At 33.9% G+C, this 99,941-nt stretch carries 80 protein-coding genes, 4 tRNA genes and 1 riboswitch; of the genes, 42 read left to right on the top strand and 42 right to left on the bottom strand.

The genetic code is table 11. The features are described from left to right. Nucleotides 1-174: 174 nt before the first annotated feature. The 5 genes from NJT12_RS13075 to NJT12_RS13055 form a co-directional block, all read right to left on the bottom strand. Nucleotides 175-642, bottom strand: a complete 468-nt coding sequence (locus NJT12_RS13075; protein ID WP_271336360.1) for a thioredoxin family protein — start codon at nucleotides 640-642, stop codon at nucleotides 175-177. A gap of 53 nt (nucleotides 643-695) precedes the next feature. Further along, nucleotides 696-2,180: a peptide MFS transporter gene (locus NJT12_RS13070; RefSeq protein ID WP_271336359.1), complete on the bottom strand. Its 1,485-nt coding sequence runs from the start codon at nucleotides 2,178-2,180 to the stop codon at nucleotides 696-698. A gap of 14 nt (nucleotides 2,181-2,194) precedes the next feature. After that, on the bottom strand, nucleotides 2,195-3,853 hold the full coding sequence (locus tag NJT12_RS13065) for a peptide MFS transporter (protein ID WP_271336358.1): 1,659 nt from the start codon (nucleotides 3,851-3,853) through the stop codon (nucleotides 2,195-2,197). Between the two features lie 78 nt (nucleotides 3,854-3,931). Then, nucleotides 3,932-5,608 carry a peptide MFS transporter gene (locus tag NJT12_RS13060; protein WP_271336357.1) on the bottom strand — a complete coding sequence of 559 codons (1,677 nt, stop codon included), beginning with the start codon at nucleotides 5,606-5,608 and terminating at the stop codon, nucleotides 3,932-3,934. A 36-nt stretch (nucleotides 5,609-5,644) separates the two neighbouring features. Further along, nucleotides 5,645-7,816 carry a S9 family peptidase gene (locus tag NJT12_RS13055; protein WP_271336356.1) on the bottom strand — a complete coding sequence of 724 codons (2,172 nt, stop codon included), beginning with the start codon at nucleotides 7,814-7,816 and terminating at the stop codon, nucleotides 5,645-5,647. A 182-nt stretch (nucleotides 7,817-7,998) separates the two neighbouring features. Here NJT12_RS13055 and NJT12_RS13050 point away from each other — a divergent pair, with 182 nt between their 5' ends. Both NJT12_RS13050 and NJT12_RS13045 read left to right on the top strand, forming a co-directional pair. Continuing rightward, nucleotides 7,999-9,312 (top strand): hydroxymethylglutaryl-CoA reductase, degradative, encoded by a 1,314-nt coding sequence (locus NJT12_RS13050; RefSeq protein ID WP_271336355.1) that lies wholly within the window; start codon nucleotides 7,999-8,001, stop codon nucleotides 9,310-9,312. Nucleotides 9,313-9,431: 119 nt separating this feature from the next. Next, the gene (locus NJT12_RS13045; RefSeq protein WP_271336354.1) at nucleotides 9,432-10,349 is read left to right on the top strand and encodes a GYDIA family GHMP kinase; all 918 of its coding nucleotides are present in this window, start codon (nucleotides 9,432-9,434) and stop codon (nucleotides 10,347-10,349) included. 133 nt (nucleotides 10,350-10,482) lie between these two features. Here NJT12_RS13045 and NJT12_RS13040 read toward each other — a convergent pair whose 3' ends face one another. From NJT12_RS13040 to NJT12_RS13015, 6 genes are all read right to left on the bottom strand, one after another. Continuing rightward, nucleotides 10,483-12,582 carry a peptidylprolyl isomerase gene (locus NJT12_RS13040; RefSeq protein ID WP_271336353.1) on the bottom strand — a complete coding sequence of 700 codons (2,100 nt, stop codon included), beginning with the start codon at nucleotides 12,580-12,582 and terminating at the stop codon, nucleotides 10,483-10,485. A 108-nt stretch (nucleotides 12,583-12,690) separates the two neighbouring features. Then, on the bottom strand, nucleotides 12,691-13,953 hold the full coding sequence (locus NJT12_RS13035) for a hemolysin family protein (protein WP_271336352.1): 1,263 nt from the start codon (nucleotides 13,951-13,953) through the stop codon (nucleotides 12,691-12,693). 3 nt (nucleotides 13,954-13,956) lie between these two features. Beyond that, a complete protein-coding gene (locus NJT12_RS13030; protein WP_271336351.1) occupies nucleotides 13,957-14,151 on the bottom strand; it encodes a hypothetical protein in 195 nt (64 codons plus the stop codon). A gap of 2 nt (nucleotides 14,152-14,153) precedes the next feature. Continuing rightward, nucleotides 14,154-14,711, bottom strand: coding sequence for an LPS export ABC transporter periplasmic protein LptC (gene lptC, locus NJT12_RS13025; RefSeq protein ID WP_271336350.1), 558 nt, complete (start codon nucleotides 14,709-14,711; stop codon nucleotides 14,154-14,156). A 51-nt stretch (nucleotides 14,712-14,762) separates the two neighbouring features. Beyond that, a complete protein-coding gene (bamG, locus tag NJT12_RS13020; protein WP_271336349.1) occupies nucleotides 14,763-15,995 on the bottom strand; it encodes a BamG family beta-barrel-assembly machinery protein in 1,233 nt (410 codons plus the stop codon). Next, nucleotides 15,988-16,722, bottom strand: coding sequence for a type III pantothenate kinase (locus tag NJT12_RS13015; protein ID WP_271336348.1), 735 nt, complete (start codon nucleotides 16,720-16,722; stop codon nucleotides 15,988-15,990). Before NJT12_RS13015 ends, bamG begins: the two co-directional genes overlap by 8 nt. 99 nt (nucleotides 16,723-16,821) lie before the next feature. Between NJT12_RS13015 and NJT12_RS13010 the strand changes: the two genes are divergently transcribed. Continuing rightward, nucleotides 16,822-16,894, top strand: a tRNA-Phe gene (locus NJT12_RS13010). Nucleotides 16,895-17,131: 237 nt separating this feature from the next. On the opposite strand, the gene NJT12_RS13005 is transcribed toward NJT12_RS13010, so the two are convergent. Next, nucleotides 17,132-18,451 (bottom strand): DUF5074 domain-containing protein, encoded by a 1,320-nt coding sequence (locus NJT12_RS13005; RefSeq protein ID WP_271336347.1) that lies wholly within the window; start codon nucleotides 18,449-18,451, stop codon nucleotides 17,132-17,134. A 320-nt stretch (nucleotides 18,452-18,771) separates the two neighbouring features. Beyond that, a riboswitch (cobalamin riboswitch) is annotated at nucleotides 18,772-18,963 on the bottom strand. A gap of 244 nt (nucleotides 18,964-19,207) precedes the next feature. On the opposite strand from NJT12_RS13005, the gene NJT12_RS13000 reads away from it, so the two are divergent. Further along, on the top strand, nucleotides 19,208-20,704 hold the full coding sequence (locus NJT12_RS13000) for an MFS transporter (RefSeq protein WP_271336346.1): 1,497 nt from the start codon (nucleotides 19,208-19,210) through the stop codon (nucleotides 20,702-20,704). A 10-nt stretch (nucleotides 20,705-20,714) separates the two neighbouring features. Next, a complete protein-coding gene (locus tag NJT12_RS12995) occupies nucleotides 20,715-20,942 on the top strand; it encodes a DUF6814 family protein (RefSeq protein ID WP_072954970.1) in 228 nt (75 codons plus the stop codon). A gap of 179 nt (nucleotides 20,943-21,121) precedes the next feature. Here NJT12_RS12995 and NJT12_RS12990 read toward each other — a convergent pair whose 3' ends face one another. Genes NJT12_RS12990 through NJT12_RS12980 form a run of 3 tightly spaced genes read right to left on the bottom strand, consistent with a single transcriptional unit; the run spans nucleotide 21,122 to nucleotide 26,846 of the window. Then, nucleotides 21,122-22,210, bottom strand: a complete 1,089-nt coding sequence (locus tag NJT12_RS12990) for a SusE domain-containing protein (RefSeq protein WP_271336345.1) — start codon at nucleotides 22,208-22,210, stop codon at nucleotides 21,122-21,124. A 20-nt stretch (nucleotides 22,211-22,230) separates the two neighbouring features. Continuing rightward, complete coding sequence (locus tag NJT12_RS12985) at nucleotides 22,231-23,835, bottom strand: RagB/SusD family nutrient uptake outer membrane protein (RefSeq protein ID WP_271336344.1); 1,605 nt, start codon at nucleotides 23,833-23,835, stop codon at nucleotides 22,231-22,233. Between the two features lie 35 nt (nucleotides 23,836-23,870). Then, nucleotides 23,871-26,846 carry a SusC/RagA family TonB-linked outer membrane protein gene (locus NJT12_RS12980; RefSeq protein ID WP_271336343.1) on the bottom strand — a complete coding sequence of 992 codons (2,976 nt, stop codon included), beginning with the start codon at nucleotides 26,844-26,846 and terminating at the stop codon, nucleotides 23,871-23,873. 235 nt (nucleotides 26,847-27,081) lie between these two features. On the opposite strand from NJT12_RS12980, the gene NJT12_RS12975 reads away from it, so the two are divergent. From NJT12_RS12975 to NJT12_RS12925, 11 genes are all read left to right on the top strand, one after another. Further along, entirely contained in the window at nucleotides 27,082-28,113 is a 1,032-nt protein-coding gene (locus NJT12_RS12975) for a LacI family DNA-binding transcriptional regulator (RefSeq protein WP_271336342.1), read from the top strand. A gap of 179 nt (nucleotides 28,114-28,292) precedes the next feature. Next, nucleotides 28,293-29,648 (top strand): MFS transporter, encoded by a 1,356-nt coding sequence (locus tag NJT12_RS12970; protein WP_271336341.1) that lies wholly within the window; start codon nucleotides 28,293-28,295, stop codon nucleotides 29,646-29,648. Between the two features lie 18 nt (nucleotides 29,649-29,666). Further along, complete coding sequence (gene pgmB / locus NJT12_RS12965) at nucleotides 29,667-30,320, top strand: beta-phosphoglucomutase (protein ID WP_271336340.1); 654 nt, start codon at nucleotides 29,667-29,669, stop codon at nucleotides 30,318-30,320. A gap of 272 nt (nucleotides 30,321-30,592) precedes the next feature. Further along, nucleotides 30,593-32,896 (top strand): glycoside hydrolase family 65 protein, encoded by a 2,304-nt coding sequence (locus NJT12_RS12960; protein ID WP_271336339.1) that lies wholly within the window; start codon nucleotides 30,593-30,595, stop codon nucleotides 32,894-32,896. A gap of 27 nt (nucleotides 32,897-32,923) precedes the next feature. Continuing rightward, nucleotides 32,924-35,038 carry a glycoside hydrolase family 97 protein gene (locus tag NJT12_RS12955; RefSeq protein ID WP_271336338.1) on the top strand — a complete coding sequence of 705 codons (2,115 nt, stop codon included), beginning with the start codon at nucleotides 32,924-32,926 and terminating at the stop codon, nucleotides 35,036-35,038. Nucleotides 35,039-35,246: 208 nt separating this feature from the next. Next, nucleotides 35,247-37,064 carry a glycoside hydrolase family 13 protein gene (locus NJT12_RS12950; protein ID WP_414655392.1) on the top strand — a complete coding sequence of 606 codons (1,818 nt, stop codon included), beginning with the start codon at nucleotides 35,247-35,249 and terminating at the stop codon, nucleotides 37,062-37,064. Between the two features lie 521 nt (nucleotides 37,065-37,585). After that, entirely contained in the window at nucleotides 37,586-39,175 is a 1,590-nt protein-coding gene (locus NJT12_RS12945) for an alpha-amylase family glycosyl hydrolase (protein WP_271336336.1), read from the top strand. A 221-nt stretch (nucleotides 39,176-39,396) separates the two neighbouring features. Beyond that, complete coding sequence (locus NJT12_RS12940) at nucleotides 39,397-40,074, top strand: glycerophosphodiester phosphodiesterase (protein ID WP_271336335.1); 678 nt, start codon at nucleotides 39,397-39,399, stop codon at nucleotides 40,072-40,074. A 141-nt stretch (nucleotides 40,075-40,215) separates the two neighbouring features. Further along, nucleotides 40,216-41,424: a BaiN/RdsA family NAD(P)/FAD-dependent oxidoreductase gene (locus tag NJT12_RS12935; RefSeq protein WP_271336334.1), complete on the top strand. Its 1,209-nt coding sequence runs from the start codon at nucleotides 40,216-40,218 to the stop codon at nucleotides 41,422-41,424. A 4-nt stretch (nucleotides 41,425-41,428) separates the two neighbouring features. Next, complete coding sequence (locus tag NJT12_RS12930) at nucleotides 41,429-42,076, top strand: HAD family hydrolase (protein ID WP_271336333.1); 648 nt, start codon at nucleotides 41,429-41,431, stop codon at nucleotides 42,074-42,076. Between the two features lie 147 nt (nucleotides 42,077-42,223). Continuing rightward, entirely contained in the window at nucleotides 42,224-42,967 is a 744-nt protein-coding gene (locus NJT12_RS12925) for a hypothetical protein (RefSeq protein WP_271336332.1), read from the top strand. 12 nt (nucleotides 42,968-42,979) lie between these two features. Here the strand turns inward: NJT12_RS12925 and NJT12_RS12920 are convergent, their stop codons facing one another. Continuing rightward, nucleotides 42,980-43,972 (bottom strand): tetratricopeptide repeat protein, encoded by a 993-nt coding sequence (locus tag NJT12_RS12920; RefSeq protein ID WP_271336331.1) that lies wholly within the window; start codon nucleotides 43,970-43,972, stop codon nucleotides 42,980-42,982. 56 nt (nucleotides 43,973-44,028) lie between these two features. Continuing rightward, nucleotides 44,029-44,505, bottom strand: coding sequence for a TspO/MBR family protein (locus tag NJT12_RS12915; RefSeq protein WP_271336330.1), 477 nt, complete (start codon nucleotides 44,503-44,505; stop codon nucleotides 44,029-44,031). A gap of 147 nt (nucleotides 44,506-44,652) precedes the next feature. Here NJT12_RS12915 and NJT12_RS12910 point away from each other — a divergent pair, with 147 nt between their 5' ends. The 6 genes from NJT12_RS12910 (at nucleotide 44,653) to NJT12_RS12885 (ending at nucleotide 50,167) form a co-directional block, all read left to right on the top strand. Further along, the gene (locus NJT12_RS12910; RefSeq protein ID WP_271336329.1) at nucleotides 44,653-45,741 is read left to right on the top strand and encodes a diphosphomevalonate decarboxylase; all 1,089 of its coding nucleotides are present in this window, start codon (nucleotides 44,653-44,655) and stop codon (nucleotides 45,739-45,741) included. 30 nt (nucleotides 45,742-45,771) lie between these two features. Continuing rightward, nucleotides 45,772-45,990 carry a hypothetical protein gene (locus NJT12_RS12905; RefSeq protein WP_271336328.1) on the top strand — a complete coding sequence of 73 codons (219 nt, stop codon included), beginning with the start codon at nucleotides 45,772-45,774 and terminating at the stop codon, nucleotides 45,988-45,990. A gap of 307 nt (nucleotides 45,991-46,297) precedes the next feature. Beyond that, the gene (locus tag NJT12_RS12900) at nucleotides 46,298-47,236 is read left to right on the top strand and encodes a mevalonate kinase family protein (protein WP_271336327.1); all 939 of its coding nucleotides are present in this window, start codon (nucleotides 46,298-46,300) and stop codon (nucleotides 47,234-47,236) included. 75 nt (nucleotides 47,237-47,311) lie between these two features. Continuing rightward, nucleotides 47,312-47,902, top strand: coding sequence for a DUF502 domain-containing protein (locus tag NJT12_RS12895; RefSeq protein WP_271336326.1), 591 nt, complete (start codon nucleotides 47,312-47,314; stop codon nucleotides 47,900-47,902). Nucleotides 47,903-47,968: 66 nt separating this feature from the next. After that, nucleotides 47,969-48,925 (top strand): geranylgeranylglycerol-phosphate geranylgeranyltransferase, encoded by a 957-nt coding sequence (locus NJT12_RS12890; RefSeq protein ID WP_271336325.1) that lies wholly within the window; start codon nucleotides 47,969-47,971, stop codon nucleotides 48,923-48,925. Nucleotides 48,926-49,258: 333 nt separating this feature from the next. Further along, the gene (locus NJT12_RS12885; protein ID WP_271336324.1) at nucleotides 49,259-50,167 is read left to right on the top strand and encodes a pseudouridine synthase; all 909 of its coding nucleotides are present in this window, start codon (nucleotides 49,259-49,261) and stop codon (nucleotides 50,165-50,167) included. Between the two features lie 74 nt (nucleotides 50,168-50,241). On the opposite strand, the gene NJT12_RS12880 is transcribed toward NJT12_RS12885, so the two are convergent. Both NJT12_RS12880 and NJT12_RS12875 read right to left on the bottom strand, forming a co-directional pair. Beyond that, a complete protein-coding gene (locus tag NJT12_RS12880) occupies nucleotides 50,242-50,838 on the bottom strand; it encodes a DUF937 domain-containing protein (RefSeq protein ID WP_271336323.1) in 597 nt (198 codons plus the stop codon). Nucleotides 50,839-51,100: 262 nt separating this feature from the next. Next, nucleotides 51,101-51,601 carry a DUF456 domain-containing protein gene (locus NJT12_RS12875; protein ID WP_271336322.1) on the bottom strand — a complete coding sequence of 167 codons (501 nt, stop codon included), beginning with the start codon at nucleotides 51,599-51,601 and terminating at the stop codon, nucleotides 51,101-51,103. Between the two features lie 48 nt (nucleotides 51,602-51,649). Between NJT12_RS12875 and NJT12_RS12870 the strand changes: the two genes are divergently transcribed. Next, nucleotides 51,650-52,033, top strand: coding sequence for a hypothetical protein (locus NJT12_RS12870; protein ID WP_271336321.1), 384 nt, complete (start codon nucleotides 51,650-51,652; stop codon nucleotides 52,031-52,033). Nucleotides 52,034-52,079: 46 nt separating this feature from the next. Beyond that, nucleotides 52,080-52,559: a hypothetical protein gene (locus NJT12_RS12865; protein WP_271336320.1), complete on the top strand. Its 480-nt coding sequence runs from the start codon at nucleotides 52,080-52,082 to the stop codon at nucleotides 52,557-52,559. 14 nt (nucleotides 52,560-52,573) lie between these two features. On the opposite strand, the gene NJT12_RS12860 is transcribed toward NJT12_RS12865, so the two are convergent. After that, entirely contained in the window at nucleotides 52,574-53,521 is a 948-nt protein-coding gene (locus tag NJT12_RS12860; RefSeq protein ID WP_271336363.1) for a lysylphosphatidylglycerol synthase transmembrane domain-containing protein, read from the bottom strand. A gap of 114 nt (nucleotides 53,522-53,635) precedes the next feature. Here NJT12_RS12860 and ruvC point away from each other — a divergent pair, with 114 nt between their 5' ends. The 7 genes from ruvC (at nucleotide 53,636) to NJT12_RS12825 (ending at nucleotide 58,340) form a co-directional block, all read left to right on the top strand. Next, the gene (gene ruvC, locus NJT12_RS12855) at nucleotides 53,636-54,190 is read left to right on the top strand and encodes a crossover junction endodeoxyribonuclease RuvC (protein ID WP_271336319.1); all 555 of its coding nucleotides are present in this window, start codon (nucleotides 53,636-53,638) and stop codon (nucleotides 54,188-54,190) included. Nucleotides 54,191-54,282: 92 nt separating this feature from the next. Next, a complete protein-coding gene (gene hemW, locus NJT12_RS12850) occupies nucleotides 54,283-55,419 on the top strand; it encodes a radical SAM family heme chaperone HemW (protein WP_271336318.1) in 1,137 nt (378 codons plus the stop codon). A 94-nt stretch (nucleotides 55,420-55,513) separates the two neighbouring features. Continuing rightward, nucleotides 55,514-56,314 carry a cyclase family protein gene (locus NJT12_RS12845; protein WP_271336317.1) on the top strand — a complete coding sequence of 267 codons (801 nt, stop codon included), beginning with the start codon at nucleotides 55,514-55,516 and terminating at the stop codon, nucleotides 56,312-56,314. Between the two features lie 100 nt (nucleotides 56,315-56,414). Continuing rightward, nucleotides 56,415-56,813 (top strand): GNAT family N-acetyltransferase, encoded by a 399-nt coding sequence (locus NJT12_RS12840; protein WP_271336316.1) that lies wholly within the window; start codon nucleotides 56,415-56,417, stop codon nucleotides 56,811-56,813. Next, nucleotides 56,813-57,163, top strand: a complete 351-nt coding sequence (locus tag NJT12_RS12835; protein WP_271336362.1) for a DUF4260 domain-containing protein — start codon at nucleotides 56,813-56,815, stop codon at nucleotides 57,161-57,163. The genes NJT12_RS12840 and NJT12_RS12835 overlap by 1 nt, the downstream gene beginning before the upstream one ends. Nucleotides 57,164-57,171: 8 nt before the next feature. Continuing rightward, a complete protein-coding gene (locus tag NJT12_RS12830; RefSeq protein ID WP_271336315.1) occupies nucleotides 57,172-57,543 on the top strand; it encodes an MmcQ/YjbR family DNA-binding protein in 372 nt (123 codons plus the stop codon). Between the two features lie 71 nt (nucleotides 57,544-57,614). Beyond that, complete coding sequence (locus tag NJT12_RS12825; RefSeq protein ID WP_271336314.1) at nucleotides 57,615-58,340, top strand: PH domain-containing protein; 726 nt, start codon at nucleotides 57,615-57,617, stop codon at nucleotides 58,338-58,340. Nucleotides 58,341-58,485: 145 nt separating this feature from the next. On the opposite strand, the gene NJT12_RS12820 is transcribed toward NJT12_RS12825, so the two are convergent. Next, nucleotides 58,486-59,586 carry a DUF4407 domain-containing protein gene (locus NJT12_RS12820; protein WP_271336313.1) on the bottom strand — a complete coding sequence of 367 codons (1,101 nt, stop codon included), beginning with the start codon at nucleotides 59,584-59,586 and terminating at the stop codon, nucleotides 58,486-58,488. 234 nt (nucleotides 59,587-59,820) lie between these two features. Between NJT12_RS12820 and NJT12_RS12815 the strand changes: the two genes are divergently transcribed. Then, complete coding sequence (locus NJT12_RS12815; RefSeq protein ID WP_271336312.1) at nucleotides 59,821-62,631, top strand: TonB-dependent receptor; 2,811 nt, start codon at nucleotides 59,821-59,823, stop codon at nucleotides 62,629-62,631. Nucleotides 62,632-62,704: 73 nt separating this feature from the next. Further along, nucleotides 62,705-63,763: a phytase gene (locus NJT12_RS12810; protein WP_271336311.1), complete on the top strand. Its 1,059-nt coding sequence runs from the start codon at nucleotides 62,705-62,707 to the stop codon at nucleotides 63,761-63,763. A gap of 171 nt (nucleotides 63,764-63,934) precedes the next feature. On the opposite strand, the gene pckA is transcribed toward NJT12_RS12810, so the two are convergent. Next, complete coding sequence (pckA, locus tag NJT12_RS12805) at nucleotides 63,935-65,539, bottom strand: phosphoenolpyruvate carboxykinase (ATP) (RefSeq protein ID WP_271336310.1); 1,605 nt, start codon at nucleotides 65,537-65,539, stop codon at nucleotides 63,935-63,937. Between the two features lie 300 nt (nucleotides 65,540-65,839). Continuing rightward, the gene (locus tag NJT12_RS12800) at nucleotides 65,840-66,226 is read right to left on the bottom strand and encodes a DUF423 domain-containing protein (RefSeq protein WP_271336309.1); all 387 of its coding nucleotides are present in this window, start codon (nucleotides 66,224-66,226) and stop codon (nucleotides 65,840-65,842) included. Between the two features lie 192 nt (nucleotides 66,227-66,418). On the opposite strand from NJT12_RS12800, the gene NJT12_RS12795 reads away from it, so the two are divergent. Then, a complete protein-coding gene (locus NJT12_RS12795) occupies nucleotides 66,419-67,783 on the top strand; it encodes a saccharopine dehydrogenase family protein (protein ID WP_271336308.1) in 1,365 nt (454 codons plus the stop codon). Between the two features lie 107 nt (nucleotides 67,784-67,890). Here the strand turns inward: NJT12_RS12795 and NJT12_RS12790 are convergent, their stop codons facing one another. The 4 genes from NJT12_RS12790 to NJT12_RS12775 all read right to left on the bottom strand — a co-directional run bounded on the left by NJT12_RS12790 (nucleotide 67,891) and on the right by NJT12_RS12775 (nucleotide 72,302). Then, on the bottom strand, nucleotides 67,891-69,321 hold the full coding sequence (locus tag NJT12_RS12790) for a M56 family metallopeptidase (RefSeq protein ID WP_271336307.1): 1,431 nt from the start codon (nucleotides 69,319-69,321) through the stop codon (nucleotides 67,891-67,893). Beyond that, nucleotides 69,318-69,689, bottom strand: coding sequence for a BlaI/MecI/CopY family transcriptional regulator (locus tag NJT12_RS12785; protein WP_271336306.1), 372 nt, complete (start codon nucleotides 69,687-69,689; stop codon nucleotides 69,318-69,320). Before NJT12_RS12785 ends, NJT12_RS12790 begins: the two co-directional genes overlap by 4 nt. Before the next feature lie 196 nt (nucleotides 69,690-69,885). Beyond that, nucleotides 69,886-70,308 (bottom strand): toxin-antitoxin system YwqK family antitoxin, encoded by a 423-nt coding sequence (locus NJT12_RS12780; RefSeq protein ID WP_271336305.1) that lies wholly within the window; start codon nucleotides 70,306-70,308, stop codon nucleotides 69,886-69,888. A 605-nt stretch (nucleotides 70,309-70,913) separates the two neighbouring features. Continuing rightward, nucleotides 70,914-72,302: a dipeptidase gene (locus NJT12_RS12775; RefSeq protein ID WP_271336304.1), complete on the bottom strand. Its 1,389-nt coding sequence runs from the start codon at nucleotides 72,300-72,302 to the stop codon at nucleotides 70,914-70,916. Between the two features lie 108 nt (nucleotides 72,303-72,410). On the opposite strand from NJT12_RS12775, the gene NJT12_RS12770 reads away from it, so the two are divergent. Continuing rightward, nucleotides 72,411-72,492, top strand: a tRNA-Leu gene (locus tag NJT12_RS12770). A 474-nt stretch (nucleotides 72,493-72,966) separates the two neighbouring features. Here the strand turns inward: NJT12_RS12770 and NJT12_RS12765 are convergent. The 14 genes from NJT12_RS12765 to NJT12_RS12700 all read right to left on the bottom strand — a co-directional run bounded on the left by NJT12_RS12765 (nucleotide 72,967) and on the right by NJT12_RS12700 (nucleotide 88,198). Next, entirely contained in the window at nucleotides 72,967-73,392 is a 426-nt protein-coding gene (locus NJT12_RS12765; protein WP_271336303.1) for a hypothetical protein, read from the bottom strand. Between the two features lie 4 nt (nucleotides 73,393-73,396). Beyond that, nucleotides 73,397-74,131, bottom strand: a complete 735-nt coding sequence (locus NJT12_RS12760) for a hypothetical protein (protein WP_271336302.1) — start codon at nucleotides 74,129-74,131, stop codon at nucleotides 73,397-73,399. 131 nt (nucleotides 74,132-74,262) lie between these two features. Then, nucleotides 74,263-74,496, bottom strand: coding sequence for a hypothetical protein (locus tag NJT12_RS12755; protein ID WP_271336301.1), 234 nt, complete (start codon nucleotides 74,494-74,496; stop codon nucleotides 74,263-74,265). Nucleotides 74,497-75,440: 944 nt separating this feature from the next. After that, nucleotides 75,441-76,103, bottom strand: a complete 663-nt coding sequence (locus tag NJT12_RS12750) for an HAD family hydrolase (protein ID WP_271336300.1) — start codon at nucleotides 76,101-76,103, stop codon at nucleotides 75,441-75,443. Between the two features lie 315 nt (nucleotides 76,104-76,418). Next, nucleotides 76,419-78,002: an MFS transporter gene (locus NJT12_RS12745; RefSeq protein ID WP_271336298.1), complete on the bottom strand. Its 1,584-nt coding sequence runs from the start codon at nucleotides 78,000-78,002 to the stop codon at nucleotides 76,419-76,421. 1 nt (nucleotide 78,003) lies between these two features. Continuing rightward, complete coding sequence (locus NJT12_RS12740; RefSeq protein WP_271336297.1) at nucleotides 78,004-79,056, bottom strand: HlyD family secretion protein; 1,053 nt, start codon at nucleotides 79,054-79,056, stop codon at nucleotides 78,004-78,006. A gap of 72 nt (nucleotides 79,057-79,128) precedes the next feature. Beyond that, nucleotides 79,129-80,439: a TolC family protein gene (locus tag NJT12_RS12735; protein ID WP_271336296.1), complete on the bottom strand. Its 1,311-nt coding sequence runs from the start codon at nucleotides 80,437-80,439 to the stop codon at nucleotides 79,129-79,131. A 400-nt stretch (nucleotides 80,440-80,839) separates the two neighbouring features. Further along, complete coding sequence (locus tag NJT12_RS12730; protein WP_271336295.1) at nucleotides 80,840-81,661, bottom strand: AraC family transcriptional regulator; 822 nt, start codon at nucleotides 81,659-81,661, stop codon at nucleotides 80,840-80,842. A 288-nt stretch (nucleotides 81,662-81,949) separates the two neighbouring features. Next, nucleotides 81,950-82,023: transfer RNA gene (locus NJT12_RS12725), tRNA-Asp, on the bottom strand. Nucleotides 82,024-83,060: 1,037 nt separating this feature from the next. Next, nucleotides 83,061-83,134: transfer RNA gene (locus tag NJT12_RS12720), tRNA-Asp, on the bottom strand. 86 nt (nucleotides 83,135-83,220) lie between these two features. Beyond that, nucleotides 83,221-84,147, bottom strand: coding sequence for a DUF58 domain-containing protein (locus NJT12_RS12715; RefSeq protein ID WP_271336294.1), 927 nt, complete (start codon nucleotides 84,145-84,147; stop codon nucleotides 83,221-83,223). Beyond that, on the bottom strand, nucleotides 84,144-86,717 hold the full coding sequence (locus tag NJT12_RS12710; RefSeq protein WP_271336293.1) for a M1 family metallopeptidase: 2,574 nt from the start codon (nucleotides 86,715-86,717) through the stop codon (nucleotides 84,144-84,146). The genes NJT12_RS12715 and NJT12_RS12710 overlap by 4 nt, the downstream gene beginning before the upstream one ends. Nucleotides 86,718-86,983: 266 nt before the next feature. Continuing rightward, the gene (locus NJT12_RS12705; RefSeq protein ID WP_271336292.1) at nucleotides 86,984-87,577 is read right to left on the bottom strand and encodes a hypothetical protein; all 594 of its coding nucleotides are present in this window, start codon (nucleotides 87,575-87,577) and stop codon (nucleotides 86,984-86,986) included. 66 nt (nucleotides 87,578-87,643) lie between these two features. Continuing rightward, the gene (locus tag NJT12_RS12700) at nucleotides 87,644-88,198 is read right to left on the bottom strand and encodes a hypothetical protein (RefSeq protein ID WP_271336291.1); all 555 of its coding nucleotides are present in this window, start codon (nucleotides 88,196-88,198) and stop codon (nucleotides 87,644-87,646) included. Between the two features lie 205 nt (nucleotides 88,199-88,403). On the opposite strand from NJT12_RS12700, the gene NJT12_RS12695 reads away from it, so the two are divergent. Both NJT12_RS12695 and NJT12_RS12690 read left to right on the top strand, forming a co-directional pair. Next, nucleotides 88,404-89,111, top strand: a complete 708-nt coding sequence (locus tag NJT12_RS12695) for a LytR/AlgR family response regulator transcription factor (RefSeq protein ID WP_271336290.1) — start codon at nucleotides 88,404-88,406, stop codon at nucleotides 89,109-89,111. Continuing rightward, entirely contained in the window at nucleotides 89,108-91,198 is a 2,091-nt protein-coding gene (locus tag NJT12_RS12690) for an ATP-binding protein (protein WP_271336289.1), read from the top strand. Before NJT12_RS12695 ends, NJT12_RS12690 begins: the two co-directional genes overlap by 4 nt. A gap of 531 nt (nucleotides 91,199-91,729) precedes the next feature. Here NJT12_RS12690 and trxA read toward each other — a convergent pair. Further along, nucleotides 91,730-92,047, bottom strand: coding sequence for a thioredoxin (gene trxA, locus NJT12_RS12685; protein WP_041516662.1), 318 nt, complete (start codon nucleotides 92,045-92,047; stop codon nucleotides 91,730-91,732). Between the two features lie 247 nt (nucleotides 92,048-92,294). Between trxA and NJT12_RS12680 the strand changes: the two genes are divergently transcribed. The 5 genes from NJT12_RS12680 to NJT12_RS12660 all read left to right on the top strand — a co-directional run bounded on the left by NJT12_RS12680 (nucleotide 92,295) and on the right by NJT12_RS12660 (nucleotide 99,621). Beyond that, on the top strand, nucleotides 92,295-94,760 hold the full coding sequence (locus NJT12_RS12680; protein ID WP_271336287.1) for an AsmA family protein: 2,466 nt from the start codon (nucleotides 92,295-92,297) through the stop codon (nucleotides 94,758-94,760). 555 nt (nucleotides 94,761-95,315) lie between these two features. After that, nucleotides 95,316-95,789, top strand: a complete 474-nt coding sequence (locus NJT12_RS12675; protein ID WP_271336286.1) for a hypothetical protein — start codon at nucleotides 95,316-95,318, stop codon at nucleotides 95,787-95,789. A 95-nt stretch (nucleotides 95,790-95,884) separates the two neighbouring features. Continuing rightward, entirely contained in the window at nucleotides 95,885-96,280 is a 396-nt protein-coding gene (locus NJT12_RS12670) for a (deoxy)nucleoside triphosphate pyrophosphohydrolase (protein ID WP_276598308.1), read from the top strand. Beyond that, nucleotides 96,277-99,426: a DEAD/DEAH box helicase gene (locus tag NJT12_RS12665; RefSeq protein ID WP_271336284.1), complete on the top strand. Its 3,150-nt coding sequence runs from the start codon at nucleotides 96,277-96,279 to the stop codon at nucleotides 99,424-99,426. Before NJT12_RS12670 ends, NJT12_RS12665 begins: the two co-directional genes overlap by 4 nt. Nucleotides 99,427-99,435: 9 nt before the next feature. Next, nucleotides 99,436-99,621: a hypothetical protein gene (locus NJT12_RS12660; RefSeq protein ID WP_271336283.1), complete on the top strand. Its 186-nt coding sequence runs from the start codon at nucleotides 99,436-99,438 to the stop codon at nucleotides 99,619-99,621. The last annotated feature ends 320 nt before the right edge of the window (nucleotides 99,622-99,941 follow it).

The raw sequence follows: 99,941 nt of genomic DNA, 5'->3' as shown, positions 1-99,941 counted from the left end.
TCAGATTCCACCTCGCGATGGACACCCTTGCATTCAGCTAACACTTCCCACTGTAAAGGCGTGTTCGGGACTTACACCCTAGAGTTATCGCCCATGCTGGGCACACAACAACAAAAAAGCTCCCTGTGAGAACACAGGGAGCTTTTGCAAAAATATTGTTGTATAATATACTTCTTAAGATTTCTTTGGATGAACAATTCCTTCAGCAACTGTTAACCAAGCAGATGGACCTCCCGCAACATAACCTGTTTGCCCAAGCCCTTTAAAATTGACTTTACCATCTTTTGCTTCAGCGCTGGTAAAATAAACGGTTGGAAATCCCTGAATTCCGAAAGCTTGCTGCAATTCGTTATTTTGATTTTTAATCTCAGGCGTTTGCGGTGTTCTTCTAGGATAATCCAGCTCAACTAAAATAACATTTTCTTTGGCCCATTTAGTAAATTCCGGTGTTTTCAACACTTCATTCTGCAAACGAATGCACCATCCGCACCAATCACTTCCGGTAAAAAACATTAACATTGGCTTTTGCTCTTTATTACTTACAGTAATCGCCTCTCTTACATCAGTGTACCATTTTAACTCTTGCGCTTGTGTTGCAAAAGCTCCAACTAAAAACAATGTTATTAAGTATATCTTTTTCATGATCCTTTTAATTTTTGACAAATTTAAACAAAAAAAGAATTGTAAAATGTCGTCTATTTTACTTCTTGCATTAATTTTCTAATAAATGGCGAAATTGCCAACAAAACCAATCCCGCAATAAGCGAATAAATTGCCAGTTGATAATACCCTTCTGTATACGATTGCAGCTTAGAAACTAAAGTATCTCCTGTATTTGATCTGGAAATTTCTGCCCCAAGTTTACCTGCAGCCAATTGCCCAAAAGCACTTGCCAGGAACCATAATCCCATCATCATCCCAAAGAGTCTTTTTGGAGAAAGTTTGGTAATAATCGACATTCCGATTGGCCCCAAACAAAGCTCACCAATAGTAGTTATCAAATAGGCAAACGTAAATACATTCAATGAAGTAATACCTTTTACGTCTGCAAAGAATTTAGTAAGATAGAAGATATAGAAAGAAGCCGCGAGGAACAAAAATCCAATTCCGAATTTAATCAAAGTATTAGGTTCAATTTTTCGCTTGCCTAACCAGATCCATAACAAACCAATAAGCGGACTCAAAACTACTACAAAAAAAGTATTTGAGCTGTTATTGACAACATTGGGATCAATTGTAAAAAACAATAACTGATCATTTAGATTGTCTTTTGCAAAAAGCGACAATGATCCGCCACTTTGTTCGTAAATAGAATTAAACAAGAAATAGAAAAACACAAACAGAAATGCTGCAAAAAGCTTCTTTTGTAATTTAGCATCTCCCAATTTAAACAATTCATATGCGAAATATGAAACGGCAATTGTACCAATAGTATACATGAAATAATCTGTATACTTAGTATTCTTAACCATTATAAAAATAAAAGGCAAACTCAAAATCGACGCAGCATACACTGCTATTTCACGAATTCTTCTCTTTTTGACATCTAAGTGTAATAATGGAGAATCACCAATTGGCCCTAAATGCTTTTTAGTAAACAAAAAGGTAATCAAACCTAAAAACATTACAATTGCAGCTGATAAAAAGCACAATTGCCACGAATAGAATTTCCCTAAATAAACACATAAAGCACCACCAAAAAGTCCGCCTACATTTATTCCGGCATAGAACATTCCGTAACCGGCATCTCTACGACCGTCGTTTTCATGATACAATTCTCCAACCATCGAAGAAACATTTGGCTTAAAAAAACCAGTTCCTATAATCGAAAAAGCAATTCCGTAATAAAAGAAATCATGAGGGGCAATAGCAATCAAAAGATTCCCTAAAATCATAACGATTCCACCAAAAAATAATGACTTTTTAAACCCCAGAACTTTATCAGCAAAAATACCACCAATAAAAGTAAAAGCATATACAAAAGCCTGAATAGCTCCATATTGCTCACTGGCATGATCTTCTTTCAAAAAAAGCTGATCTACCATAAAAATAACAAGAACACCACGCATTCCATAAAAACAAAAACGCTCCCACATTTCAACAAAAAACAAATACCACAATTGTTTCGGGTAATTGCCTTTAAAATTTTGAATCTCCTCTAAAGTGATCTTCTGCTCCATTTATTTATAAATAATTAATTAATTCCTTTTTCTTTCATCACCTTGTTAAGCTGTTTCACCAAACCAAACATTAGTACAGTTGCAAACATTAACAGTGCAAAATTTACCCAGAAGAAGTTGGCTTTATTATCGTACGTATCCCACATACTGGCCAAAACTCCACTCAACTTATTCCCTATCGAAGTCGACAAAAACCAACCTCCCATCATTAAGGAAGTGATATTAACAGGGCTTAACTTTGAGACTACTGATAATCCCATTGGACTCAGGAATAGTTCCCCGATTGTTATGATTCCATAATTTGCCACCAGCCACCAGGCACTCACCTTTTCTGCTCCATCATGACCAATTTCTACAGCTGCTACCATGACCAAAACAGACAACGCCGAAATTAACAAACCAAAAGCAATTTTCGTAGGTGTCGAGGGTTCTTTTTTTCTGGATCGCAAAAATGAGAAAAACGCAACAATCAAAGGTGTTAATATAATTACCCAGGCCGGATTGATTGACTGACTCAAATTAGTTGCCCAAAGATGCACTTTAGCCCCTTCTTCAGGTAATTTCTCCGGAGCAACATTTCTAAAATATAATGGATAATTTACCTCTGTCTCTACGACTCCATTTACTTTTTGTAAACGAAACTGATGATCATAAAGCTCTGTGGACTCTTTTTTATATTCGACTTCTTTTGCTAATTTTAGTTTACCAACTACCTGACCGGCTGTCCCGGTTACTTCTCTGTCAGTATAACGATCTGCCCAGGTAGTAAGTGCCGAACCATTGAGCTTAAATACAGCCCAAAATAAAATCACTACGCCAAAAATAGCCAGCAGAGCACCAATTGGCCTCTTATCTTCTACTTTGGCTTTAAAATAAAGTGAACCATAAAAGAAAACAATCGGAATACAGGCAAAAATAAAAGCATCTGTACTATCTGAACCAAAGATATAACTGTCTAAATTAGTTTCTGAAGCAACACCTTTTATCAACCAGCCTATTACTCCAAAAACAACAGAAGGCAATAAAATAAACAGGATAATTTTATAAAACGGCATATCTCCTTCCTGAACTCCTTTTTTCTGATCGTAGCCTACATAATGTTTTGTACCTAATAAAAATACAATAACACCTATGAACATACCAACACCAGCAGCCATAAAAGCCCAATGCCACCCTAAAAGGATCTGCAATGCAGCACCAAAGAAATTACAAATAAAAGCGCCAACATTAATTCCCATATAGAAAATATTGTAGCCTTCGTCTTTTTTATCTTTATACTCTTCTTTAGAATAAAAACTTCCTAATAAGGTTGAAATATTGGGTTTAAAAAAACCATTTCCTATAATTACCAAAGTCATGGCAATATAAAGCACCGTTATATCATGTACTCCCATTAAGAAGTAACCAATACCCATTAAAATCCCACCAAAAACAATAGACTTTCTATAACCTAAATACCTGTCAGCAACAAGACCGCCAATAAAAGGAGTTAAAAAAACCAATGCTATAAAAGTTCCATATAAATCAGAAGCTTCTTTCTCGGTCATGGCAAAACCATCCTTTACGTCCTTGAGATATAAAGTAAAGATTCCGATCATTAAATAGTAACCAAAACGCTCCCACATTTCAGATAAAAACAAAAAAGGCAGTGCTTTTGGGTGTTTTTTCCACATAACTATAAACTCTTTTAAAATTAAAATTACCTATAAGTCTAAACCTATAGGTAATTTTTTACATATCATTATTATCATTTATCGCACACCGTGCATCATTTTTTTCAGGAATGGAGTTAAAGCAAATAATACAATTGCCGCGATACCTGTAAGGACAACAAATACCATAAAAAACTCATATAAATTATGGATTTCAAATCCTGCAAAAAAGTGATTGTGAGCGCTAATCTGATGCTGATCTAATAAAGCTAACTGCTCTGCAGTTGGTACAATTTTATTATCTAAAACTCCCTGAAGATCAATTCCTAATTCTTTTGCTTTTGCAAATTTATCACCAGTTGCAGGCAAGATAGAACCTAAAGTTCCTCCTAAAGCATAACCTGATGCATTCGACAAGAAGAATACGCCATATAATAAAGAAGAAAAACGTTTTGGAGATAATTTACCTACTAATGATAAACCAATTGGTGATAAACACAACTCAGCACATGTATTTAAGAAATACAATAAGATCAACCATTTTACCAATAATAATCCTGAAGTTCCGATATACGAAACCTGTGTAGCGATCATAAAGAAACTAATAGAAATTACAACTAAACCAACGGCTAATTTTACCGGAGAAATAGGTTCTTTACCTTTAGCTCTTAAAGTATCCCAAAGTATACTGAAAGGAACTGCTAACATAACTACGAACAATCCATTAAAAATCTGAACCATTGAAGGTGGCATCAACCAGCCAAAGAAATTTCTGTCTGTTTGATTATCCGCAATAAAAGTTAATGACGAACCTGCTTGTTCAAAAGCTGCCCAGAAGAAGATAATAAAGAATGAAACGATATAGATAACTATAATTCTGTCTCTTTCGATTTTAGTTAAAGAAGTATCTGAGATAATTAATCCGGCCAATGATAAACCACTTGAGTAAATCAGTGTATAGATTAAATTCTGACCTACAACATAATGAAAAAAGAATCCTAAAGCGATAAATGCAATTCCTGCAATGACCAAAGCTTTATTAGAAAAATTAGCTTTTTGCGCTTCTCCTTCTTCAAAATCAGAAGCATCGTTTTTAGAAGGTAAACCTCCTAATGGTTTTCCTTCCGGAGTAACCACATATTTATTTTTTAAAAAGTAAAAAAGGATCGTTCCTAAAAACATCGCAACAGAAGCCGCCATAAATCCCCATCTAAAAGCATGGATATCTCTAATTCCTCCTACATCTTTAACATCACCTAACAAAGGACAAATAGACTGACCTAAAAAAGCCCCAATGTTAATACCCATATAGAAAATAGTGAATGCACTATCTAATTTTGTTTTTTCCTGTTTAGGATATAAACTCCCCACCATACTGGAAATATTTGGCTTGAAGAATCCGTTACCAAAAACAATAACCCCTAACGCAGAATACATGATGATTTTTGCCAAACCAAGATTTGAATCAAAAAGACTACCACTTGTAAACAATAACAATTGCCCAACTGCCATCATCAATCCGCCTAATAAAATACAGTTTCTGTTACCTAAAAAACGATCGGCTACAAAACCACCTAACATTGGCGTTAGATAACACAACCCAAGGAAACCACCATAAATCAAAGATGCTTCTTCTTCCTTCATCAATAATGAATTCACAAGAAATAAAGTTAATAAAGCCCGCATTCCATAGAAATTGAATCGCTCCCACATCTCCGTTCCAAACAATACCCAAAGCCCTTTTGGATGCGCAGTTTTTACTTGAGTTTCTCCCATTTTATTCATTATTTGTTTTTGGTTTAAAGTTTTAGATTATAAATTTTCCTTGATAAAGTTAGTCATTTTATTGTAAAGCTGAATTCTGGTTGCCCCCCCGTAAATACCATGATTTTTATCCGGATATATCTGAGAATCAAATTGTTTGTTCGCCTGAATCAACGCTTCCATCATTTGCATAGAGTTCTGTACATGAACGTTGTCATCGCCTGATCCGTGAATCAATAAAAACTTACCTTTTAATTTATCAACGTGATTTATTGGAGAATTTTGATCGTATCCGCTTGCATTTTCCTGTGGAGTCGTCATGTATCTTTCTGTATAAACACTGTCATAAAAACGCCAGTTGGTTACCGGAGCAACAGCAATAGCCATTTTAAACACATCATTTCCCTGAAAAATACAGTTTGAAGCCATAAAACCACCATAGCTCCATCCGAAGATTCCAATTCTTGAAGCATCAACATAAGGATAAGCACCAATTACTTTTGCAGCATCGATCTGATCTTCTACTTCGTATTTCCCTAATTCTTTTTGAGTTACTTTTTTGAAATCAGCACCTTTGAAACCAGTTCCTCTACCATCTACACAAGCTACAATATAACCTTGTTGTGTTAATGAAGCAAACCAGTAATCATCACTATTATTCCAATCATTGTTTACTTGTTGAGATCCCGGACCAGAATATTGGTACATGAAAACAGGATATTTTTTAGAAGGGTCAAAGTCTTTCGGTTTCAAAATCCACGCATTAAGCTCGTTTCCTTTTGCCGTTTTTAAAACGAAAAATTCTTTTGTTGGTAAATTATAAGCCACTAATTTAGCTGAAAGTGCCTGATTGTTTTCGATTACCTGAATTTCTTTTCCTGTTTTTGACTCATTTAAAGTATAAGTCGTAGGCTGAGATGCACTTGAGAAAGTAGTAATAAAAAATTGGAAATTAGGACTGAAAGTCGCAGCACTAGTTCCTGTTTTAGAAGTTAAACGTACTTTATTTTTTCCGTCTAAAGCAATTCTGTAGATATCTCTGTTGATCGAACCATTTTCTGTAGATTGATAGAAAATAGTTTTTGTTTTTTCGTCGAAACCGTAGTAAGATACTACTTCCCAGTTTCCTTTTGTAACCTGATTTTTAAGTTTTCCGGTTTTGTCATATACATAAATATGATTAAAACCGTCTTTTTCGCTTGTCCAGATAAAGCTATTGTCTTTTAAGAAAGTCAAATTGTCTGTAACATCGACATATGCTTTATCTTTTTCATTGAGAACCACTTTTGCAGTTGCCGTAGTTCCATCTACAAATAATAAATCAAGATTATCCTGATGACGGTTTAAAACCTGAGCTGATAATACATTATTATCATTTGTCCATTGTAATCTTGCAATATAAAAGTCATTGTAATTTCCTAAATTAACTTTTTTAGCCGCACTACCTGCTACATCATATATATGTAATGAAACTTCTGAATTTTTTTCTCCCGCTTTCGGATATTTAAAGGTTTCGATTGTTGGATATAAATCTTTATGAAACATTGACATCGAAAATTCAGGAACCTGACTTTCGTCAAAACGAATATAAGCTAGTTTTTTACTGTCTTTACTCCAGTCAAAAGCCCGGACAAATGCAAATTCTTCTTCATAAACCCAATCCGTGATACCATTAATGATGGCATTTTTCTTTCCGTCAGTTGTAACAGCGGTCGATTTTTTAGAAGCTACATCATAAACATATAAATTATTTTCTCTTGCATATGCAATTTTGGTTCCATCAGGAGAGAACGTTGGCTCCTGAACCTGAAAATCAAAAAGTTTCGTTAGTGACTTAGTCGTTATATCGTATAAAAAATAATCTGCCGTAAAAGAGTGACGAAAGATTTTATTTGTATTACATGCAATCAGGATCTTTTTTTCAGAAGCATCAAAAGTATAGCTGTCAATTCCTTCAGCAAGCGCCTTATGATTCTTAGTATCGATTAAATTAGACACTTTTTTGAGGGTTGCAAAATCATATAAATCAATCTGCATACTTCTACTTGCCTGATCTACATTTAAAACCGTATATTGATCTGTATTTTTTAGCGATTGCAATTCATCCATTCCTTTCGCCCTAAATACACCACTATAAATATTTTCGACAGTAATTTTCTGTTGACCAAAAACGGTAGCAACTAAAAACAAAAGTATTACAGTAATTTTACCTGATTTCATTAGAATTATTTTAAATATAAAAAAGAGCCCAATTTTAGTAAAAAAAATGAACATAATACACATTTTAAGTGTTAAATGTTAAAAAAAATAACGTTTGCGTATTTTCCAAATTTCAAATACATTGCAAACAAAACTCTTAAAATGGTATCTTTGCCGCAACTTTATTATTTAAAATACTGAGAATGAACAACGCTGTTGCCGGATTTTCTAAATTATCCAAAAAAGAAAAAACAAACTGGATCGCCAATACTTATTTTTCAAAGCCTGAAGAAGCACTAAATATTATAAGAAATTACTGGAATTCAGACGAGAAGCTACAACAATTGCATGATGAATTCATAGAGAACACGATTTCAAATTTATATATTCCACTTGGGGTTGCCCCTAATTTCCTAATTAACGGAAAATATAAAACTATCCCAATGGCTATTGAGGAGAGTTCTGTGGTTGCTGCAGCATCAAAAGCAGCAAAATACTGGTCTACACGAGGAGGTTTTAAAGCAACCGTAATTGACACTGAAAAAATTGGTCAGGTGCATTTTACTTTTAATGGAGACGCAGAAAAACTGCAGTCTTTCTTTGAGCAAATAAAACCAAAATTTTTCTCTGACACACAAAGCATTACCAAAAACATGCAACAACGTGGCGGTGGCATTTTAGACATCAAACTTAAAGACAAAAGAAGCCTGCTTGAAAATTACTTTCAGCTCCATGCTACTTTCGAAACTAAAGACAGTATGGGTGCAAATTTCATAAATTCCTGCCTGGAGCAATTTGCAACAACTTTGAAAGATGAATTTCAAAATTCTGATTTATTTTCAGAAGACGAAACCTTAAAAATTGTCATGAGCATTTTATCAAATTATGTCCCAAATTGTATTGTAAGAGCTGAAGTTTCCTGCCCTATTGAAGATTTAACAGAGAAACACATTCCAAATCCACAAGAATTTGCAGAACGATTTCTACAAGCCGTTCAGATTGCCGAAGTGGAACCTTTTAGAGCCGTAACTCATAATAAAGGAATCATGAACGGAGTTGACGCCGTAATTCTGGCAACCGGAAATGATTTTAGAGCAGTTGAAGCCGGAGTTCATGCGTATGCTTCAAAAAATGGTCAATACGCCAGTTTATCTCATGCTAAAATCGAAAACGGAATTTTTACTTTCTGGCTTGAAATACCTTTAGCATTAGGAACTGTTGGAGGATTAACCTCTTTACATCCTTTAGTAAAACTTTGTTTTGAAATACTCGAAAAACCTTCAGCAAAAGAATTAATGGAGATTGTAGCTGTTGCAGGTCTGGCACAAAATTTTGCCGCTTTGCGTTCGCTAACAACAACCGGAATTCAGGAAGGTCACATGAAAATGCACTTAAACAATATCATTAACCAATTTGAAGCCAATGAAGAAGAACGTCGTTTAATTAAATCTTATTTTAAGAAAAATGCCGTATCTCATAGCGCTGTAGTTGAATTTATTGAGAATCTAAGAAAATAACACAATTTATAAATTCCAAATTATTAAATCTTTAAATAAATTCTAAATTCCAACAATAAGTGGAATTTGGAATTTTATCCCGAAGCTTTGGGATTGGAATTTATGTGAAACATACATGCATGAAAACAACCTTTTACAGTAACGGAAAACTTTTAATTACAGGCGAATATTTAGTCTTAGATGGCGCCAAAGCTTTTGCATTACCTACTAAATTTGGACAAAATTTAATTGTAGAGAATGCCTCAAATGAGGAAATTCAGTGGAAAAGCTATGATTTTGATGAACACCTTTGGTACGAAGACACTATTTCTTTTACTGAGATCATCAATAATACAGATACAAAAGCCGAAACTGTAAAGACAACTTTGGTACAAATTCTACATGAAGCCTATCTTCTAAATCCCGATTTTATAAGCAAGTCTGACGGATATAAAATCAGCACACAACTTACATTCCCAAAAAACTGGGGATTAGGAACGTCTTCTACTTTATTGAACAACATTGCTCAATGGACGAACATCGATGCGTTTACACTCTTAAAAAATAGTTTTGGAGGCAGTGGTTACGACATTGCCTGTGCACAAAACGACACTCCTATTATATACCGCTTAGAAGAGAACTTACCTCTAGTGGAATCTGTAAGCTTTAATCCGGATTTTACCCAAGACATTTATTTCGTTTACCTTAATAAAAAGCAAAATAGCAAAACAGCGATAAATGGTTATTACAACAATAAAAATCAAAATTTAGCGCACAATATCATTGACAACAATAAAATTACTGAGGCGGTTTTAAATGCAAAAACACTAAAGGAATTTGCGAATGCTTTGGAAAAACATGAAATCCATTTGAGTACTATTCTAAAAGTGAAAACGATTAAAGAAGCTGCTTTTCCTGATTTTGATGGCGTCATAAAAAGCCTTGGAGCCTGGGGAGGAGATTTTGTCATGGTAATTTCAAAAGAAAACCCAACGACATATTTTGCTTCAAAAGGATACGAAACCATTCTTACCTATAATGAAATGATATTGAATTAGACAGTAAAAACTATCTGTCTCTTCAAATTTTCAAAACATTCAAGAGCGTTAACAAAAAATACAACTCATAAAAAAACCCGAAACATTCATTAGAACGTTTCGGGTTTTATATTTAACCTTTATTTACTAAAAACTAGTAATTAAATTGTAATCTGTTATCTTCAATCTTAGCATTGCTTTTTAAAGCCGGTAAAATTCTACTTGCATCATTTGCGCTTTGAGCTTTTACTTTAGCAACATACTCAGCATGGTTTGTAAGAGCAGGTGCTTTTACAGTACTAATATTTTTTACCACATAAACTCCTGTATTTCCTTCAATTGGAGCAGAGATTTTATTTGGAGTTAATGCAAATGCATTACCAACAACTCTAGGCTCTTGTCCAACTCCACCAGATAAAACAGGATTCTCCATAGTAACATCAGCCGCTTGTTGAACTGCTACACCAGCGCTTTTAGCAATAGCTTCTATTGTAGCACCTGTCATTTTAGCTTTTAGCATTTCAGCTTTTTTCTTATTTTTCAAGATTGACTCAACATATGGTCTTGCTACTGTTACAGAAACTAAACCAGATTTGTTCTCACTTTTGTATTGAGCAATTACGTGTCCAATATTAGCGATCTCAAAACGTTTTACGTCTCCAACACTAGTTTCTTTATCATAAGCCCATCTCACGATGTTACGTTGGTTTCCTAGAGGACCAAATGCTTCATCCATAGCTTTTGCAGTTACAGGAGGAGCAACTTTTAAACCTAATTCTTTTGCTGTTGCATTGAAATCTTTCTTTGCAGCATCCATTTCAAATTTAGTTGCTAATGTAAATACTTTATCAGAAGTAGCTTCAGATGGCTCAATTTTCTGAGCAATTGTAGCTAAACGAATTCCGTCTTGTTTATCAGTAATTTTGATAATGTGAAATCCAAAAGGAGTTTCTACTAAACCAACTTTTCCTATTGGGTTATTGAATACAAAATCATTGAATGGTTTTACCATTTGGTTTGGACCAAAATATCCTAAATCACCACCTTGTTGTGCAGATGAATCATCAGAGCTTGTAAAAGCCAACATCATGAAACTATCCGGATTTGCCTGAACCTGAGCAAGAATTTCTTCTGCTTTAGCTTTAGCTTCTTCTTTTGTTCTTTTTTCTTTTTGGTTTGGAGTTTGAGATCCTTCATAACCAATTAAGATATGACTTGCTTTTGCATTAACACCTGCTTTAAATCCTAAAGATTTAGAAATAGCATAGTATCTTCCAAAAACGTATGGTCCGTATATTGCTCCGGCAGGTAAACTGAATAATTTATCAGCATCGATAGCAGGTAAAGCATTTTTAGGCACATAAGTTGAATCGTAAGGAACATCAGAGTTTGAGTTTACAAATTCAGCAATGTTAGTTGCATTTCTAAAACCTGGCAAAGTATCATTTTTACCTGTTTTTGCGTTGTACTCTACTCTTCCGTTTAATAAAGCAGTGATTTTTGCTTTAATTTCAGCTTCGTCTTCTTTTGAAGCTTTGTCTTCTACTAAAACATATTGAATTTCACGAGTTGCATCCGCTTTGAATTTCTTCTCGTTTTTCTTCATATAATCTACAATTTCTGAATCAGAAATTTTTACATCGCTATCTTTTATAGAAGAATATAATGCAGCAGCATAAGCAAAGTTTACTTTGTTAGCTTCCATTTCATATTTCAACTTTCCTTCACTAGCTGTAGTATAAAGACCTGCTTTTACTAATGTGCTGTAGATTTGGAATTTTGCATTTAATTCAGCATCTTTTTCTTTTTCAGAGATATATTGTGCTGCCTCAGGATTAGCTTTAAAGTATTCTTTAAATTTAGCTACATCAAAAGCTCCGGCTGCATTTAAAAACATTGGGTTTTTACCAATATTCGGATCTGATTTTAAAACTTCAAGTAAGTGTTTCTCACCAACTCTTAATCCTAATTTATCAAACTGAGATGATAATAATGCGATCGAAACCTCTTGATCCCAAACTCTGTTTGCAGCTTCAGTGGAAGTAATTCCTTGACCACTTTTTTCAGCATTACTAACTTTAACTCTAAAGTCTTCAAATGAAATATCTTTTCCGTCGATGCTTCCTACATCCTTTGCACTAGATCCTCCACCTTTAGAGGTAAAGATACCTTCTATTATAAATGCAAATAATGCAAGTGCAATAACACCTATCAATAAAGCCGAACGTTGTCTAATTTTTGCTAAAACTGCCATTTTTATTATCGTTAATTTTATATTCAGTTTGCGAAAATACAATTATCTAGTTAATAACAATACAACTAGGGTTTTATTTTACACAATTTTTTTCATTAATTTAAAAAATCACTCTTTTATCGTCAATTTCACCAATTCGATTTTCTTATTTGAAGCTTCCTCAATCACAAAATGATAGCTGTCTATCACTATTTCGTCACCTTTTTGAGGAATTTCCTTGGTAGAATTAACAATAAAACCGCCTAATGTTCCATAAGAATCTTCTTCAGGAATAGATAACTTATAAGTTTCGTTTAAGTACTCAACATCTAATCTGGCAGAAAATAAATACCTGCCTTCGCCTAATTCCTGTTCGATCAACTCTTCTTCATCTGAATCGTGCTCATCTTCAATCTCTCCAAAAAGCTCTTCAACTATATCTTCTATTGTAATGATCCCTGAGGTCCCTCCGTATTCATCTAAAACAACCGCTACGTTCTTTCTTTTCTTAATCAATAAATTCAGCGCATCTTTTATCAAAATAGTCTGAGGAACAAATTCAACAGTCATTAAAACTGATTTTATTGTTTTGGGCTTTTTAAACAGATCAAATGAATGCACATAACCCACAATATCATCTACTGAGTTTTGACTGACTATTATCTTAGAATAACCTGTTTCTATAAACAACTCCTTAAGCTCTGCAATACTGTCAAACAAATCAATATCGACTATCTCTGTACGAGGTGTCATTATATCGCGTGCTTTTACTCCTGAGAATTCTAAAGCATTTTGAAAAATCTGAATTTCGGAATCTACTTCATCATCATCTTCAACAGAATTCATTTGCTCTGTAATATAATTTCCCAGTTCTATTTTACTAAAATACAATTGAACCTGATCGCCCTCTGTCTTGAAAAATTTTTGCAATACAAAATCTGATATCCAGATAAAAAAAGTGGAAATGTAATAAAACAGCCTATAAAACAGATATGCCGGAATTGCAAAAAACTTAATTAATGAATTGGCATAGATCTGAAAAAAAACTTTAGGAAAAAACTCTGCTGTTATTAAAACGATAAAAGTCGAAAGTATGGTTTGAACCAATAAACTTGTTAAATCAGAGAAATGAAATCCTAAATTGACAATGCATTCCAGAATCAAATCTCCCATATAAAAACCATAAACAACCAATGCGACATTGTTACCAATAAGCATTGCAGCGATAAACTTCGAGGGATTTTCGGTAAGTTTCGTTAAGATTTGTGATAAAAAATTATCTTGTTTTTTTTCTATTTCAAGATAAATTTTATTCGAGGAAACAAAAGCTATTTCCATTCCTGAAAAAAATGCTGATAGTATTAAACATAGTATTATAATACCAATTTCCATTTTTTACTGTTTTTTGTTACGATCATCAAATTTCCTGGCAAATTTTCTCCTGAAGAAGAACATAAAAACTGCCATACCCGCAATTATAAAACTCAGGGTAGCACCATCATTACCTTCGTTTATTTTTATAACTCCGTCATAAATAAAGTAAACGGCAAATGCCAAGTAAACGTACTGTGTATATTTTAAATAATTCATAATTATATTTTTTCGTCTGATTCTATTTCGCCACTTACTCGTTGCGAATTAATCACTTTAAAATCTTTACTAAAATCTATTCCCTGACCGTAAGAAATTCCTTTTGCATCTGTAAGCTTAAACTTTCTTTCAGTATAAAACCATTCATTTTTCTGATCGAAAAACAATTGTTCCGTTTCGAGTATCTGCCCTGTTTCTGATGTAATTTTGACCTTTCCCTGTAAATCTATTATGCCGGTTGGCTTATACGAAACCGCATAATTTGACACTATAAAAGTACGCTTTTGTTTTTTATCGTATAATGTAACATCGATTCCTTTTGGAAACTCCGTAAAAGGGAAATCCAAATTGGAATAATCTAACATTTTTGGACTTTTAAGAACTCCTGTAATTAATCCGGAATCAGTGTATTTGATATTAACAGTATCTGCATCACTTCCGGGAACAAACTCTGAGAAATTAATTTTCTGAACTTCCTTAAAATTACTTTCGCATCCAAAAAACAGTGTCACAGTAAAAACTGTGACAACCGCTATAATATATCTCTTTGGTAAATTCATTTGCCAAATGTAGTAAATTGTACGAGCTTAAAAAAACGCAAAAGTGTATCTTTAGTTGAATTTACTTTTCACGAACCATCTGTCATTGAAAGAAAAACTCAAACTAAAGTTGAAATAGTTCTCCTGAATCAAATCTGCAGAAGTTGTTCCTCTTTTACCAAATTCCACACCAACGTTTACATTTGAGAAAGATCCGTTACCAAGAGGAATCCCGGCACCTAAACTCATTCCCACATCATTGATTGATTCGTTATTAACAACAAGACCCAGTTTCTCGTATTTTAATCCGGCTCTGTACGTGATCCTGCTTAAATGACTGGTAAATGAAGCGTAATTAGGGATATAATATCCACCAATTGCATATTTCTGATACTTTTCATAACGCACATTATCTGCTGCATTATAATAATTCGCAAGTTGTCCGTTACCTTGAAAAGCAAGTGTAGTACCTACTAACCATTTTCTTGCCTGTCCTATACCTGCACCAAATGTTATTTTGTTTGGCAGTTTTAAATTAGTTTCCTGTGCAGCTCCTTCATAAGGATCCGGATCACCATCTACCGTAATAAACCTTGTACTGTTTGAGTTTAATGTACTTGCAAAAGTATAGCTCAAACTCGTAAACAAACTTAATTTTTTATCAATTTTTGTTTGATACATAGTACCAATATTAAAACTAACCCCGGACAACTCAGAAGTATTTGTTTCCTGAGTACCGTTTTGAACTCCTGTAGCAAGCTCAACACTTGTAGTTGTAATTTTACCAAAATTATATTGTGCATCAGCTCCAATATTCCACTTAGGTGTAATTTTATATCCTAAACCTGCAAATACTTTATTAACTCCACCTTTTCCCTGAAGTTGTGAACTTGTTCCGTCTACTATCGCTGTCTGGTCATTTAGAATTTTATATCCAACTGAAGTTACAGGTACTAAACCAAACGCTGCTCCAAATTTTCCCATTGGGATTCCCAACGCTAAATAATCAAAAGTAGATCTTTGTGCTTTTGCAGATTCATCTGTAGTTTTTAAAGTAGATGAACCAAATGTTCCTCCAACTGTAAAAACAGTTTGTCTTAAACTGGCATAACTGGATGGATTTTCGATATTCAAATGGATACTATCCTGCTCTACCGAAACCCCTGCCATAGACCTATTTTCAAGAGTTCCTCTAAATCTGACATCTCCAATTCCGAAGAAAGAATAAGGAGAAGCTGTACCCTGTTGAGCAAATGAAACGAACGAGATAAGCAAACAAGCGCTTACTATAATTTTTTTAATCATTGTCGATTTTATATTGAAATGTTTGGTTCAAACTTTCTAAAAGGAAATTTGAATTGGCAAATATGGTATTTTTTAATCGTTTAGCCAAAAAAACTGCATCTCCTCCCGTTAAAATTATTATAAAATTTGAAAAGTTTGCTCGATATTCATCGATAAAACCGTCAATCTCATAGACGAACCCATTTACAACGCCGGAATGAATGGCTTGTGTTGTTGAGTTTCCTATATACAACTCAGGCGCCTCAAAAGCCAGCAAAGGCAGTTTAGCGGTGTAATTATGCAATGCTTCGTAACGTAATCGTAATCCCGGAGATATGGCTCCTCCCAAATAATTATCATTTTCGTCGATAAAATCGTAGGTAATGCAGGTTCCTACATCGATGACTAATCTGTTTTGTTTAGGAAACTGCAGTGTTGCTCCCGAAGCCAAAACCATTCTGTCGATCCCTAACGTTTTTGGGGTCGCATATTTATTTACAAAAGGATAAACATCTTCATTCGTTAAAAAATGAATTTTTAATTCGTTTTCGAACGTCAAAAAAGATTGCTTATCGATGTTTCCAACTGATGCAACAACCAAATCAGAGCAGTTTGGAAATTTTTCTAAAATTTTTTCAATTTTTTTTTCAAGCTCATTTTTCTCAAAAACAAAATTTTCAAGAACAGTATTTCCCTCAAAGACAGCTGCTTTAATTCGAGTATTTCCAACATCAACCGTTAAAATCATCTTTACTTTTTTATCAGTGCGAAGATACGAATTGATTTTTTTAAAAAAATGTTTTGGATAAATGAAAAATGATTCTATCTTTGCACCCGCAATCAGCACGGTGCCTTAGCTCAGATGGTAGAGCAATGGACTGAAAATCCATGTGTCCCTGGTTCGATCCCTGGAGGCACCACCGTTAAAACCCGAATAGAAATATTCGGGTTTTTTGTTTTTAATAGTTTTTCAACCGCCAAGAATCCGAAAATTGACCGTTTTTTTACCGCAAAGAGCGCAAAGATTTTTTATTTAGGACTACGTTTAAAAACGCAAAGTTCGCAAAGCTTTATGATAAAGCTTTGCGAACTTTGCGTTTTTTACTTTGCTATCTTTGCAGTTAATTTTTTTTTCTAAAATCCGGTTCCAAAAAAAACTATTGATGAAACACCGAAACTGCAGGGAAATAATATCCTGAATAATTTACGGATTCTGTTTTAGCTCCTGAGTCAGCATTGAACAGATAAAGATTATTGATTGCGAAATTCACACCAAAACCTTCATTTACTGTATTTACCACCAAAGTGTTTTTCTTTCGATCATATCCAATTCCTGCCCCATATAAGATATTTGAATTTGTTAATGTAATAAAAGGCGCACTAAGAGACTCTGGAGTACCACTGTACTTATACACTTGTTTACCACCGCTAAAACTACCATTTTTAGCAATAAAAATATCATTTTTAGCAGCCGTTATAGATCCCGGATGCCATGCTCCCCAACTTCCGTAAGCCTGAAAACCTAATGCAATTTCTTTTACTTCAAGCGTATTTGAGTCTATACTGATAAGATTTTTACCTCCTGCAGCCCAAACTTTTTTATCATCGGTAACAGCAAATCCTAAAACTATTCCCGGAATCGTTTTTTCGACTGTCAATGTTGAAGCATTAATAACAATAACACCTTTTGTAGCTGACAATGCAAAAATATAACCGTTTGCCTTAACAACATCTCCTACCTGGCCTGTAACGCCTTCGATTTGCCCACTAACCTCCATCGTATTAAGATTAAGCTTAAATATCCCTTTACTGGCTGTTAACAAAGCTTGATTTTCATCAATACCTACTACCGCACGCCAGTCGTTTCCGCCTTTTGCAGGGATTCTTTTCTCTTCTTTTAGAGAATAAGCATCTGCTACTACTACCGGTCCGCCAACTTTAGAAACTAAAAATAGTTTTTTATTAATGATAGTTCCAAATTCTAATGTAGAGGATGCCGGTTTTAAATCTTTGTCCGGATTTACTTTTACAAAAACACTATCTTCTATGGCTTTTGTATCGTATCTATAAAACCCTACCGTTCCTGTTCCGTGACCAAACCATCCTTCGTTGATTACATAAAAACCATTCTCATATGCTCCGTATGCATGGATATCATAGGTAAGAGCTACTTTTCCACCTTCATTTTTGGCTGTCATTGTAATTTTAAAATCACCTCTGGTTTCCGGTTTAAAAACATAAGTAGAATCAGACCCTACAACACTTCCATTTACTGCCCATTCAAAGGACACATTTTTTCTATCTGCTAATTTCGAGTTTAACTGTAGTGTTTTTCCAATGGTCAAAGTATCTTTCAATTGCTGCTCGCCTTTTATTACAGGAGGCGCTGTAAAATCATCATCATTATTACACGAAACTGTAAGCATCATCAAAGAAGCAATTGCAATTAATTGCCTGGAAAAAAATTGGTTTTTCATTATTAAATATTTAAAATTTTAGTACTTAAATCTTTAAATCGAAATACAGCTTACTCTAACAAAAGTTCTATAAACAAACTTTTGTAAAAGCACAGCATATTGTACAGCGAAAGGTTGTAATGATTTTTTTTGTGAAGAAAAAGAAAATATCGGAATGAAAAACCTCCAGAAGGAAATTGCTTTTGCGATGTTATATTTGCAGAAAAAAAATCTCATAAATTCCATTTTTGGCTTACGAGAATAGAATAACCAAACCATACCATGATCACGTAAAGTGAAAAAGTATTGTTCTTAATTCAAGCTTCAATCCCCGAAAGCTATTTATTACTATAAAAATGGCAGGTCTTCTGACTTGCTCCCTACCCCCAGCCTTCCCTTTCGAAATGAAAAGTGACGTATTAAAGGGTTTCGGTTAATGAGCTTACAGCTGCGGGACAGTTTTGGATTTACACCAAATTCCCTTTTAATGTCTATATTTCTTCAATATGACAACCATTTCCTGATTCAAAATTTGAGGTGCAAAACTAGTGTTTTCTTTCTTAAAAAAACAATAGATTCTTTACTTTAAAGGGTTTCAGCATTTCTTCAACATATAATTTATACGGAATTATCAGGCTGTGATTTACCGAATAAATGTTGAGTTAACAATTAAATAACTTTTGTTAAAAAAGTATCAAATAAATAAAAAAATATCTTTTATATTCGTAAAAAAATATTTTATAGTTTTATTTATTATCAAGTACACAAAGTCAACTTATGAGCAAAACTTCTACAAAAGGCATTTGGAAAGTAATTTCGGCCTCGTCAATGGGTACAATGATCGAATGGTATGATTTCTATATTTTTGGAAGTTTAGCCGTTGTAATTTCAACTAAATTCTTTCCAAGCGACAATCCCACCGCAGCATTTTTATCCACTTTAGCCACTTTTGCAGCAGGATTTGTGGTGCGTCCTTTTGGTGCATTATTCTTTGGAAGACTTGGAGATATCATTGGTCGTAAATACACTTTTATGGCTACTTTACTGCTAATGGGCGGTTCTACTTTTTTAATAGGCTGTATCCCGAGTTATGAAACGATTGGTTTTATGGCTCCGTTATTAGTTTTGATTTTACGTTTACTACAAGGACTTGCTCTTGGCGGAGAATATGGCGGTGCTGCCACTTATGTTGCTGAACATGCTCCTGTGGGACAGAAAGGATACTGGACTTCCTGGATTCAAACCACGGCAACGGTTGGTTTATTCATTTCTTTAATGGTGATCTTAGCGACAAAAAATGCACTTTCTCCTGAAGACTTTGATTCCTGGGGATGGCGCGTTCCGTTTTGGGTTTCTATTGTAATGGTAGGAGTTTCTTATTTAATCCGTAAAAACATGGATGAATCTCCTGTATTTGCCAAAGCTAAAAAAGAAGGTACTACGAGTAAAAATCCATTAAAGGAAAGTTTTGGAAACAGATATAATCTAAAATTTGTTTTGCTGGCATTATTTGGCGCTACAATGGGACAAGGTGTTGTATGGTATACCGGACAATTTTACGCCATGAGTTTTATGAAAACTGTAATGAATGTAGACTCATCACAGGTTGACACTTTACTTGGAATTGCATTATTAATGGGAACTCCGTTTTTTATCTTTTTTGGATGGCTGAGTGATAAAGTAGGACGAAAATACATCATGATGAGCGGAATGTTACTCGCCATTTTGTTTTACAGACCTATTTATAAAATGATGTATACGACCACAGATGTGAGTTATAAAACTGAAATCACAGATAAAAGAAATCAATCTATTGACACAAACAAAAATAATGACAAAATAACGTCAATCTCAAAAACCTATACTGACGGAACTTCGTATATCGAAAAGAAAACAGATTTTGCAGATAAAAAAGAGGCTCAAACTCATATATCGATCAATATAAATTCAAGCGATGAATGGACTTTAATTCTCTTGGTTTTTATCCAGGTTTTGTTTGTTACCATGGTCTATGGCCCAATTGCCGCATTTTTGGTCGAAATGTTTCCAACAAAAATCAGATACACATCAATGTCTCTGCCTTATCACGTTGGGAATGGTATTTTTGGAGGTTTACTGCCTGCCATTTCTACCTATTTCGTAACACATGCCAAGCAAGCCGGAAAACCGGATTTTTATCTTGACGGACTCTGGTATCCTATTATTATAGCATCTGTTTGCTTTGTAATTGGAATGATTTACATTGATAATAAAAACAAAACTAATCACCTTTAATACTATAATTATGAATACGATCAAACAAATTTTAGGTGTTTTATGGATTATTCTTGCAGCTGCAGCAGCTTACTTTTGTGTCTTTGAATTTGGCTTGCCCAAACTTCTTTCTGACCAACAGGACGATTTAGTATTTGGAATCATTATCCTTTTTATTCTTACTCCTTTAATTGTTCTGGGATTGGGAACTTTTGGTTATTTTGCCGTAATTGGGGAATACAACGATAAGAAGAAATAGAAAATAAATTACACGAGAAAAGGGCTGTCTACGTTATGTAGAACAGCCCTTTTGCATTACTAACCAAACCAAAATTTTTACTTTGTAAGTGTGTTTTTATTCATTACCAACTTCCATAAATATAGCTTCGATTAAAAAAAGGCTACCTACAGAGATAGCCCTTATTAATTTCAGGGAAGTTATCCTTGATTCGGAATCATTAAATAGCTTCCGTCTAAATCATTGAAATAAATAACATATTTAGATTTTTCTACTGGTATGTTTTCTCCATTACCGCCTCCTGAAAAAGCAGTATCTCCACCCCAGGCAACATCCCAACCATCATTTGCTCTAAACTTAAGTCCACCATCATTTAAGGCAGTCACGCCAAGGCTCCATGCGTGTTTATTAAAAGTAGAGTTTACCATAGGGGTAGAAGCATCCCAACCTTTTGGTGTACTGTCTCCAATAATTCCAACCGTTGCGTTCGTTTTTGCAGCAGCATCATTATAAGTTACTAATGTATACGTTAAAGCTTTTGTGTTAAATTGAAAAGTATAATATCCATCTGCCGGAATTGTAAATTCGCCTGCATTACTATTTATTTCAATAGCATCACTTCCGGCTTTCCCTAATTGAGTCGCCCAGCTTCCTTTTTCAGAAATCAACTTAAAATTACCTGCTTTAAAGAAACCTGTAAATTTATATAGATCTGCATTTTTTCCATCTCTATACATCGGTTGATGCTTCGTGTCAAGGTTGTTATCCCAACCACCTTCTACAGCAGCTCCTACTAAATACCAATCCGTAAAATCATATGCTACTCTTCCCGAGTAAGGTGTTACACTGATTGTGATAGCTTTAGACATCTGAGGAACTTCTCCTGAAATATCCGAAGAAACTTTTACGTCAAACTGAGATACTACATCTGTTGCTGCTCCTAAATCAATTGCTGCCTGATTTAAATCTTTAACCAGTACAGAAACTTCAGCAATATTACTCGTTGTTTCAAGGGTTATCGCTTTTGTAAAATCGCCACCTTTTTTATCAATTATCAACTTATATTTTAGCACTACAGGAGCAGAATATACTGCTTTTGACCATGTAAATTTGTCAGCTACATCTCCTGCATGATCTGCATCTAATACAAATTCTTTTCCTGTTACTGGCGCAGTTATTTCAGGCGCTGTAACAGCATCAACAATTGGCCTGTTATCTACAGCATCAGCATTACATGATACCGCCAATACACCAATAAATGCGATTAAAATTTTATATATATTTTTCATTTTACTATTTTATAAAGGTGTTAGTATCCTGGATTTTGCTTCAATGTTGGATTTGCCTGAATAGTTCTGGCAGGAATAGGCATTAAATCTCTGAATGATTCAGTCGACGTACCAGTCATAACCCCACCTTTCCATTGCCAGATTTTAGATCCTCCGGTAAATTTCCCAAAACGAATCAAATCTGTTCTTCTGTGGCATTCCCAAAATAATTCACGTCCTCTTTCTGCCAAAATAAAGTCAAGAGTCAAATCTCCATTAGTTATTGATCTAGCTTCAGCTCTTTTTCTAATTTGGTTAATATATCCTACAGCAGTACCTATATTACCTGTACTGGCTCCTCTTACCGTAGCTTCAGCATACATCAAATAAGCATCAGATAATCTGAACATTGGAAAATCAGTATCCGGAACATCTGGTCTTTGCGCTTTTGATCCGTCAGAGTTTACATTGATGAATTTTGTTACAGCATAACCATCTGTAAAAGTTGATACGTTATTAATATCTAAAGACTGACCATCTGTATAAAATGTCCCTCTTTTATCTCCGGTTGCAGTAGCATCAGGAAAAAGAGCCACAAACTCTTTACGAGCTCTGGTTCCCTGCCATCCACCATCCATACCCTGATCTGCAGAATCCATACTACCACCAATAGAAGCGTGAATGATAAAACTCATTCCTCCACCTACTGCTCTAATAGCATTACCATCACTAATGATTGGAAAAATAAATTCGCTTTGAGCTCCGTTTCTATTATTGTCTGCAGAGAATAAATAACGATATGGTACATCTGCAAATTTATATGTTGAATTAATAATTTCACCACATAAAGAAGCTACTTCGCTATTTTTTTCTACTCCTATGTATACCTTAGCATTTAAATAAATTTGTGCCAATAAAAATTTAGCAGCAACTTTATCTATTCTACCATATTCATTTGCTCCAGAAGCAGCTAAATCTTTATCCATATCTTTTAACTCCCCTTCAACAAAAGCAAAAACTTCTGCTCTTGTTTTTTGCACGGGATAAAATAATCCAACAGGATCAGCTTCAGTTGTAATAGGCACACCTCCAAACAAATCCATTAGATTATAGTAAGAGAATGCTCTTAAAAAACGAGCTTCTGCTCTAAAAGTCACAATTTGCGCTTTTAGATTATCATCCACTCCTCTGGCTTTCAATTTTTCCTCTGTAGTTTGTCTTAAAAACTCATTCGCAACACTAATTTCATAGAATGCTCTTGAGTATGTTCCTGCCAAAAATTCATTTGCAGGAGCCCAATTTTGTGTATTTAAAGTGGGTAAAGTACCATCAGCCCATCCAATAATTGCTTCATCAGTAGGAAGTTCCTGCACCACAAAAAGCAATCTTAAATAACTACTAAAGTCTCCTCCAAGTCCTGCAATATCCGGTTTACCATCTCCGTCATTACCTCCTACATATAAACCTGCGTATAATTTTGCTAATACTTGTTTGTATGAAGCCGGGTCCTCAAAAAAGGTCTCAGATAAAAATTCGTTTTTATCACGAGGCGTCACATCTAAGTCGCCAGTACACGAAGTAAGCGTCATATTTAATCCTAAAATCAATAGGAAAAAATAAGATATATGTTTAAATGATATTTTCATTTTATTTCTTTTTAAATTTATTTTTCAGTGCGCGATTAGAAACTTGCATTTACCCCAAACAAGTATGTTCTGGCTCTTGGGTAAACATTATTGTCTATTCCGTTGAATTTCTCAGGATCTAAACCACCATATTTTGTAAGTACAAAAACATTCTGAACACCGGCAGTAAATCTTAAACTAGCTGATTTTAATAACGTTTTATCAAAAGTATACCCAAGAGTAACATTATCTAACTTGATAAAAGAAGCATCTTTTATGTAATAATCAGATAAGTAACGAGATGTACCATTGTCTTCATACGTAAATCCAGTATTAAGATAATCAGAACCCACATTCGATAAATCTGTTTGTCTTCTTAAACCTGCGTCAGAATATCCAAGGTTAGAACTCACATTATCAAAAATATAATTTCCTAAACTCGCTCTCCAGTTCATTGTAAAATCAAACTTTTTATAGTTTAAAGTAGAAAATAATCCAAACGAGTAATCTGCTGCTGGTTTATGAAATCTGTAACGATCTCCATCATCAATTTTACCATCTCCGTTTCTGTCTACATAAGCGCCGGCAATTGGTTTTTTATTAGCATCGTATAATTGCTCGTATACTAAAAATGATTCTGGTGAGTATCCTACAGAATTAACCTGAATTTTATTTCCACCACCTCCGGCAATATTATCTCCGGTTAAGTATCCGTCAAAACCTGGAACAGTAACTCCTAAATCTGTAATTTTTCGATCAATATAGGTAGCATTAAAAGCAACATTCCAGTTCAATTTATCCCCTTTAATGATGTCTGACTGAATATTAAACTCAAACCCTTTAGTTCTTACACTACCAACATTATAAGTTCCAGTATTTCTAATATTTGCTCCATCCGGAACCACAACATCTGCTAATAAATCAGTTGATTTTTTATCAAAATAATTTACTGTACCCGTAATTCTGTCATTCAGGAATCCAAAATCAACCCCAAGGTTCATCTCTCCTAATTCTTCCCACTTGATATTTTCATTATATCCTTCAGGTCTTGCTGTTTTATAAATGGTATTCCCAAAAATATACTGAGAATTAATAGTACCAAGTGTAACTCTTCTCAAATAATCGTACTGAGCTAAAATATCCTGTTGTCCGGTTGTACCATAACCTACCCTTAATTTTAAACTAGAAAGTGTATTATTATCTTTTAAGAAAGATTCTTCGGCAATATTCCATGCAAAAGCTGCTCCCCCAAAATTACCCCATCTGTTTTCTTTAGAAAAACGTGAAGTTCCGTCTCTTCTGTAGTTCAGTGTCAAAAGGTAACGGCTGTCATAGTTTAATGTCAAACGACCAAAAAAAGATTGCAAATTAACGTCCGGATCAATTGTTGTTAATTCATTACGAGTTGGCTGTGTAGTCTCTCCTGATTCGTATTTTTGTTTTTGAAACATCTGATAGTTATATCCTGCAGTTGCATCAATCTTAAATTTACCTAAGTCTTTCGTATAATTAAAATAGGTGTTTAAGTTCTTATTTTGAAGATCATTAGTGTAACTATTGTAGTTTCCTAAATTTACCCAATTTCCCGAACTAAAAGCATTTGGCTGATATCCTAAAGGACTTTGTGTACTTTGTCTGTTATATCCGCTGCTATCAAACCTGTCAATACCGGCTTCAGCGATGATTCTTAAGTCTTCGAAGAAATGAAACTTATAATCTACTCTAATATTACCCCATTTTCTGGTAGAAGTTGATCTTTTGTCTTCCTCATTTAATCTGGCAACCGGGTTTCTTGAAGGCAATAAAGGTAAATTTCCGTTAGGTTCTAACCATTCAAAATACCCTCCGTAACGAGATCCTGACTGATAAACAGATTGTGTAGGATCAAATCCTATAGCTCCGCCAATAACAGCTCCTTCATCCTGAAATTGATTTTTATTAAACGATATATTTCCGCTAATATCAATTTTCAGGTGATTATCAAATAATACCGGATTTAACGATATCGATGTCGTAGTTCTTTCAAAAGAAGTGTTTCTTAAGATTCCAGGATTATCAACATTACCAACAGATAAACGCACCGGTAATTTATTAAATAATGAACCACTTACAGAGATATTATTGTTCGTTGTCAGGGCTGTATGAAAAATTTCATCCTGCCAGTTTGTATTTGCAGTCCCCATTAATGCTTGTTGAGCAGGAGTACCTTTAGTATTTACTAAATTACGAAATTGGTCAGCACTTAACACATCAACCGTATTAGCCACTGTATTAATACCAACTTGTGAGCTAAAATTAACTTTTACACCGCCTTTACTTCCTTTTTTAGTCGTAATTACAATTACACCATTTGCTGCTCTGGATCCGTAGATCGCTGCTGCAGAAGCATCTTTAAGCACTGTAAAAGATTCAATATCATTAGGGTCAATTGTAGACAAAATACTAGTTGATCCACTTGGTACTGCATTACTTAACGGAAGTCCGTCTAATACAATCAAAGGTTCATTAGAAGCTGTTAATGAAGATCCTCCACGTATTCTAATATCAGCTTTTGCTCCCGGAGCACCTCCTCCAACAACATTTACACCAGCGATACGACCGCTGATTAAACTTTCCGGAGTAACGTTGATTCCTTTGTTAAATTCTTTTGCAGAAATTTGGGATACAGAACCTGTAGCATCTTTTTTCTTAACAGTACCGTAACCTACCTGTACCACAACTTCTTGAAGCTGATTGGTATCTTCCTCTAAAGAAACTGATAAAGTTTTTTGACCATTAAAAACTATCGTTGACGTTTTATACCCAATAAATGAAACCAAAATTTTGTCTCCATTTTTTACATTAGATAACTGAAATTTACCGTCAAAATCTGTTGATGCTCCGCCTGGGGCACCCTGTACATTTACATTTACTCCCGGGATTGGTTGCCCCGTTGCCAGATCGGCAACTGTTCCGGTTACAGTACTTTGAGCGAGTACAGTAAATGGTAACAGTAGGAATAAAAATAACAACTTATTGTAAATTGTTTTCATACTTTTTGTTTAAATTAGTTTGAGTTTGTGATTGTTATTTAAGTTTTTAATTTTACTTCGAATTTCAAAATTAGGAATTTATTAACATGACCAACCAGTTACAATTTATATTACATTACGAAAACGTGATAGTGTTGAAAACTTTCTATATTTTGTAATCTTTTCAGTCAAAAAATATCAATTTAGAAAATAAAAGATACCTTTATTAATAATTAGATTTTTTTCAACAATTACTATGAGACGCAAAATAACCCTAAAACAGATTGCAAAGGAACTTGACGTATCTATTTCAACTGTCTCAAAATCACTAAGGAACAGTTTAGAAATAGGCGAAGAAACACGTTTAAAAGTGCAGGCTTTCGCAAAGTTTTACAACTATAAACCAAACAACATTGCCCTTAGTCTAAAAAACCGAAAAACCAAAAGTATTGGGATTATCATTCCGGAAATTGTACATTATTTTTTCTCTACTGTAATCAACGGAATCGAACAGGTTGCGAACGAAAATGGCTATAGTGTTGTCATTTGTTTGTCTGATGATTCTTTTGATAAAGAAGTCCTGAATATGGAAATGCTGGCGAACGGAAGTATCGATGGTTTTATCATGTCTCTCTCTAAGGAAACGCAATACAAAGGTGATTTTCACCACATTACCGAAGTAATCAATCAGGGAATGCCGGTGGTAATGTTTGACCGTGTAACTAACGATATTTTATGTGATAAAGTAATTATTGACGATAAAGCTGCTGCTTATGAAGCTGTACAGAGTTTAATTGATAGTGGCCGAAAAAAAATAGCTCTTGTAACTACTGTTGATTATGTAAGTGTTGGAAAATTAAGAACCGATGGTTACGAAAAAGCCCTTCTGGATAACGGATTACCGTTTAACGAAGATTTAATTATAAAAATTGAAGATGTAGATACTTGCGAAATAACCATCAGCCAACTTTTGCACGACAGAGCTTTTGATGCTGTTTTTGCTGTTAATGAACTTTTTGCCGTAACCATTATCAAAACAGCGAACAAAATGGGACTTAAAGTTCCTGAAGATCTGGCTGTAATTGCTTTTACTGACGGAATTATCTCTAAATATTCTACTCCAAGTATTACAACTGTAAGCCAAAGTGGTGAAAAAATGGGCAATAAAGCAGCTAAAATGCTCATCGAAAGACTCGAAGCTGACCACGATGACGATGATGAGGAAAACGAAAATTATACTACTGAGGTTATTGAAACCCACTTAATAGAAAGAGAATCTACTGACTAATTTTCTTAAAATCAACACATTCTAAAACCATAAATATTATTTATGGTTTTTTTATGATTTGAATTAAAAAAATAATTAATACTTTTACACCTGCTCAAAGCTTTTACTTTTACTTCGAACCATAAGTAAGTTTTGATAAGCAAAGCGCTTATCGTCTAATTAATTCTTTAATTACGATAATGGAAAAGCGTAAATTAAGTTTCTGGGAAATTTGGAACATGAGTTTTGGTTTCTTGGGAATACAAATGGGATTTGCACTTCAGAATGCAAATGCCAGCAGAATTCTTCAAATTTTTGGTGCCGACGTACATGAATTATCATGGTTCTGGATTATTGCTCCTCTTATGGGATTAATAGTGCAGCCTGTTATTGGTCATTACAGCGACAAAACCTGGGGAAGATTCGGCAGACGAAAACCATTTTTTCTTGTTGGTGCAATCTTAGCTTCCGTTGGATTAATTTTAATGCCGCAAGCTAATATTTTCATTTCAGTATTACCTGCATTATGGGTTGGAGCCGGAATGCTGATGATTATGGATGCTTCTTTCAACATTGCCATGGAGCCTTTTCGTGCTTTGGTTGGTGATAATTTAAGAACAGATCAGCGTACAGCGGGTTTCAGTATTCAAACTTCATTAATTGGTTTTGGAGCCGTAATTGGTTCTGCTTTACCGTATGTTTTAACCAAGTATTTTCATGTTTCAAACAGCACTGTTCCGGGAAGTGTACCTTTGAACTTAACGCTTTCTTTTATTATTGGAGCGGCAGTTTTAATAGGTTCTATTCTGGTAACACTTTTTACAACAAAAGAATACTCTCCCGAAGAATTAGCCAATTTTGAAGATCCTCAAAGTGAAAAAGACGCTCCTTCTGAAGAAAAATCAAAACTTACTGACATTTTTACGGACTTTGCAAAAATGCCAACAACAATGCGTCAGCTAAGTTGGGTACAATTTTTCTCCTGGTTCGGATTATTCGGTATGTGGGTTTTTACAACTCCGGCTATTGCACATCACATTTACGGACTGCCATTAAGCGATACTTCAAGCCAGCAATATCAGGATGCCGGGGATTGGGTTGGAATTCTATTTGGAGTTTACAATTTAGTTTCTGCTATAATCGCATTGTTTTTCCTGCCTTACATCGCTAAAAAAATCGGACGAAAATCAACTCACGCAGTTTCATTAATCATTGGAGGAATCGGATTAATCTCGATTTATTTCATGCCAAATGAAAACTGGGTTGTATTACCAATGATTTTAATTGGAGTTGCCTGGGCAAGTATTCTGGCAATGCCTTATGCAATTCTTGCCGGATCAATTGCGCCTAAGAAAATGGGAGTTTACATGGGAATTTTCAACTTCTTTGTTGTTATTCCGCAAATTATAAATGCCCTTATTGGAGGTCCAATTGTAAAATACCTTTACAACGGCGACGCAATTTACGCCTTAATCACAAGCGGAGTCAGCTTTTTAATCGCGGCTCTTTTAGTCTACAAAGTAAAAGATGTAGACGACACTATTCAAAAATCATAAATAAGAATCCCCCTTATAATGAACAAAAAAGCATTCATATTCGACCTTGATGGCGTAATCGTTGATACCGCCAAATATCATTTTTTAGCCTGGCAGAAAATCGCTCAGGCATTAAATATAAATTTTACACACGAAAATAACGAACTACTTAAAGGTGTAAGTCGTGTACGTTCGTTGGACATCATTCTTGAATTAGGAAATGTTCAGGCTTCTCAGGAAGACAAAGACAAATGGCTAATTCAGAAAAATGAAGATTACCTATCTTATTTAGTTGACATGGATGAAAGTGAGATTCTTCCGGGAGTTTCTAAAACGTTGCAACTATTAAAAGAAAAAAATCAGGGAATTGCTTTGGGATCTGCGAGTAAAAATGCCAGACCAATCCTTGAGAAAACCGGAATCGTTTCGTATTTCGATGTTATTGTTGACGGAAACGACGTTACCAATGCCAAACCAGATCCGGAAGTTTTCCTGAAAGCGGCTCAATTATTAAACATTGATCCAAAAAATTCAATTGTATTCGAAGATTCTGTCGCAGGAATTCAGGCAGCAAACATTGGCGGAATGGTGAGTGTGGGAATTGGAGAGGAAACAATTTTACATGAAGCCGATTACATTTTTAAAGATTTCACTTTAATAGACGAAAGCTTTATCGACAAGTTAATTAATTAGAAAATGTGACAATTAGAAAATGAGATAATTCCCTAATCCTGAATTATCTAATTGACTAATTCTCTATTCCCTAATTTAAAATGTGCAAATCAGATCATTAGAAAATAAATGATTATCAAATTGAAACAAATGAATAAATCATTACAAATCATCAATCAAAACAGTAAAACAATCAGCAATTAAAGATCAAATTAGAAACGTCAATCAAATAATTATCTAATTGACACATTTTCTAATTCTCTAATCGCCCAACTATCTAATTAAAGAAAAAAATGAATCAAGATTATATAAAACCAGACAACTGGTCCATCATTGAAGAAGGATTTGATGCCAGCAGCGTAAAGTCGTCTGAAAGTCTTTTTAGTATCGGGAACGGTGCTATGGGACAACGCGCCAATTTTGAAGAAACATATTCTGGCGAAACTTTTCAGGGAAGTTATATTGCCGGAATTTATTATCCGGATAAAACCAAAGTGGGATGGTGGAAAAACGGATATCCAAAATATTTTGCAAAAGTATTAAACGCTCCAAACTGGATTGGAATCGACGTTGAAATCAATGAAGAAAATCTTGATTTAAATACGTGTACTGAAGTTAGAAACTTCCGCAGAGAGTTGTACATGAAAGAAGGATGGTACAATCGTTCTTTTGAAGCAACGCTAAAAAACGGAACTGAAATTGCCGTAAACATTCGTCGTTTTCTTTCTTTGGATCTGGATGAAGTGGGAATTATCAAATATGAAATTACACCTTTAAACAAAGATGCAAAAATTGTTTACAGACCTTATGTTGATGCCGGAGTTACCAATGAAGATGCCAACTGGGAAGAAAAATTCTGGGAACCTCTTGAAGTAAAAAAAGGAACAAACGAAGCTTTTGTTACTGCACAGACTTTTAAAACGCATTTTAAAGTAACTACTTTTATGCACAATACGATTCTGGCAAATGGCGAAAATGTAAATATTTCTCCTTCTACAATCGATTCAACAGCTGATAAAGTTCAGTTTACTTACGGCACTATTATCGCAAAAGGGCAAACCTCATCTATCCAGAAAATTGGTGGATATACGGTTTCTCTAAACCACGATAATACTTTGGCTGCAGCCGAAAAATGCATTAAAACGGCCCTTAATTTAGGATACAATACTTTACTTCAAAACCAAATTGATGCTTGGGCTAAAATTTGGGAAATGTCAGACATTACAATTGATGGAGATGTAAAAGCACAACAGGGAATTCGCTTTAATATTTTTCAATTGAACCAAACCTATTTAGGAAAAGATTCACGTTTGAACATCGGGCCAAAAGGTTTCACCGGAGAAAAATACGGCGGATCTACTTATTGGGATACTGAGGCATATTGTATTCCTTTTTACATGGCAACCAAAGATCAGCAAGTTGCGAGAAACTTATTGACTTATCGTTTTAATCAATTGGATAAAGCGATCGAAAATGCCCAAAACAATTTAGGTTTCAAAGACGGAGCAGCATTGTACCCAATGGTTACGATGAATGGTGAAGAATGCCATAACGAATGGGAAATCACCCATGAAGAAATTCACAGAAATGGTGCGATTGCTTTTGCTATTTTCAACTACAATCGTTTCACCGGAGATTACTCTTATATTCCTGAAAAAGGACTGGAAGTTTTAATTGGTATTGCGCGTTTCTGGCACCAAAGAGCTTCTTTCTCTAAAGACAAAAATCAATATGTTATTCTTGGAGTTACAGGTCCTAATGAATACGAGAATAATATCAATAATAATTTCTACACCAATTATATTGCAAAATGGTGTATTGATTATACTGAAGAACAAATTAAAAAAGTAGCGGCAGAATATCCTGCAGATCACAAACGTATCTTAGAAAAAGTAAATCTTGCAGCAGCTGAAATTCAGGCATGGAAAAAAGTAGCTGACAATATGTACTTCCCAAAATCAGAAGAATTGGGGGTTTATTTACAACAAGATGGTTTCTTAGACAAAGATTTAGTTCCGGTAAAAGATTTAGATAAATCTCAACGCCCGATCAACCAGAAATGGTCTTGGGATCGTGTTTTACGTTCGCCTTACATCAAACAAGCCGATGTCTTACAGTGTTTTTATTTCTTCGAAGATCATTTTTCTAAAGAAGAATTGAAACGCAATTTCGAATTCTATGAATCCTTTACGGTTCATGAAAGTTCACTTTCGCCTTGCGTACACTCTATTCAGGCAGCACATTTAGACAAAATGGATATGGCTTACACCTTTTATTTAAGAACTTCTCGTCTTGATCTTGATGATTACAACAAAGAAGTTGAAGAAGGTTGTCATATTACCTCAATGGCAGGAACATGGATGAGTATTGTTGAAGGTTTTGGCGGAATGAGAGTTAAAAATGATCAATTGCATTTTTCTCCAAAAATTCCGAAAGAATGGAAAGGTTACTCTTTTAAAATAAACTTTAGAAATCAAATTCTAAAAGTATCTGTAAATCACGATGAAACTACTTTTACGGTAGATGGTGATCAGGATTTAACAATTGTAGTGAACGGAAATCCGGTAATTGCAAGTAAATTTGTACAAATTAATTAAATTACAATACTCTAAAAACTAAAAAACATGAAAAACTTATTTTTCGCAAGTTTAATCTTGTTTGCTTTTAGCTCGATTGCTGAAGCACAACAATTAAAATCACCCGAAGGCAAGTTCGTAATGGAATTTTCGCTTCAAAACGACGGAACTCCAACTTATAATCTGAAATATAAAAATAAAGAGGTTATCAAAACCAGTAAATTAGGTCTTGAACTTAAAGATGATAAAAAATCTTTATTGAATGACTTTACGGTTGTCGATACTAAAACTTCGACTTTTGATGAAACCTGGAAACCGGTTTGGGGAGAAGTAGATAAAATTAGAAATCATTATAATGAATTGGCAGTTACTCTTAATCAAAAAGGAACTGAAAGACAAATCATAATTCGTTTCCGTTTATTTGATGACGGACTAGGATTTAGATATGAATTTCCAACTCAAAAAAACCTTACCTATTTCGTAATCAAAGAAGAGAGATCTCAATTTGCAATGGCGGGCGACCACACAGCATTTTGGATTCCGGGAGATTATGACACTCAGGAATACGATTATACAAAATCTAAATTATCTGAAATCAGAGGTTTATCTGAAAAAGCATATACAGCTAATGTTTCGCAAAAAAACTTTTCTCCAACAGGAGTTCAGACTGCACTTATGATGAAAACAAACGATGGTTTGTACATCAACTTGCACGAAGCAGCTTTGATCAATTATTCTTGTATGCACCTAAATCTTGATGACAAAAACATGATTTTCGAATCTTGGTTAACACCGGATGCAAAAGGAGATAAAGGTTATATGCAAGCACCAAGTCACTCGGCTTGGAGAACTATTATGGTGAGCGATGATGCAAGAGAAATCTTAGCTTCTAAAATGACTTATAACTTAAACGATCCATCGAAAATCGATAATACGTCTTGGATTAAACCAGTAAAATACATTGGTGTTTGGTGGGAAATGATTACAGGAAAAAGCTCTTGGTCATACACAAACGATTTCCCAACGGTACAATTGGGTGTTTCTGATTACGCAAAAGCAAAACCAAGCGGAACTCACGGAGCAAATAATGCTAACGTAAAAAAATACATTGATTTTGCTGCTGCAAATGGTTTCGACGCTGTTTTAGTTGAAGGTTGGAACGAAGGTTGGGAAGACTGGTTTGGTCATTCAAAAGATTATGTTTTTGATTTCGTAACTCCTTATCCTGATTTTGATGTAAAAGGTTTACACGAATATGCTAAATCAAAAGGTGTAAAAATCATGATGCACCATGAAACTTCAGGTTCTGTTCGTAATTACGAGCGTCACATGAACAAAGCTTACCAATTCATGAAAGACAACGGATACGATGCTGTAAAAAGCGGATATGTTGGTGATATTTTGCCTCGCGGTGAAAACCATTACGATCAATGGATTGTAAACCACTATCAATATGCAATCGAAAAAGCAGCTGATTATAAAATTATGGTGAATGCTCACGAAGCAGTTCGTCCAACAGGAATTGCAAGAACATATCCTAACCTAATTGGAAATGAATCTGCAAGAGGAACAGAATACCAGGCTTTTGGAGGTTCTAAACCAAATCACGTAACGGTTTTACCTTTTACACGTTTAATTGGAGGTCCAATGGATTACACACCTGGAATCTTCGAAATGGATATCAGCAAAATGAATCCTGATAACAAATCGCATGTAAACAGTACCATTGCAAATCAATTGGCATTATACGTTACCATGTACAGCCCATTGCAAATGGCAGCTGATACTCCTGAGAACTACAACCGTTTCCCGGATGCTTTCCAATTCATTAAAGATGTGGCTATCGATTGGTCTGAAAGTAAATATATCGAAGCTGAACCTGGAGATTATGTTACTGTTGCACGTAAAGCAAAAGGAACAAACAATTGGTTCGTAGGAAATGTAAACGGAGAAACTCCACGTACATCAAATATTGATTTCAGTTTCCTTGAAAAAGGTAAAAAATATACGGCAACAATTTATGCTGATGCAAAAGATGCGCATTACAAAACAAATCCGCAGGCTTATACCATCAAGAAAATTGCTGTAACAAACAAATCAAAATTATCGCAGTTGTCTGCTCCGGGCGGAGGTTATGCTATTAGCATAATCGAAACCAAATAATTTTTTCAAAGACAAGTGATTTTCCCCAAGATTACTTGTCTTTTTTTTAAGATTTAAATAATACCTGACAGGTCTTGGAGACCTGTTAGGAAACCTCACAATATCCTAACAGATTTTTCAAACCTGTTAGGTATTTAATACACATTAGATTATGAAGATCCAAAAAACAAGAATTCAAACAACCCATTTCCTCTATAAAATAATCTTAATGGTCTTGTTATTTTCTGCTTCCGCGAAAGCGCAAATCCAGAAAACAGAACCACCATTTTGGTACGCAGGAATGCAAAATCCGGAACTACAAATTATGTTCTACGGAAAAAACATTGCACAATACGAAACTTCGGTTTCGAACAATGTGGTGATTAAAAATGTAGAAAAAACAGAAAATCCAAACTATCTGTTCGTTACAATAGATACGCAAAACCTAAAAGCATCTGAATTGCTTTTCTCTTTCAAAACCAAAAACAAAGTTGCTTTTACTCAAAAATATTCGCTTAAAGAAAGAAGAGCAAATTCAGCAAACAGAAAAAGTTACGATGCATCAGATATGATGTACCTGATCATGCCGGATCGTTTTGCTAACGGAAATCCTAAAAATGACAGCAATGCAGCTTTAACAGAAAAAGGAAATCGTCAGGACCCAAGCGGTCGTCACGGTGGAGATATCGAAGGAATTATCAAAAACTTAGATTATATTTCTTCATTGGGTGCAACCACAATTTGGAACACGCCTTTATTAGAAGACAATGACAAACAACATTCGTATCATACTTACGGCCAATCTGATGTTTACAAAATAGATCCTCGTTACGGAACCAATGAAGACTACGTGCGTCTTGCTGCCGAAATGCATAAAAAAGACATGAAACTGGTTATGGATTATGTGACCAACCACTGGGGAATCACACACTGGATGATCAAAGACATGCCAACAAAAACATGGTTTAATCAGTTTGAAACCTTTACACAAACACATCACCGTCGTGAAGTAATTACAGATATTCATGCTTCAAAAATAGATCAGGAAATTTGTATCGATGGATGGTTTGTTCCTTCTATGCCGGATCTTAACTTAAGAAATCCTCTAGTAGCAAAATACTTAACTCAAAATGCCATCTGGTGGATTGAATATGCAGATCTTGATGGATTCAGGGTAGATACTTATAATTATTCTGATCCTGCTGCAATGGCAAATTGGGCAAAAGCAATTACTAATGAATATCCAAACTTCAATATTGTTGGAGAAATCTGGATGCACAATCAGGCGAATTTAGCCTATTGGCAAAAAGACAGTAAAATTGGTGCAATCGAAAACTATAATTCGAATTTACCAAGTGTAATGGATTTTACGCTTCAAAGTCAGGTTACCTCTGCTTTCAACGAAGACGAACCAAGCTGGGACAATGGACTGATTAAATTCTACAATAATTTTGCAATGGATTATTTGTATCCAAACACGAATAATATTTTGGTTTTTGCCGAAAATCACGACACAGATCGTATGAATGATAAGTTTAAATACGATTTTCCAAAATACAAACTGGCAATGACTTTATTGGCAACCGTTCGTGGAATCCCACAATTGTATTATGGTTCAGAAATTGGAATGGGCGGAGACAAAAGCAAAGGCGACGCTGATATAAGACAAGATTTTCCTGGCGGATGGGCTGGCGATAAAAACAACGCTCTAACTGCAGCAGGAAGAACTCCGGAACAAGCTAAATACTTCGATTTTACATCAAAATTATTCAACTGGAGAAAATCGAATGAAGCAGTTCATTTTGGAAAAATGACACATTACATTCCGGAAAACAACACTTATGTTTATTTCAGATATACCGATGCTAAAACGGTAATGGTGGTTTTTAATAACAATGCTACAGCACAAACCATCAAAACAAATCGTTTTAAAGAAAACATCAAAAACTTTAAATCAGGAAAAGATATCCTAACCGGTAAAACATTCGATCTGGCTTCTGAAATTACTTTAGAGCCAAAATCGGCAATTGTTTTAGAATTGGAATAATTTTTTTATAAAACACATAGAAACATAGCTTTTCTTAGTGCAGTAAAAGGCGTTTCACTTGCATTAACAAACATAGCTATGTGTAAATGACTAGTCATTTATTTTTAATCTTTTTATAAGGAATAAAATCTATGTCTCTATGTGTTTGAAATTTAAGACAAAGTTTCCGCTACGAATTCACGAATTTTATTAAACAATAATTCGTAAATACGTGGCGGATTTTTTTTATGCCATAGGTATGTGTAAATGATTTATCATTTATTTTCACCTCTTCAAAAGGAATAAAATCTATGTCTCTATGTGTTTAAAATTTAAGACAAAGTTTCCGCTACGAATTCACGAATTATATTTAATCTCTTATGAAGAATAGAAATTCGTGAATTCCTAGCGGATTTTTTTTATAAATCTCTGTTAAATTTAAAATAAACAAGGAACTCCATTTTCCTTTATTTATCTTTAATATTCTTTATTTAGAAATACACTATTGTGCGTCTCTACAATAATGTTCAAAATCAATTTCAATGAATAACGACAATACTTCAAAAACACCTTTCGTTTGGGAAGGAGCAACTATTTATTTTTTACTTACCGATCGCTTTTATAACGGAGATACTTCTAACGATTTAAACTTCAACCGAACCCAAACTCCGGGAAAATTACGTGGCTTTGAAGGCGGAGATATCATCGGAATTATTAAAAAAATTGACGAAGGTTATTTCGATAAATTAGGCATAAATGTCATCTGGCTTACACCGATTGTAGAACAAATTCACGGTGGTGTCGACGAAGGAACCGGACTTAGTTATGGTTATCATGGCTATTGGGCAAGAGACTGGACAGCATTAGATCCAAATTTTGGGACCAGAGAAGATTTAGCTAATCTGGTCAAAAAAGCGCATGCAAAAGGTATCAGAATTATGCTTGACGGCGTTATCAATCATACCGGTCCCGTAACTCCTGAAGATCCTATCTGGCCAGAAGACTGGGTAAGAACAGGAGTCGTTTGTGACTATAAATCATTCGCAAATACTACAATGTGCACTTTGGTAGATAATCTGCCGGATGTACGAACCGAAAGCACTCAGAATGTGGAATTGCCAACTTTTCTACTCGAAAAATGGAAAAACGAAGGTCGTTATGATAAAGAAATTGCTTCATTAGAGGAGTTTTTCAAAAGGACCAATTATCCCAGAAGTCCAAAATATTACATCATAAAATGGTTAACCGATTATATTCTCGAATTCGGGATTGACGGTTACAGGGCAGATACTGTAAAACATACAGAAGAAATTGTCTGGATCGATTTTAGAAAACAATGTGACTATGCTTTTGAAACCTGGAAAAAAAACCATCCCTCAGAAATATTAGACCAAAACCCTTTCTATACCATTGCCGAAGTATACGGTTATGAGATAAGCAATGGACAGGACTATGATTTTGGAGATCGAAAAGTAAATTATTTCCAACATGGTTTTAATTGTATGATCAATTTTGAATTTAAACGAGATACACAAAACGATTATGAAGTTATATTCTCTAAATATTCTGAGAAACTTCATAATGAATTAAAAGGTTACAGTGTTCTTAATTACGTATCCTCGCACGATGATCCTGATCCTTTTGATGCACATCGCAACCGAACATATGAATCAGGAACTAAATTATTGCTTTCTCCCGGAATCTCTCAGGTATATTATGGTGATGAATCAGGTCGTTCCCTAGTTATCGAAGGTACAGAAGGCGATGCTACGTTACGATCTTTAATGAATTGGGAAGATATTCAGTCGAACGAAGAAACACAAAAAATACTTTGGCATTGGCAAAAACTTGGGCAATTTCGTAGAAATCATCCAGCAATTGGCGCAGGAATACATAATATGATTTCGGCAAAACCGTATATATTTTCTAGAAGCTATACTAATGGTAATTATACGGACCAAGTTGTAATAGGTTTAGATTTAGGAATTGGTGTTAAAGAACTTCCTGTTGATTCTATTTTTAAGGATGGAACCAAACTAAAAGATTCTTTTTCAGGACAAGAAATAGAAGTTCAGGACGGAAAAGCTTTTGTACATTCTGAATTTGGACTTGTTTTATTGGAACTCAGATAATATAAAGCAGTTACAAAGTCCCAAAATTGTTTCACGCAGATTTTAAAAGATTTAAGCAGATTTAAATTATAAAGATTATCAGCTCGGATTTGCTAAAATCATTTTAAAATCTGCGTGAAACAAAATCATTTTTAATCCTATAATCTGTGGCTAACTTTTTATCCAATCCTTAACGCACTTTGCGTAAAACTTTGCGACCTTTGCGGTTAAACTCTCCATACATGCTAAAAATAGCGCATCGCGGTGCAAAAGGATACGAACCTGAGAATACGCTAAAGTCTTTTCAAAAAGCATTAGACTTAAATGCTGACGGAATCGAACTAGATGTTCACCTTAGTTCTGATGGACATATTATAGTCATTCACGACGAAACAATCGACAGAACGACCAACGGCAAAGGTTTTGTAAATGCTTTTTCTTTAGCTGAATTAAAGACGTTTTTGATTGATGGCAAATATCAAATACCAACTTTAAAAGAAGTTTTTGATTTGGTAGACAAAAAATGCCTCATTAATATCGAACTAAAAGGTTTAGGAACTGCGGGTAAAGTTGTTGCATTAATTGAAGAATATATTGCAGAGAAAAACTGGAATTATAAAGATTTCATCGTTTCAAGTTTCGAGTGGGATTTACTGCAAGAAACATCAAATCTAAATTCAAATATTCTCATTGGAGTTTTAACAGAAGAAGATCTGGACAAAGCTCTGGCTTTCGCCGAATTGATAAAAGCATTCGCCATTAATCCCGATTTTCAGTTATTGAGTTCTGAAAAAGTAAAACTGATACAAGAAAAAGGGTTTCTCGTTTTCCCCTGGACAGTAGACGACGAAAAGGACATTAAAAAAATAAAAAGTTACAACGTAGACGGAATTATCAGTGATTTTCCGGATAAACTATAAAGTTTAAAATTTTAGCCACAGCTTAAAGGATTTACACAGATTTTAAAAATCCTTTTAATCTGTGTAATCTGTGGCAAAAAAATACAAACCAAAATTTAAAATTCGTGCCAATTCGTGTAATTCGTGGCAACCTAAATAAATATGATCAAAAATTTCGATATAATCATTGTTGGCGGAGGCGCTGCAGGTTTTTTTACAGCGATTAATATTGCAGAGAAAAATCCGAAACTGAAAATTGCCATTTTAGAAAGAGGAAAAGAAGTTCTTTCTAAAGTTCGTGTTTCCGGTGGCGGAAGATGCAACGTAACACACGCGTGTTTTGAACCAAATGAATTGGTCAAATTTTATCCGCGTGGCGAAAAAGAGCTTCGCGGGCCTTTCCACCAATTTTGTTCAGGAGATACGATCGAATGGTTCGAAAAACATGGTGTTGAATTGAAAATTGAAGATGACGGAAGAATGTTTCCGGTCTCTAACTCCTCACAAACCATTATTGATTGTTTCCTTGAAGCAACCGGAAAATTAGGCATAAAAGTATTGACGGGACAAAGCGTACAATCGATTTTTAAGGCTGATAATCATTGGAAAATTGATACTCAGGATGAAAACTATGCTACCGAAAAATTAGTTCTGGCTACAGGAAGTAATCCTAAAATTTGGGAAATGCTGCAAACACAAGGACACGCAATTGTAAGTCCTGTTCCTTCCCTATTTACTTTCAACATAAAAGATTCCCGTATAAAAGAATTACCCGGCGTTGCGGCACAAGTTACCGTAAACGTAAAAGATACCAAACTCGAATCAACAGGACCTCTATTAATAACACATTGGGGAATGAGCGGCCCTGCTATTTTAAAACTTTCAGCTTGGGGCGCAAGAACTTTATTTGATAAAAATTATCAGTTTACCATTTATGTCAATTGGCTAAACGATGTCGATACCGAAGATGCTGAAAAAATCCTGAAAGACTTAAAACAGGAACACGCTAAAAAAGCCGTTTCTAAAAAATCTCCTTTCGATTTCCCGAATCGTTTATGGGAAAGTTTAGTTCTGGCATCCGGAATTGAAGCCGAAACGAAATGGGCAGATTTATCTAAAACTCAATTGCAAAACTTAGCTGCTCAACTTACAAAAGCAACATTTCAGGTCAACGGAAAAAGTACTTTTAAAGAAGAATTTGTAACCGCCGGCGGAATCGATTTAAAAGAAATCAACTTCAAAACCATGGAAAGCAAATTGCATCAGAACCTTTATTTTGCTGGTGAAATCGTCAATATCGATGCCATAACAGGAGGTTTTAATTTTCAGAATGCCTGGACAAGCGGGTTTATTTTGGCAAACAATATTTAATACAATGAAATTTAAAGGAATTATTTTTGATTTAGACGGAACGTTAGTCAATTCATTAGAAGACATTTCAGATGCTATGAATACCGTACTTACAAGTCTAAACTACCCTACTCATACTTACGACACTTATCAATATTTTATAGGCAGTGGTTTACGGAATTTGGTCAGTAAAGCTTTACCGACATCAAAAAATTCTGAGGAACAAATTGAAACATGCTTTGATTGCATGATTACAAAATATCGTGAAATTTGCACCTTAAAAACAAAACCGTACGAAGGCATTGTCGAATTATTAGATCAGTTAGTCTCAAGAAACATCAAACTAGCTGTCTTTTCCAACAAAGCCGATGAACTTACCAAAAAAATAGCGGCAGAAATATTCCCTGATTATTTTGACGCTGCCATTGGTTTAAGTACAGAAGCACTTAAAAAACCAAATCCGTTTGAAGCTTTAGAAATCAGTAAAAAATGGAACCTGAAAACAGAAGAAATACTCTTTGTAGGAGATTCTGATATTGATATGCAAACCGCAATTAATGCCAATATGTTTGCTGTGGGTGTTTCCTGGGGATATAGAACAAAAGACGAGTTGATAGCAACTGGCGCCAAAGTGGTATTGAACACACCTTTGGATTTAATCGAAATATTGTAAAAAAGTAATCAGTCGCAGTTTAAGTCACAGTCTGAAACTGCGACTGTGACTGAAACTACAAAAATTCGAATTAACAAGAATTTACACATTCGCTAAGTTTTCGTTAAGACAATTCTAATAATTTTACGCTCAGCTAAATACCATTAAATGAAAATACAACTGCTTACAACAATTTCTTTGTTAACCTACCAGTTTTCAATTTCCCAAACAGAAAAATTACTTCACGGAAAAGTATTATCTAACAACTACCCACTTAAAAAAGTAGAGGTTATCAATAAAACAGCGAAAACCAGCACAACAACAGATTATATGGGAGACTTTTCTATTTTGGTTAGAGAAAAAGATAGCTTGTTGTTTTTTGCTCAAGATTACTATTTTTCAAGATTAAAAATATCCAGGGAAAATATTGACAAAAGCAATATTACCATCAATATGGTTATCAAAGCCGAAGAATTAAAAGAAGTTGTAATAACCAATATGAAACTCACCCCTTTTAAAGTTTCTCAACAAGATATGGACGCAACAAAGTTTGCAAAAGACAACCAATCTTTGCAGAAATATACTGGTGTTTATGACGGAACAATTCCAAATGGTATGGATTTTGGCCGAATGGGAAAAGGAGTTTTTAATCTATTTAAAAATAATAAAAAAGAAGAACTGGAAAAGAAAACATCCGAAACGGTTTTCAGAAAACTTGTCGCAGCATCAATTCCTTCTACTTTTTTTACCAAAGAATTAAAATTACCTCCTGAAGAAGTTGAACTTTTTCTAGATTTCTGCGACGCCGATCCAAGATCTAAAAACCTTATGGAAAACAATAACGTGTTAACTACAATGGACTTTTTATATACTAAAAATGAAGCGTTCAAAAAGGTAAAAACAGAAAAATAAAAAGTTAAAAATCTATTTAGTAAAATCATGTAAAATGATATAGTCCTTTAACTTCTTGCATTTAAAATAAAGAAATATCAAGGATATCAATAAGACTGCAACAGTTATAGACAAAATTATTAAAGCAGTATTCATTTGATTGACTTGTTCAATATCAACCCCCTGTTTACTTTTTTTTATCTTATCAATCAAATTATACAATTTAATATTTTCCTTCTCATAGAATTTAAATACATTTTGATGATAAAAAATTAATCTACTATTGATTAACTCATCTTGAAATCCGTATTGTTTTGACAGATTATATATTCGTACAGCATTTTCTTTTTCACCTATAATCCTTACCATATTTCCCAATTCAAAAAGCAAAACCGAGATAATTTCGTCTTTTGGTTTTATAAATGACATACGCTCGTTTACCTGATAATAAACGGCTTTGCTCAATGTCGCTAACTCTTTTTTTGATAATTTTGTCTGAGGAACAACGCTGTCCCCAAAATTGGTGTTGATTAAAAACTCTCCTGAAACATTTTTTATTTTTTTAATCTTCGCTTCTAATATCCTCAAGTGCAACCATTCTGAGCCACTATGAGATTCCGAATTAATCTGAATTGATTTTTTGATCCATTTATAAGCCTTTTCATTTTCTCCAATTAACTCATAAAGAGTACCAATATTCGATGCGGTAGAATATCGATTGGGTTTAATTTGCTCAATAGTCAAATATAATTTTAATGCCTCTTCGTACTTTTTTTGAACGATTAAAACATATCCTTTATCAGACAAATAATCTATATTATTCGTTTTTTCATACAAACGATCAAGTTCCGAAATTAATTTTGTGAAATTCTCTATAAAAAAACTGTGCCCGTGAGGAACAAGTCCTTCATAATCTGCATAAACTATAACTCCATTTTTTAGTTCTTTAGTATCACCATTCAAACAAGCAAAAGTCTTAAATGATACTAAAATCAATACAATAACGAAAGCCTTGAATTTATTCATAAAATAATAACGTATCGATTAAACTTGAAACCTGAAACCAAAAAAAACCTAAAACTCTATTTATTCAACCACCAAATACTGGCATTCAAAATACCTGCAAAAGCAACCCAAGCCATATAAGGAATTAATAAATAACCTGCGGTTTTGTTGATTTTGGTAAACTTTAAATACGTTTCATAAATCATTAACCATAAAAGTGCAATCTCGATCAAAGCCAACATCGGGTTTTTTAAGCCGAAAAAGATATACGACCAAATAGCATTCAATGTCAATTGAATTAAAAAGAATCCTAATGCCACTTTTACTTCCTGGTTTTGTTCCTTTATTTTATCCCAAACCAATCCTGCCGCCACTGCCATTAAAATATAAAGCATTGTCCAAACCGGCATAAAAATCCAGTTAGGCGGGTTAAAAATTGGTTTTATAAGCGTTGGATACCAAGATTCTACGCTTGGTCTCGTTACAGTACTCGCAGAATACCCTACCATTAAACAAATAAAAAGTGCTATGACGATTTTGACTATCTTGTTCATTCTATTCAATTTTTATCCAAAAATAGTTAAAAAGAAAGGTTAAACCATATAAGTAATATAAGTTCATTTTAGATTTGCTTACATTTTCTTATATAACTTATATGGTAAAAATATTTAAAAACTATCTTTGCCAAAATTTTATAATTCATGTTTACAGCAACTGATTTTATTCCTAAAAAATATACTTCGACTATCGAAAACGGAAACTTTGAATGGAGCGCACCCAGCAATATTGCGTTAGTAAAATATTGGGGGAAAAAAGACAATCAAATTCCGGCAAATCCATCGGTTAGTTTTACGCTTAACAATTGTAAAACGATCACGAAATTGCGTTTTGAGAAAAAAGATGCTTCGGCAAATAATAATTTTTCTTTTGATTTACTTTTTGAAGGAAAGCCAAAAGAAGATTTCAAGCCAAAAATTCAGAAGTTTCTAGAAAGAATCGAAATCTATTTGCCTTTTTTGAAAGACTATCATTTTACGATTGATACCCAAAATACGTTTCCACACAGTTCCGGAATTGCTTCTTCCGCATCCGGAATGGCAGCTTTGGCAATGAATTTTATGAGTTTAGAAAAAGTACTAAATCCAGAAATGGCAGAGGATTATTTCTATCAAAAAGCTTCGTTTTTAGCCCGTTTAGGTTCTGGAAGCGCTTGCCGAAGTGTAAAAGGAAGTGTAGTGGCTTGGGGAGATCAAAAAAACATAGAAGGAAGTTCAGATTTATATGGAGTTGAATTCCCGTATACTATTCATGAGAATTTCAAGAATTATCAGGATACTATTTTATTGGTTGACAAAGGCGAAAAACAAGTTTCAAGTACTGTTGGACATGATTTAATGCACAATCATCCGTATGCCGAAAGACGTTTTGCTCAGGCGCATGAAAATCTGGATCAATTGATTGCTATTTTTGAAAATGGAAATTTAGATGAATTTATCAAAGTGGTCGAAAGCGAAGCTTTGACTTTGCATGCTATGATGATGACTTCAATGCCCTATTTTATCTTGATGAAACCAAATACTTTGCAGATTATAAATGCAATCTGGAAATTCAGAAATGAGACACAAATTCCGGTTTGTTTTACGCTTGATGCCGGAGCAAATGTTCACGTTTTATACCCTAAAAATGTTAGTGATAAAGTACTTCAATTTATTCAGGACGAATTAGTTGTATTTTGTCAGAATCGTCAGTACATTTGCGACCAAATTGGAGATGGTGCAATTGCATTATAATTTTGCGTATCTTTAGTTAAAATTTTGATTATGGACATTCAATTAGAAAAACTCGAAGCGATAAATATGTTGAAAGAGACTAATGATCCTTCAATCATTATGGCTGTTGCAAAATTGCTACGAAAAGAGAAAAAAGATTGGTGGGATGATTTGACTGATATTCAAAAAGAAGATGTTGCTCAAAGTGAATTAGAATTTGAAAGAGGAGAATTTAAAAGCTTTGAAGATGTGATGAAAAAATACAGGTAGTGAATCTTAAAGTAAATATTTAAAAAACAGCTGAGAGAAATTTAGATGATGTTTTAAATTTTATTGTAGCAAGATGGTCTAAGAAATCGAAAGAAATATTTTTAGTGAAATTTCAAAAAGCAATTTCAATAATAAGTATGAATCCTGAAATTTTCCCTAAATCATCAGTAAGTAAAAAACATCAAAAATGTGTTGTAACAAAGCAATCAAGTCTCTTGTATAGTTTTGGTTCTAATGAAATTAAAATTCATACCATTTTTGACACACGACAAGACCCAAATAAAATAAAGAAAGACATACAATAAACATGAAAGGACCATTATTTTACTCAAAAATATTACTCTTTGGAGAATACGGAATCATCCGCGACTCTAAAGGACTTTCTATTCCTTATAATTTTTACAATGGTGCATTGAAAAGAACCGAAGATCCTTCGGCAGAAGCAATTGCATCAAATGCAAGTTTACAACGTTTTGCATCTTACCTTGAAACTTTACAAACAGAACAACCTGAATTGGTGACTTTTGATTTGGCAAGTTTAAAAAATGATGTCGAAACCGGAATGTATTTCGATTCTAGTATCCCACAAGGATACGGAGTCGGTAGTAGTGGTGCCCTTGTTGCTGCTATTTATGACAAATATGCTACACACAAAATAACGGTTTTAGAGAATTTAACTCGTGAAAAACTGTTACAGCTAAAAAATATTTTTTCTCAAATGGAAAGTTTTTTCCATGGAAAAAGTTCTGGTTTAGATCCTCTAAACAGTTATTTGAGTATCCCGATTTTAATTAACTCTAAAGACAATATTGAAGCAACCGGTATTCCGACTCAAAGTTTTGACGGAAAAGGTGCTGTCTTTTTATTAGATTCAGGAATCGTAGGTGAAACTGCTCCAATGGTGAACATTTTTATGGAAAACCTAAAAGATAAAGGTTTCCGTGCGATGCTTAAAAATCAATTCGTAAAATATACTGATGCTTGCGTAGAAAACTTTTTACATGGCGACATGAAATCATTGTTTACGAATACTAAAAAACTATCAAAAGTCGTTTTAAACAACTTTAAGCCAATGATCCCGGAACAATTTCACGGAATCTGGCAAAACGGAATCGATACAAATGATTATTATTTAAAACTTTGTGGTTCTGGCGGAGGTGGTTACATTCTTGGATTTACTGAGGATTTAGAACGTGCTAAAGTATCTTTAAAAGATTATAAATTAGAAGTTGTTTACCAATTCTAAATTTAAACTTCTTTAAATAATTCCAGCCTATTGAATACGCTTTCGTAGAATTTATCACCCTAAAAGTTATTTAATATGAAGAGTATTTTAAAGATTATCAAAACAACTTTTTTAGGTGGAATTCTGTTTTTAGCCCCCTTGGTTTTATTACTGGTCATTCTGGAAAAAGGATATCATATTATCCAGAAAATCACATTACCAATCATAAGTCATTTCCCTAAAGTAAAAATTTTAGGATTGGCTATTGAGGAAATTACAGCCATAATAATCATATTTATTATTTGTATTACTGCTGGTTTAATTGCCAGAACAGATTATGCAAAAAAACTCGTTCAAAGATTAGAAAACGGAATATTAAGCTTCGTTCCCGGCTATTCTTTCATCAAGAAAACGAATGAAAATATTATGGGTTTAGAATCTAACGAAAATTTAAAAGTCGTTCTTGTTCCAACAGATGCAGGATTACAATTTGCTTTTTTGATAGAGCAAATAAACGAAAACAACTTTTCAGTCTTTGTTCCGGCTGCACCAAACCCATGGAGTGGCTCTGTTTGTTTTGTAGAAAAAAAAGACATCAAAGAAGTTGACATTTCTCAAAAAGAAGCCTTAGCTTGCATTCGGAAATTAGGTTTTGGTTCAGCCGCGTTACTAAAAAACAAACTTTAGCATTCGCAGCCAAATTCAAGTTTTAAAACAAGCCCTTAAATTAAAATCCCAAACGAACTTTAAAAAATGTTAAGCAGACAGCATAAACTTTTAGTAATGAAAATTGTTAGCTTGTTCTCAGTAGTGAGAGGTTACAACATTCCTATTATTGTTTTGGCACAATATTTATCTGCTATTTTTATATTAGCTCCAGAGAAAAGAGCCCTTGACATTTTACTTGATTTCAACTTATTTTTAATCGTTTTTGCTTCTGCAATTACTATTGCATCAGGATATATTATTAATAATTTTTATGACAGCCAAAAAGACTTAATCAACAGACCCAACAAATCGATGTTGGACAGATTGGTAAGTCAGAAAACAAAACTTTTGGTTTATTTTACGCTAAATTTTATTGCCGCTTTAATGGCTTTGATTGTTTCCTGGCGTGCATTCTTGTTCTTTTCGGCTTATATTTTCCTGATTTGGTTTTACTCTCACAAAATAAAAAAATACCCGATTATTGGAAATCTTACCGCAGCTTTCCTGGCCGTTTTACCTTTTTTCGCAATTTTGCTGTATTTCTACAATAAGGTTTCGTTCGAAGAAATCGAAGACCATATGAGCCATTTTATGGTAATTTCAGCACATGCCGTTTTCTTGTTTTTGCTATTGCTCATTCGGGAGATGATCAAAGATTTAGAGAATCTAAAAGGTGACTTAGCTAATAATTACAGAACAATTCCCATCATTTATAACGAAACAGTTTCTAAGCAAATTATTACCACTTTGACAATACTAACAGTGGTTCCTGTTTATGTTTTAATCAACATTTATGATGTAGGTTATATGGACATCTACTTTTATGTCTGTTTTGCTGTTTTACTATTTTTCCTGATTTATTTATGGAAATCGAACTCTAAAGAACAATATTTATTACTTCATAATGTACTTAAATTTTTAATTGTCTCGGGAGTTTGCTGTATCGTTTTGATCAATCCGAGTATTTTGTGGCACGGGAAGAATCTGCTTTTAAAGTCTTAAGAAAACAGCCCACATATTAGGCATATTACACAGATTTCTTTATTTTAATGTTTTGTGATCTCTGCATTAACTTTGCAAAACTTTGGGCTAAAACTTCTTTTCAAAATGTATAAAAGAAGCCAATTGTTTGAACCTAGCCCCAATAGAGGCGATATCATTGTAGTCCTGAAACTTCGGGATGAAACAAGATAAAGCCGAAAGCGGGAAACCTGCCTGAAAAAAGCCAATTGTACGGCTCCAGTAACACCAAAAATAAAAGGCTATTAATCTAAGGACAATGAACTTAGGATTATTTAGCAAGAATAAACTATCTTTGCACAAATTACAGAATTTATGAACAATAAGGAAGGCAATAATAAAAGAGGTGGTTCTAGGCCAAATAGTTCTAGACCAAGCTCTAACAAGCCAAAACCTCCTATGGCGAAGCGCGCGCAAGGGCCAAAAAAAGTGAAACCTGCTGTTAAGGCTGCCGAAGAAGAAAAGGCTGAAAAAATCAAAAAACAGAATCAGGCTCCAAAAAGACAAAAAGCTGCAGACGAAATTCGTTTGAACAAATACATCTCTAATTCTGGAGTTTGTTCACGTCGTGATGCTGATATATACATTCAGTCTGGAAACGTTAAAGTAAACGGTATTCCGGTAACTGAAATGGGTTATTTAGTAAAATTGAATGATGTTATTAATTTTGATGGTGTTGTTTTGACTCCTGAAAAGAAAGAATACATCTTATTGAACAAACCTAAAAACTTTACGACAGCTCTTGACGAAGGTCAGGAATTTCGTAATGTATTAGAACTTGTTCGTGGTTCTACAACTTCAAAAATTGCTCCGATTGGTAGAATGGACAAGAACACTACTGGTTTGTTGTTGTTTACTAATGATACGGATATGATTCGTAAATTTACTTTACCGAGTCAGAAATCATCAAAAATCTATCAGGTTTCGTTAGATAAAAACTTGAAATTTGAGGATTTAGAAAAAATCAGCAAAGGTTTAGTTCTTGAAGGACACCGTGTGTTTGTTGAAGAAGTAAGCTACATAGAGAAAGAAGCAAAAAGCGAAGTAGGCCTTAAATTACGCTCATCGAATGTAAAAGTAGTTCGTGCAATTTTCGAACACTTTGATTATGATGTTTTACGTATTGACCGTGTATCATTTGCAGGTTTAACAAAAAAGAATTTACCTAGAGGTAACTGGCGTTTTTTGACTGACCAAGAAGTTATCAATTTGAAAAACGTTTAATAAACGAATCAAAATCGATCTAAATATAAATCCTGTTTTACATTTGTAAGACGGGATTTTTTATTTTTCAGAAGTTAAAAAAAGTTATGACCAAAAAGTGTAAAAATAGATCTGCCGATAGATTGGTTTTTTTCTTCAACTGATTCGTAACATGAAAATCCAAGGATAATTTTGATTCCGGGAGGAATGCTATTTAAAATATCTCTTTTTTGATCGTCCAGTAGCAATTTTAAACTATCTAAAATTTGGACATTATTTTTAAGGTAAGAAGCAACTAATAACGCTGAAAAGTTTAGAATCTCTCTGGCGGTCTCGCTTTTGATCCCGACTTCGTTAGAGATCATTTCAGAAATCCTACCCTTTTTATTGGTAAAGATTTCTTTCAGTAAAGCGTTTCCTTCTATCCGATAACAATCATCTACCGATAAAATCCGACCGGATGTAAAATCAACTTCCTGATAAAATGTAGAGCCTTCCTGTATTTGCGAAACAACTTCTTTGCAAAAACCCGATTCCTCGGCCCTATTGTACAAACCCATTAAAACTGTACCTATCGAAACATCAATTCCCTTGATTAAAAGTGCATCATTTTCAAAATAAAACTTGTTCAATTTTGAAACAACATTAGAAGAAATAAAACGTCTAAGTTCAATTTGTAGGTTTGGGGTCATACTTAAAGTGTTTAAAAATTATTTAAATCCATTAAAAATAACCGATAAAGTGAGGCTTTTTATCGTTTATCAGGATAAAAATATAAAATATTTTAACATTTCCAAAAAATAAGTTAAAAAGTAAAGGCTTCTGCAAACAATTATTTAACAAAAAAAACGTTCTCAGCCAATAAACATAACGCTTTCGTTATCAAACCAAAGTAAAAAAATATTTTATACAAAAATAAAAAAATAAGAAAAAAGCTTAATCTGTATTACATAATTAAAACAATAATGTTCGATATTCCCATGTCGTGTGCAGAAATATACCTAGAAAAATAATACAAAACATAAAGTTGATAAAGCTGGAGGCAAGAAACCCTAGTAGTGATCCTGTTGCAGCTTTTAGTGCACGCTGATGATTTTTAGAATCATAAATTAATTCTCCAACAAAGGCGCCAACAAACGGACCAATAATAACTCCAAAAGGTATAGGGGCCAAAATACCAACGATCAAACCGATATTAGTTCCCCAAATTCCATAAGAACTTCCTCCAAATTTCCTGGTTCCTTTTGCAGGAATTACATAATCCAGAATCGTAATGACTATCGTAATCAAAAGTGTAATCCCTAAAACCCAATAATTATTTTCAACCGCTTTTGTCATATACAACAATAATAAACCTACCCAACAACTGGATAAACCCGGAAGAACAGGTAAGAAACTACCAAAAACACCAACAATCATACATATAAAACCGAGTAACAACAATAGTAAATCCATATATTTTTTTGTAATTTTGTATCTAAAGATCCTTAGTAAAGCCAGCCAATGCGTAAACTTTTGCAAATAGCATTATTTACTTTATTGATTATTTTGATCAATAATACTACATATGCACAAAACAAAAAGCTTTCTGTCGAAGATCAATTAATTCAGGATAGTATTTATAAAAGTAATAAGAAAAAAGTTTTAAATTTTTCTATGAAAGATTTTGACAAACTTTTCTTTGAATACTTTAGTCGCAAAAATGATCCGGATGTTGTTTTAACTAAAAAAGATTTTTACAACTATACTGTTCAAATTGCTGCTTTCTCAGATCGCTTATCATCCTTATATCCTGAACAAAAAGAAGTTGCAGCGCAAAACAAAGAACAATGGCTTTCAGAAAGCTACGAAGATTATCTTCAATACAAAGCATCTCAAAAAAAATAATCGTATTTTTGCACCTAATTAGTTCATTCAATTCAACATCAAAATCTTGAAGCAGTTTTTCCTTTTTTTAGTTCTCTTATCTATCAATTCTTGTCAATATTTTGAGAAGAAGGTTCCGTCTGAAAAAGAGTTACTTCAAAAAGAATTAAAATCAATCAACTGGAAAGAAGTCGACGAATATCCATCAGTCACTAATTGCGACAAAATCACTGATAAGAAACAACGTCAACAATGTTTTTTTGAAGTTATGGCGCAACTCATTCAGCAAAAATTAGACATTGATACACTTTCAATCCTATATCCCCAACTTGACACGATAGAAGTAAAAGTTACCGTTTTCCCGAACTCTACCATGAAATTCGAACCACAATTTCCTAAAGATTCAGTAGCTTATGACACAATCAAAATAGACAGCATTTTACATGCCCGTCTTGTTGATTTTCCAAAAATAAATCCGGCATTAAAACGTGGACTTCCGGTAAAAACTCAATTTATTTTACCCGTTATTCTTAAAGCTAAAGACTAGAAATAAATACTATTTTATAATTCTGCTGCTTTTGTTTTAAAATTCAAGACGTAATATGTTCCTATAAACACAGGCAAAACTACATTAAGAAACCACATCAAAGTACTAATAAAAACGACAATCCATTCGTTTACGCCTAAAATTCCAAAGTAGTATATGGCAACACTTCCTTTTACAGCAAAATCCAAAAACTGAAAAGTAGGCAATGATGAGGCTAAAAAGTAAACTACTGCAATTGTGGCAATCAGTGTAAAATAAGGCAGATCAACATCAAAAGCTAAAAACAAAAAATAGTATTGATGAGAGAAAACTAAATAACGCAAAATTCCAAAAAGAATATTTTTACGATGAATTGGTTTTGGAATTTCATTGATCTTATGTAATAACTTCTCAATGGAATATCCTTTGATTTTTATTTTCTTCAACGAAAACAAAATCACAAAAACCAACACAAAACCTCCAAATAAAATGGCAACCGTCTGAGTGGTAATGACCTCATATTTTGCATTGAAATATAGCAATCCGAAAATTCCAAAAACAACAGTCAGAACCATCTGAATTCCGTTGCAAATCAAGTTCAGAAAAACTACTTGTTTCGTTTCAGTTTTCGGGTAATACAATGCTTTTCCGGCATATTCCCCTACTCCGTTTGGAGTAAAAATTCCTGCTGTAAGTGCCGCCAAAACTTGCTTTGTGGCTTCTGCCAATGAAATTTCCTGAATGACTTTGGCTAAATTCTGCCATTTCAAAATCTCAAAATAGCGATTCAAAACACTCAGAAGCAATATAAACCCAATTCCTAAAACAGATTGATTTTTACGAAATAACGTGATAAACTTTTGCCAATCGAGTTTATCGTTATTCGCCAACTGATTATAAATAAAATAAAATGCGCCACCTACAATTAAAAGTTTGACCAGAAGAACTAGGAATTGTTTAGCTTTGTGAGGAATTGAGATCATGCTGCAAAAGTAATCAATTTGGAAATGTGGCAATTTGAAAATGAGAAAATGAATTTCACTCATTTTTTCAACAACTTTCAAACTTGAAACCTTAAACTTGAAACAAAAAACCCCTTGATAAAAGAACGCATCATATTAGGTATTGACCCCGGAACCACTATTATGGGTTTTGGATTGATAAAAGTCATTAATAAAAAAATGGAATTTTTGCAATTGAACGAATTGCAACTTTCCAAATACGACAATCATTACCAAAAACTAAAGATTATTTTTGAGCGTACTATCGAGTTAATCGAAACGCACAATCCTGACGAAATCGCAATTGAAGCCCCTTTCTTTGGTAAAAACGTACAATCGATGCTAAAGTTAGGTCGCGCGCAAGGTGTTGCAATGGCAGCGGGACTTTCGAGAGATATTCCGATTACAGAATACGAACCTAAAAAGATAAAGATGGCGATTACCGGAAACGGAAATGCCAGTAAAGAACAAGTAGCCAAAATGCTGCAACAGCTTCTAGGCTTAAAAGAATTACCCAAAAACCTGGATTCAACTGATGGTTTGGCAGCGGCGGTTTGTCATTTCTTTAATTCAGGCAAAATCGTTGCCGGCAAAAGTTATACGGGCTGGGATGCTTTTGTAAAACAAAACGAAGATAAAGTGAGGAAATGAGAAAATGTGTCAATTAGAAAATTAGATAATTCTTGTATTGTGGATATTTAATTTTCTAATTGACTCATTTTCTAATTATCTAATTAAAAAAAATGAGCGGAATCTACATTCATATTCCTTTTTGCAAGCAGGCTTGTCATTATTGCGATTTTCATTTTTCGACTTCTATGAAGAAGAAAGATGACATGGTTTTGGCTTTAGCCAAAGAAATTGTCCTGCGCAAAAATGAATTTAAAGGTGAAATTATAGAAACAATCTATTTTGGAGGAGGAACACCTTCTGTTCTGAGTAATGACGAAATTAACTTTCTAATTTCTGAAGTTTACAAAAATTATAATGTTGTCGAAAATCCGGAAATCACACTTGAAGCTAATCCGGATGATTTATCTACAGAACGAATTTTCGAATTATCAAAAAGCCATATAAACCGTTTAAGTATAGGAATTCAGTCTTTTTATGAAGAAGATTTAAAGATGATGAATCGCGCCCATAACTCGGCGGAAGCCATAAATTGTTTAACCGAAGCAACTAAATATTTCGATAATATTTCGCTCGATTTAATTTACGGAATCCCCGGATTGACAGATGAAATGTGGAGAAAAAATATTGAGACTGCTTTAAGTTTTGGTATTCCACATATTTCAAGTTATGCTTTGACAGTTGAACCCAAAACAGCTTTAAGAAAACTAATCGATACTGGAAAAATTGCCGAACCTCAAGACGAAGTGGCATCGAATCACTTTATGATTCTGGTTGAAACGCTTGAGAAAAATGGCTTTATTCACTACGAATTATCGAATTTCGGGAAAGAGGGATATTTCTCTAAAAACAATTCCGCATATTGGCTGGGCAAAAAATATATAGGAATTGGTCCTTCAGCACATAGTTATGATGGTGAGAAAAGAGGTTGGAATATTGCCAATAATTCTCTTTATATAAAATCAATTCAGAACGATGAACTTCCTATAGAATCTGAAATACTAACCATTTCTGATCGTTATAACGAATATATTATGACGGGTTTAAGAACAATTTGGGGCGTTTCTTTAGATAGAATCGAAACCGAATTTGGTTTGGATTATCTGAATTATCTAAAAAAACAAAGTCAGAAATTCTTAGATGACGAATTGCTTTTTATCGAAAATAACATCTTAAAACCAACCGCAAAAGGAAAATTTTTAACGGATGGAATTGCAAGTGATCTGTTTTACTTAAATTTGGAATACTAAAAAATAGGACGCTGATAAAACGGATGCAAGCAACGCTGATTGTAAAAATCCGTAAAAATCCGCGTTAGAATATCCGTAAAATCCGCGTTTCATTATGCTAGCACTTATTGACAACAAATATCAAATAGACTTATCAAAACCCATTGATATTTCGATTCCGTTAACGAATACAGACGAAAACCCGATTGCCTGGTATATTGAAAAACCAGTTATTGAACCCGTAGTTTTTGGAGATTGGATTGGTAAAGTTTCTGAAGGAAAATCATCGACGAATTTCAATAATATTTTCTTTAATCCGCACGGGCATGGAACGCACACGGAATGTTTAGGGCATATTACGACTGATTTCTATAGTATTAATCAAACGTTGATACAATTTTTCTTTTTTGCAAAATTGATTACGGTTGAACCGGAAAAGATTGGAGATGATTTGGTGATTACTAAAAGTCAAGTTAAAAAAGAAATGCATACTTCGACTCCGCTCAGTGTGACAAATGCTTCGACTTCGCTCAGTCTGGCAAAACCTGAAGCTATTATTATCAGAACGCTTCCCAATCAAAAAGACAAAAAGTCAAGAAAATATTCGAATACAAATCCTCCTTATTTATCTGAAGAAGCAGCGATTTTTATCCGCGAAAGCGAAATTCAGCATTTATTAATCGATTTGCCAAGTGTAGACAAAGAACATGACGAAGGAAAATTACTGGCACACAAAGCATTCTGGAATGTAAAAGACACTTTAAACTTAAACGCTGATGCCAGATTAAATGCGACAATTACCGAAATGATTTATGTTTCTGATGAAATCGAAGATGGAGATTATATTCTAAATCTTCAAATCGCATCGTTTGAAAATGACGCAAGCCCGTCAAAACCTATTTTATATAAGATTTAAAGTTTGCCACGAATTTCACTAATTTGTACTAATTTTTTACATGCTTGCAAAAAAAAATGATTCATGAAAATTAGTGAAATTCGTGGCAAAAAAAACAACTATGATTACAGTATCTAAAGATAAAACTAAACTTGACGTTCCGTTCATTCAAAACTTTTTGAAGAATATTTATTGGGCCGCAGGAAGAACTATTGAAGAAGTTCAAACTACTATTGATGCTTCAGTTTGTTTTGGAATTTACTTAAATGGTAAACAAATTGGCTTTGCCAGAGTCATTACAGACTATGTCGTTTTTGGATATGTAATGGATGTTTTTATTACCAAAGAACATCGCGGAAAAGGATATTCATCTATTTTGATCGAAAATATGATGAACGAACCAGTTCTTAAAAATATTCAAATTTGGAGATTAGCCACAACTGATGCTCATTTTTTATATCGTAAATTTGGTTTTACTGCTCTGGAACATCCTGAAAAATTAATGGAGAAAAAACTATGATGAAAACAGTTATTAAACTCGAAGAATTAAGTTTATTTATTCTTGGGATTTTTTTATTCAATCGTTTAAATTTTGAATGGTGGTGGTTTTTAGTTTTAATTTTAACCCCGGATTTATCAATGCTTGGCTACCTCTTCGGCAACAAAAGCGGAGCATTTTTTTACAACGTATTTCATCATAAAGGAATTGCACTTTTAGTTTATGCTACAGGATACTATTTAAGTATTGAAACGATTCAGTTAGCCGGGATTATTTTATTTTCGCATTCGGCAATGGATCGGATTTTTGGTTACGGATTGAAATATGAAAAAGGTTTTAAATACACTCATTTAGGTGAAATTGGCAAATAAGAAATGATATGAATCTAGAAACATTTTACGAATATTGTCTTTCGAAGAAAGGCGCGAGCGAGCATTTTCCTTTTGACGAAAATACTTTGGTTTTTAAAGTTGGCGGAAAAATATTTGCATTATCTTCCTTATCTCAGTGGGAGAAAAGCGAACCATCAGTCAATTTAAAGTGCGATCCGGAACGCGCTCAGGAATTAAGAGCGGAATATGACGAGATAAAACCCGGATTTCATATGAGCAAAGTACACTGGAACACGATTGCCTTAAACGGGAATTTATCAAATACTTTAGTCAAAGAATTGATCGATCATTCGTATGAATTGGTTTTCAAAAGTTTGACAAAGAAAATTCAGAATGAAATTATTGAATTAGAAAATTAGGCATTACATTTGCATCGTAAGATAAAAAACTTAACAACTCAATTAATTTGCAACTTAGCAACTTATAGAACATGAAAGAACAATTTAAAAAATTTCTGAACGAAGAACAAGATCCAAAAGCGATTGAAAAAATCACTTCGAAACTCCATGATTTATTGATGAAAGGTGAAGAAATTGGATATATTGCCGTTCAAAAAAAACCGGCAATTACTGTTTTTCCTGATAGTATTGTATTAACAAACAAACGAATCATTATTTGCCAGCCTAAAAATTTAGGTCTTTCAATGGATTTTACAGATTACACCTGGGACAATGTTGCCGGTGCTTTTGTAAAAGAAAACATTTTAGGTTCAGAATTCTCATTTAATACCAATACTGATTTATCAATTTCGATTGATTACATTCCGAAAATTCAGGCCAGAAAAATATATACTTACGCGAAAGAGCAGTTAGATTTAATAAAAAATCCAATTGTTGCCGAAACACCAGTTGTAGAAACTGCACAAGTTATTGAAGAAGAAGATGATATTGAAGAAGTTGAAGAGGAAGTTGAAGAAGTTGACACGGAGGAAGTAACAAATTTTGCTGAAATTATGCCAGCTACTACTCCATCGTATACGGAAACATATGAGCCAATTCAACCTGCTCAACCTACCACAGGCGATCGTAAATTAAGTGATTTATCTAAAGAAGAACTTTTTGATAAATTACAGAATTACAAAAAATTGCTTGATAATGGATTGATCATGCAAGGAGAATATGATGTTTACAAAAAAGAAATATTGAGTTATATGTAAATTTTTCTAACCGCAAAGAACGCAAAGTTTTACGCAAGGTTCGCAAAATTATAAAAGAAAAAAACCATCAGTTGTACTGATGGTTTTTTTATGCTTTTCTTCACGTGCTTTGCGTAAAACTTAGCGTTCTTTGCGGTTAAACTCTCTACAAAGTTGCTTTCTGCTTTTCTACAAAACTATTCGATTGCAATTCTAATAACTCTGTTGCATTTTTTCGTTGCAGATCGTACAGATTTTTATCTTCGGCGATATCAGCGTATACTTTATCGTGCATCGCTGCACTAGTTTTTACCAATAATTCACGTTGGTATTTATTTTGTGCCAAAGTCGCTTTCATTGCAGTTTCGGCTTCTTCCTGTTTAAAATCGAATTCCCCTTTTGGCGCTAGTAATTTTGCTATAATGGGAGAAGTTTCGATTGCTAAAAACAATAACATGATAAAGAATGACGGCAACCATGGTAATTTATCCAAAGCGTTTATACGTGCCATTAAACCATCAAAACCTTCAATAATAGGTTGTGTTTGAGATACTTTTTTATCTAAATCGGCTTGTAATTGTGTACCTGTTTTCTCTTTCTCAGCAATTTTAGCTTCATTAGCCGTTTTTAGAGTTGCAAATTCTTTTAATGCAGCATCGTGTTTCTCACGCTTTTCTTTATAAACCGGACCTTTACCCAGTTTTTTAGTTCCGGTAGTTCCTTCGGCTTCTGTGATATAAGTAGAATAAAGTGCATTTACTTCTTTTTCTTTATTCAGAATATCTCCTTTCAAAGCTGCAATCTCGCCTTTATTTTTATCTAAATCTGATTTGAAGTAATTACCTACTTGCTTTTTGTTCGCCAATTCCATTTCATTTTTCTCTTTTAATAAAACGGTATTGATTTCTTTTTCGAAAATTTTAATTTCCAAAGGTTTAGAAATTACAATGGCAATAATGACAGCCAACATAATTCGAGGTGTCGCTTGTAGAAATTCATCAAAAAAGCGATCTCTTTTTTTGATAGTCGAAACGATAAATCGGTCTAGATTAAAGATTAACAAACTCCATACAAACCCAAAAGCTACAGCTGGATAAACAGAGTCAAAAACCGTAAAAAGTGCGTAGGCACTGGCTAAGAAAGCCATAACTGCTGTAAAGAATACGGTGGCGCCAATACCAACATATTTGGTTTGTTCGCCTTCTGAGCAACTTTCGAGTACGTCTCGATCAGCCCCAGAACATAGGATGAAAAATTGTTTCAACATGATTGATGATTTTTGATTGTGATTGATAGGGCAAATTTAGAGCCAAAAAATTAAAAATGAGCTAAATAGTTGATTTCTTTTTATTTGACTCTATAAAAAATCCTTTTTTATTAAATGTTATTTTAACATTAATTTATTTCTAATGTTAGAGAAAACCATAACATTATGTTAATTTTTTTCAACGTCTTTAATAACATTAAGGTTCTAGTTTCGCAAAAAACAAACTAAAACACAATGAAGAAAATTTATTTAGTAGTAATATTTATGCTATTGGCCTTTTCAGGTTATGCTCAAAAAGCGATAATCTCAGGAAAAGTATTAGATATTGACGATAAACTTCCTCTGCCGGGAGCAATGATCCAGATTGTTGGTGAAAACAAATACACGGTTTCAGATTACAATGGTCGTTTCGAATTATTAAACATTAATGTTGGAACATATAAAGTAGAAGTAAAATACATTGGTTATAATGCCACAACTCACGAAATCATTGTAGAACAAGGTAAAAATAATGTGATTGATTTTGCGCTTAAAACTTCAGGAACAGAGTTGAACGAAGTAGTTGTTGGAGACATTTTAAAAGGTCAGGCAAAAGCATTAAACCAACAAAAGAACAGTAAAAATATCGGAAATATCATTTCATCTGATCAAATGGGGCGTTTTCCTGATGCCAACGTTGGAGATGCTTTAAAACGTGTTCCGGGTATCACAATGCAAAATGATCAGGGTGAAGCTCGTAATATTATTATTAGAGGTTTAGCTCCATCTCTGAACTCAGTAACTTTAAATGGCGACCGAATTCCTTCTGCAGAAGGCGATAACAGAAACGTACAAATGGACTTAATTCCGTCTGATATGATTTCGACTATTGAAGTCAACAAAACGTTGACTCCTGACATGGATGCAGATGCAATTGGTGGTTCTGTAAATCTCGTAACAAGAGCAACTCCTAATGGCGAAAGAATCTCTGCAACTCTTGCAGGAGGTTATATGCCAATTCGCGAACATGCGACTTATACAGCAGGTTTAGTTTACGGAAATCGCTTTTTTGACAATAAATTAGGTGCTGTTTTTAGCGGATCATACAATAACGTAAATTACGGATCTGACAATATCGAAAACGAATGGGTAAAAGATAAATTTGGTAATGAATATCTGCAAGCTTCAGAAATTAGAAAATATGATGTACAACGTATTCGCCGCAGCGGTTCTGTAGCTTTAGACTATAAATTTGATGAAAACAATACTATTTTCGCTAATGCCATTTACAACTGGAGAGACGACAGAGAAAATCGTTTCAGAACTACATATGATGATATTGCCCCTATTTATAATGGTGAAGAAATTACAGGATTTAAAGGTCGTGTAAAACGTCAGACAAAAGGAGGAATTGATAATGATCGTGATAAAAACAGAAGATTAGAAGATCAACGCGTTCAGAATTACTCGATTCGCGGAGAACATTTAATCAATTCTAAACTTGATCTAGACTGGTCTGCCAATTATGCAAAAGCAAGGGAATATCGCCCTGGAGAACGTTATATCGAATACCGTCAAAAAGGATTAGAAATGACTCAGGATTTATCAGATATCAGATTTCCTTTAATTACAACAACTGGAGAATCTCTGGATAAGTTCAAATTTCAAACGGCTACAGAAAACACAAATGAAACCAGCGAAAGCGAATTTGGAGCAAAATTAAATATCCGTTTTCCTTTTACAATTATTCCTTCTGAAAAAGGAAGATTGAGAACCGGACTTAGACTTCGATTGAAAGAAAAAGAAAGAGAAAATAACTTTTATGCTTACGAGCCAGTCAATAGTGACATGGCATTATTATCACAAGTTCCAACCAGTTATTACGATGGTACAAACTTTAATCCGGGAAGCAAATATGTTCCGGGAAGTTTTGCTTCTGCAAGTTTCTTAGGAAGTCTTGATTTAAACAACGCAGCATTATTCAAAAAATCATCAGATCCTTCAGAATTTTTAGCCGTAAACTATAATGCAAAAGAAAGTATTTATGCTGCTTATGTAAGATGGGATCAGGATTTTAATGATAAACTGTCTATGGTTTTAGGTTTCAGAGTAGAGAACACTCATATTGATTATACCGGAAATCGGGTATTAGACGAAGAAGAATTAGAGAGCGAGATCAATACTAAAAATTCGTATACTAATTTATTGCCTAGTATCTCTTTGCAATATAATGCTACTAAAGATTTAGTCTTAAGAGCTGCTGTTACAACGGCATTGGCAAGACCTGATTATTATGCATTGGCTCCGTATGTAAACAATATTGCTGCTGATAAAGCAATTACAGCCGGAAATCCAGATCTTGATGCAACATATTCATACAATTACGACTTCATGGCCGAGAATTATTTCAAATCTGTTGGTTTAATTTCAGGAGGTGTTTTCTACAAAAAATTAGACAATTTCATATATAATTATAGTGACAATCAATATGATGCTGCAAAATTTGCTGCTGATTTCCCAAATCAGTCCAACCCAATTCCGGCTGGCGAAAACTGGTCATTCTTGCAATCAAGAAACGGAGATACTGTTGACGTATATGGCTTTGAATTTGCTTTTCAGCGTCAGTTAGATTTCCTTCCGGGGAAATTTCTTAAAGGATTTGGTATCTATTTGAATTACACGTACACAAAATCGAAAGCAAAAGGTATTGCGGATGAAGACGGAAACGAAAGAAATAACATCAGTCTTCCGGGAACAACTCCCCACATGTTCAACGCATCATTGTCCTGGGAAAACAAACGTTTTTCTGCCAGAATTTCAACCAACTTTACTTCAGATTATTTAGATGAATTAGGTTCTGAATCTTATAAAGACAGTTACTACGATAAGCAATTTTTTCTGGATGCAAATGCTTCTTTCAAAATTACTCGCAAACTTAGACTTTTTGCCGAAGCAAACAATTTAACCAATCAGCCTTTGCGCTACTATCAAGGAGTTAAAGACCACACTAAACAAGCAGAATATTACCAGGCCAGATATAATTTTGGCTTGAAACTCGACTTGTAACAATCAATTTATAAATTTCTTAAATTAGGCAGAACTTAACGGTTCTGTCTAATTTCATTCAACTAAAATCATAATGAAAAATAAATCAATTCTTTCCTTTTTACTTTTAAGTACCTTATTCATCGCTTGCAAAGACGACAAACTTGCTCCCGCTGCTGCAAATGCTGTAAAACCAACTGTTGTTACTGAAGCTTTGCCGCATGATACTGATGATCCTGCAATTTGGATTCATCCAACAGATGCTTCTAAAAGTATTATTGTTGGAACTGATAAAGATACAGATGGTGCTTTGTATGCTTTTGATTTAAAGGGAAAAATCATTGCAAAATCAGAAGTTTTAAAGCGTCCCAACAATGTTGATATCGCTTACGGCTTAATAATCGACGGAAAAAAAACAGACGTTGCCGTAACTACAGAACGCGAATCAAACAAAATAAGAGTTTTCAGTTTACCTGATTTAAAAGCAATAGACAATGGCGGAATTTCCGTTTTTGAAGGCGAAGAACTACGCGACCCAATGGGAATTGCTTTGTACACACGTTCAAGTGATCACAAAATATTTGCTATTGTAGGCAGAAAATCAGGACCATCCGGAAGTTACTTATGGCAATATGAACTTTCTGGAAACGGTAAATTTGCTACGGCAAAAGTGGTTCGTAAGTTTGGCGCTTACAGCGGAAAGAAAGAAATCGAAGCCATTGCCGTTGATAACGAATTAGGAACTGTTTTGTATTGCGACGAACAATTCGGAATCAGAAAATACAAAGCAGATCCCGCCTTAAACGACAACAAAGAATTGGCACTTTTTGGAAAAACAGGATTCAAAGCAGATAACGAAGGTATTGCGATTTACAAAAAAACAGATTCTACAGGATATATTTTAGTATCAAATCAGCAGGCGAATACTTTTATGGTGTATCCAAGAGAAGGTGCAAAAGGCAATCCGAACGATTATCCTTTATTAGCAGAAATTCCAACATCGACTATTGAATGCGATGGTGCCGATGTAACAAATATCAATTTAGGCGGAAGTTTTAAAAATGGTCTTTTCGTAGCCATGAGCAACGGAATGACGTTTCACTATTACGCATGGGATTTGATCCAGAAACGTATCGACGACGCTAAGAAATAGTTTTTTTTGTTTCAGGTTTCAAGTTTCAGGTTCAACCTAAAACTTGAAACTTGAAACTTGAAACTTGAAACTTGAAACTTGAAACTTGAAACTTGAAACTTGAAACTTGAAACCAACAAAAAAGCTGTTCATCACTGAACAGCTTTTTTTAGTTTGAATTAGTAATCTTCCTTATTCTGTAATCGGTGCGCCAGCTAAAATTTCAGCGTTGGCAAACTCTTCAAATTTGGCGAAATTAGCTTTGAATTTCTGGGCCAATTCAAGTGCTTTTTTATCGTATAGCTCAGGATCTTCCCAAGTATTTCTTGGATCTAAAATTTCACTTGGAACATTAGGACAACTTTCCGGTTGTGCAATTCCAAATACTTTATGATTTTTAAATTCTACATTATCCAGTTCTCCGTTTAATGCAGCAGTAATCATGGCGCGGGTATATTTTAGTTTCATACGGCTTCCTGTTCCGTAAGGACCACCTGTCCATCCTGTATTGATTAACCAAACTTTTACATCAGCATCTTCCATTTTCTTGGTTAGCATTTCTGCGTAACGTGTTGGATGCAAAGGCATAAACGGCGCTCCAAAACAAGCCGAAAAATTAGGCTGTGGTTCTGTAACTCCTGCCTCTGTTCCGGCAACTTTAGCCGTATATCCTGAGATAAAATAGTAAGCCGCTTGTCCAGGAGTCAGTTTTGAGATTGGAGGCAAGATTCCAAAAGAATCAGCCGTTAAGAAAAATATATTTTTAGGATTGTGCCCGATAGAACCAGGCTGAATATTATCGATATGTGTTATTGGGTAACTTACACGTGTATTCTGAGTGATTGAAACATCATCATAATCAACTTCATTGGTTCCCGGTTTGAAAACTACATTTTCTAAAAGTGCTCCTTTTTTGATCGCTCTAAAAATGTCCGGTTCATGCTCTTCTGTCAGATTGATTACTTTTGCATAACAACCACCTTCAAAGTTAAAAACCGTATTTTCTGCAGTCCATCCGTGCTCATCGTCTCCAATTAACTTACGTGCAGGATCTGCTGATAAAGTTGTTTTTCCGGTTCCTGATAATCCAAAGAAAATTGCAGTGTCACCAGCTTCTCCAACATTGGCACTACAATGCATTGGTAAAGTATCTTTGAAAACCGGCAAGATGAAATTTAAAGCAGAGAAAATTCCCTTTTTCATTTCTCCTGTATAACCTGTTCCACCAATAAGAGCTACTTTTTTAGTAAAATCTAAAATGGCAAAATTAGATTGACGTGTTCCGTCTACAACAGGATCTGCCATAAAACTTGGAGCACAAATTACTGTCCATTCCGGAGTAAAATTAGCCAACTCTGAATCTTCTGGTCTTAAGAACATATTGTAACAAAACAAATTCGACCAGGCCGTTTCTGTAACAACACGAACATTTAATCTATAATTAGGATCGGCACAAACATAAGAATCGCGAACAAAGACTTCTTTGTTAGATAAAAACTGTGTTACCTTATTATATAATTTTTCAAAAGCAGCTGGTTCAAAAGGAATATTTACATTTCCCCACCAAACTTGATCCTCTGTAATACCATCTCTTACAATATAGCGATCCTGAGGAGAACGCCCTGTAAATTCACCTGTATTAATTGCCAATGCGCCTGTAGAATTCTCAACACCTTGACCTGATTGCAAAGTGATCGCATGCAATTCATCAGCAGATAATTGGTAACGAACTTTTGCATTTTCAATCCCTAACTCATTTAGCGAAATCGATTGCGAGAAAACTGTGTGACTGTCCATAAATTTTTAGTTGTGTGTGATAATTTATAAGAAGCAAAATTACAGATTTATTATCAATCCTCTAAAAATATTTAAAATTCACTTTTATTTATATCAATAAAGCAAAATTTTATCTTTAAAATCAATTAAACAAAAAAATAACCGCCTCTAATTTGTTTTCTTATAATCCATTAAATGAATTTGTTATATTATTTACGAATTAAAGTAAAAAACAAGACAAATTCACATAAATAAGATTATATGTTATTTATGAGACAAAATTAAAGATTAATTTTCAGATAGAATTTTTTATTCGGGATTTTATGATTTTCTCTTCAAAATCGCAATAAATAATACCGCCCAAGCAATAATTAATAAAAAACCTCCTAAAGGAGTTGCGAATACGATAATTTTAAAATCGAAGACTGTAAGACTTTTTGTTGCCAATAAATAGATAGAACCACTAAAAAGAAGTACTCCTGCAACCACTAAATTATAGATCGTTTTTAAGGTTTTTTCGGCAATATCTTTTCTTGTAGAAAGAAAAAGTAAAAACAGAGCATGGTACATTTGGTAGCGAACTCCAACTTCAAAAGTATTTAACTCTTCTATAGATAAATATTTTTTCAGTAAATGCGCGCCAAAAGCGCCCAAAATGATTGATAACATTCCCATGAAAGCTGCTGCTAAAACAATTTTTCTTTTCATAATTTCTATACTTTTTATTCTCTAACAAAAATACCTCAATACATTTTAAAAAGCATTTTTGTTAGCAAAAATCTTTTCAGGAAAAAGAAATTCATTACATTTTGGCTTTAAAATAAAATATACAACATTTATGTAAAATTAAAATTGTTATATATTTAACAATTTAATATATTTGTGTGATAAATTTAAAATATGAGAAGCATTTTAATTATTGGAGCCGGTAGATCTGCCTCTTCGCTGATACGTTATTTACTATCAAAATCAGAGAGCGAAAACCTGCATATTGTTGTAGCGGATCTGTCTTTGGCCTTAGCCGAAAAAAAGACACAGCATCATCCCAATGCGACTCCACTTGCTTTGAATATTTTTGATACCGAAGAAAGAAAATCAGCGATAGAAAAAGCATCAATAGTTATATCAATGTTGCCTGCTCATTTGCATATCGAAATCGCAAGAGATTGTCTTGAGTTTAAAAAACACCTTGTAACCGCTTCTTATATAAGTGATGCCATGCAAGCACTAGATGAAGAAGCAAAGAAAAGCAATCTTATTTTCATGAACGAAATTGGTCTTGATCCCGGAATCGATCACATGAGCGCCATGAAGGTTATTGATGAAATAAGATCTAAAGGTGGTAATATGCTGCTTTTTGAATCCTTTTGCGGAGGATTAGTCGCTCCGGAATGTGATAACAATCTTTGGAATTATAAATTTACCTGGGCACCCAGAAATGTAGTTTTGGCCGGACAAGGCGGTGCAGCAAAATTTATTCAGGAAGGTACTTATAAATATATTCCATACGGAACTGTTTTTCGCAGAACTGAATTTCTCGAGGTTGAAGGTTACGGAAAATTTGAAGCCTATTCGAATCGGGATTCCCTCAAATACAGATCGATTTATGGCTTAGACGATATCCTGACTTTGTATCGCGGAACAATTAGAAGAGTGGGATATTCGAAAGCATGGAATATGTTTGTGCAATTAGGGATGACGGATGACAGTTATATCATGGAAGATTCTGAAAACATGAGTTACCGCCAGTTTGTAAATTCATTTTTGCCGTATCACCCAACAGATTCCGTAGAAATTAAAACGCGCTTGATCTTAAAAATTGATCAGGACGATATTATGTGGGATAAACTTCTAGAACTGGATTTGTTCAATCCGGACAAAAAAGTGAATTTACCCAATGCAACTCCTGCCCAAATATTAGAGAAAATACTTTCAGACAGTTGGACTTTGGAACCTAATGACAAAGATATGATTGTCATGTATCACAAATTTGGATACATATTAAACGGCAAAAAAAAGCAAATAGATTCAAAAATGGTTTGTATTGGCGACGATCAAACTTATACTGCAATGGCAAAAACCGTTGGATTGCCGGTAGCCATGGCAACATTATTGATTTTGAATGGAAAGATTACAACTCCGGGCGTACAGCTTCCGATACGAAAAGAAGTTTATCAGCCAATTTTAAAAGAGTTAGAAGAATATGGGGTGATCTTTAATGAACAGGATATGCCCTATTTTGGATATAATCCAGACTTATTTTAAGCTCTGGTTTTGTTGTTTTTTTTTTAGAATTTTTTAGTTTTTAATTTTATCCGCTTCTACTCGCATAGAAGCGGATTTTTTTATTTAAAAGACAATTTAGATGGTTTTTAATTTCCAAAAATGGTTGGCGGGAAATCCATTTTCTGATATCTTCCCTTTACGACCTTATACTTTTTTGGTGTTTCGTTATCTTGAATTGTTATAGGCAAAGTGTACAGAACGCGAACTGGCTTACCCATTTCAGAGCCGGGATTCCATGCCGGAGAAAGTTTTAGAATTTTTATCGCTTCGTCTCCTATCCCGTAGCCTAAATCTTTTAGAATTTTAAATTCAGACAGGGTACCGTCTTTTTCTACCATAAATTCTATAACTATTTTTCCCTCAATTTTATTCTTTGAGGCTTCTTCTGGTATTTTAAAATTTTTTCCGATGAATTTATAAAACTCCGAAATTCCTCCTGGAAACTCAGGATTTTTCAGGATTGGATCCACACTTATTATATCGTCCGATGTTTTGATGGAATCAACTGAAGATCTTGGAGAAACTTTTTCATTTTGCCCCGCCATAGATCCCTGATTTTTATTTAGCGGAATCGCATTTTTTTCATCATTTAAAACAGCAGTTTTAGCACGATTCGTTTCAGTATTAGAACTGACTGCTTTCACTTCTGTTTTAGCTTCCTGTGCCACAGTTTTAACACATAAGAGAACTATTAAAGTTGTAAATACAGGAATAATAGCAATTTTTTTGAAGAACGCCTTGTTTTTTGAGGTGCTTTTTGTCATCATAATTAATCTTTTTTTAGTTACCAGATAATTTAAATTACTTGCCAGATAAATAGTTAGATTTCCATTTCCTTTTTCTAAAAGTAGTTTTTGATAAAATGAAACATTCTTATATTCTTTCACTATTTCCTGATCGGCAAGAAATTCGTGATTAAGCTGGATTGCTTTTTTATAAAAGATAAAGAGTGGGTTAAACCAAAAAATAATCTTTAAAAACTCAACAAACAAAATATCCAGCGTATGTTTTTGAGTTACATGAACCAATTCATGTGTGTACAATTCTTCTTCAATATTTCGGTTTTTATAATCATCAGAATTGACAAAAATGTAATTTAAAAAAGTATGCGGCAGGATTTTTTCATCAATCAAAACCAATTTCGAATTCTTAAAATCTACAACTGGATTTCTGTTCGATTTTGACAAAATATTCCAAATATTACTGCTAAATCTAATTGTCATTAAAAATGTGACTAATCCATACAAACCCCATAAAAAAATCATTATATAATCAATCTTCTCTTCACTTTGAATTTTAGTAATCCCAGCTTCATCTATACTGATTTGACTTGATAAATTCATTGGAACTTCTTTGATAATTTCGAATGAAACAAAAGGAACCACGAACGAAACTACAATCGAAAAAAGTAAAAAGAACCTATTAAATTGATGCATTTTTTCCCGCTCCAATATCAAATGATAAAAAATCAGGAAAACGCTTAAAGCAATCGTCGATTTTATAAAAAAGTCTGTCATTTTTTCTTTTTTTGAATTTCTGAATCGATTATTTTTCTAAGTTCTTCTAATTCCGAAGTCGACAAATTGGTTTCTTTCGTAAAAAAAGAAGCAAACTGCGATGCCGAATTATTAAAGAAACTGCTGATTAATCCGTTGACATGCTTTGAGAAATAAACGGTCTTTTCGACCAAAGGATAATATTCTCTCGAATTTCCGAATTCGTTATAGGCTACGAATTTCTTATCGATCATTCGTTTCAAAAGCGTTGCAACGGTTGTTGTTGCAGGCTTTGGTTCGGTATATGCTTCGAGCAAATCTTTCATAAAAGCTTTTTCAAGCTTCCAGAGATGCTCCATTAATTGTTCTTCTGAGTTTGATAATTGCATGTTTTTTATTTTTAAGGCACTAAGGTTCTGAGTTACTAAGTTGCTAAGTTTTTTTGCCACTGATTAGAATAATTAAAATAATTTTTCCTGTATGATTAAGATCAAATCTATATTCTATATTCTATATTCTATATTCTATATTCTTTATTCTTAAAAAAAATCCGCGCCAATCCGTTTAATCCGCAAAACCCGCGGGCTATTGTATTTCTTGTTCTGAAATCAAATTGCCGTTATTATAGTTTCTAATTTCGGTTAGTTTTCCTTTATCTGAATAAAACTTCCAATCTCCAAAATAGAACCAATGTGTTTCGACGGCATTAACTTCTATTTTTGTTTTTCCTTTTGATTGTAGTTTTCCGTTTTCATAGTAATATTTTACTTTACAGATTCCGTTTTTGTATTTCTCTGTCTTGTAGATTTTCCCGTTGATGTAGGATTTCCACTTTTTTACTGGTTCATCGTGTTTGTAATACTCGAATGATTTGTACGTAATACTATCCTGCTCATAAATATCAATCCAGGTGCCTTCTTTTTTCTTGTCAATTTTTTGATTTACTGGTTTGCTTTTGCAACCGTAAAGAATAATTCCGCAAAAAAATAATAAAAGAAGGTTTTTCATGTTTTTACAATTAACTCTACAAATGTGTATATTGCTCTACAAATGTAGAGATTAATTTTTAATGCGCAAAAAAAAGTTTTTTTGTTTCAAGTTTCAGGTTTCAAGCTACTTGCCAATTGAGCTTTCAATCTCCCTACAAGTTTGATGAACATTGAATAGACCCCAGATTTAGCTGGGGTTTAGAATGAATATAGAGAAAAATGGCTTTAGCCGAATAAATTCTAACATATTAAAAATATTTTGGCTAAAGCCAATTCCTTTATAAAACAAAAACTCCAGCTAAATTTGGAGCCTATTCAATTACGATGCTAAAACCTTTGCAACTTTAGACGCACTGCTGTGCGCCTCTACAAAAAACCTTTGTACCTTTGTACCTTTTTTTTTTAAACCTTTGAACCTCTCTAAGCGTTAGGGATAGGAGCGATATCCTTTTTGTTTTTTCTTTAAAAACAAAAAGATATAGCGGATAGCCCGGCCCGGAGGGAAACGCCCATAAAAAAATCCGCTTACTCATAAAGAATAAACGGATTTATATTTTGATACCTAACAGGTTTCTAAAACCTGTTAGGAAAATAAACTTTGTGTCTTAGTGCCTTCGTGGCAAACTATTTAGAAAGCTCTACGAAATATTTGTAAAACAACGGAATAGTTTCGATTCCTTTTAAGAAATTGAAGATCCCGAAGTGCTCGTTTGGCGAGTGAATCGCATCAGAATCTAAACCGAAGCCCATAAGAATGGTTTTGCTTTTTAGTTCTTTCTCAAACAACGCCACGATAGGAATACTTCCTCCGGAGCGAACCGGAATTGCGGGAACTCCAAAAGTTTCTGTATACGCTTTGTTTGCTGCTTGATATCCAATACTGTCAATTGGCGTAACATAACCTTGCCCTCCGTGATGTGGTGTTACTTTTACGGTAACTCCGGCCGGCGCAATGCTCGTGAAATGTTTAGTAAACAATTCTGTGATTTCATGCCAATCCTGATTTGGAACCAAACGCATGGAGATTTTAGCAAAAGCTTTGCTTGCAATCACCGTTTTTGCTCCTTCGCCTTGGTATCCGCCCCAAATTCCGTTTACGTCTAATGTTGGACGGATTGAGTTGCGTTCGTTGGTTACATATCCTTTTTCGCCGTAAACATCGTTTAGGTCTAAGGCTTTTTTATATTTTTCCAGGCTGAAAGGTGCTTTTGCCATTTCGGCTCTTTCTTCAAGTGATAATTCCTGTACGTTATCGTAGAAACCAGGAATTGTAATATGATTGTCTTCGTCGTGCAAAGAAGCGATCATTTTTGCCAAAACATTGATTGGGTTTGCCACTGCTCCACCGTATAATCCTGAATGTAAATCACGGTTAGGACCTGTAACTTCAACCTCTACATAACTTAAACCACGCAAACCTGTCGTGATCGACGGTTGCTGGTTCGAGATCATTCCGGTATCTGAAATAAGAATTACGTCGTTTTTTAGTTTTTCCTGATTGCGTTCTACAAACCAGGCCAAACTTGCTGAACCAACTTCTTCTTCGCCTTCGATCATGAATTTTACGTTACATGGCAAAGTATTGGTTTGCACCATAAGCTCTAAGGCTTTTACGTGCATGTACATTTGTCCTTTGTCATCGCAAGCTCCACGAGCAAAGATTGCGCCTTCCGGATGAATTTCGGTTTTTTTGATTACGGGTTCGAATGGTGGCGATGTCCATAATTCGATAGGATCCGGTGGTTGAACATCATAATGTCCGTAAACTAGAACTGTAGGTAGATTTGGGTCGATTATTTTCTCTCCATATATAATTGGATACCCAGGAGTATCGCAAATTTCGACTAAATCGCAACCTGCTTTTGATAAACTTTCCTTTACTGCCTCGGCAGTATCGATAACATCTTGCGAGTAAGCGGTGTCAGCACTTACCGACGGAATTTTTAATAATTCGATCAATTCGTTGATAAACCGATCTTTATGTTGTTGAACGTAAGACTTTATATTTTCCATTTCAATTATTTTTATAGAATTTCAAAAATACAAAAAAGAGAATTAATATTTTTTTTCAAAAATGCTTTGAAATATAGAACTTATGTTTATCTTTGCACCCACAATTGAGCGGATATGGTGAAATTGGTAGACATGCCAGACTTAGGATCTGGTGCCGCAAGGCGTGTAGGTTCGAGTCCTATTATCCGCACTGAAAAAAAGCTTCTGAGAAATCAGAAGCTTTTTTGTTTTACATACTTTTTATCTTTTTATTGCTAAAGTTGTTGATAAACAGATTACAACAATATCATATTTCTATTTTTGTGTTTCTGTTTTTGAAAGATAATTTTAAAGAAGAATAACTTCCTTTTCCTTTTTTGTATTTAGCAACTGATCGCAATTAAACCCAACACTTTGAACTCTTTATAAAAATTCCGGATAAATGATTTATTTTGTAGCGAGGTCCCGAAGCGTCGGGATCAATCCCTTGAAACGCAAAGCAACCCCAATATTTGTCATTCTGAAGAATGAGGAATCTTCACACGCTGAGCACGCACTGTTGTCGAGTTTCTTGCGGTGATTTCTCGTTCCTCGAAATGACAAACTGTGTTACTAATCAACATCTAAATTAAGAATCTAAAGCTTCGGCTAATTTATTGAGCCAATATTATTAATAAAAAAATAATTACTGTTGAAGCTCCTTAATAATATTATCTAATTCTTCTTTATTTTCGCGTTTCCCATTAAAAATATCCATTTCTCTTTGTGATTTAAACCATTCGAGGTCGTTAGTTTTAGTGGTATGGTTCCAGATCATTTCGTAATCATTCATGTATTTATATCTAATATAAATCACTCCGTTTTTTACAATATATTCTTGATGTTGTCTTTCTAAAACCCACTTTATATTTTTATAAAAATTTGGTGGAATTTCATTTGGCTTTGCAATTTTAAATAATTGATTATGAAATGTTTCTGAAAACAGTACTGGCCCATGCAAATCGTCATTTACAAGTACCGGACGAAGTTCCACATACCTGTTTTCCCAATAATAATAAGCTGAGCATAAAATAATTATAGTTACTAATCCTATGTATATTTTTTTTTTCATTTTTCTATTTCAATTTTATACTTAACCCTCCAAAAAATCCAGATTGAAAAGTTTTATTAAAACTTTGTTTCCATTGACTTCTCATTTCATAAGGTCTTGCCCCGCAATATTTTTCTACCAACAAAGCATCTGAATCGTTAACATATCCAAAACCATTGATATAAGCATTTGCTCCTTTGTGCCAGTCGTACCTATCCCACCAATAATGAATGATTGTTCCTGATAATACAAAATTATCTTTCTTTCTGGTAACTATAAAATTACCTTTTGAGGTTATTGTACTTGTACCACAAACATAATACAATTCACGAAAAATACCTCCAGTAAATTGACGCTGCAATTCATTAGTGTACTTTACATAATCTCCTTCTTTTGTTAATTTTTTATCAAAATTTTCAAGTCCAAGTCTTTCCTCAAAACGTTCAATATTTATATTCTCAGCAACAATAACTTCATTGTTGCCTCTAAGCCAATTAAAATCAATATTTTTTGTAAATCCCGTACCATCTAACCACCATTGCAAACAATCTGCCGCCATGTTAAAATTTCTTTGTCTGGATTTTTCAATCATTTCAAGATAATTCTTTTTTAACATCAAAGCTTTATCTCTATCATTCTGTTCAAGATAGAAATTTCTCGCCTTTGAGCTCCCTTGTTCATTCCAAAAAGGATCCCCAAATAAATTCTTATATTCTGAAGGAGCTAAATCAGTTTTTGTATTAAAAGTACTATTATTCATAAATTTTATATTATTTATTTAAGTAATTATTTACAAATGTATTAATTTTTAACTCCATAGATTTTTGAAATTCTTTTAAATGCAGAAATTTCTTCAATAATAATTTAATATTTGCCTTTACAAACCTGATTTCACTCAACATCTAAATAAGGATCTAAAGCTTCGGCTAATTTATTGAGCCAATAAAAATTATCTTCGATATTATTTATTTCAGATTCCATCGTTTCGCATCCTCGCATTACGCATAACGAAAGAGCATAATTTACTTCTCGTATTTTTTTTGCCATATCTTGAGGATCCATAACATCAATAAAAAAATCTTTTAGTCTTGTTTCAACTTCTTTGGACAGATGATTTTTGTTCATAATTTTAAAGTTTGAAAAGCAAAATTCTTCAAAACTTATTTGCATTTGAACTCATATATGCCTTCAACTTTAATTATTATTTTTGTATAGGCAAAAATCGTAAATTCATCATAATTTATTAGCCGTAAAGAAATGTTACGAACCTTCACAATAGAAAAACTTAAAAATCTTGATCTAACACAAAAATTAGCCATAGCAATTCCTGTTTTGTTCATCTTAAGCTGTTTAACAAAACGTTATATTGAGCGATTTAGATTTTCTACCGAATTTCGGTGGGTATATGAATATGGCAATTTTGGCACTTTAATTTTATGTATTTTTCTTGTGTTTTTTTCTTTTGCGAATTCTATTTTAGTTCTTAGGGATTTAAAAATAAAGCTATTACCAAAATTTTTATGGTTTTTATTAAGCTTATCAGTTTTTCTATACGTCGCAATTGCCTTAATAATTGCAATTTTTAGACAAGGATTAATCTTCGGCTAAAGCCTTTCCCTACAAAACATAAAAAAAACTCCAGCTAAAGCAGGAGGCTATTCATTTAATTTATCATTTCTAACCGCAAAGATGGATTAAAATCCATCCCTACAATATGTTTCGTTCCTCCGGAACTCTTTATAAAATTCCGCAAGAATGATTTATTTTGTAGCGAGGGATTTTAATCCCTTGGAGCGTAAAGTAACCACAATGTTGTCATTTAGAGGAATGAGAAATCTTGACAAGAAGCTCGGCAAAGATTAGATTCTCGTTGCAGATTACTTGCGGAGATTTGCTTCGCCTGTTCGCTATCGCTAGGCTCTCCTTTGTTGAAATGACAAATTAGACGAAAATATTATTATGAAATGATTGGCCTAGCCCCGATAGAAGTGGAAATCCTTTTGTGGCGGGGTTCGCCACAAAAGATTGTAACGGATAGCGGGATTAGCTCCTGAAAAAAAGTTGAAATTTTATTCTTCGGTTAGTAATTGAATTACCTTATCAACATTCACTTCGCTATAATCATTAATATAAAAATTACATGGCGGAAGTTGTTCTTTTGTATGTGTACTCAAAACGCCAACGACTTTCATTCCTGCATTTAGTCCCGCTGTAACGCCCGAAAAAGAATCTTCGAAAACAAGACAGTCAGACGGTGCAACTCCAACACGTTTTGCAGATTGCAAATATACTTCGGGATTTGGTTTATGAAACTTTACGTCTTCGCTTGACATTATAGAATCCATTTTGCCTTCGAATTTCAGTGCTCCCATAATCAAATCAAGATTGGCGCGCGGTGCCGATGTTGCAACAGCGGTTTTAAAACCACGAGATTTCAGTTCGCCTAAAAAATCCAAATAATGCGGGATCGTTTCGACTTTGTGTTTATAAATCTCACGAAACATTCCTTCTTTTTCATCCTCAAGCTTTGTAAGTTCTTCTCCGGCAATAGGACGTTTAAAGAAGTGCGACAGGATATAACTATTGTGTTTTCCGTACATATGTTCTTCGAACTCTTGTTCTGAGTGCGGAATTTGATATTTATCGAAAAATGCCTCGAAAGCTTTTGCATGATGCGGATTGGTGTGACAAATCACGCCATCCATATCAAAAATTACACATTGCTGCTTCATTGTATATTTTATTTTTTTAACGGTTGCAAGATAGGGCAATAAAGGGTTATTTCACAGAGATTCGCGGAGGTTTCTTGCAGAGATTCGCGGAGGTTTCTTGCAGAGATTCGCTGAGTTTTTTTTAAATCGCGCAAAGTCGCAGAGGCGCAAAGTTTTATTTATAGCCACAGATTTAAAAGATTAAAAGGATTTTTCACGCAGATTCTGCAGATTGAAGCAGATTTATTATTTGATTAATTATAATAATTATCTGCGCATATCTGCTTAAATCTTTTTAAATCTGCGTGAAACAAAAAAATTTGCGCGATTAATTTATCAGCCTATCCAAACCTTACTTTTCACCAATGTCATTGTTTGTCTTAGATGTTGATTGCACGCTATAAGGATAATCAAAACTACAAGGCCGTAACCTACGATGGTATAAATTTCCATATCGGCTAGTAAAGTCGATTGTTTGGTGATGGTTCCGAAGACTTTTTTTAAGGCAAGGGCATTCGACTCGTCAAGCGAATATCCTTTTGCAGCGAAAGTCTGCGCTGTTTTGGTGATTGTTTCCTGAGCTTGCGGATTATCGCCTGTTACGAATTGGCTTAGTTTGAGAAAGTGTTTTTTGTTTAAAAACACCATGGCATTCTGCATGACACAAAACCCAATCGTGCTTCCCCAAAAACGTCCTGAAACTCCGACAATTCCCGAAGAAACCGCCATTTTTGCAGGAACAGATGACGTGGTAAACAAGATCAACGGTACAAACAAAAAACCAACCCCAATACCTTGCAAAATATACGGAATGATAATATCTGATAGCGCGACATCTGGCACAAAAAGAAATGTAAACCAAAAATGAAATATGGCAATAAGCGAAAAACCCATTATAAAAATAAGCTTGGTCGAAACGGATTTCATTAGGAAATAAGCGGCCAGAATAAGCCCTATTACATTTCCTAATCCGTTGATGTATTGTACGCCGGCAACTCGGGACGGATCCCAGTTCCAGATCGAGAACATTGCCGAATGACAAAGACTCAACGTTGCCCTACTAATATAAAAGAGGAAGAACAATAAAAACCCAATTCGGAGATTGGCATATTTAAAGACTTCAAAATCAAAAGTGGGTCTTTTTACCAAAAGCTCTTTAAAAATAAATAATCCTCCTGTTATCAAGGCAATCATGAGCATTAGAACCATGTGTGAAGACTCAAACCAATATTTTTTTTCGGCATATACAAAAAAGTAAGCGCCACAGAGAATCGCCGTTAGAACCAAAATATAACTGATCCAGTCGATTTGATACAACGGAATTTTCTTTGTGATTCTGTGTCCGCGAAAAGTCACCAGGATCAAAAAGACATTCAAAACCTGAAGTCCGCCTGAAACATACAACATGTATTTCCAGTCGTAATGATCCAGAAACCAAACGGCAATATTCATAATAAAGGGCGTTGACAATAACAGCGAACCGTAATAAAAGGAGAAACCTATTATAATGGCATTTTTAGAATGAAACTGCTCGATTAGCAACTGTCTGATCGTAATTACCGGAAGTGCCATAAGGATTCCCTCGGCAACTCTGAGCAATAAAAATACATAAAAATTGGTAATATAGGCCGATGAAACAATCGTAATCCCAATGACAGAATATACCGCCATCAGGTAATTTTTTGCAGGGAAAAAACTCGAAAATCTACTTTCGATCAAAATCGTAGCCAGCAAAGTTCCGTACGTAACGCACATCGCAAACTGCAAATCCTCAGGCTCAATGTCAAGAAAACTTGCTGCGTAGGTTACGTTTGAAGTATAAACTCCTAATAAAATCATGGAATGCAGCAAACAGACAAACAAAATAATAATGATTGCCCATCTGGGAACCCAGGATTTAAAAATACTTTTATCTTCCATTTTAGTTGTGCTCAGCAATAACGGTAATATTCATTCCGGCTCTTAAAAAATCAGCGTGTTTATCAGTCTCTTTCAATTGAATACGAACCGGAATTCTTTGTTCGATTTTTACGAAGTTTCCTGTTGCATTATCCGGAGGCAATAACGAAAATCTCGCTCCACTTGCAGGCGATAACGAGGTGATGATTCCTGTAAATTCTTTATCATTTAAGGCATCGGCCTTAATTCTTACTTCCTGACCCACAGTTAAATATTGCAATTGTGTTTCTTTAAAATTGGCCGTAATCCATTTTTCTTTGCTTACTATCGAAAGCAACGATTGACCTTCTTTTACCATTTGTCCGGGCTGTAAAGTTCTCTTACCAACCCAACCGTCATAAGGCGCGGTAATTATCGTATAAGAAAGAAACAATGCTGCATTATCTGCCACAGCTTGTTTCGAAGCAATATTGGTTTGCATCGTAGGAACATTGGCCTGCGCCTGAGAAGTGCTTAAATTAGAAGACTGAATCCTGTCTCGCATTTCCTGAAAATGGGCTTGCGCCGATTCATAATCTGCTTTGACTTTCTCTAATTGTTGCGAGGTCGCTGCTTCGTCTTTTACCAAAGCCTGGTAACGTTCATATTCTAATTTTGTTTTCCAAAGATTGGTTTTGGCTGCAGCCAATTGCGATTCTCCAATTGCGGTTGAACTTGCTGTTGTTGCTACGTTTTTTTCGGCCACAACACTACTTTGTTTCGCGCTTTGAACATCGGCCAGCGCCACATTCAGTTTTGATTTGTATTCTCTGTTGTCGATGATTACCAAAGTATCTCCTTTATGCACAAACTGATTTTCATCAAAACGAACTTCCTGAACATACCCCGTAATTCTGGACATAATAGGCGTTACATATTGCTCGACCTGAGCATCATTGGTTTCTTCGTGATTTCTGTTGAATACATAAAACCAAATTCCTAAAATAATCCCACTTGCAACTAATATGCAGGCGATAATTGTTATTAATATATGAAACGTTCTGTTTCTCTTAGTTTCATTTTTTATCTTAACCATATACTTTAAATATCTATTTTCTTTATTCTTTTACTCTATTCTCTTGCTTCTATTCTCTTTCTTCTAAAACCTCTAAATCTCATTCGGCATTATTCCCGCAGTATGAAGCAATTCGTAATGTTTAAGAATAGCATCCAATCTGGTCGAAATCTTGTTGTATTTTGCCTGTAGTAAAGCATTATCAGCATCAACCATTTCAGTTATTAAAACCAGTTGATTGAGGTATTTTAGTTTTACGATTCGGTAATTTTCATTTGCCAGATCCAAAGCTTTATCTACCACCACAAATTTTTCGAGGATTTCCTGGTATTGGGTATGTTCTTTAAACAGCTTATCCTGAATTTCATCTTTTGTAATTTCAGTCTGCATTTTCTGCCATTCAATTTGTGTAGTCGCCTGTTCTACTTTGGTTTTGTTTTTATACAAAGCCGAAATATCAAAATGCGCCTCGATACCAATTTGTCCTAAAGTGTACAAATACGGATTTGGCGGAAAAAATTTGTAGTTAGGATAATAAAAACCATAATTCCCGAAAAAATTTACCGTTGGCAGATAATTTCCTTTAACCAACTTCAGCTCCGTTTTTTTGATATTTAATTCCTGACTTGCGATTCGCATTTCTTCGTTCTGAAAAGCTTTTTCTAAATAAAAATCATACGGATCCATACCATTCATTTTATCCATAGAAGCCGTAGTATCGATTGCCACTTCTTCATTTTCAGGAATCTGAATCAAAGTTTTTAAATCGTGCAATGCGATCTTTATATTTTTAGAATTTGTAAGCGAGTTCAATTCACGGTCCGAAAGTTGTAATTCAGCTCTGATAACTTCGTTTTTAGTTACTGTTCCGTGTTTTTGCAGGGACTGAACTTCTTTCAATCGGCTTTTTTCTTCTTTGATGTTTTCTTCAAAAATCTTCTGAAGCTCCATCATTTTGTAAATCGCCAGATAATTTGCTACCACTTCTAGCTCGATGTCATTTTGAGTCTTTTCGGTTTTTATTTTGGCAATTTCGTTTTCCTGATTGGCAATTTTAATCGCGTTGTTGATCTTATTACCGGCATAAATTGGCATTTTGAAAGTAGAATTGACCTGATAAATTTCAGGAATTGCCTTCGTTACTTCTTTACCATTCAGGAAACCGCTTCCTTTGAATTCTGTAATATTGGTAATTCTGGAGTACTCGCCGTTTAATTCGATATCCGGTAAACGAAGTTCTTTTCTTTCTTTGATGTTTTGCTCTGAAAGCGTAGTCTCTAATTGAGATCTAAGGATTTTTTTATTGTTTTCTTTAGCCAGTTTCACCGCTTCACTTAACGAAACCGAATGAATTTCCTGCGCTTGCAAACCATTAAATGTCAATACAATTAGAAATATCAACACGATTTTGAGAAAACAATCTTTTGTGGAATTTGTTGTTTTAAGGAACATGAATATTTTAAGATTTTAATACTGCAAAGTTCCTTCATTTTTTCGGTGACTGATAATTCTAAAAAGTCAATAACATATTCATTTCGGACAAATGTTAAAATTTTAATTTCCGAAAACGTTATATTAAAACACTGGAATGCAGCGCATTAAAAATATCGCATGATTTAAAGGTTTTACGCAGATTTAAAAAAGATTTAAGCAGAGTCTAGCAGATAATTATAAAAATAAATCGGCGTAAATCGGCGTAAATCTGCTTAAATCAGCAAAATCTGCGTGAAATATTTTTTTTAGCTCGCAGATTTAGCAGATCAAACAGATAAAATACATTAAAAAAATCTGCAAGAGAATAATTTTATTTGTCTTTTAAAATATTCTCACCGTTAAAGTAATCAGAAGGTCTTTGTCCGAGGAATTTAAAAAAAGTATTACTGAATGTCGGTACGCTACTATAACCTACTTCCTGAGCGACTTCTTTAACCGAAAGTTTTCTGTCAAGTAAAAGTTCGATCGCTTTTAGAATTCTTCGAATAGTATAATATTGAATGAATGACATATTAAGGTCTTTCTGGAATAAGCGATACAAAGAGCGTTCGCTATATCCAAATTGATGTGCAACCTCAGCAAACAAAATTGTTTCTCCCAAATTATTCTCTATATGCCTTAAAATTTTACTCAAACGCGGATCTTTGGGCTGTGGTAATTCTAAAGGTAAATTGGTCAGGCAAATTTGAGGCAATATTGCCTTGATCGCTTTGGCAATGGCAAAGTTTGGAGTTCCTTTTTTAAGATCACCATTCCAACGATTTGTAAAAAGCATCATTTGCAATAGTAAATTATTCACAGGATAAATACCTTCACTTTTATAAAATACGTCCTCGTCTTTTTCAACGGGAAAATACAAGTTACGCATTGTTACACTTTCTGACTTGGGATGAATACTATGTTCAACTCCCGCCGGAATCCAGATAAAATGTCTTGCCGGCAAAAAATAGGTTTTGGTTTCTGTAGTTACAAATACGACATCACCTTCGGCATATAGCATTTGCGCTTTATCGTGTTTATGTGTGGGAACAAGCAATTCTCCCATCAAATCATGATGGCAGTAAATGCTTTTTTTATCGGCATCTACTTTTTTGATGTAATACTTATCTAGTTTCTGACCGGAATGTTCCATTGAAGTAATTGAATATCTTTCTTGCGATATATAAATGTAGGGAAATTAAAAAAATTAAATCCCAATATTTTAAAATTCCAAAGCTGGATGAGATTCAACCGCAAAAAACGCTAAGTTTTTTAAAGTATGCTTTTTAGAAAATACAAAGTTCGCAAAGCTTTGTGTTGATCTAGCTTTGCGAACTTTGTGTTTTCTATACGTAAACTAAAATTAAATCTTAGCGAACTTTGCGGTTAAGCTATAAAAACAAAAAAGCCTTTCCGTTAAGAAAGGCTTCTTCCAATATTGCGGTCTGGACGGGACTCGAACCCGCGACCCCATGCGTGACAGGCATGTATTCTAACCAACTGAACTACCAAACCAACTGCGTTATTGTGAGTGCAAAAATACAACAGAAGTTGGATTATACAAGGGTTTTTATGAATTAAAATTAAAATATTTTTAATGAACTGATTTTAAATAAATTCCAATCTAATAAATTTCAAATTTCAATTGAATATCTACGAATTTGGGAAAGCCTAGAATTTTTAGTAAAGTTTTTTCGCACAATTTATCCATATTCTTTTTAAACATTACTAATGGTTTCGACAATTGAAACTTGATACATTATTTACCATCTCAATAATTCGTTTCCCAAGGTTAAAACCTTGGGCTATGTTTGAAATACTGTGAAGAAATTCAAATTGAAACCTCGGGCAATGACTAAAACACCAAAAGCACAAAACCAAAAAATCCGCAAAGCTTAAAAAAAAACTTTGCGGCCTTTGCGTAAATCTTAGCGCTCTTTGCGGCTAAACCTGGGCAATTGCTAAAATACCAATAAGCACAAAACCAAAAAATCCGCAAAGCTTAAAAAAAAACTTTGCGGACTTTGCGTAAATCTTAGCGCTCTTTGCGGTTAAACTCGGGCAATTACTAAAATACCAAAAGCACAAAACCAAAAAATAAGCAAAGCTTAAAAAAAACTTTGTGGACTTTGCGTAAATCTTAGCGCTCTCTTGCGGTTAAACTCGGGCAATTGTTAAAATACCAAAAAGCACAAAACCAAAAAATCCGCAAAGCTTTAAAAAACTTTGCGGACTTTGCGTAAATCTTAGCGCTCTTTGCGGTTAAACTCGGGCAATGACTAAAATACCAAAAGCACAAAACCAAAAAGTCCGCAAAGCTTTAAAAAAACTTTGCGGACTTTGCGTAAATCTTAGCACTCTTTGCGGTTAAACCTCAAAAACAAAAACGTCTTAAATCAAAAAAGCCATCCACAAAAGTGGAAAGCTTTTCATTGGTCTAACTACTAAACCAGCTACGAGTTACAAAGTCGTAGCAAAACAACACAACTAATCTTAGATACCGTATTTGGGCAAAAAAGCCTTTCTGTTAAGAAAGGCTTTTCCCAATATTGCGGTCTGGACGGGACTCGAACCCGCGACCCCATGCGTGACAGGCATGTATTCTAACCAACTGAACTACCAAACCTCTGCGTTATTGCGGTTGCAAAGATAGTACAGAATTTCATTTCTGCAAGTGTTTTGATAAAAAAAATTAAATATATTTTTAAATCTTTAGCCAAAGTTTTGTTTTTCAACTAAATATGTAGTCAATATTTTTTCAAAATTATCGCCCACATTGACCGGAACGTACTTAATTTGGTTCTTTGCACAAGTCAAAGCCAGTTTTTTAAAGTACTCCTCTGCCCTTTTTCCATATTCTGCTTTTACATTATCGGCAAAAATCGATACTTCTTCGCCAGATTCTAAGTCGATGAACTTTCTTGGTGTGTTATCAAAGTCAAATTTCAGCTCTGTTTCATTATCTACAACATGAAATAAAACTACTTTGTGTTTGTTGTGTTTAAGATGCTGCAAAGCATTAAAGAGCTTTTCATCATCTTCGGCCTGAAACATATCTGTAAATATAATGATCATCGAACGGCGATGCATTTTCTCTGCAATCTGATGCAGATACGTAATCGTATCGGTAGTTTTTTTGACTTTTGGCTGTTCTAATAATTGCTCCAGTTTATTGAGCAGCATTCTATGATGGCGATCGCTTCCTTTTTCCGGTGCATAATATTCGTAACTGTCTGAGAAAACACTCAAACCAACGGCATCGCGTTGTTTCTTTAAGATATTCATTAAAACTGCCGACGCTAAAACTGCAAAACCAATCTTCTTTTCATAAAAAGGCTGACCGGATTTTAGTTCAGGATAATGCATTGATGACGAATTATCGACAATAAGATGACAACGCATATTCGTTTCCTCTTCGTAGCGTTTGGTGTACAAACGATCGGTTTTTGCAAATAATTTCCAATCGATATGTTTGGTACTTTCTCCTGCATTATAGACTTTATGCTCTGCAAATTCAGCCGAAAATCCATGAAACGGACTTTTGTGCATTCCGGATATAAAACCTTCTACAACCTGATTTGCCAGCATTTCGAGATGCTGAAAACTGGATACTTTCTCTATTTCCGATTCGATTTTCATTCGGTTTCTTTTTTAATATTTTGTGCGCGGTACAAACCGTCTGTCGCCTGCAACAGCTTTCGTTTTAATATCGGACTAAAATTAGGGTTTTCTTTTAAGAATCGCTGTACTTCATCAAAAGCATATTTCGACGAATATTTCCCAATAGTATTATTCAACCAATCTTTCGGGAAGAAAATATCTCCCGTTCTCTGAATTTCTTCGACCAAATCTAATGAAAACCGGATATATTTTTGAGCACTTTCCTGACGTAAAGGATGATTGATATTCGCCAAACCTACAGCAACCCAAGATTCTTTCTCTCTATTTTCGTCGTCTTTTAATGACTTCACAAAAGCATCACGAACCAATTCATCTTTGAATAAAGAAGGGAGTAAAAATTCAAATCGCTTTTGTTTGTCAGGATTTGTGATTGTAGTTTTCGCTTTATTCAGTATTTCTGTTGCTTTTTCATGTTTAAATATAGCCAAATTCATTGCCATATTGGTGTAATCGTCTTCGTTTAACTTTAAACTTTGAATCACGTTTTCTTTATTCCAGATCGCATACAATTTGGCTTTACCAGCATCTGAATACGCAATCGAACTAAACAAATTAAACAACGTCTTTTTGATATTACTTGGCAAATTAGCCTGCAAACGTTCGTATAAAAGGTCTTCCAATTGTTTTTGTGTTTTGTTTTGTTGCTTCTCGGTCAGGAATTTCCAAAAGACATTGCTCGTTTGACTGGTAATTATTTTCAGAACCAATTCGTTTTCTTCCTGCTGAATTCCTTTTAAGAAACAATCAAAAGCTTTACTTGGCTCAACATTTCCCGTTAAGGTATTTTCATAAATATTAATGTATGTTGAAGCTCTTGCTACCTCATCTTTCAAACTCAAAACAGATTCTATATTTCCGTCAAGCGGAAAAACACCATAACCATAACCATTATAATTATAAATGATACTCAACGGTTTTTCAAGTCCAAGAGCGTCTTTTAGCAACAGGTTTTTATCTTTTATATTGACATTGATCACTTTTACCTGATCTTTATAAACTAAACCAATATCAAAAATCTGAGGCCACACATTTGCTGATTTATCTTCGGCTTGTTGATTTATCTCAAAGCTCGAAATTCTGTTTTTAGCATCGTATTCTATTTTATTGGTAAAAATGGCTCTTCCTGATTTATTTACCCAAACTTCGCTCCATTTTTGCATATCAAGCGGCGTTTCGGCATCCAGAATTTCAACCAGATTATTCCAGTCGGCATTATCGTTGGCGTATTTTTTAATGTATTTTTCGATTCCTTTCTGAAAAGCTTCCTTTCCCATCGAAGCTTCTAACTGACGCATCATTATAGGAGCCTTATTATAAATAATAGCTCCATAAAGTGATCCGGCATCTTTGAGATTCGCCAAATGTTGTTTTATAGGATGCGTGCCTAACGAACGATCTTCCGCGTAAGCGTTGGGATAATGCGCTGTTAAAAATTGTAGATTATGATTGACTTTCGGGAAAATCGGGTTCATGATTTTGTCTGCCATAAAATTGGCAAAGACCTCTTTCATCCAGACATCGTCGAACCATTTCATAGTAACTAAATCACCAAACCACATGTGCGAGGTTTCATGCGCAATGAGTTTTGCACGATCCAGTTTCTCGCTGTCTGTAGAGCTGTTATCCAAAAACAAGGTAGATTCTCTGTACTGAATCGCACCAACATGTTCCATTCCGCCATATTGAAAAACCGGAATCGAAGCAAAATCTAACTTTTGAAAAGGAAATTTATAATTGGTATATTTTTCTAAAAAGTCTACTGATTGTTGGTGTAAATTAAAAATAGTATCCACACTTACTCGAAATTTATCTGCATTGTTTTCGCGATACAACATCGTCATTTCACGATTTCCAGGTTTCTGAGTTACGCTTTTGAATTTTCCGGCAACAAACGAAAACAAATATGTGCTCATTTTATCTGATTCTCCAAAAGTATAACTTATAAAATCTCCTTTTTCAACTTTCTTTTTCACATCGGCACCAGCCAAAACCGTCCAGTCTTTAGGAACCGTTAAACTCAGTTTATAAGTCGCTTTAATATCGGGCTGATCAAAACATGGAAATAATGTGCTCGCACGATCCGGAACTAATAATGTGTACAAGAAATCATCATTTCGGTTTAGAGATAAGTTTCCCGCTATAAAAGAAATTACAACTGTATTTTTTCCTAAAATCAAGTCTTTAGCAGGAATAACAATATGTCCTTTCTCATGAACAATAGCGATATTTTTGCCATTACCCTGAATTGATTTTATATTTGAAGTTTTTTCTTTAAAATCTAAATATAAAGGTTCATTTAAATCAGACAATGTAAGATTCAAAGTCAAATCTGACTTGATTTCCTGCTGTTTTTGCTGCGGAATTTCAAACGAAAGTCCATAAATTACATTAGAGATTTGATGTTTTCGGAAAATAGCCAATTGTTCTGAAACGCCGTTCTCTAAAACAAGATTTTCTTTTTGTTTCGATTGAGAAAAACCAATTGTGGTAAATATAAGAATACAAAGAAGGCTGTAGAAAATTTTCATTTTTAAAGGAATGTTAGATTTGTAAAAATAAAAAAAGTTAGCCACGAATTTCACGAATTAGCACGAATTAAAATTCTTTTTATCACAGATTACACAGATTAAAATGATTTTTTTTAAATCTGTGAAAATCATTTAATCTATGGCAAACTTTTTAAACAATATCAAAGTAAATAATTCGCGTAATTAGTGGCAAAAAAGCATAAAAAAAGTCTGACCATCGCCAGACTTTTTCCAAACATACTAATTCTAACTATCCAAAAATAAAATTATTCAGTTTGTTGAAATGAAAAGCTCGTGTCTCCAGCATAATAATTATTACTCGCATTCGTAGGAAAAAGACTTTCTGTTGCTGTACTTGAGATATAAGCATAACCCGTTATTGTAATATTTCCTGCCACAATTGGGTAAGTTGTTGCAGATCCGTCCGTTTTTGTTCTTTTAATCCAGTCATCACTATTTACTGTTAAGAAATATTCTTTGTCCTTAACTAACTGAATGGGAACGATCGTTTTTTCGAAAGGCATATTTGCTATCGAGACATTCATAGTTTCAGATTTTATAACTGTTTTGGTCGCCACATCCCATAACGTAATTCTTAAGTTGATGTTTGCGTCTGGGATTTTTGCAAAAAATGACGTTATTTTACCCGTTACCGTTGGCTTAAAACTGAAACCATATTCGTAGATTCCTGAGTTTTTCACATCTGTTGCTTTTTGGCTAAATCCTGATCCTGACAAATATAAATCAAGAGGATTTTCGGCATTATATACAATTGGTGCTGCTTTGTCATCATCACTACTACAGGAAATGCTTAAAACTGCAAATGTCAAAAGTGTGAAAATTATTTTTAACGTTTTCATAATAATCTGGTTTGGTTGGTTTTTATTGTAGTTCAATAGATTGAATTACTTATCTTGTTTCGAAGATTATTGTTGAATATTAAAATGTGCACAAACTTCTTCATAACTCATTTTAGAATAATCAAGTTTTGCCGTTTTTGCAGTTGCAGCAGCAACGCCTCCCGGAATTAGGATATAACGCCAGCTAAGGCTTGTTGGCAAATTCACTGTTCCTACTCCACTATGTGTAAATCTGAACAATTTAATTTTCTTGGCAGTAGAAATAGCCGTAATAGTATTGGTAGTTCCGCCGGCATTTGATGTATACGGCAAGGTAAAAGTTCCTGATCCAAAAGACATATACACCAGTATGGTTCCTTTTGCAAGAATATCTTCTGATAATTGTGGCGCATTAATAAAAGTAGACATTCCCGGCGCGCCGTCTATAGTTTCTGCAATTGCTACCGGAGCAGTTATCCATGCGCTATAAATAACATTTGCTGTTCCTGTTGCCCCAGCTGCTCCTGCTGCTCCTGCTAGTCCGTCAACTCCGTCGATTCCGTTTGTTCCGTCATCGCTGCTGCATGAGATTGTAGAAATTGCGACTAATAAAAGTGTGAAAATGGTTTTTGAAAATTTCATAATAATTTTGGTTTTAATAATTCATTAAATGGTTCTTATTTAATTCAATAGCGTTATTTTTGTAAAAGTCAAATGATAGTTAAAGAAGCTTCTTTTTATATGATGACTGAATTACGAGACAAATTTGCAGGATTAAAATCAACCGAAAAACCACTAATAGACCAACAACATTTTAAATAGACAGACGACATAAAACCCGAACCAAATGACCAAAAAATACACTTGTATTATTATCGACGATGACGAAATAGACAGACTTACGGTGTTATCGTTTGCCAAAAAGTTTCCTATTCTGGATATTCTGGGTGTTTTTGAATCGGCAGAAGATGCGCTTCCATTTATTGAAGAACAAAAAGTCGACATCTTGTTTCTGGATATTGATATGCCTGGTTTAAGCGGAATTGAGTTCAGAAAAAAAACGCTCGAAATTCCGGTTTGTATTTTTATAACTGCACATCCTGAACACGCTGTTGAAAGTTTTGAAATCGAAACATTAGACTTTATCGTAAAACCATTAAAACTCGATCGATTTGCACAAACCATAAGCAGGATTGAAGAGTTTATGGAGATCAAACTCAAAGCATCTCTTTTTGAAGCCAGTATTGGCGGTGATACGATTTATATTAAAGAAGGACACGAACAAACGAAAGTCAAATTGCATGAAATCTTGTATCTCGAAGCCTTAAAAGATTATACCTTGATTATCACCGATAAAAAAAGACATTGCGTTTTATCGAGTATTGGCAATCTTTTGAAAGAAGACCATTTTCAATCCTTCATTAGAATTCACAGAAGTTTTGCCGTTCAGAGACAATTTATTCAGAAGATCAATTCAACCGAAATTATTTTAAACAACAATGTCGCCATTCCGGTTGGAAGAAGTTATAAGGAAAACCTAAACCTGTTCTCATGAAAAAAATGGGGTTCTTGTTTTTGTCCCTCATCAGCCTGACTGTTTTTGCGCAGGAAGAACCTAATTTGGCACGATATAAAACTGTCGATCAAAAACTAAAAGTATGGTTAAAATATACCGACACTCTTTTAGAAAAAGAAGATTATGCGAAACTTATATCTGCTGCTCAAAAGGGAGTTTCACTTTCTAAAAACAATCCTGCTTATCTTAGTCGGTTTTATCTTTACACTGGAACAGCTTATGAATTCAGTAATAACCAATATGAAAAAGCACTGATCAATTATGAAAAATCGTGGAAATATGCTCAAAAATCCCATCATTTAAAAAATGAGACATCGGCTTTAATGCGCCTTAATTACATTTATTATTCCATTCGAGATACTGTAAAAGGAAAAGCCTTAATCAATTACATTAAGCAAATTCTTGACACAACCAAAAGTAATTATTCAAAAGCTGTGTTAAATGGAAGTTTAGCCGAATATTACCAAAATAATTCTAAGTATGAAACTTTTATTGGATATCAATTAAAGGCCATAACTTATAAAAAACTCCTTAAAAAAGACAAAATAAATTTAGAGAATATTGGAATTTCCTATTTGCAAATTGGGAGCTCCTATACAAGAATGAAGCAGTACAGCAAGGCAATTGAATATTTAAACGAAGCAAAACCTTATGTTAAAAATTCTCCTTATGTAAATGCTTTTTTATGCAATTATTACTTGCAGAGTTTTGTCGCATTAAAAAAACCAGATAGTATCCAAAAATACTACAACTTAATTTACACTTATCCAACCGCTAAAGATTCGCTTTTTCTTAATTTGAGTTTTGCCAATCGAAGTATGTCTGACCATTACATAAACGAAAGAAAAACAAACACAGCCTACAATTATGCTAAAAAAGCGGTTTTGCTTGGACAAAAATCAAACGATGAAGAAATTTTGATGGAAGCCAATGCCGTATTAGGAACAGTTTTGTATGAAAAAGGAGAATACAAAAAAGCTATCGAAACCTTAAAAAAAGCTTCAACAAATGCCCTGACCTACGATAAGGAATCCTTTGTAAATATTAATAAAAAACTATCTCAAAGTTATGCCGCATTAGGGCTTTGGAAAGAGGCTTTTCATTATAACGAAATCTACAGCAAATCTAATGACGAAATGATGCAGGAATCAGCAAAACAAAGTATTGCCAATGCCGAAGCACATTATCAAAACAAAAGCAAACAACAAAAAATCAAAAACCTTTCGACTCAAAATACCATCAAAAACATTCAGATTCAGCAAGCCAAAAAGCAGCGTTTCTACTTAATTTCAGGATTAATTCTCGTTGGCATTATTGGATTATTATTGTTCAGACAAAACCAAAACCGTAAAAAAACCAATCAGAAATTACAGCTTTTAAATCAGGAACTTGACGAAGCCAATAAAATAAAAGCAAGGTTCTTTAGTATCTTAAATCATGATTTAAGAAGCCCCGTTTCAAATTTAATTCACTTTTTACACCTTCAAAAAGAAAGTCCGGAATTGATCGACGAAGCCACAACTTTACGAATGCAAACCAAAGTCATTACCGGCGCCGAAAATCTATTAACCTCAATGGAAGATATTTTATTATGGAGCAAAGGCCAAATGGAAAATTTCAAGCCTCATTTTAAAGAAGTTCAAATTTCTATTTTATTCGAAGAAACCCAGAAACATTTCTCAGGAATAGAAAATATCCATATTTCATTTGAAGATCCTCAAAACATCATCTTAAATACCGATGAAAATTACCTAAAAACCATCATTAGAAACCTAACCGGAAACGCCATAAAAGCACTCGATAAAACCCCAAACGGAAAAATAATCTGGATAGCCTGGCAAGAAAACAACCAAACTTATCTTTCAATCACAGATAATGGCAAAGGAGGAACTCAGGAACAATTCAAAGCTTTATACGACGACTCAGAAGTTATAGGTATCAAATCCGGTCTGGGATTGCATCTTATTCGCGATCTCGCCACCGCCATAAATTGTAAAATAGAAGTAAATTCTCAGCAAGATTCAGGAACTACATTTACGATAAAAGTTTGCCACGAATTACACTAATTTTCACGAATTATTTTTTTTTACACCCATTTTAAAAGATTTAAGCAGATGGAAACAGATTTATTAATAACTAATATCAAAAATAAATCTGCTTTAATCTGCCAAATCTGCGTGAAAATTTCATCAGTATCAAATAAATAATTTGCGAAAATTTGTGAAATTTGTGGTAAAAAAATACCACATTTTAATTCGTAAAATTGAATGTTAAGCTCAAAGCAATTCGCGCTAATTCGTGAAATTCGTGGCAAAAAAAAACCTTTAAAATAAAAAAGGCTTGACTTTCTCTTGTTTATTGTTTACGCCAATTTATTTAAACACATAGGGACATAGCTTTACATTCCGAAAAAAAGAATACACAAAGAAACACCTTTCTTTCAGATAGCTATGTGTGTTCACACAAATGAAATGCCTTTTTATTACATTAGAAAAGCTATGTTCTTATGTGTTTAAAATATGCTCAATTCAATTTTATTCCAATAAAAAAGGCTTGACTTTCGCCAAACCTTTTTTATATAAATCATAATCTTACGATTACAACAAAGCGTCTAAACTATCTGCGTAGGTTTGTTTCGGAGCAACTCCTACTTGTTTTCCTACTACTTCACCGTTATGAAAAACCAAAACGGTAGGTATGTTACGCACACCATATTTTGCAGCGAATTCCTGGTTAGCATCTACATCGACTTTACCAACAACTACTTTACCTGCGTATTCTTCGCTGATTTGGTCAATGATTGGACCAACCATTCTACAAGGACCGCACCATGCTGCCCAAAAATCTACCATTACTGGTTTATCTGATTTCAAAACTACTTCATCAAAAGTAGCATCTGTTATTGCTAATGCCATAATTTCTTATCTTTTAAAATTATTGTCTGAATTGTTTTCGTTTTCAAACTAGAGTACAAATTTAAAAATTAAATACTAATGAAACACCATTATTAAATTAGTTTTAATTATAAATGTATTGTCATTTATTATACGATTCCCATATTTTTTAAAAATAAGTTATACCTTACAACATATCCAAGGCCATATTTTTAAAATAACGTCGGTTTTTTAACTTATCTTTAATGATCCAGAAAATTTCTTCGAGATGGCATCAACTTTACTTCATATAAAAAACTTCTTTCAATCAGTCCACTTTAAAAAATATGCAAAGCGTTTTGGCTTTTTTATATTAGGACTTATTGCATTACTATTAATTGCGTGTGGCGGATTATCCATTTATTTCAACCGAAATAAAACCGAAATCATCGCCAAGATCAACACAAAAATCAACGAAAACATCAACGGAAAATTCCACATTGGCGATTTTCATTATAAGTTTCTAACCGGTTTCCCAAACTTTACTTTAGCCTTAAAAGATGTCGAGCTCAAAGACAATCAATGGGCAACGCACAAACATACTTTACTGAAAGCTAACGAAGTCGAAGCGCGTTTGAACATTTGGAGTTTATTGCACAACGAAATCAACATACATAAAATCCTCATCAACGACGCTGATATTTATGTTTATAAAGCCGAAAACGGTTATTCGAACGCCGATATCTTTAAACCTAAAAAGAAAAAAACGCCCGAAAATAAATCTGATCGAGAAACGACAATTGATGAAATCGACCTCAACGATGTTCATTTTATTCTTGACAATCGGCTTGGGCATAAATTGTTTGATTTTGATGTTGCGAGTTTAAATACAAAAGTAAATTATGACGGAAGCGATTGGCAAACCGATGTTTTTCTGGATACGCAAATAAAGAGTTTAGCGTTTAATACCGTACACGGCAGTTTTGCCAAAGAAAAAGAACTCAAAGGAACTTTTAATGTTTCGTATTCCTCCAAAAAAGAAAAAATTGATGTCGTAACCCGAAATCTAAAAATAGGAACAGACTCGTTTGACATTATCGCATTTTTTAATCTTGCCAAAGGAAATGCCCTTTTCGGAATCAATATTGGGACTTCTATTTTATGGCAAAATGCGTCGAATGTACTGTCTGCCAATATCAGCTCGAAGCTAAATCGCTTTAATTTAAGTAAACCTATCGACGTAAATTGCGATATAAAAGGCGATTTTAATGCCGAAGGAGATCCCAGAATTGTCGTTCAGGCGATCATAAAAGACAACGAATTGAGTATTCCGGACGGATTAATCAAAAAATGTAATTTTAAAGGAATTTTTACCAATAATTTTAAACCAAAAGACGGTTACAACGACGCCAATTCGGCTATTATCCTGACGAGATTTGCGGGCGAATACGAGAATATTCCGCTTACGATTCCCCAATTAGCGATTAACAATCTCGAAAAACCATTGGCAACCGGAAACGTAAGTTCAGAGTTCGATATCGAAAGACTCAACCAAATCAGCAACGACAAATGGATTCAGTTTACGGCCGGTCATGCAAAAGCCAACCTGAAATTTCAGTTTGATATAGTCGATTTGTACATTACAAAACCCCGTTTTATTGGTAAAATCGATGTCGATGATGCCTCATTTCATTATATACCAAAAAATGTTCATGCCGTAAAAACCAACATACATCTTGATTTTACAGAGAAAGCTTTGCTCATCAAACAAATTACTTATAAACACAATAAAAACACGATTTTCATCGAAGGAAAAATCGACAATTTCCTGAACCTCTATTATGATGCACCCGAAAGAATGATCGTAAACTGGAAAATCTATTGCCCAAATATCGACTTAAAACAATTTCTGGGCGTTTTGGCGACTTCTCAAACCACAAAAGTCACTGCCAAAACCGCCAAAAGACCAACGATTTCGAACCATTTAAGAACCGTAATCGACAAATGTTCTGTAATAATCGACATCAAAGCCGATAACATCAATTATAATAAACTAACCGCGACCAATACCACCGCAACCGTGCAAATGATCGATTCGAGATTGGTCATAAAAAACGGTTCGCTGCAAACTTCCGGCGGAAGCATCACGTTTAACAGCGAAGTAAAACCAAGCGGAAAAAACTTTGCCTTTAGCTCCAACGCGCAGGTAAATCGTGTAGATATTGCGAGTTTTTTAAAGTCGTTCAACAACTTTGGCGTTACGTCTTTTAACCCTAAAAACATCAAAGGAAAACTCAGCAGTCAGGCCAATGTAACCGGATTCATCAATAGCAATGGCGAACTCATCACCAATTCTATGCACGGCAATCTAACGTTCAACGTCAATCAGGGCGCTTTGTTAAACTTTGAACCTATCGTAAAAATTGGCAAGTTTGCTTTTCCGTTCCGCGATGTCGAGAATATTACGTTTAGCGATTTATCCGGCAATCTTAAATTGCGCGGAGAACAAATCGATGTCAATAATTTCACCATTAGTTCCAGCGTCTTAAACCTCGATGCCGAAGGTATTTATTCCTTTGGCCGAGGCACCAATCTCGCCCTCACCATCCCACTCCGAAACTCCAAAAACGACATCAAACTCGCCACCAAAGCCGAACGCGACGCCGTTCGCGACCGAGGAATTGTTCTGCATTTAATTGCACTTGATGGTGATGATGGAAAAATGAAAATTAAATGGGGAAAGAAGGATAAGTAATATTATTTGCAACACTTTCCCGACAATCTTGTCATTATAAATAAACAAGCAAACAATCGTCAATTCACTCAATTTTGTCAATTCCGAGGAACGAGGAATCACACTAAAAACTCAACCAATCTTGTCTATCACGAACTAAGATAACAACCACTAATTCTCCACAATCTTGTCATTCCGAGGAACGAGGAATCTCCGTAAGCAACTCGCCAAAGATTTGCTTTTTTGGAATTTGTAATTTTAAATATTGGAATTTCAATTTTCAGGAGCAATTTCCTGCTGTCCACTATATCTTTTGTGGCGAACCCCGCCACAAAAGGATGCCGTTCCCATCAGGGCTAGGGCTTTTGTTTTCATAAGAAGTTTAGAAATATTAATTAACGCCAGTCAGAAATAATTGGTGTTTTTTTTATGGAAGAAAGTCAAAACTAAAATAATATTGATTTTAAATTATTATTAATGAGGACAATTGTAAGCGGCTCAATTTTCGACTAAAAACTACATTTGAATCAAGCATGTTTTAAAATATTTTTTAGTAACAAAATCCATTATCAAGAAATGAAATATTTAGCAGAAATAATTTTCGGAAAAGATCAAGTTAGGAAATTTCATAATAATGAACCTTTAGATGATTTTGAAAAAATCATCAACTTAAAAAAGTATACTTTCGAAACTTGGGTAGAAAGAAATGCATTTTATAAAGGAATTGGCGAAGCAATGGGCTGGCTTGAATTTGAAGTAATCAAGGAATTCGAAGAGAAAGATGGTAAAGAAGAAAAAGAAGATGATGATAAATTTGATTATTGGGCATTCATTGAGAAATATTATCCAAAGTATTCTCATTGCAACAGCGTTTTGTTAAGTGACATTTTAACTCGAAAATTTTATGGAGAAGAAATTAGCGAAAGCGATGAAGAATATATTAAAGATTGGGATGTTAGAAACGAATTATTTGAAGTAGATAAAGAATTACTTTGTAAGGCTTTCAAAAACTATTTCAATATTGCTTATCCTGAAAATCTTAATTCTTAAAAATTAATAAGAATAGTTAATGTGATTATATTTCACTAATATTAAGCTTCATTACCAAATTAGAATTTATAAATCATTTATCGCATTATTAAAAAATGTCTAAAATCATAAATGTTACTTGTGCAATTATTTTAAAGGATGAAAAAATTCTCGTTGCGCAAAGAAATGAAAAAATGAAATTACCTTTAAAATGGGAATTTCCTGGCGGCAAATTAGAAATTAATGAGAGTGAAATAGACTGTATAAAAAGAGAGATAAAAGAAGAAATAAATATCAACATCGAAGTATTACAAAAATTGACAAATAATATTCATGATTATGGTACTTTTAAAATCAATTTAATTCCATTCTTAGTTCAGTATATTTCTGGTGAAATAAAATTAGCAGAACATAAAGATTACAGATTACTAGAAAGATCACAATTATTAAAACTTGATTGGGCAGAAGCAGATTTACCAATCGTTGAAGAATTTTTAAAACTTGAAATATGAACCAAGGATTATATGAAGAATTAGTTACCAAACTGATAAACTACAAAATAAACGAATTAGATAAAGATACATTTCAAATAAAAAAAACTTCAATAGACAAAGCCGAAGCCTCTCAATTATTATCACAACATATTGGCAAAGTCATCAAATATGCATTAGAAAATCTACCTAGACAAAAAGAAATTGACTTAATAGATAATCAAATAAAAATTTCGAATAAAATAATTCAATTTTTAAGAGATGAATTAGATAAAGCAGAATTTGAAGGTGATTTAATTGAAACAGAAGGAAAAATATTAAACGCTGTTTTTACAAAAGTCGATGCTCATTTTAAAGACTTAGATCTACATTTAAAAGAAATTACACCTTACACTAGGCTAATTCATAGCGAGCTTTTTACTGGAGGAAATGCAGGAACAACTTTAGAAAGCGAATTACGAAAAGAAATATTATCATCGGATAAAATTGATTTATTAGTTTCATTTATTAAATGGAAAGGTATTAGAATTCTTGAACGTGAATTAAGAGAATTTACAGAAAGAGGAGGAAAACTAAGAGTAATTACAACTACATATATTGGTGCAACAGATTCGAAAGCTGTCGAATTCTTGGCATCATTAGAAAATACAGAAGTTAAAGTTTCATATAATACAGGAAATGAGCGTTTACATGCAAAAGCTTATTTATTTCAAAGAAATACAGGATTTCATACTGGTTATATTGGTTCCTCGAATTTTTCTCGTTCAGCTTTAACCGATGGACTAGAATGGAATCTAAAAGTTACGACTAAAGAAGTTGGTCATATCATTGATAAATTTAAAAAAACATTTGAGGCGTATTGGCAAAATGCAGACTTTGAATTATACGATGAAAGCATTCATTCTGAAAAATTAGTTGATGCTCTCAAACAAGGTCGATTTTCAAAAGAATATACTTTTACCACGGCTTATTTTGATATTAAACCTTTTCCTTATCAAAAGGAAATTCTTGAAAAACTAGAAGTTGAAAGGAATGTTCATAATAGATATAGAAACCTTTTAGTAGCTGCTACGGGAACAGGGAAAACTGTAATATCTGCATTTGATTACAAGAATTTCAGGAACAATAATAAATCCTCTAAATTGCTTTTCGTAGCACATAGAAAAGAAATTTTACAACAAGCAAAAGCAACTTTTCAAGGAGTTTTAAAAGATAATAACTTTGGTGATTTATGGGTTGATGGAATTGAGCCGAATTCTAATGAATATCTTTTTGTCTCAGTACAAACTTTAAATAATAGATTAAAAGATCTAAACCTTTCTCCAGATTATTACGACTTCATCATTCTTGATGAAGCGCACCACGGATCGGCTTCAAGTTATAGACCTTTTCTAAATTATTTTAAACCTAAAGTTTTATTAGGATTAACTGCAACTCCAGAAAGAATGGATAATGAAAATATCCTAGATGATTTCTGTAATCGTATTGCAGCAGAAATAAGACTTCCTGAAGCATTAAACAAAAAACTGTTAAGTCCTTTTCAATATTTTGGAATTACGGATAGTATTGATTTGACAAATGTAAAATGGGAAAAAGGTAGATATGTAGCAAGCGAATTAACAGCATTATATACTAAAAACAATATTCGTGTTGGGGAAATAATTACAAATCTTAATAAATATCTAAATGACATAAATGATATTCGTGCGATCGGTTTTTGTGTGACCATTGAACACGCTATTTTTATGACTGAAAAATTTAATTTGGCAGGATTAAAAGCAAATTATTTAACCGCTAAAAATGCCAGTGAAAGAGACAGAATTAGAGAAGAATTCAAGAAAAAAGAATTCAATTATTTATTTGTAGTTGACATTTTCAATGAAGGTGTAGATATTCCTGAAATTGATACTGTTTTGTTTTTAAGACCAACAGAAAGTTTAACCGTTTTCCTTCAACAATTAGGTCGTGGTTTGCGTTTAGCAGAAGGAAAGGATTGTTTAACTGTTTTAGATTTTGTTGGAAACTCGAGACCAGAATATGATTTCGAAAGTAAATTCAGAGCATTAATTGGCAAAACAACAACTTCCGTTCAAAAAGAAATTGAAGATGATTTTCCTCATTTACCTTTAGGCTGCTCCATTGTTTTGGAGAAAAAAACAAAAGAAACAATTCTTGAAAACATTAAAAAAGCTACTTCATTAAATGTAAATCAATTAATTACTAAAATTATAAATTTTCAACATCAAACTAATTTACCATTAACTTTAAATAATTTTATTGAATTATATCATATTCCTATTGAAACGATTTATAAAAAAGATAGCTGGTCAAGATTATGTCAACGAGCAGGAATAACTGATGATTTTGAAAACATAAATGAAAAACAAATTTATTCTGCAATAAGTAATAAATGGCTTTCTACAAGTTCAACGAATTATTTCAACTTTATTCTTAAAATAGCAAAGCAAGGATTTAATATTCATCTTGATGATTTTAGTGCTAACGAAAAAACAATGTTACTTATGTTGCATTATGATGTATGGCAAAATCATGATTTATTTAAATCATTAGAATTGAGCATTAAAGCAATTGGGAAAAATAAAATTTTAGTTGATGAAATTATTGAAGTATTAGAAATATTAATTGATAGAATTGATTTCAAGGAAATAGAAATTAAATTACCATATGATCAACCACTAAGATTACATGCGAGATACACAAGAGATCAAATTTTAGTTGCATTTGGACTAAGTAATTTTGAAAAAAAATCTTCCAGTCGAGAAGGTGTGGCAGAGAATGTTAATTTAAACACTGAACTACTTTTTATTAACTTAATTAAATCAGAAGAAAACTTTTCTCCGACTACAATGTATGACGATTATGCAATAAGTGAAACTTTATTTCATTGGCAAAGTCAAAATTCTTCAAGACCCGATATTGGTAGAGGTTTATCCTATATTAAACAACAAGAAAATGATAAGAAAATTTTACTTTTCATCAGAGAAAAAGCAAATGATGAAAAGGGAAATACAATGGGATATGTTTTTATTGGAGAAGGCAATTTCAAAGAATATGAAGACCAAAAACCAATGAACATTAAATGGGAGTTAAATGAGCCAATGCCAAATTATCTATGGAAAGAGTCTGCGAAAATGTCGGTAGGTTAATGTAAAAACATGATAAAACATTCAATCCTAGAAACTCCAACTGTAATTAATCCGCCTATTAAACTTATAGATATTATTTACAATTGTCCTGTTTGTGATTACGAAATTGAGATAGACATGTTTGTAGATGATAATAGCTTTCTTAAATGTGATGGATGCGAACACATTACCAAATTTAGAATTAAGAAAATCTAAAAATGTAGATTACTTTACAATTGCAACGGAGTTACTTGCGGAGATTCCTCATTCTTCGGAATGACAAAACAGGCGGAAAAAGCAAAGTAAACCACAAAATAAAAAAAGCCACTTTTCAGTGGCTTTTCTCATTCTTACTTATTCAACATCCAAATAAGGATTTAGAATTTCTGCTAATTCATTCAACCAATAAAAACCGTCTTCGACTGATTGGATATTTCGGTTCGATTTGTGCCAGTGATTTCGGTCGGACCGTGCCACCCATTTCGGTGAATTTGTGCCACTATTTCGGTTTGAATAGTCCCACTATTTCGGTTCAA

This window comes from Flavobacterium azizsancarii (genome assembly GCF_027980145.1).
GTDB classification, from domain to species: domain Bacteria; phylum Bacteroidota; class Bacteroidia; order Flavobacteriales; family Flavobacteriaceae; genus Flavobacterium; species Flavobacterium azizsancarii.
This window is presented reverse-complemented; position numbering and strand designations above follow the sequence as displayed.

Bases quoted from the DNA above. Each gene is read 5' to 3' on its own strand.
- NJT12_RS13075 (WP_271336360.1), bottom strand. From the start codon at position 642: ATGAAAAAGATATACTTAATAACATTGTTTTTAGTTGGAGCTTTTGCA.
- NJT12_RS13070 (WP_271336359.1), bottom strand. From the start codon at position 2,180: ATGGAGCAGAAGATCACTTTAGAGGAGATTCAAAATTTTAAAGGCAAT.
- NJT12_RS13065 (WP_271336358.1), bottom strand. From the start codon at position 3,853: ATGTGGAAAAAACACCCAAAAGCACTGCCTTTTTTGTTTTTATCTGAA.
- NJT12_RS13060 (WP_271336357.1), bottom strand. From the start codon at position 5,608: ATGGGAGAAACTCAAGTAAAAACTGCGCATCCAAAAGGGCTTTGGGTA.
- NJT12_RS13055 (WP_271336356.1), bottom strand. From the start codon at position 7,816: ATGAAATCAGGTAAAATTACTGTAATACTTTTGTTTTTAGTTGCTACC.
- NJT12_RS13050 (WP_271336355.1), top strand. From the start codon at position 7,999: ATGAACAACGCTGTTGCCGGATTTTCTAAATTATCCAAAAAAGAAAAA.
- NJT12_RS13045 (WP_271336354.1), top strand. From the start codon at position 9,432: ATGAAAACAACCTTTTACAGTAACGGAAAACTTTTAATTACAGGCGAA.
- NJT12_RS13040 (WP_271336353.1), bottom strand. From the start codon at position 12,582: ATGGCAGTTTTAGCAAAAATTAGACAACGTTCGGCTTTATTGATAGGT.
- NJT12_RS13035 (WP_271336352.1), bottom strand. From the start codon at position 13,953: ATGGAAATTGGTATTATAATACTATGTTTAATACTATCAGCATTTTTT.
- NJT12_RS13030 (WP_271336351.1), bottom strand. From the start codon at position 14,151: ATGAATTATTTAAAATATACACAGTACGTTTACTTGGCATTTGCCGTT.
- lptC (WP_271336350.1), bottom strand. From the start codon at position 14,711: ATGAATTTACCAAAGAGATATATTATAGCGGTTGTCACAGTTTTTACT.
- bamG (WP_271336349.1), bottom strand. From the start codon at position 15,995: ATGATTAAAAAAATTATAGTAAGCGCTTGTTTGCTTATCTCGTTCGTT.
- NJT12_RS13015 (WP_271336348.1), bottom strand. From the start codon at position 16,722: ATGATTTTAACGGTTGATGTTGGAAATACTCGAATTAAAGCAGCTGTC.
- NJT12_RS13005 (WP_271336347.1), bottom strand. From the start codon at position 18,451: ATGAAAAACCAATTTTTTTCCAGGCAATTAATTGCAATTGCTTCTTTG.
- NJT12_RS13000 (WP_271336346.1), top strand. From the start codon at position 19,208: ATGAGCAAAACTTCTACAAAAGGCATTTGGAAAGTAATTTCGGCCTCG.
- NJT12_RS12995 (WP_072954970.1), top strand. From the start codon at position 20,715: ATGAATACGATCAAACAAATTTTAGGTGTTTTATGGATTATTCTTGCA.
- NJT12_RS12990 (WP_271336345.1), bottom strand. From the start codon at position 22,210: ATGAAAAATATATATAAAATTTTAATCGCATTTATTGGTGTATTGGCG.
- NJT12_RS12985 (WP_271336344.1), bottom strand. From the start codon at position 23,835: ATGAAAATATCATTTAAACATATATCTTATTTTTTCCTATTGATTTTA.
- NJT12_RS12980 (WP_271336343.1), bottom strand. From the start codon at position 26,846: ATGAAAACAATTTACAATAAGTTGTTATTTTTATTCCTACTGTTACCA.
- NJT12_RS12975 (WP_271336342.1), top strand. From the start codon at position 27,082: ATGAGACGCAAAATAACCCTAAAACAGATTGCAAAGGAACTTGACGTA.
- NJT12_RS12970 (WP_271336341.1), top strand. From the start codon at position 28,293: ATGGAAAAGCGTAAATTAAGTTTCTGGGAAATTTGGAACATGAGTTTT.
- pgmB (WP_271336340.1), top strand. From the start codon at position 29,667: ATGAACAAAAAAGCATTCATATTCGACCTTGATGGCGTAATCGTTGAT.
- NJT12_RS12960 (WP_271336339.1), top strand. From the start codon at position 30,593: ATGAATCAAGATTATATAAAACCAGACAACTGGTCCATCATTGAAGAA.
- NJT12_RS12955 (WP_271336338.1), top strand. From the start codon at position 32,924: ATGAAAAACTTATTTTTCGCAAGTTTAATCTTGTTTGCTTTTAGCTCG.
- NJT12_RS12950 (WP_414655392.1), top strand. From the start codon at position 35,247: ATGGTCTTGTTATTTTCTGCTTCCGCGAAAGCGCAAATCCAGAAAACA.
- NJT12_RS12945 (WP_271336336.1), top strand. From the start codon at position 37,586: ATGAATAACGACAATACTTCAAAAACACCTTTCGTTTGGGAAGGAGCA.
- NJT12_RS12940 (WP_271336335.1), top strand. From the start codon at position 39,397: ATGCTAAAAATAGCGCATCGCGGTGCAAAAGGATACGAACCTGAGAAT.
- NJT12_RS12935 (WP_271336334.1), top strand. From the start codon at position 40,216: ATGATCAAAAATTTCGATATAATCATTGTTGGCGGAGGCGCTGCAGGT.
- NJT12_RS12930 (WP_271336333.1), top strand. From the start codon at position 41,429: ATGAAATTTAAAGGAATTATTTTTGATTTAGACGGAACGTTAGTCAAT.
- NJT12_RS12925 (WP_271336332.1), top strand. From the start codon at position 42,224: ATGAAAATACAACTGCTTACAACAATTTCTTTGTTAACCTACCAGTTT.
- NJT12_RS12920 (WP_271336331.1), bottom strand. From the start codon at position 43,972: ATGAATAAATTCAAGGCTTTCGTTATTGTATTGATTTTAGTATCATTT.
- NJT12_RS12915 (WP_271336330.1), bottom strand. From the start codon at position 44,505: ATGAACAAGATAGTCAAAATCGTCATAGCACTTTTTATTTGTTTAATG.
- NJT12_RS12910 (WP_271336329.1), top strand. From the start codon at position 44,653: ATGTTTACAGCAACTGATTTTATTCCTAAAAAATATACTTCGACTATC.
- NJT12_RS12905 (WP_271336328.1), top strand. From the start codon at position 45,772: ATGGACATTCAATTAGAAAAACTCGAAGCGATAAATATGTTGAAAGAG.
- NJT12_RS12900 (WP_271336327.1), top strand. From the start codon at position 46,298: ATGAAAGGACCATTATTTTACTCAAAAATATTACTCTTTGGAGAATAC.
- NJT12_RS12895 (WP_271336326.1), top strand. From the start codon at position 47,312: ATGAAGAGTATTTTAAAGATTATCAAAACAACTTTTTTAGGTGGAATT.
- NJT12_RS12890 (WP_271336325.1), top strand. From the start codon at position 47,969: ATGTTAAGCAGACAGCATAAACTTTTAGTAATGAAAATTGTTAGCTTG.
- NJT12_RS12885 (WP_271336324.1), top strand. From the start codon at position 49,259: ATGAACAATAAGGAAGGCAATAATAAAAGAGGTGGTTCTAGGCCAAAT.
- NJT12_RS12880 (WP_271336323.1), bottom strand. From the start codon at position 50,838: ATGACCCCAAACCTACAAATTGAACTTAGACGTTTTATTTCTTCTAAT.
- NJT12_RS12875 (WP_271336322.1), bottom strand. From the start codon at position 51,601: ATGGATTTACTATTGTTGTTACTCGGTTTTATATGTATGATTGTTGGT.
- NJT12_RS12870 (WP_271336321.1), top strand. From the start codon at position 51,650: ATGCGTAAACTTTTGCAAATAGCATTATTTACTTTATTGATTATTTTG.
- NJT12_RS12860 (WP_271336363.1), bottom strand. From the start codon at position 53,521: ATGATCTCAATTCCTCACAAAGCTAAACAATTCCTAGTTCTTCTGGTC.
- hemW (WP_271336318.1), top strand. From the start codon at position 54,283: ATGAGCGGAATCTACATTCATATTCCTTTTTGCAAGCAGGCTTGTCAT.
- NJT12_RS12845 (WP_271336317.1), top strand. From the start codon at position 55,514: ATGCTAGCACTTATTGACAACAAATATCAAATAGACTTATCAAAACCC.
- NJT12_RS12840 (WP_271336316.1), top strand. From the start codon at position 56,415: ATGATTACAGTATCTAAAGATAAAACTAAACTTGACGTTCCGTTCATT.
- NJT12_RS12835 (WP_271336362.1), top strand. From the start codon at position 56,813: ATGAAAACAGTTATTAAACTCGAAGAATTAAGTTTATTTATTCTTGGG.
- NJT12_RS12830 (WP_271336315.1), top strand. From the start codon at position 57,172: ATGAATCTAGAAACATTTTACGAATATTGTCTTTCGAAGAAAGGCGCG.
- NJT12_RS12825 (WP_271336314.1), top strand. From the start codon at position 57,615: ATGAAAGAACAATTTAAAAAATTTCTGAACGAAGAACAAGATCCAAAA.
- NJT12_RS12820 (WP_271336313.1), bottom strand. From the start codon at position 59,586: ATGTTGAAACAATTTTTCATCCTATGTTCTGGGGCTGATCGAGACGTA.
- NJT12_RS12815 (WP_271336312.1), top strand. From the start codon at position 59,821: ATGAAGAAAATTTATTTAGTAGTAATATTTATGCTATTGGCCTTTTCA.
- NJT12_RS12810 (WP_271336311.1), top strand. From the start codon at position 62,705: ATGAAAAATAAATCAATTCTTTCCTTTTTACTTTTAAGTACCTTATTC.
- pckA (WP_271336310.1), bottom strand. From the start codon at position 65,539: ATGGACAGTCACACAGTTTTCTCGCAATCGATTTCGCTAAATGAGTTA.
- NJT12_RS12800 (WP_271336309.1), bottom strand. From the start codon at position 66,226: ATGAAAAGAAAAATTGTTTTAGCAGCAGCTTTCATGGGAATGTTATCA.
- NJT12_RS12795 (WP_271336308.1), top strand. From the start codon at position 66,419: ATGAGAAGCATTTTAATTATTGGAGCCGGTAGATCTGCCTCTTCGCTG.
- NJT12_RS12790 (WP_271336307.1), bottom strand. From the start codon at position 69,321: ATGACAGACTTTTTTATAAAATCGACGATTGCTTTAAGCGTTTTCCTG.
- NJT12_RS12785 (WP_271336306.1), bottom strand. From the start codon at position 69,689: ATGCAATTATCAAACTCAGAAGAACAATTAATGGAGCATCTCTGGAAG.
- NJT12_RS12780 (WP_271336305.1), bottom strand. From the start codon at position 70,308: ATGAAAAACCTTCTTTTATTATTTTTTTGCGGAATTATTCTTTACGGT.
- NJT12_RS12775 (WP_271336304.1), bottom strand. From the start codon at position 72,302: ATGGAAAATATAAAGTCTTACGTTCAACAACATAAAGATCGGTTTATC.
- NJT12_RS12765 (WP_271336303.1), bottom strand. From the start codon at position 73,392: ATGAAAAAAAAAATATACATAGGATTAGTAACTATAATTATTTTATGC.
- NJT12_RS12760 (WP_271336302.1), bottom strand. From the start codon at position 74,131: ATGAATAATAGTACTTTTAATACAAAAACTGATTTAGCTCCTTCAGAA.
- NJT12_RS12755 (WP_271336301.1), bottom strand. From the start codon at position 74,496: ATGAACAAAAATCATCTGTCCAAAGAAGTTGAAACAAGACTAAAAGAT.
- NJT12_RS12750 (WP_271336300.1), bottom strand. From the start codon at position 76,103: ATGAAGCAGCAATGTGTAATTTTTGATATGGATGGCGTGATTTGTCAC.
- NJT12_RS12745 (WP_271336298.1), bottom strand. From the start codon at position 78,002: ATGGAAGATAAAAGTATTTTTAAATCCTGGGTTCCCAGATGGGCAATC.
- NJT12_RS12740 (WP_271336297.1), bottom strand. From the start codon at position 79,056: ATGGTTAAGATAAAAAATGAAACTAAGAGAAACAGAACGTTTCATATA.
- NJT12_RS12730 (WP_271336295.1), bottom strand. From the start codon at position 81,661: ATGGAACATTCCGGTCAGAAACTAGATAAGTATTACATCAAAAAAGTA.
- NJT12_RS12715 (WP_271336294.1), bottom strand. From the start codon at position 84,147: ATGAAAATCGAATCGGAAATAGAGAAAGTATCCAGTTTTCAGCATCTC.
- NJT12_RS12710 (WP_271336293.1), bottom strand. From the start codon at position 86,717: ATGAAAATTTTCTACAGCCTTCTTTGTATTCTTATATTTACCACAATT.
- NJT12_RS12705 (WP_271336292.1), bottom strand. From the start codon at position 87,577: ATGAAAACGTTAAAAATAATTTTCACACTTTTGACATTTGCAGTTTTA.
- NJT12_RS12700 (WP_271336291.1), bottom strand. From the start codon at position 88,198: ATGAAATTTTCAAAAACCATTTTCACACTTTTATTAGTCGCAATTTCT.
- NJT12_RS12695 (WP_271336290.1), top strand. From the start codon at position 88,404: ATGACCAAAAAATACACTTGTATTATTATCGACGATGACGAAATAGAC.
- NJT12_RS12690 (WP_271336289.1), top strand. From the start codon at position 89,108: ATGAAAAAAATGGGGTTCTTGTTTTTGTCCCTCATCAGCCTGACTGTT.
- trxA (WP_041516662.1), bottom strand. From the start codon at position 92,047: ATGGCATTAGCAATAACAGATGCTACTTTTGATGAAGTAGTTTTGAAA.
- NJT12_RS12680 (WP_271336287.1), top strand. From the start codon at position 92,295: ATGGCATCAACTTTACTTCATATAAAAAACTTCTTTCAATCAGTCCAC.
- NJT12_RS12675 (WP_271336286.1), top strand. From the start codon at position 95,316: ATGAAATATTTAGCAGAAATAATTTTCGGAAAAGATCAAGTTAGGAAA.
- NJT12_RS12670 (WP_276598308.1), top strand. From the start codon at position 95,885: ATGTCTAAAATCATAAATGTTACTTGTGCAATTATTTTAAAGGATGAA.
- NJT12_RS12665 (WP_271336284.1), top strand. From the start codon at position 96,277: ATGAACCAAGGATTATATGAAGAATTAGTTACCAAACTGATAAACTAC.
- NJT12_RS12660 (WP_271336283.1), top strand. From the start codon at position 99,436: ATGATAAAACATTCAATCCTAGAAACTCCAACTGTAATTAATCCGCCT.